General features: G+C 72.3%; 93 protein-coding genes and 1 pseudogene (1 of these 94 cut by a window edge). 41 read left to right on the top strand and 53 right to left on the bottom strand.

The genetic code is table 11. From position 1 onward, the window contains the following. Positions 1-107 precede the first annotated feature (107 nt). The 3 genes from ACIDOF_RS17900 to ACIDOF_RS17890 all read left to right on the top strand — a co-directional run bounded on the left by ACIDOF_RS17900 (position 108) and on the right by ACIDOF_RS17890 (position 2043). Complete coding sequence (locus ACIDOF_RS17900) at positions 108-446, top strand: transposase (RefSeq protein WP_409006889.1); 339 nt, start codon at positions 108-110, stop codon at positions 444-446. 161 nt (positions 447-607) lie between these two features. Continuing rightward, positions 608-778: a 50S ribosomal protein L32 gene (gene rpmF / locus ACIDOF_RS17895; RefSeq protein WP_409006888.1), complete on the top strand. Its 171-nt coding sequence runs from the start codon at positions 608-610 to the stop codon at positions 776-778. 14 nt (positions 779-792) lie between these two features. Continuing rightward, a complete protein-coding gene (locus ACIDOF_RS17890) occupies positions 793-2043 on the top strand; it encodes a GTP-binding protein (protein ID WP_409007066.1) in 1251 nt (416 codons plus the stop codon). 21 nt (positions 2044-2064) lie between these two features. Here the strand turns inward: ACIDOF_RS17890 and ACIDOF_RS17885 are convergent, their stop codons facing one another. Next, positions 2065-2445: a hypothetical protein gene (locus ACIDOF_RS17885; protein WP_409006887.1), complete on the bottom strand. Its 381-nt coding sequence runs from the start codon at positions 2443-2445 to the stop codon at positions 2065-2067. Between the two features lie 1175 nt (positions 2446-3620). Between ACIDOF_RS17885 and ACIDOF_RS17880 the strand changes: the two genes are divergently transcribed. Both ACIDOF_RS17880 and ACIDOF_RS17875 read left to right on the top strand, forming a co-directional pair. After that, complete coding sequence (locus tag ACIDOF_RS17880) at positions 3621-4415, top strand: alpha/beta fold hydrolase (RefSeq protein ID WP_409006886.1); 795 nt, start codon at positions 3621-3623, stop codon at positions 4413-4415. 132 nt (positions 4416-4547) lie between these two features. Continuing rightward, positions 4548-5216, top strand: a complete 669-nt coding sequence (locus ACIDOF_RS17875; protein WP_409006885.1) for a DUF4386 domain-containing protein — start codon at positions 4548-4550, stop codon at positions 5214-5216. Here ACIDOF_RS17875 and ACIDOF_RS17870 read toward each other — a convergent pair. The 4 genes from ACIDOF_RS17870 to ACIDOF_RS17855 form a co-directional block, all read right to left on the bottom strand. Further along, a complete protein-coding gene (locus tag ACIDOF_RS17870; protein WP_409006884.1) occupies positions 5159-6046 on the bottom strand; it encodes a GNAT family N-acetyltransferase in 888 nt (295 codons plus the stop codon). The genes ACIDOF_RS17875 and ACIDOF_RS17870 overlap by 58 nt on opposite strands. Positions 6047-6149: 103 nt before the next feature. After that, positions 6150-6815: a GntR family transcriptional regulator gene (locus tag ACIDOF_RS17865; RefSeq protein ID WP_409006883.1), complete on the bottom strand. Its 666-nt coding sequence runs from the start codon at positions 6813-6815 to the stop codon at positions 6150-6152. Between the two features lie 128 nt (positions 6816-6943). Next, positions 6944-7558, bottom strand: coding sequence for an MBL fold metallo-hydrolase (locus ACIDOF_RS17860; RefSeq protein ID WP_409006882.1), 615 nt, complete (start codon positions 7556-7558; stop codon positions 6944-6946). Then, entirely contained in the window at positions 7555-8640 is a 1086-nt protein-coding gene (locus ACIDOF_RS17855) for an S-(hydroxymethyl)mycothiol dehydrogenase (protein WP_409006881.1), read from the bottom strand. Before ACIDOF_RS17855 ends, ACIDOF_RS17860 begins: the two co-directional genes overlap by 4 nt. Before the next feature lie 343 nt (positions 8641-8983). On the opposite strand from ACIDOF_RS17855, the gene glyA reads away from it, so the two are divergent. Genes glyA through ACIDOF_RS17825 form a run of 6 tightly spaced genes read left to right on the top strand, consistent with a single transcriptional unit; the run spans position 8984 to position 16723 of the window. Then, a complete protein-coding gene (gene glyA / locus ACIDOF_RS17850; RefSeq protein WP_409006880.1) occupies positions 8984-10300 on the top strand; it encodes a serine hydroxymethyltransferase in 1317 nt (438 codons plus the stop codon). Next, positions 10297-11517: a sarcosine oxidase subunit beta family protein gene (locus ACIDOF_RS17845; protein ID WP_409006879.1), complete on the top strand. Its 1221-nt coding sequence runs from the start codon at positions 10297-10299 to the stop codon at positions 11515-11517. Before glyA ends, ACIDOF_RS17845 begins: the two co-directional genes overlap by 4 nt. Positions 11518-11537: 20 nt before the next feature. Further along, entirely contained in the window at positions 11538-11834 is a 297-nt protein-coding gene (locus ACIDOF_RS17840) for a sarcosine oxidase subunit delta (RefSeq protein WP_409006878.1), read from the top strand. Further along, positions 11831-14737 (top strand): sarcosine oxidase subunit alpha family protein, encoded by a 2907-nt coding sequence (locus ACIDOF_RS17835; RefSeq protein ID WP_409006877.1) that lies wholly within the window; start codon positions 11831-11833, stop codon positions 14735-14737. Before ACIDOF_RS17840 ends, ACIDOF_RS17835 begins: the two co-directional genes overlap by 4 nt. Beyond that, positions 14730-15350 (top strand): sarcosine oxidase subunit gamma, encoded by a 621-nt coding sequence (locus tag ACIDOF_RS17830; RefSeq protein ID WP_409006876.1) that lies wholly within the window; start codon positions 14730-14732, stop codon positions 15348-15350. The genes ACIDOF_RS17835 and ACIDOF_RS17830 overlap by 8 nt, the downstream gene beginning before the upstream one ends. Beyond that, on the top strand, positions 15350-16723 hold the full coding sequence (locus ACIDOF_RS17825) for an L-serine ammonia-lyase (RefSeq protein ID WP_409006875.1): 1374 nt from the start codon (positions 15350-15352) through the stop codon (positions 16721-16723). Before ACIDOF_RS17830 ends, ACIDOF_RS17825 begins: the two co-directional genes overlap by 1 nt. Positions 16724-16790: 67 nt before the next feature. Here ACIDOF_RS17825 and ACIDOF_RS17820 read toward each other — a convergent pair whose 3' ends face one another. From ACIDOF_RS17820 to ACIDOF_RS17800, 5 genes are all read right to left on the bottom strand, one after another. Beyond that, positions 16791-19070, bottom strand: coding sequence for a right-handed parallel beta-helix repeat-containing protein (locus ACIDOF_RS17820; RefSeq protein ID WP_409006874.1), 2280 nt, complete (start codon positions 19068-19070; stop codon positions 16791-16793). 192 nt (positions 19071-19262) lie between these two features. Beyond that, positions 19263-20462: an NAD(P)/FAD-dependent oxidoreductase gene (locus tag ACIDOF_RS17815; RefSeq protein ID WP_409006873.1), complete on the bottom strand. Its 1200-nt coding sequence runs from the start codon at positions 20460-20462 to the stop codon at positions 19263-19265. A 91-nt stretch (positions 20463-20553) separates the two neighbouring features. Next, entirely contained in the window at positions 20554-21348 is a 795-nt protein-coding gene (locus ACIDOF_RS17810; protein WP_409006872.1) for an amino acid ABC transporter ATP-binding protein, read from the bottom strand. Further along, positions 21345-22304 (bottom strand): amino acid ABC transporter permease, encoded by a 960-nt coding sequence (locus ACIDOF_RS17805; RefSeq protein ID WP_409006871.1) that lies wholly within the window; start codon positions 22302-22304, stop codon positions 21345-21347. Before ACIDOF_RS17805 ends, ACIDOF_RS17810 begins: the two co-directional genes overlap by 4 nt. Further along, complete coding sequence (locus tag ACIDOF_RS17800; RefSeq protein WP_409006870.1) at positions 22301-23269, bottom strand: ABC transporter substrate-binding protein; 969 nt, start codon at positions 23267-23269, stop codon at positions 22301-22303. The genes ACIDOF_RS17805 and ACIDOF_RS17800 overlap by 4 nt, the downstream gene beginning before the upstream one ends. Positions 23270-23532: 263 nt before the next feature. Between ACIDOF_RS17800 and ACIDOF_RS17795 the strand changes: the two genes are divergently transcribed. After that, on the top strand, positions 23533-24471 hold the full coding sequence (locus ACIDOF_RS17795; RefSeq protein ID WP_409006869.1) for a LysR family transcriptional regulator: 939 nt from the start codon (positions 23533-23535) through the stop codon (positions 24469-24471). A gap of 24 nt (positions 24472-24495) precedes the next feature. Here ACIDOF_RS17795 and ACIDOF_RS17790 read toward each other — a convergent pair whose 3' ends face one another. From ACIDOF_RS17790 to ACIDOF_RS17780, 3 genes are all read right to left on the bottom strand, one after another. Beyond that, positions 24496-24702 carry a DUF2180 family protein gene (locus ACIDOF_RS17790; protein WP_409006868.1) on the bottom strand — a complete coding sequence of 69 codons (207 nt, stop codon included), beginning with the start codon at positions 24700-24702 and terminating at the stop codon, positions 24496-24498. Between the two features lie 62 nt (positions 24703-24764). After that, entirely contained in the window at positions 24765-25838 is a 1074-nt protein-coding gene (locus ACIDOF_RS17785; protein ID WP_409007065.1) for a CapA family protein, read from the bottom strand. 54 nt (positions 25839-25892) lie between these two features. Then, positions 25893-26639 (bottom strand): PP2C family protein-serine/threonine phosphatase, encoded by a 747-nt coding sequence (locus tag ACIDOF_RS17780; RefSeq protein ID WP_409006867.1) that lies wholly within the window; start codon positions 26637-26639, stop codon positions 25893-25895. Positions 26640-26786: 147 nt separating this feature from the next. Between ACIDOF_RS17780 and ACIDOF_RS17775 the strand changes: the two genes are divergently transcribed. Further along, positions 26787-28121 carry a phosphoribosyltransferase family protein gene (locus ACIDOF_RS17775; RefSeq protein WP_409007064.1) on the top strand — a complete coding sequence of 445 codons (1335 nt, stop codon included), beginning with the start codon at positions 26787-26789 and terminating at the stop codon, positions 28119-28121. A 128-nt stretch (positions 28122-28249) separates the two neighbouring features. Continuing rightward, on the top strand, positions 28250-29014 hold the full coding sequence (locus ACIDOF_RS17770) for a chitinase (protein WP_409006866.1): 765 nt from the start codon (positions 28250-28252) through the stop codon (positions 29012-29014). 106 nt (positions 29015-29120) lie between these two features. On the opposite strand, the gene ACIDOF_RS17765 is transcribed toward ACIDOF_RS17770, so the two are convergent. From ACIDOF_RS17765 to ACIDOF_RS17750, 4 genes are all read right to left on the bottom strand, one after another. Next, positions 29121-29507, bottom strand: a complete 387-nt coding sequence (locus ACIDOF_RS17765; RefSeq protein WP_409007063.1) for a DUF6479 family protein — start codon at positions 29505-29507, stop codon at positions 29121-29123. 72 nt (positions 29508-29579) lie between these two features. Further along, positions 29580-29735, bottom strand: a complete 156-nt coding sequence (locus tag ACIDOF_RS17760) for a DUF6131 family protein (protein ID WP_409006865.1) — start codon at positions 29733-29735, stop codon at positions 29580-29582. Between the two features lie 126 nt (positions 29736-29861). Continuing rightward, the gene (locus ACIDOF_RS17755) at positions 29862-30989 is read right to left on the bottom strand and encodes a PP2C family protein-serine/threonine phosphatase (RefSeq protein ID WP_409006864.1); all 1128 of its coding nucleotides are present in this window, start codon (positions 30987-30989) and stop codon (positions 29862-29864) included. A gap of 87 nt (positions 30990-31076) precedes the next feature. Continuing rightward, positions 31077-31736, bottom strand: a complete 660-nt coding sequence (locus ACIDOF_RS17750) for a helix-turn-helix domain-containing protein (protein ID WP_409006863.1) — start codon at positions 31734-31736, stop codon at positions 31077-31079. A 215-nt stretch (positions 31737-31951) separates the two neighbouring features. Between ACIDOF_RS17750 and ACIDOF_RS17745 the strand changes: the two genes are divergently transcribed. Continuing rightward, complete coding sequence (locus tag ACIDOF_RS17745) at positions 31952-33142, top strand: cytochrome P450 (protein WP_409006862.1); 1191 nt, start codon at positions 31952-31954, stop codon at positions 33140-33142. 16 nt (positions 33143-33158) lie between these two features. Here ACIDOF_RS17745 and ACIDOF_RS17740 read toward each other — a convergent pair whose 3' ends face one another. After that, the gene (locus ACIDOF_RS17740) at positions 33159-34412 is read right to left on the bottom strand and encodes an SLC13 family permease (RefSeq protein ID WP_409006861.1); all 1254 of its coding nucleotides are present in this window, start codon (positions 34410-34412) and stop codon (positions 33159-33161) included. Further along, positions 34412-35560: a PrpF domain-containing protein gene (locus ACIDOF_RS17735; RefSeq protein ID WP_409006860.1), complete on the bottom strand. Its 1149-nt coding sequence runs from the start codon at positions 35558-35560 to the stop codon at positions 34412-34414. Before ACIDOF_RS17735 ends, ACIDOF_RS17740 begins: the two co-directional genes overlap by 1 nt. Positions 35561-35770: 210 nt before the next feature. Here ACIDOF_RS17735 and ACIDOF_RS17730 point away from each other — a divergent pair, with 210 nt between their 5' ends. Further along, on the top strand, positions 35771-36724 hold the full coding sequence (locus tag ACIDOF_RS17730) for a LysR family transcriptional regulator (RefSeq protein ID WP_409006859.1): 954 nt from the start codon (positions 35771-35773) through the stop codon (positions 36722-36724). A gap of 85 nt (positions 36725-36809) precedes the next feature. Here the strand turns inward: ACIDOF_RS17730 and ACIDOF_RS17725 are convergent, their stop codons facing one another. From ACIDOF_RS17725 to ACIDOF_RS17705, 5 genes are all read right to left on the bottom strand, one after another. Continuing rightward, the gene (locus ACIDOF_RS17725; RefSeq protein ID WP_409006858.1) at positions 36810-38420 is read right to left on the bottom strand and encodes a sodium:solute symporter; all 1611 of its coding nucleotides are present in this window, start codon (positions 38418-38420) and stop codon (positions 36810-36812) included. A gap of 171 nt (positions 38421-38591) precedes the next feature. After that, positions 38592-40556: an FAD-dependent oxidoreductase gene (locus ACIDOF_RS17720; protein ID WP_409006857.1), complete on the bottom strand. Its 1965-nt coding sequence runs from the start codon at positions 40554-40556 to the stop codon at positions 38592-38594. 527 nt (positions 40557-41083) lie between these two features. Beyond that, entirely contained in the window at positions 41084-42622 is a 1539-nt protein-coding gene (locus tag ACIDOF_RS17715; RefSeq protein WP_409006856.1) for a PucR family transcriptional regulator, read from the bottom strand. A gap of 66 nt (positions 42623-42688) precedes the next feature. Continuing rightward, positions 42689-43363 (bottom strand): phosphatase PAP2 family protein, encoded by a 675-nt coding sequence (locus ACIDOF_RS17710; protein WP_409006855.1) that lies wholly within the window; start codon positions 43361-43363, stop codon positions 42689-42691. Next, positions 43356-43820, bottom strand: a complete 465-nt coding sequence (locus ACIDOF_RS17705) for a hypothetical protein (protein WP_409006854.1) — start codon at positions 43818-43820, stop codon at positions 43356-43358. The genes ACIDOF_RS17710 and ACIDOF_RS17705 overlap by 8 nt, the downstream gene beginning before the upstream one ends. A gap of 271 nt (positions 43821-44091) precedes the next feature. On the opposite strand from ACIDOF_RS17705, the gene ACIDOF_RS17700 reads away from it, so the two are divergent. The 4 genes from ACIDOF_RS17700 to ACIDOF_RS17685 all read left to right on the top strand — a co-directional run bounded on the left by ACIDOF_RS17700 (position 44092) and on the right by ACIDOF_RS17685 (position 47412). Beyond that, complete coding sequence (locus ACIDOF_RS17700; protein ID WP_409007062.1) at positions 44092-45534, top strand: chloride channel protein; 1443 nt, start codon at positions 44092-44094, stop codon at positions 45532-45534. Between the two features lie 209 nt (positions 45535-45743). Next, positions 45744-46295, top strand: a complete 552-nt coding sequence (locus tag ACIDOF_RS17695; protein WP_409006853.1) for a DUF1062 domain-containing protein — start codon at positions 45744-45746, stop codon at positions 46293-46295. A gap of 136 nt (positions 46296-46431) precedes the next feature. Next, positions 46432-46899, top strand: coding sequence for a nuclear transport factor 2 family protein (locus tag ACIDOF_RS17690; protein ID WP_409006852.1), 468 nt, complete (start codon positions 46432-46434; stop codon positions 46897-46899). A 3-nt stretch (positions 46900-46902) separates the two neighbouring features. Then, positions 46903-47412, top strand: a complete 510-nt coding sequence (locus ACIDOF_RS17685) for an anthrone oxygenase family protein (protein ID WP_409006851.1) — start codon at positions 46903-46905, stop codon at positions 47410-47412. Here ACIDOF_RS17685 and ACIDOF_RS17680 read toward each other — a convergent pair. Beyond that, positions 47342-47989 carry a TetR family transcriptional regulator gene (locus tag ACIDOF_RS17680; protein WP_409006850.1) on the bottom strand — a complete coding sequence of 216 codons (648 nt, stop codon included), beginning with the start codon at positions 47987-47989 and terminating at the stop codon, positions 47342-47344. The two genes, ACIDOF_RS17685 and ACIDOF_RS17680, sit on opposite strands and share 71 nt — an antisense overlap. A gap of 81 nt (positions 47990-48070) precedes the next feature. On the opposite strand from ACIDOF_RS17680, the gene ACIDOF_RS17675 reads away from it, so the two are divergent. The 3 genes from ACIDOF_RS17675 to ACIDOF_RS17665 all read left to right on the top strand — a co-directional run bounded on the left by ACIDOF_RS17675 (position 48071) and on the right by ACIDOF_RS17665 (position 49842). Beyond that, positions 48071-48697, top strand: a complete 627-nt coding sequence (locus ACIDOF_RS17675; protein ID WP_409006849.1) for a LysE family translocator — start codon at positions 48071-48073, stop codon at positions 48695-48697. 259 nt (positions 48698-48956) lie between these two features. Further along, positions 48957-49526, top strand: a complete 570-nt coding sequence (locus tag ACIDOF_RS17670; RefSeq protein ID WP_409006848.1) for a rhodanese-like domain-containing protein — start codon at positions 48957-48959, stop codon at positions 49524-49526. Between the two features lie 70 nt (positions 49527-49596). Beyond that, positions 49597-49842: a metal-sensitive transcriptional regulator gene (locus tag ACIDOF_RS17665; RefSeq protein ID WP_409007061.1), complete on the top strand. Its 246-nt coding sequence runs from the start codon at positions 49597-49599 to the stop codon at positions 49840-49842. 27 nt (positions 49843-49869) lie between these two features. Here the strand turns inward: ACIDOF_RS17665 and ACIDOF_RS17660 are convergent, their stop codons facing one another. The 3 genes from ACIDOF_RS17660 to ACIDOF_RS17650 all read right to left on the bottom strand — a co-directional run bounded on the left by ACIDOF_RS17660 (position 49870) and on the right by ACIDOF_RS17650 (position 52211). Continuing rightward, complete coding sequence (locus ACIDOF_RS17660; RefSeq protein WP_409006847.1) at positions 49870-50190, bottom strand: hypothetical protein; 321 nt, start codon at positions 50188-50190, stop codon at positions 49870-49872. Positions 50191-50352: 162 nt separating this feature from the next. Then, positions 50353-51000 carry a response regulator gene (locus ACIDOF_RS17655; RefSeq protein WP_409006846.1) on the bottom strand — a complete coding sequence of 216 codons (648 nt, stop codon included), beginning with the start codon at positions 50998-51000 and terminating at the stop codon, positions 50353-50355. Beyond that, on the bottom strand, positions 50991-52211 hold the full coding sequence (locus ACIDOF_RS17650) for a sensor histidine kinase (RefSeq protein ID WP_409006845.1): 1221 nt from the start codon (positions 52209-52211) through the stop codon (positions 50991-50993). The genes ACIDOF_RS17655 and ACIDOF_RS17650 overlap by 10 nt, the downstream gene beginning before the upstream one ends. A gap of 109 nt (positions 52212-52320) precedes the next feature. Here ACIDOF_RS17650 and ACIDOF_RS17645 point away from each other — a divergent pair, with 109 nt between their 5' ends. Both ACIDOF_RS17645 and rph read left to right on the top strand, forming a co-directional pair. Further along, positions 52321-53862, top strand: coding sequence for a serine hydrolase domain-containing protein (locus tag ACIDOF_RS17645; protein WP_409006844.1), 1542 nt, complete (start codon positions 52321-52323; stop codon positions 53860-53862). 196 nt (positions 53863-54058) lie between these two features. Continuing rightward, positions 54059-56665, top strand: coding sequence for a rifamycin-inactivating phosphotransferase (gene rph / locus ACIDOF_RS17640; protein ID WP_409006843.1), 2607 nt, complete (start codon positions 54059-54061; stop codon positions 56663-56665). 206 nt (positions 56666-56871) lie between these two features. Here the strand turns inward: rph and ACIDOF_RS17635 are convergent, their stop codons facing one another. The 7 genes from ACIDOF_RS17635 to ACIDOF_RS17605 all read right to left on the bottom strand — a co-directional run bounded on the left by ACIDOF_RS17635 (position 56872) and on the right by ACIDOF_RS17605 (position 63192). Beyond that, entirely contained in the window at positions 56872-57837 is a 966-nt protein-coding gene (locus ACIDOF_RS17635) for a pirin family protein (protein ID WP_409006842.1), read from the bottom strand. A 136-nt stretch (positions 57838-57973) separates the two neighbouring features. Then, the gene (locus ACIDOF_RS17630) at positions 57974-59239 is read right to left on the bottom strand and encodes a DUF418 domain-containing protein (RefSeq protein ID WP_409006841.1); all 1266 of its coding nucleotides are present in this window, start codon (positions 59237-59239) and stop codon (positions 57974-57976) included. A gap of 234 nt (positions 59240-59473) precedes the next feature. After that, entirely contained in the window at positions 59474-60271 is a 798-nt protein-coding gene (locus ACIDOF_RS17625) for a VOC family protein (protein ID WP_409006840.1), read from the bottom strand. A gap of 134 nt (positions 60272-60405) precedes the next feature. Further along, complete coding sequence (locus ACIDOF_RS17620; protein WP_409006839.1) at positions 60406-60894, bottom strand: nucleoside deaminase; 489 nt, start codon at positions 60892-60894, stop codon at positions 60406-60408. A gap of 73 nt (positions 60895-60967) precedes the next feature. Next, positions 60968-61375 (bottom strand): VOC family protein, encoded by a 408-nt coding sequence (locus ACIDOF_RS17615; RefSeq protein ID WP_409006838.1) that lies wholly within the window; start codon positions 61373-61375, stop codon positions 60968-60970. A gap of 143 nt (positions 61376-61518) precedes the next feature. Further along, complete coding sequence (locus tag ACIDOF_RS17610; protein WP_409006837.1) at positions 61519-62697, bottom strand: pentapeptide repeat-containing protein; 1179 nt, start codon at positions 62695-62697, stop codon at positions 61519-61521. 36 nt (positions 62698-62733) lie between these two features. Continuing rightward, positions 62734-63192: a winged helix-turn-helix transcriptional regulator gene (locus ACIDOF_RS17605; RefSeq protein ID WP_409006836.1), complete on the bottom strand. Its 459-nt coding sequence runs from the start codon at positions 63190-63192 to the stop codon at positions 62734-62736. A 99-nt stretch (positions 63193-63291) separates the two neighbouring features. On the opposite strand from ACIDOF_RS17605, the gene ACIDOF_RS17600 reads away from it, so the two are divergent. Then, entirely contained in the window at positions 63292-63741 is a 450-nt protein-coding gene (locus ACIDOF_RS17600; RefSeq protein WP_409006835.1) for a RidA family protein, read from the top strand. Between the two features lie 29 nt (positions 63742-63770). On the opposite strand, the gene ACIDOF_RS17595 is transcribed toward ACIDOF_RS17600, so the two are convergent. Further along, the gene (locus ACIDOF_RS17595) at positions 63771-64331 is read right to left on the bottom strand and encodes a GlcG/HbpS family heme-binding protein (protein WP_409006834.1); all 561 of its coding nucleotides are present in this window, start codon (positions 64329-64331) and stop codon (positions 63771-63773) included. Positions 64332-64577: 246 nt separating this feature from the next. Between ACIDOF_RS17595 and ACIDOF_RS17590 the strand changes: the two genes are divergently transcribed. The 3 genes and pseudogenes from ACIDOF_RS17590 to ACIDOF_RS17580 all read left to right on the top strand — a co-directional run bounded on the left by ACIDOF_RS17590 (position 64578) and on the right by ACIDOF_RS17580 (position 65522). Further along, a complete protein-coding gene (locus ACIDOF_RS17590) occupies positions 64578-65096 on the top strand; it encodes a DUF5959 family protein (RefSeq protein WP_409006833.1) in 519 nt (172 codons plus the stop codon). A gap of 113 nt (positions 65097-65209) precedes the next feature. Beyond that, positions 65210-65335, top strand: a pseudogene (locus ACIDOF_RS17585) (dihydrodipicolinate reductase); the annotation flags it as partial. Between the two features lie 10 nt (positions 65336-65345). After that, positions 65346-65522 carry a hypothetical protein gene (locus ACIDOF_RS17580; protein ID WP_409006832.1) on the top strand — a complete coding sequence of 59 codons (177 nt, stop codon included), beginning with the start codon at positions 65346-65348 and terminating at the stop codon, positions 65520-65522. On the opposite strand, the gene ACIDOF_RS17575 is transcribed toward ACIDOF_RS17580, so the two are convergent. From ACIDOF_RS17575 to pruA, 3 genes are all read right to left on the bottom strand, one after another. After that, positions 65492-66376, bottom strand: coding sequence for an NAD(P)-dependent oxidoreductase (locus ACIDOF_RS17575; protein WP_409006831.1), 885 nt, complete (start codon positions 66374-66376; stop codon positions 65492-65494). The two genes, ACIDOF_RS17580 and ACIDOF_RS17575, sit on opposite strands and share 31 nt — an antisense overlap. A gap of 375 nt (positions 66377-66751) precedes the next feature. Further along, on the bottom strand, positions 66752-68206 hold the full coding sequence (locus ACIDOF_RS17570) for an FG-GAP-like repeat-containing protein (RefSeq protein ID WP_409006830.1): 1455 nt from the start codon (positions 68204-68206) through the stop codon (positions 66752-66754). 118 nt (positions 68207-68324) lie between these two features. Then, on the bottom strand, positions 68325-69953 hold the full coding sequence (pruA, locus tag ACIDOF_RS17565; protein ID WP_409006829.1) for an L-glutamate gamma-semialdehyde dehydrogenase: 1629 nt from the start codon (positions 69951-69953) through the stop codon (positions 68325-68327). A gap of 257 nt (positions 69954-70210) precedes the next feature. Between pruA and ACIDOF_RS17560 the strand changes: the two genes are divergently transcribed. After that, entirely contained in the window at positions 70211-71950 is a 1740-nt protein-coding gene (locus ACIDOF_RS17560) for an MFS transporter (protein ID WP_409006828.1), read from the top strand. A gap of 49 nt (positions 71951-71999) precedes the next feature. Next, positions 72000-72206, top strand: a complete 207-nt coding sequence (locus ACIDOF_RS17555) for an EF-hand domain-containing protein (protein ID WP_409007060.1) — start codon at positions 72000-72002, stop codon at positions 72204-72206. A gap of 67 nt (positions 72207-72273) precedes the next feature. On the opposite strand, the gene ACIDOF_RS17550 is transcribed toward ACIDOF_RS17555, so the two are convergent. After that, a complete protein-coding gene (locus ACIDOF_RS17550; protein ID WP_409006827.1) occupies positions 72274-73713 on the bottom strand; it encodes a dihydrolipoyl dehydrogenase family protein in 1440 nt (479 codons plus the stop codon). 154 nt (positions 73714-73867) lie between these two features. On the opposite strand from ACIDOF_RS17550, the gene ACIDOF_RS17545 reads away from it, so the two are divergent. Continuing rightward, positions 73868-74269 (top strand): thioredoxin family protein, encoded by a 402-nt coding sequence (locus ACIDOF_RS17545; protein ID WP_409006826.1) that lies wholly within the window; start codon positions 73868-73870, stop codon positions 74267-74269. An 84-nt stretch (positions 74270-74353) separates the two neighbouring features. On the opposite strand, the gene ACIDOF_RS17540 is transcribed toward ACIDOF_RS17545, so the two are convergent. The 3 genes from ACIDOF_RS17540 to ACIDOF_RS17530 all read right to left on the bottom strand — a co-directional run bounded on the left by ACIDOF_RS17540 (position 74354) and on the right by ACIDOF_RS17530 (position 79447). Beyond that, complete coding sequence (locus ACIDOF_RS17540) at positions 74354-75790, bottom strand: benzaldehyde dehydrogenase (RefSeq protein WP_409006825.1); 1437 nt, start codon at positions 75788-75790, stop codon at positions 74354-74356. Between the two features lie 1324 nt (positions 75791-77114). Beyond that, positions 77115-78311, bottom strand: coding sequence for a thiolase family protein (locus ACIDOF_RS17535; RefSeq protein ID WP_409006824.1), 1197 nt, complete (start codon positions 78309-78311; stop codon positions 77115-77117). 50 nt (positions 78312-78361) lie between these two features. Further along, positions 78362-79447, bottom strand: a complete 1086-nt coding sequence (locus tag ACIDOF_RS17530; protein WP_409006823.1) for a LacI family DNA-binding transcriptional regulator — start codon at positions 79445-79447, stop codon at positions 78362-78364. Between the two features lie 149 nt (positions 79448-79596). Between ACIDOF_RS17530 and ACIDOF_RS17525 the strand changes: the two genes are divergently transcribed. After that, entirely contained in the window at positions 79597-81048 is a 1452-nt protein-coding gene (locus ACIDOF_RS17525) for an amidase (protein WP_409006822.1), read from the top strand. Positions 81049-81171: 123 nt separating this feature from the next. Further along, a complete protein-coding gene (locus tag ACIDOF_RS17520) occupies positions 81172-81654 on the top strand; it encodes a hypothetical protein (protein WP_409006821.1) in 483 nt (160 codons plus the stop codon). Positions 81655-81727: 73 nt separating this feature from the next. Here ACIDOF_RS17520 and ACIDOF_RS17515 read toward each other — a convergent pair whose 3' ends face one another. The 8 genes from ACIDOF_RS17515 to ACIDOF_RS17480 form a co-directional block, all read right to left on the bottom strand. Further along, positions 81728-82864, bottom strand: coding sequence for a DUF6183 family protein (locus tag ACIDOF_RS17515; RefSeq protein ID WP_409006820.1), 1137 nt, complete (start codon positions 82862-82864; stop codon positions 81728-81730). A gap of 35 nt (positions 82865-82899) precedes the next feature. After that, positions 82900-85263: a UvrD-helicase domain-containing protein gene (locus ACIDOF_RS17510; RefSeq protein WP_409006819.1), complete on the bottom strand. Its 2364-nt coding sequence runs from the start codon at positions 85261-85263 to the stop codon at positions 82900-82902. Beyond that, complete coding sequence (locus ACIDOF_RS17505; protein WP_409006818.1) at positions 85260-91901, bottom strand: DEAD/DEAH box helicase; 6642 nt, start codon at positions 91899-91901, stop codon at positions 85260-85262. The genes ACIDOF_RS17510 and ACIDOF_RS17505 overlap by 4 nt, the downstream gene beginning before the upstream one ends. Then, positions 91898-97297, bottom strand: coding sequence for a hypothetical protein (locus ACIDOF_RS17500; protein ID WP_409006817.1), 5400 nt, complete (start codon positions 97295-97297; stop codon positions 91898-91900). The genes ACIDOF_RS17505 and ACIDOF_RS17500 overlap by 4 nt, the downstream gene beginning before the upstream one ends. Next, entirely contained in the window at positions 97294-100392 is a 3099-nt protein-coding gene (locus tag ACIDOF_RS17495) for a DEAD/DEAH box helicase (protein ID WP_409007059.1), read from the bottom strand. Before ACIDOF_RS17495 ends, ACIDOF_RS17500 begins: the two co-directional genes overlap by 4 nt. Before the next feature lie 135 nt (positions 100393-100527). Then, positions 100528-101628 carry a serine/threonine-protein kinase gene (locus ACIDOF_RS17490; protein ID WP_409006816.1) on the bottom strand — a complete coding sequence of 367 codons (1101 nt, stop codon included), beginning with the start codon at positions 101626-101628 and terminating at the stop codon, positions 100528-100530. 225 nt (positions 101629-101853) lie between these two features. Beyond that, positions 101854-103608, bottom strand: coding sequence for a CBS domain-containing protein (locus ACIDOF_RS17485; RefSeq protein WP_409006815.1), 1755 nt, complete (start codon positions 103606-103608; stop codon positions 101854-101856). A 182-nt stretch (positions 103609-103790) separates the two neighbouring features. Continuing rightward, entirely contained in the window at positions 103791-106163 is a 2373-nt protein-coding gene (locus ACIDOF_RS17480) for an ATP-binding cassette domain-containing protein (RefSeq protein ID WP_409006814.1), read from the bottom strand. Between the two features lie 701 nt (positions 106164-106864). Between ACIDOF_RS17480 and egtA the strand changes: the two genes are divergently transcribed. From egtA to egtD, 4 genes are read left to right on the top strand one after another with little or no spacing between them, the layout of a single operon-like run. After that, positions 106865-108151, top strand: a complete 1287-nt coding sequence (gene egtA / locus ACIDOF_RS17475; protein ID WP_409006813.1) for an ergothioneine biosynthesis glutamate--cysteine ligase EgtA — start codon at positions 106865-106867, stop codon at positions 108149-108151. Beyond that, a complete protein-coding gene (gene egtB, locus ACIDOF_RS17470; RefSeq protein WP_409006812.1) occupies positions 108148-109506 on the top strand; it encodes an ergothioneine biosynthesis protein EgtB in 1359 nt (452 codons plus the stop codon). Before egtA ends, egtB begins: the two co-directional genes overlap by 4 nt. Beyond that, positions 109506-110279, top strand: coding sequence for an ergothioneine biosynthesis protein EgtC (egtC, locus tag ACIDOF_RS17465; protein ID WP_409006811.1), 774 nt, complete (start codon positions 109506-109508; stop codon positions 110277-110279). Before egtB ends, egtC begins: the two co-directional genes overlap by 1 nt. Beyond that, on the top strand, positions 110276-111235 hold the full coding sequence (gene egtD, locus ACIDOF_RS17460) for an L-histidine N(alpha)-methyltransferase (protein ID WP_409006810.1): 960 nt from the start codon (positions 110276-110278) through the stop codon (positions 111233-111235). Before egtC ends, egtD begins: the two co-directional genes overlap by 4 nt. A gap of 54 nt (positions 111236-111289) precedes the next feature. Here egtD and ACIDOF_RS17455 read toward each other — a convergent pair whose 3' ends face one another. After that, complete coding sequence (locus ACIDOF_RS17455) at positions 111290-112546, bottom strand: extracellular solute-binding protein (RefSeq protein WP_409006809.1); 1257 nt, start codon at positions 112544-112546, stop codon at positions 111290-111292. 311 nt (positions 112547-112857) lie between these two features. Between ACIDOF_RS17455 and ACIDOF_RS17450 the strand changes: the two genes are divergently transcribed. After that, positions 112858-113076, top strand: a complete 219-nt coding sequence (locus ACIDOF_RS17450) for a dodecin (RefSeq protein WP_409006808.1) — start codon at positions 112858-112860, stop codon at positions 113074-113076. A 22-nt stretch (positions 113077-113098) separates the two neighbouring features. On the opposite strand, the gene ACIDOF_RS17445 is transcribed toward ACIDOF_RS17450, so the two are convergent. Further along, a complete protein-coding gene (locus ACIDOF_RS17445; RefSeq protein WP_409006807.1) occupies positions 113099-113587 on the bottom strand; it encodes a hypothetical protein in 489 nt (162 codons plus the stop codon). 267 nt (positions 113588-113854) lie between these two features. Here ACIDOF_RS17445 and ACIDOF_RS17440 point away from each other — a divergent pair, with 267 nt between their 5' ends. Together ACIDOF_RS17440 and ACIDOF_RS17435 are read left to right on the top strand one after the other, a co-directional pair. Continuing rightward, positions 113855-114865 carry an MsnO8 family LLM class oxidoreductase gene (locus tag ACIDOF_RS17440; protein ID WP_409006806.1) on the top strand — a complete coding sequence of 337 codons (1011 nt, stop codon included), beginning with the start codon at positions 113855-113857 and terminating at the stop codon, positions 114863-114865. Between the two features lie 51 nt (positions 114866-114916). Continuing rightward, positions 114917-115343, top strand: the start of a protein-coding gene (locus ACIDOF_RS17435) for an ABC transporter (RefSeq protein ID WP_409006805.1). The gene runs 1973 nt beyond the window's last position; 427 of the gene's 2400 nt are visible here — the first part of the coding sequence; it begins with the start codon at positions 114917-114919; the stop codon falls past the right edge of the window.

Here is a 115343-nt window from a genome sequence, read left to right as displayed (position 1 = left end):
TCGGTTTCGCGACGCCGAACTCCTCGGCGTGGCGCAGAGGTTAAGCACCTCCGAGCGGTCCGCGCACATGGCCCTGTGTCTCTTTTGGCGGCCGTAGGATGCGGCTCATGGAGGCGCTCGCGAACCGGCTGGTACCGGACGAACTGTGGGCCGTGGCCGAGCCCCTCATGCCGGCGCCGCGCCCCCGCACGCAGGGCGGCGGCAGGTCGGCGGCGGACCGCCGCGAGGTCCTGGTCGCGGTGGTGTACGTACTGACGAGCGGCTGCGCGTGGCAGAACCTGCCGCCCGCCTTCGGCGTCAAGGTCCCCACCGCCCACCGCTGGTTCAGCCGCTGCACCCGGGCGGACTTCTGGCGTGCGCTCCGCGAGGCCACCGCCGACGACCCGGCTCTCGCGCCCTGGACGAGCGCGCTCCACGACTGCGCGGCACGACGGGTGTACGCCTGAGCGTCGGGCGCGAAATTCACCAAGTGAGACATGGCTACGGCGGCCACTTTCTGCTGCTTTGCCCGCCTTCACCGCCTCCCCTTCCGGCACTTTTGTTAATGACAGTCGTTTTCATATAGCGTGCACCTCGCCAAGCACCCATCCCTCCCCGAGGAGCACCCATGGCCGTTCCCAAGCGGAAGATGTCCCGCAGCAACACCCGCCACCGCCGCGCCCAGTGGAAGGCGACGACCGCACAGCTCGTCCCGGTCACCGTCGACGGCGTCACGCACCTCGTCCCGCAGCGCCTGGTCAAGGCGTACGAGCGCGGGCTCATCCGGCTCGAGGGCTGACCCCCGTGACACCTGTGACCTCCGAGGCGCCCGTGACACCCGAGGCACCCGTGACCCCCGAGGTGCCGCTGCCCGTCACCGTCCTGTCCGGGTTCCTCGGCGCCGGGAAGACCACGCTGCTCAACCATGTCCTGGCCAACCGTGAGGGCCTGCGCGTGGCCGTCGTCGTCAACGACATGAGCGAGGTCAACATCGACGCCTCCCTCGTGCGCGGCGGCGAGGCGGCGCTCTCCCGGACCGAGGAACGCCTGGTCGAGCTGACCAACGGCTGCATCTGCTGCACTCTGCGGGACGACCTGCTCGACGAGGTCGCGCGCCTCGCCCGCGAGGGCCGCTTCGACCATCTGCTGATCGAGTCGAGCGGCATCTCGGAGCCCATGCCGGTGGCCGCGACCTTCGCGTTCGAGCGGGACGACGGCGCGTCGCTCGGGGGCCTGGCGCGGCTCGACACGATGGTGACGGTGGTCGACGCGGCGAACTTCCTGCCCGAACTGGCAGGCGGCGACGAGCTGTCGGAGCGCGAACTCGCCCCGTACGAGGACGACGAGCGCACCGTCAGCGACCTGCTCATGGACCAGGTCGAGTTCGCGGACGTCCTCGTCCTCAACAAACTCGACCTCGTCGACGACACCGCCGCCGACCGGCTGCGCGCCACCCTGGCCAGGCTGAACCCCGCCGCGCGGATCGTCACCGCCGTACAGGGCCGCGTACCGCTCCAAGAGGTCGTCGGCACGCGCCTGTTCGACCTGGACCGGGCGCAGCAGGCGCCGGGCTGGGTCAAGGAGCTCAACGGCGACCACGTCCCGGAGACCGAGGAGTACGGCATCTCCTCCACCGTCTTCCGCTCCCCACTCCTCTTCCACCCCGGGAAGTTGTGGAAGTTCGTGACGGAGGAGCTGGAGAGCGGTGCGTACGGGGACGTGCTGCGCTCGAAGGGCTTCTTCACGCTCGCCGGCCGTGCGCACGTGACCGGGCTCTGGTCGCAGGCCGGGTCGGTGGCCCGCTTCGAGCCGTCGGCGGCACGCGACGCGGTCGAGGGCGGTACGGACGACGGCGGCACGGGCACCGGGCCCGGTCTCGCGCAGGAACTCGTGTTCATCGGCACGGAGTTGAAGGCCGAGGCCCTCACGGACGCGCTCACCGCGTGCCTGGCGCGGGACGATGAGCCCATCGGGCCGGACGACGACCCGTTCCCCGCGTGGGACACGTACGGGATCGACGAGACCTGCGCACACGAGCACGAGCAAGCGCACGCGCACGCCTGAGGGGGACGTCTGCGGCGCGGCTCAGCGGTGGCCGCCCGCCGCCCGGCGCTTCATCCTCCGCATCCGCCGCCGCAGCACCCGCACCGCACCGAAGTCCGGGCGGCCGGAGGTGATGCGGGCGGGCTGCGGGACGAGGGGCATGAGGTAGCGGGTGTGGTCGCTCTCCAGGAGGCAGAGCGGCGGCCGGTTCAGGCCTTCCACCGGGGCCAGCAGGATACGCATCGGCCGGGGCGGGTCCTGCGGCAGCTCGGCGTCGAGCACGCAGGTCTCCCGGCCCAGCGCGGGACGGTACGCGACGACCTTCCCGTCCACGAGCACCTCGACCGCGCCGTGCGGGCCGGTCACCTGCACGGTGACGGAATGGCCGGCCTGATCGATATGGAAGCGATGCCCCCTGGCCATGACGTGCCTCCCGCCTCTCCGAGGCTCTGCCTCCAGCGTAGGCGCGTCCGCTCCCCCCGCACCCTCCAGGCGGCCCACCGCCGTCCGCCCCTCACTGCCGGTGACCGGCTGGGTGCTCGGTGCGCGGGCTTCGACAGGACTTGGGGGGGGACGGCGGGCAGCGAGCACGGGAGGCCAGCGACACGACACCGGCGCCCCCTCGAACACCCGCATCTTCCGGGCAGCACACCCGCCGGATCGGGGCGACCGCACCCCCGACAACCCCGGGGTCCCGCACACCGCGCGCTCCCGGGCGGCCGTGCACCGGCTGGTCGGGGGACACACAAACGGGAAGTCCGGGCAACGCGCCCGGCGGTGCCCTACCGCGGCCGACGGCCCAGAGGCGCGACTCCGGCGCACCCGGCGGCCGCGCACCCGAGGGCCCCGGGGGGCGCACACCCCGCGCTTCCGGCGGACGTACACCTGGCGGTTCGGGGGGTGGCACACCGAGAGGTCCGGACGACCGTGCAGCCGGCACCCCCGGCCCACATGCCCCGAGGTTCCGAACACTCGCGCGCCCGACGGTGCGGGGCCGCGTGCTCGACGAATTCAGGCGGCCGTGCGCCCCACAGGCCGATTCCGCACACCCTGCGCTTCCGGGGGCTTGTGCACCCGGCGGCTCGGGGCGCCTCGCACCGAGAGGCCAGGGCGGCCGACCGCACAACCTGGCAGCCCCCGGCCACACCCCACAAGGTCCGGACGGTCGCGCGTCCGACGGTCCGGGACCGCGAATCCGGCGCTTCTGGAGGCCTCACGTCTGACGGCCCGAGCCTGCACACCCGGTGCTACCCGGGTGCCGTACACCCGGTGGTTCCATGTGGCCGTTCACCTGGCAGGCTCGGGCAGGGCTGTGCGCCCGAGATTCCGGGCCATCGGGCAGTCGGCACTCCGGGGGCACGCGACCGGCAGCCCCCCGCCACACCCCGAGGTTTCGGACGATCGCGTGCCCGGCGCTTCTGGGGAACTGCACGCCCTACGCGGGTCGGTCGCCTCACACGCTTACCGCTCCCCCATGCGCCAGCGCGGATCGCCGTCCAGGAGGCCGGTCCCCTACGAGCGGTCGCGGCAAGCCCGGCGCCGGAACCGCTGCCCCTCCGGCATCATGAGGCGTCGGCGGCGGGAGCGGGGGGAAACCCATGACGGACACGGACGGCAGGGACGGGTTTGTGCGGGCCGGGGGTGGGGCTCGGATCGCGTATCAGGTGCGGGGCGGTGGGCGGGCGCTCGTGCTGCTCGCCGGGCAGTCCAACAACCACCACTGGTGGGACGCCGTGCGCGAGGACTTCCACCCCGCGCACCGCACGGTCACCCTCGACCCGCGCGGCACGGGAGCGAGCGACAAGCCTCAACACGGCTACTCCATAAGTGAGTTCGCTGACGATGTGATCGCCGTCCTGGACGCACTGGGGCTTGACCGGGTCGATCTGTACGGCACGTCCATGGGCGGCCGTGTCGCCCAGTGGGTCGCCGTGCGGCACCCCGAGCGGGTACGGCGGCTCGTCCTCGGCTGCACCTCGCCCGGCGGCCCGCATGCCGCTCAACCCGACGCGTCCGTACGGCAGTTGCTCGCTCAGCCCGATCCGGTGGCGGTGCGGGAGGCGTTGGCCGACCTGATGTACACCCCGGACTGGCGGGCCCGGAACCCCGGCCCGTACCGCACGCTCGGCGATCCGGACATGCCGCGGCACGCCCGGCACGGCCACCTGGTCGCCAGCAACCGGCACGACGCGTGGGAGCAGCTGCCCCGCGTCACGGCGCCCACGCTGGTCCTGCACGGCGACGCCGACCGCCTCACCCCGCCCGGCAACGCGCACCTCCTCGCCGACCGCATCCCGGGCGCCGCCCTCCACCTGGTGGCGGGGGCCCGGCACGCGTACTTCGAGGAGGCCCGTGAGGAGGCGGGCCGGGTGGTGCGGGAGTTCCTGGCGTAGCCGCGGCTCTCGGCGTACGCCCCGGGGAGTACGCGGACCGCCTCCGCTCGCGGGACGTCAACAGGGGTGCCCGGTTGGGATGTTGAGGTCGTCCGACCTGACGCGACCGCTCACCCACCGTAGGGGCTCTCCATGACCACACCTGCTGCTCTCGACGACCGCCGCTCCCCCACCCCGCTCGTGCCGGTGCTGTCGTACGCCGTGCTGACGGCCGCGTACGTCGTCATGAACCGGGACACGCCCCAGCCGGACGCCTCGGGCGGCGAGGTCCTGGCGTACGCGCAGACGCACGGCACGTCCATCGTCCTCGGCTCGGCGCTGCTTGCCGTCGCCGCGGCGGCGCTGGTGTGGGCGGCTTCGGCGCTGCTCGGGCGTACGCCCGGCGGCACCCGGTCGTGGGGGCTCGGGAGCGGTGTGCTGGCCGGGGCCGCGCTCGTCGTGAGCGGCGTGTTCGCGTTCCTGGGCGGCCGACTGCCCGCGGACGGCGACCCCGGCGAGGCCCGTGACCTGGCCGATCTGTCGTTCCTTGCGGGCGGTCCCGCGTTCGCGGCGACGGCGGGGCTGCTCATCGCGGCCGTCGCGAGCACCCGCCGACTGCCGCGCGGACTGCGGGTGACGGGATATGTGCTCGCCGCGGCGGGGCTGCTCTCGCTGCTCACCCCGACCGTCGCCGCCTTCGGGTACCTGCTGCCGCTGGTCCGGTTCGGCGGTCTGATCTGGCTGGTCCTGGCCGCGGTGAGCGTTCAGCGGGGCGGCGCGGCCGTGAAGTCGTACACCGCGAAGTCCGCCACTCCGCGGTAGCCGATGCGCTGGTACAGGCCGTTGCTCGTGGGGTTGGCGAGGTCCGTGAAGAGCACCACCTCGGACGCGCCGGCCGCACGGGCCGCGCGGGTCGCCGCGTACGTCGCGGCGCCCGCGTAGCCGCGTCCGCGCAGCGCGGCCGGGGTGTAGACGGGGGTGATCCGGGCCTGGCCGGCGACTCTCGGGGTCACTCCGGCCATGGCGACGGGGGTACCGCCCGGTGTCTCCCAGAGGGTGAGGCGCCGGGCGGCGATGCGTGCGTCGGCCCAGGCCCCGGCGTCGTTCGGCGCGCGCCGCCCGGGGGCGCCGCCGTTGATCTCGGCCGTGAACTCCTCGTACCAGCGCATGAGTTGCTCCCGGTCCTCCGTTCCGGCGAGGCGTGCGCGGCCGGCGGGGCGGGGGCCGGGCGGGGTGAGCGCGGCGAGGCGGTAGAGGCGCTTGCGCTCGTGCAGGGCGGGGGTCGCGCGGGTGTGCCGCCGCCAGGCCTCGGCGAAGGCGGCGGCGGTGTCCCGGTCCGCACTGACGCCGGGGAGGGCGTGCCCGTCGGCGGCGAGGCGGACGGCCAGGGCGTCGGCGTCGTCGGCGGTGAGTGAGGTGAGGTTCAGGGGGCGGGGCGGAGTGCGGAAGTAGGCCGCCCGCACTTCGCCGTCCCGCTCCAGGAAGCCGAAGTACGGGTCGCCCGCGCCGTACGTGTGCGCTCCGCGCGTGCGCAGCGTCTCCGTCACGGTCAGCGGGAGGGTGTGCAGCGCGGGGCGCGAGCGGAGGAAGGCCCCGGCGCGGGCGAGGAAGCGGTCGAGGTCGTGGGTCGTGTGCCAGGCATCGGAGTGCATGGTCCATGCTCGCGGGCGCCGCCCGGTCGGCGCTCGCGCTTTTCTCGTCCTCGAACGCCGGACGGGCCGGACCAGGTCCCTGCTGCGCGCTCGGTCGCCAGGCTCAGATCGCCTCGCGGATGGCCCGTTCGAAGCCCTCGACGTGGCTGCGGGCCAGCTCCGCCGCCTGGTCCGGTTCGCCGCCGACGATGGCCTCGATCAGGGGGCTGTGCTCCTCGACGTGGCCCGACATGTCGTCGAGGCGGTCCACGAAGAGGCACCAGATGCGGGTGGCGAGGTTGTCGTGCCGTACGAGGGTGTCCTCCAGGTACGGGTTGTGCGTGGCCGCGTAGATCGCGCGGTGGACCTGGAGGTCGAGGCGCATCAGGTCGGCGGGCTCGGGCGGGGCGTCGGCCGCCGACTTCAGCTCGGTGAGCAGCGTCGTGAGGACCTCGCGGTCGGCGGGCGTGGCCCGGCGCGCGGCCTGGGCGGCGGCGAGGGGTTCCAGCTCCTGGCGGACCTCGGAGATGTGCGCGAGGTCGGTGATGTTGACCTCGGTGGCGAACGTGCCGCGCCGCGGGTAGGTCGTGATGAGGCGCTCGTACTGGAGGCGTTTGAGGGCCTCGCGCACCGGGGTCCTGCCGAGGCCGAGGGACTGCATCAGCTGGTCCTCGTTGATCGGGTCGCCGGGGCGGATCTCCAGCATGACGAGCCGGTCGCGGATGGCGCGGTACGCCCGCTCGGCGAGCGACAGCGCATCGCCCCGAGGATCGGTCGCGACCTGCTGCATGACTCCCCCTTGCCTTCCGGACCGCACCCTGTGTGCGTACGCCGAGTCTAGTGACCGGCGCGTACGGAGTCCCTGCCGGGCCGTCGTGGGTGCGGCCACGACGGCCCGGGGGCTCGCGAACCGGCGCGTCACGCCGGGACGTTGGCCTTCTCGGCCTCGATGGTGGTGTCCGGGCCGTGCCCGGTGTGCACCACGGTGTCGCCGGGCAGCCGGAACAGCTTCTCGCGGATGGACCGGACGATCACGCCGTGGTCGCTGAACGAGCGGCCGGTGGCGCCGGGCCCGCCGTTGAACAGCGTGTCACCGGTGAAGACCGCGCCCAGCTCCTCCGCGTGGAAGCACACCGCGCCCGGCGCGTGCCCCGGGGTGTGGATGACCCGCAGCACGGTGCCCGCGACCTCGATCGCCTCGCCGTCCGTCAGGTCGGCGTCCCACTTGCTGCCCGGGTGGGTCAGCTCCCACACGGGCCGCTCGTCGGGGTGGAGGAGCACCGGCGCCTGCGTACGGGCCGCGAGCTGGGGTGCGTACCGGACGTGGTCGTCGTGGGCGTGCGTGCAGAGGATGGCCTTGACCCGGCGGCCGTCGACGACCTCCAGGATGCGGTCGACGTCGTGCGGGGCGTCGATGACGACGCACTCCTGGTCGTCGCCGATCACCCACACGTTGTTGTCGACCTGGTGGGTCTCGCCGTCGAGGGAGAACGTCCCGGAGGTGACGGTGTGGTCGACGCGGACGCGGCTCACAGGACCACCACCGAGCGCAGCACGTCGCCGTGGTGCATCCGCTCGAAGGCGGACTCGACGTCGTTCAGGGTGATCTCCTCGGTGACGAACGCGTCGAGGTCGAGGCGGCCCTGCCGGTACAGGTCGATGAGCATCGGGAAGTCCCGCGACGGCAGGCAGTCGCCGTACCAGCTGGACTTGAGGGCGCCGCCGCGGCCGAACACGTCGATCAGCGGGATGTCGGGCAGCTTCATGTCCGGCGTGGGCACGCCCACCAGGACCAGCGTGCCGGCCAAGTCGCGGGCGTAGAAGGCCTGTTGGTACGTCTCGGGGCGGCCGACCGCGTCGATGACGACGTCGGCGCCGAAGCCGCCGGTGAGCTCGCGGATCGCCTCGACCGGGTCCTGCTCCTTGCTGTTGACCAGGTCGGTGGCGCCCAGGTCCTTCGCCCAGTCCAGCTTGCGGCTGTCGATGTCGACGGCGATGACCTTGGCCGCGCCGGCGAGGCTGGAGCCGACGATCGCCGCGCAGCCGACGCCGCCGCAGCCGATGACGGCGACGGTCTTGCCGCGGCCCACGGCGCCGGTGTTGATGGCGGCGCCGAGGCCGGCCATCACGCCGCAGCCGAGGAGCCCGGCGGCGGCCGGGGATGCGGACGGGTCGACCTTGGTGCACTGCCCGGCGTGCACGAGGGTCTTCTCGGCGAAGGCGCCGATGCCGAGGGCGGGCGTGAGCTCGGTGCCGTCGGTCAGGGTCATCTTCTGGGTGGCGTTGTGCGTGGCGAAGCAGTACTGCGGCTCGCCGCGGTTGCAGGCGCGGCAATTCCCGCACACGGCACGCCAGTTGAGGACGACGAAGTCGCCGGGCTCGACCTGCGTGACGCCCTCGCCGACGGTCTCCACAAGGCCTGCGGCCTCGTGGCCGAGCAGGAACGGGAACTCGTCGTTGATGCCGCCCTGGCGGTAGTGCAGGTCGGTGTGGCAGACGCCGCACGCCTGCACCTTCACCACGACCTCGCCGGGTCCGGGGTCGGGGATGCGGATCGTCTCGACGGTCACGGGCGCGTCTTTGGCCCTGGCGACGACGGCGCGGACTTCTTGCATGCCGGTGCTCCTGTGTCGGATTGCGTACGGGCAAATCGGTTTACGTACGAGCTATTCGGTTTGCGTACAGAGTGCATCAACGGGACCGGTTCGCGCGGGACTTGGCGCGATCGTCGCGAGCGGCCGCGAGGTCTGCCAGGCGATTGATATATCAGTTCCGCTCGCAAGGTATGCCCGGTCCGGGCGGCGGTCAAGGCCCCGCGATCAGCGCCCCGGAAAGCCGCCCCGCACTCGCTGCGGACAACCCCTTGACCCGTCACGGCGACGGGGCCTACCTTCCTGGAAGCGCTGATATATCAGTCACATATTAATGCTTCCCAGTGGTTCGAAGGTGGTGTTCGGCATGGCAGCGAATCCGTCGGTGACCGATGACGGAGCTCTTCTCTCCCTCCCCCTGAACGGCCTGGACCCGGAGGTCGCCGCGGCGGTCTCCCAGGAACTGCACCGCCAGCAGTCCACCCTCGAGATGATCGCCTCGGAGAACTTCGCTCCGGCGGCCGTCATGGAGGCGCAGGGCTCGGTCCTCACCAACAAGTACGCGGAGGGCTACCCGGGCCGCCGCTACTACGGCGGTTGCGAACACGTCGACGTCGTCGAGCAGTTGGCGATCGAGCGGGTCAAGGCGCTGTTCGGCGCCGAGGCGGCCAACGTCCAGCCGCACTCCGGCGCGCAGGCCAACGCGGCCGCGATGTTCGCCCTGCTGAACCCGGGCGACACGATCCTCGGGCTCGACCTCGCACACGGCGGGCACCTCACGCACGGCATGAAGATCAACTACTCCGGCAAGCTCTACAACGTGGTCCCGTACCACGTCGGCGAGTCGGATCTGCGGGTCGACATGGACGAGGTCGCCGAGCTGGCGCGCACGCACCGGCCGAAGCTGATCGTCGCCGGCTGGTCGGCCTACCCGCGGCGGCTCGACTTCGCGGCGTTCCGGCGGATCGCGGACGAGGTCGGCGCGTATCTGATGGTCGACATGGCGCACTTCGCGGGGCTCGTGGCCGCAGGGCTGCACCCGAATCCCGTCCCGTACGCGGACGTCGTCACCACGACCACGCACAAGACGCTCGGCGGGCCGCGCGGCGGGGTGATCCTCAGCCGGGCCGAGCTCGCCAAGAAGATCAACTCGGCGGTGTTCCCCGGCCAGCAGGGCGGCCCCCTGGAGCATGTGATCGCGGCGAAGGCGGTGGCGTTCAAGGTCGCGGCGAGCGACGCGTTCCGCGAGCGGCAGCAGCGCACCCTCGACGGCGCCCGCATCCTCGCCGGGCGGCTGCTCGCCGACGACGTGGCCGAGGCGGGCATCACCGTCCTCACCGGCGGCACCGAGGTCCACCTGGTCCTGGTCGACCTGCGGAACTCGACGCTCGACGGGCAGCAGGCCGAGGACCGGCTGCACCGCATCGGCATCACCGTCAACCGGAACGCGGTGCCCTTCGACCCGCGGCCGCCGATGGTCTCCTCGGGCCTGCGCATCGGCACCCCGGCGCTCGCCACCCGCGGCTTCGGCGACGAGCAGTTCCGCGAGGTCGCCGACGTCATCGCGCAGGCGCTCAAGGACGAGCAGTTCACCGACGAGCGGGCGGCGCTGCTGCGCGAGCGCGTCGAGAAGCTCGCCTTCGCCTTCCCCCTCTACCCGCACCTGAACGGAGAAGCGGCATGACCACGCAGTCGCTGCCGGAGCACCCCGACTGGCTCTGGCGCAACCCCGAGCCGCGCTCCTCGTACGACGTGATCATCGTCGGCGCGGGCGGGCACGGGCTCGCCACCGCCTACTACCTCGCGAAGGTGCACGGCATCACCAACGTCGCCGTCCTGGAGAAGGGCTGGCTGGCCGGCGGCAACATGGCCCGCAACACCACGATCATCCGGTCCAACTACCTGTGGGACGAGAGCGCGGCGATCTACGAGCACGCGCTGAAGCTGTGGGAGGGCCTGCCGGAGGAGCTGGACTACGACTTCCTGTTCAGCCAGCGCGGCGTGCTCAACCTGGCGCACACCCTGCAGGACGTACGGGAGAGCGTGCGCCGCGTCAACGCCAACAAGCTGAACGGCGTGGACGCGGAGTGGCTGGAGCCGGACGAGGTCGCGAAGGTCTGCCCGATCCTCAACGTGTCCTCCGACACCCGCTACCCGGTGCTCGGCGCCACCTACCAGCCGCGGGCCGGCATCGCCAAGCACGACCACGTGGCCTGGGCGCTCGCCCGGCGCGCGGACGAGATGGGCGTGGACCTGATCCAGGGCTGTGAGGTGACCGGCTTCGTCAAGGACGGCAACCGGGTCGTCGGCGTCGAGACCAACCGGGGCCGCATCAACGCGGGCCGGGTCGCGCTCGCCGCCGCCGGGCACAGCAGCGTCCTCGCCGAGAAGGCGGGCGTCCGGCTGCCGATCCAGTCGCACCCGCTGCAGGCGCTCGTCTCGGAGCTGCACGAGCCGGTGCACCCGACGGTCGTGATGTCCAACCACGTGCACGTGTACGTCTCGCAGGCGCACAAGGGCGAGCTGGTGATGGGCGCGGGCGTCGACTCGTACAACGGATACGGGCAGCGCGGCTCCTTCCATGTGATCGAGCATCAGATGGCCGCCGCCGTCGAGCTGTTCCCGATCTTCGCGCGGGCGCACGTGCTGCGGACGTGGGGCGGCATCGTCGACACCACGCCGGACGCGTCGCCGATCATCTCGACCACCGAGGTGGAGAACCTGTACGTCAACTGCGGTTGGGGCACGGGCGGTTTCAAGGGCACACCGGCCGCCGGCTGGACGTTCGCCCACACCATCGCGACCGGCGAGCCGCACCCCCTCAACGCCCCGTTCGCGCTCGACCGGTTCACCTCGGGCGCCCTGATCGACGAGCACGGCGCCGCCGCCGTGGCCCACTGAAGCCCGAGAGGAGCAGACCCGTGCTGCTGATCAGCTGCCCCTGGTGCGGGCCGCGTGACGAGACCGAGTACCACTACGGCGGCCAGGCCCACGTCCCCTACCCGGGCAACCCCGCCGACCTGGACGACCGGCAGTGGGCCGAGTACGTCTTCTACCGCGACAACACCAAGGGCCCGTACGCCGAGCGCTGGATGCACAGCGTCGGCTGCCGCCGCTGGTTCAACGTCGTGCGCGACACCGTCACCAACGAGGTGCTCGCCTCCTACCGGCTCGACGAGCCCCGCCCCGCCGCAGCCCAGGCCGGAGGTCCCCGATGACCGAGCAGAACACCCCCTTCGAGCAGTCCCGCCGACTGCCCGGCGGCGGCCGCGTCGACCGCTCCGCCGTCCTCCGCTTCACCGTGGACGGCCGGGAGTTGACCGGTCACCCCGGTGACACCGTGGCCTCGGCCATGCTCGCCAACGGCGTCGTGAACGTCGCCCCGTCCCTGTACCGGGGCCGGCCGCGCGGCATCGTCGCCGCCGGGGTCGAGGAGTCCAACGCGCTGATCCAGGTGGACGGCCACTGCTCCGAGGGCATGCTGCCCGCGACCGCGGTCGAGCTGTACGACGGCCTGACGGCCACCACGCTCTCCGGCATGGGCGTGCTCGACCCCACCCCCGACACCTCGGTGTACGACAAGAAGTACGTGCACACCGACGTCCTGGTGGTCGGCGCGGGCCCGGCCGGACTCGCGGCCGCCGCCGCTGCCGCCGATTCCGGGGCGCGGGTGATCCTCGTCGACGACCAGCCGGAGCCGGGCGGTTCGCTGCTCGCCGGCCGCGGCGAGACCGTCGCGTCGCAGCCCGCGCTCGACTGGGTCGCCGACGTCCGCGCGGCCCTGCACGCCGCACCCGAGGTGACGGTGCTCCCCCGCACCACGGCCTTCGGCAGCTACGACGACAACTACGTCCTGGCGCTGCAGAAGCGCACCGACCACCTGGGGGCCGCGGCGCCCGCGGGCGTGTCCCGGCAGCGCCTGTGGCACATCCGGGCCCGGCAGGTGGTCCTCGCGACCGGCGCGCACGAGCGGCCGCTGGTGTTCGCGGGCAACGACCGGCCCGGGGTGATGCTCGCGGGCGCGGTGCGCACGTACCTCAACCGCTATGCGGTGGCGCCGGGTTCGCGTGCCGTGGTGGCGACCACCAACGACAGCGCGTACGACACGGTCGCCGATCTGCTCGCCGCCGGGGTCGAGGTCGCCGCCGTGGTGGACGCGCGGCCCGAACTGAGCGCGCGGGCCGCCGAGTCGGCGGTGGAGACGGGGGTGCGGATCCTGACGGGCAGCGCGGTGGCCGACACCGCGGGCTGGGAGCGGATCACCTCCGTCACCGTGCAGGGCCTGGACGCCGACGGTGAACTCACCGGCGCCGCCGAGGAGTTGGCGTGCGACCTGCTCGCGGTGTCCGGCGGCTGGAGCCCCGTGGTGCACCTGCACTCGCAGCGGCAGGGCAAGCTGCGCTGGGACGACGAGCTCGTGGCGTTCGTGCCCGACGCGGCCGTCCGGGACCAGCAGGTCGTGGGCGCGGCCCGGGGCACGTACGACCTGGACGGCTGTCTGGGCGAGGGTGCCCGTGCGGGTGCGGTGGCCGCGACGGAGGCCGGGTTCGAGGTGCCGGTGCCGCCGGCCGACGAGGTGCGCCGGCCGGTCGCGCCGACCCGGGCCGTGTGGCTGGTGCCCGCGCTCGCGGGCGGCGACCCGGGTACGTGGGACACGCACTTCGTGGACCACCAGCGGGACGTGACCGTCGCCGACGTGTGGCGCTCCACCGGTGCCGGGATGCGCAGCGTCGAGCACGTCAAGCGGTACACCTCGCTCGGCACGGCCAACGACCAGGGCAAGACCTCCGGCGTCAACGCGATCGGCGTGATCGCCGAGGCGCTCGGCGCGGGCGCCTCGCCCGGCGAGATCGGCACGACCGCGTACCGCGCCCCGTACACCCCGGTCGCCTTCGCCGCGCTGGCGGGCCGGGAGCGGGGCGAGCTGTTCGACCCGGAGCGGACCACGTCGATCCACTCCTGGCATGTGGCGAACGGCGCCGAGTTCGAGGACGTCGGCCAGTGGAAGCGGCCCTGGTACTACCCGCGGCCCGGCGAGGACATGGACCGGGCGGTGGCGCGCGAGTGCCGTGCGGCCCGCGAGGGTGTGGCGTTCATGGACGCGTCCACGCTCGGCAAGATCGAGATCTGGGGCGCGGACGCGGGCGAGTTCCTGAACCGCATCTACACCAACGCGTTTCTGAAGCTGAAGCCCGGCATGGCCCGCTACGGCGTGATGTGCAAGCCGGACGGCATGATCTTCGACGACGGTGTGACGCTCCGCGTCGACGAGAACCGCTACTTCATGACCACCACGACCGGCGGCGCGGCGAACGTCCTGGACTGGCTGGAGGAGTGGCTGCAGACCGAGTGGCCCGAGCTCGACGTGCACTGCACCTCGGTCACCGAGCAGTGGTCGACGATCGCCGTGGTCGGGCCGAAGTCCCGCGAGGTGATCGCCCAACTCGCCCCGGACCTGGACGTGTCCAACGAGGCGTTCCCGTTCATGGCGTTCCGCGAGACGACGCTCGCCTCCGGCATCCCGGCGCGGATCTGCCGCATCTCGTTCTCCGGCGAGCTGGCCTTCGAGATCAATGTGGCCTCCTGGTACGGGCTCAGCGTGTGGGAGGAGGTCGACGCGGTCGGCCGGCCGTACGACATCACTCCGTACGGCACCGAGACCATGCACGTGCTGCGGGCCGAGAAGGGCTTCATCATCGTCGGCCAGGACACCGACGGCACCGTCACGCCGCAGGACGCGGGCATGGACTGGGTGGTGTCGAAGCGCAAGGACTTCGTCGGCAACCGCTCCTTCACCCGCCCCGACACCGCCCGCACCGACCGCAAGCACCTGGTCGGCCTGCTGCCCGCGGACGGGACGACACGCCTGCCCGAGGGGTCCCAACTCGTCGCCGAAGGTGTGCCGTTGACGCCCGATCAGGGGCCGGTGCCGATGCTCGGGCATGTCACGTCCAGCTATCACAGCGAGGCCCTCGGCCGCCCCTTCGCGCTCGCGCTGGTGGCCGACGGGCGCAACCGGATCGGCGAGACCGTGCTCGCCCCCGTGGGCGACGACCTGGTGCCCTGCCTGGTCGCCGACTCCGTCCTCTACGACCCCGAAGGGACCAAGCGCGATGGCTGAGCCGACCACCGCGGGACCGGCGCTGCTGCGCCGCAGCCCGCTCGCCCACCTGGAGGAGCGGCTGCGCGCCGCGACGATCACGGGTCCCCGTGGCGTCTCCCTCAGCGAGTGGCCGTACATCACGATGGTGAGCGTCCGCGTCGACCCGGCGTCGGAGGCCGCGGCCCGGATCGAGAAGGCCCTCGGGACGGCCCTCCCCCGCGCCTGCGGCGCGACCGCCACGGCCGGGCCGCACACCGTGCTGTGGCTCGGCCCCGACGAATGGCTGGTCGTGTCGCAGGCCGAACACCCGCTGCTGACGGCCGAGTTGGCGGAGGCGCTGGGCGGCGACCCGGGTTCGGTCGTGGACGTCTCGGCCAACCGCACCACCCTTGAGCTGTCCGGGCCGATGGCTCGCGAGGTGCTGGAGAAGGGCTGCTCTCTCGATCTGCACCCGCGGGCCTTCGAGCCGGGGCAGGCGGTGTCGACGCAGGTCGGCCCCGTTCCGGTGATCCTGTGGCAGACCGACGAGGCGCCCTCGTACCGGCTGTTCCCGCGGTCCTCGTTCGCCGACTACCTCGCGCGCTGGCTGCTCGACGCCATCGACGAGTACGCGCAGCCCGAGGTGACCTGATGGCGCTCAGCGCGTTCGACCTGTACTCGGTCGGCATCGGCCCCTCCTCCTCGCACACGGTGGGGCCGATGCGGGCGGCCCGGCGCTTCGTCGGGATCCTGGAGGACGACGGGCTCCTCGCCCAAGTGGCCCGCGTCCGGGCCGAGTTGTACGGCTCCCTGGGCGCGACGGGCCACGGGCACGGCTCCGACAAGGCGGTCGTGCTCGGCCTGGAGGGCGAGGACCCCGCCACCGTGGACACCGAGCGGTCCGACGACCGGGTGGCCCAGGTACGGGCCGAGGGGCGGCTGCTGCTCGGCGGCAAGCACCCGGTCGGCTTCGACGCCGACGCGGACCTGGTGCTGCACCGGCGCAAGTCACTGCCCGCGCACCCCAACGGCATGACGTTCCGGGCGCTCGACGCGGACGGCCGTGAGCTGGCCGCGCGGACGTACTACTCGGTGGGCGGCGGCTTCGTCGTCGACGAGTCGGCCACCGGCGCCGACCGGGTCGTGGAGGACACCACGGCGGTGCGCTTCCCGTTCGGCACGGCGGGCGAGCTGCTCGAACTCTGCACCCGCGAGGGCCTCTCCATCAGCGACGTCATGCTCGCCAACGAGGGGGCCTGGCGGGACGCGGACGAGACCCGGGCGGGCCTGCTCCACCTCTGGTCGGTGATGCGGGACTGCGTGGACCGCGGCTGCCGGCGCGAGGGCGTCCTGCCGGGCGGGCTCCGCGTACCGCGCCGGGCGCCCGGGCTCTACCGGGAGCTGAGCGCGGACGCGGAGGCGCGGGACCCGCTGCACGTCATGGACTGGGTGAACCTGTTCGCCCTGGCCGTGAACGAGGAGAACGCCTCCGGCGGCCGGATCGTCACCGCGCCCACCAACGGCGCGGCCGGCATCATCCCGGCGGTCCTGCACTACTACGTGCGGTTCGTGCCCGGCGCGAACGACGAGGGCGTGGTGCGGTTCCTGCTCACGGCCGCCGCGATCGGCATCCTCTTCAAGCAGAACGCGTCGATCTCCGGCGCGGAGGTCGGCTGCCAGGGCGAGGTCGGCTCGGCCTGCGCGATGGCGGCGGGCGCGCTCTGCGAGGTGCTCGGCGGCACGCCCGCGCAGGTGGAGAACGCGGCGGAGGTCGGCATCGAGCACAACCTCGGACTGACCTGCGACCCGGTCGGCGGGCTCGTGCAGATCCCGTGCATCGAACGGAACGCGGTCGCCTCCGTGAAGGCGATCAACGCGGCCCGCCTGGCGCTCGCCGGGGACGGCACCCACAAGGTGACCCTCGACAAGGCGATCAAGACGATGCGGGACACCGGCCGGGACATGAAGGACAAGTACAAGGAGACGGCCCGAGGCGGGCTGGCGGTCAACGTCATCGAGTGCTGAGGGCCACGGCCGGAGGGCTGGGCGTGCAGGTTCCGTTCAGGGCGGGGAACCTGCACGCCCGGCCGTGCTAGTGCACCAGCACGTGGGAGAGCGCGACGCGGCCCGTGCCCGTGCCCGTGAGGCGGATCTTGACGTACCGGGTGCGGGTGTCGTCGTCGAGCTCGACGAGGGTCGGCCGCAGGGCCTTGCCGGGGACGTGGACGGTGCCGGAGTCGGTGATCACGTCGAAGCCGGCCGTGGTCATCGACGCGTTGTTCCAGACCTCCACCGACCGCACCTTGCGCACCTCCCCCAGGTCGACCTGCCACCACGCGCCCGGCTCGGCGAGGGTGCGGGTGTCGGTCGTGGTGTCGCCGTCGACCGCGCGGTCCGCCGTGGCGGTGCCGTCCGTGGAGGACTGGGTCACGGTGCCGGTGCGGGCGAGGTCGGTCTCCAGGGCCTCCACCGGGCCGCCGTCCGCGCCCGCCGCGGCGGCCACCTCGACGGCCTCGGCGGGGAGCCGGTCGAGCCCGGTCCGGTTGTCCGTCATCACCGATCCCCGGCCGCTGAGGGCGGGCGCCGCGGTGTCGGTCCAGTTACCGCGGGCGGTGTTCTCGATGCCGTAACTCGCCCAGTTGGACACCCACTTGTAGCCGACGCGGGTGACGACGTTGCCCTCGACGCGGATGTGCGAGGACTGCTCGTCGAGGTACACGCCGTTGCCGTCGCGCTCGGTGTTGCCGTACGCGGAACGGTTGATGTAGTTGCCGGAGATCACGGTGCCGGGCTGGTCGCCCTGGGTGTAGATCGCGCCGCCGTCGTGCTGCTCCCGGTCGACCTCCATGACGCGGGTGATGCGGTTGGCGGTGATGCGGTTGTCGCGCAGCACGGAGGTGCGCGCCTCGGGCTGGTTCCAGCCCCAGCCGACGGAGATCCCCGAGTAGGGCAGCCGGTCCAGGGTGTTGTGATCGACCGTCAACTCCCGTTCGTAGCCCGCCCATACGCCCACCGAGTCGGTGTACTCGACGCCGGTGTCCCGGATCGTGTTGTACGCGACGGTGTTGCGCTCGCCGACCAGGTCGCTCTCCGGCAGCGGCTCGGTGTCGCCCACGTACACCGCCCCGGAGGACAGGTCGGTGAACGAGGACCGGCTGACCGTCGAGTCCTTCGTGCCGCCCTCCAGGATCACCCCGGCACCGCCCAGGCGGCTGAACTCGGCCCGTTCGACGGTGACTTGGCGTCCGCCGCGGACCGTGAGGGCCGCCGACGGTTTGGTGTAGTACCGGCCGGCGTGGTCGACCGGGCCGGTCGCGCCGGTGAGGGTGAGTCCGGCCTGGGTGCCCGCGTACCCCTCGTCGGTGTCGGGCTGCCGGTACGCGGCGTGGGCGAAGCCGAGGCCGCGCAGCGTCACGTCGTGCACCCCGTCCAGGACGAGGAGTTGCTCGGTGTGCGGGGTGACGAAGCGGGCGGTGCGCGGATCCTCGCCCGCGCGCGGCAGGTACGTGACCGTGCGCGCCTGCGAGTCCCACACGAACTCGCCTGGTTCGTCGATGAGTTCGGGCGCGTTCTCGAAGAAGGCGACGCCGCTGTAGCGGGTGGAGTCGACGGTGGTGGTGTCCCAGGCGGGGCCGGTGCGTTCGGTGCCGCCGGACGAGTTGCCCCAGCAGGGCTGGGCGAAGGTGAGGGTGTCGCCGCTGACCGCGTCGATCCGGCAGTGGTAGTTGCGCCAGCGCACCCGGATGACCGCCTCGGCGTCGGTGGGCCGCCGCCAGTCGGCGATCCCGGTGGCACGGGCCCCGCTCATGCCCTCCTTCGTCGCGTCGCACACGCTCGCCGGACAGGCCTCGCCCCTTGCGCGCACAGCCCGTTCGCCGTCCACGAAGAGCTGACGCGGGGTCACTCCCTCGGGCGCCTTCGCCGTCCATGTGCCGTCGGCGCCGGGCGTCCAGCCGGTCAGTTCCCGTCCGCCGGACAGCACGGGCCGCGCGCCGGGCGCCGCCGACCAGGTGACGGTGCGGCCGTCGCGCCCCGAGTCCTCGGGCCCGAGGCGCAGCGGCCGGTCCAGCTCGTACGTGCCGCCCGCGAGCAGAATCCGCACGTCCCCGGTCTCGCCGCGGGCCTTGTCCCGTACGCCTTCGAGGGAGCAGGGCGCGTCGTCGGTGCACGCTTCGCCGCGGCCGTCGGGGGCGGCGTGGAGGGTGCGGGCGGGTTCGGCCTGCGCGGTCGCGACGGGCAGGAGTGCGGCGAGCAACCCGGCGAGCGCGGCCCCCACGGCCAGGGCTCGGGCGCGTGCGGCGGCGCGTGGGGCGGTGGGTGCGGGGGTGCGGGTGCGTGCGGGGGTGCGGGGCCTCGGTGGGTGGCGTCTCATGCGGTGCCGCCTTCCGGTCGGGTGACCGAACCTGGATCGGTCACTCAGGTCGCGCGCCCGCAAGCTAGTAAGCGGTTTCTGAGACGTCAATGGGTCCGATGAAAGTGGCCGGGACGGCGCCACGCCCCGGCCAGTTACCCGGATAGCCCGGACAGACCTCCTATCTCTGGCCTACGGGAAGGGAGTTGAGCCTCAGGCCCCCGCCCCGCTCATCACCTGCACGCTCTCGTCGAGGACGCCGCTCGCCGGAGTGCGGTCCGGGCGGTACGCCGCCAGCTCGGGGGCCGGGCGGGACGTGATGAGTTCCCGGGCGGCGAGGCGGCCGAGCACGGGGGCGAGGGTGACGCCGCTGTGGGTGACCAGGGTGTACAGGCCGGGCGTGGCCTCCGCGCAGCCCACGAGGGGCAGGCCGTCCGCCGGGACCGGGCGCACACCGAGCCGTACGCCCGCCATCTCGGCCGTCCTCAGCGGGGCGTACACGGCGCGGCCCAGCCGGTGGAGTTCGCGCTCCAGGGCCGGGTCGGGCCTCCGCCGCTCCCCCGGCGCCCCGCCCTGGTCCGTGTCCTCCGTCCCGGCCCCGTCCGTCGGCAGCAGCGCGTCGACGGGCCACGAGATGGAGACGACACGGCCGTCGGGTGCGGGGCGCAGGTCGACGCCCGGGGTGGCGAGGATCGCGCCGAGCCGCTGCCCCTCGGGCAGCCTCGTGCTCTCCCCGACCAGCCCTGGCACCCGGTTCAACGGCAGGGCTCCGCCCGCGAGTTGGGCGATGCGGCCGGCGTCGGGGCCCGCGCAGTTGACCACCCAGTCGGCCTCGAAGCGGCGGCCCTCCGCGCGTACGCCGGTGACCCGGTCGCCGGAGCGGAGCACTCCGGTGACCCGCAGCCCGTACCGGATGTCGGCGCCGTCCATCGCCGCGCGGTCCAGGAGGCGGCGGGTGAACAGCGGGGCGTCGTACCAGGACGCGTGCTCGTGGACGACGAGTTCGTCCGCGCGGCAGGCGTCCGGGTCGGCGCCGGGGGCGAGCCGGACCAGTTCGGCGGGGTCGGCGGAGGCGCAGGCGTGGCCCCAGCCGCGGAGCCGCTCCGCGCGGTCCCGGATGATCTGCTGCTCCTGCTCGGTGTGGCCCCACTGGACGAGCGGCACCGGGTGGCGCCAGTCGGCCCCGCCCAGCTCCGCGCCGAGTTCCAGGTGGAGTTCGGCGCTGCGCCGGTTCAACTCGTAGTAGGCGTACGGGGTCTTGAGGTGGGTGACGTCGATGGAGAACGTGGCGCTGGACGTGCCGGCGGCCGGGCCGCCGGCCTCGATCACGGTGACGTCGGCGCCCGCGGCGGCCAGTTGCTGCGCGACGGACGCGCCGAGCACACCGGCTCCGAGCACGAGGACACGAGGCATGGGGGTGTTGTTCCTTTGCGGTACGAGTGAAAGGAGAGGTGAGGGAGGCAGGCCGGCTCAGTGGCCTTGCCGGTGCGGGATCCGGGTTGGCTCAGTGGACCTTGCCGAGGAAGGCCCGGGTGCGCTCGTGGCGCGGGTCGCCGAGCACGTCGGCCGGGCGGCCGGACTCCACGACCACGCCGCCGTCCATGAACACGAGGGAGTCGCCGACCTCGCGGGCGAAGCCCATCTCGTGGGTGACGACGATCATCGTCATGCCGTCCCGGGCGAGGCCGCGCATCACGTCGAGGACCTCGCCGACCAGCTCCGGGTCGAGCGCCGACGTGGGCTCGTCGAAGAGCATCAGCTCGGGCCGCATCGCCAACGCCCGTGCGATGGCGACGCGTTGCTGCTGTCCGCCGGAGAGCTGCGCCGGGTAGGCATGGGCGCGGGCGGCCAGCCCGACCCGGTCGAGCAGGCCGGCGGCGCGCTCCCGGGCCTCGGCCTTGGGCTCCTTCTGGACCTGGACGGGGGCTTCCATGACGTTCTCCAGGGCCGTCATGTGCGGGAACAGGTTGAACCGCTGGAAGACCATGCCGATGCCGCGCCGCTGCCGGGCCACGGCGGCGTCGGACAGCTCGTGCACCCGGCCGCCGCGCTCCGCGTACCCGATGAGCTGATCCCGTACGTAGAGGCGGCCCGCGTCGATGGTCTCCAGGCGGTTGATGCAGCGCAGGAACGTCGACTTGCCGGAGCCGGAGGGGCCGACGAGGCACATCACCTCGCCCGCGGAGACGGTGAGGTCGATGCCCTTGAGGACCTCGGTGCGGCCGAAGCTCTTGTGCACGCCCTCGGCGCGTACGACGAGGGTGCCGGTGTGCGCCTCGGGGGCCGCGGTGGTCGTCATCGGTTCTCCGAGGGTGCGGGGCGGCGGGCGGCGAGGGCGGTGCGCAGGCGCTGCAGGGGTGTGGACGGCAGGTCGCGGCTCGACCCGCGTCCGTACCGGCGTTCCAGGTAGAACTGGCCGACGCTGAGCACCGACACGGCGAGCAGGTACCAGGCGCAGGCCACGGTGAGCAGCGGGATCTGCTGGAAGTTGCGGGAGTAGATGGCCTGGATGGAGGTGAGGAGTTCGGGCACGGCGATCACGGAGACCAGGGAGGTGGTCTTCAGCATGGAGATCACCTGGTTGCCGGTGGGCGGGATGATGATGCGCAGCGCCTGCGGAAGCACGATCCGGCGCAGAGTCTGCCGGCGGGTCATGCCGAGGGCGCCCGCGGCCTCCGTCTGGCCCTCGTCGACGGAGGCGATGCCGGAGCGGACGATCTCCGCCATGTACGCGGCCTCGTGCAGGCCGAGGCCGAGGAGGGCGGCGGAGGTCTGCGTGATCAGCTGGTTGGTCTCGAACTCGACGAACGTCGGGCCCCACGGCACGCCGAGCCCGATGTTCGGGACGATCGCGGCGAGGAAGTACCAGAACAGCAGCTGGACCAGGAGCGGGGTGCCGCGGAACGCCCAGATGTAGGCCCAACTCAGCCTGGACAGCAGGGGGTTGTCGGAGCGGCGCAGCACGGCGAGCAGCACGCCGCCGACGACGCCGATCGCCATGGCGGCGGCCGTCAGCCAGAGGGTGGTGGCGAGGCCTTCGAGGACGACGGGGGCGAAGAGGTGCTCGCCGACCGTGGCCCACTGCATCCGCTCGTTGGCGGCCCAGCCCTGGACGAGGAAGACCAGGAGGAACACGAGCACCGCGGACGCGGCCCAGCGGCCGGGGCGGCGCAGCGGGACGGCGTCGATCTCCCGACGGCCGCCCGGCGCCTCGGACTTGTGCACGCGGGTGGTGGGCAGCGTGGACTCGCTCATGCCGCGCTGCCGCCGTCCTCGGCGCCCTCGCCGTTCACGGTGGCACGCTCCACGGCCCCGGACTCGACGCCCCAGCGCTTGAGGATCTTCGCGTACGCGCCGTTGTCGATGACCTTCTGCAGGGCCTGCTGCACGGCGTCGACGAGCTGCTCGTCCTGCTTGTTCACGAGGATCCCGTACGGCAGGAAGTTGTACGGCTCGCCGACCTGCCGGAGGCGGCCGTTCGACTGCTTCGCCTGGTACGCGACGGTGGGGGTGCCGCCGACGAACGCGGTGGCGCGGCCGGTGGACAGGGCCTGGAAGCAGCCGACCGAGTCGGGGAACACCAGCGCCTTCGCGGCGGGCTTCCCGGCGGCCTTGCACTTCTTCGCCTGCGCCTCGACGTCCTCGACCTGGGCGGTGCCCTTCTCGACGGCGGCGGTACGGCCGCACAGGTCGCCGAGGGACTTCACAGCGCCGGCGTCCTTCTCCTGCACGAGGAGGGAGCTGCTGGTCCTGAAGTAGTCGACGAACGTGACGTGCCGGCGGCGTTCCGGCTTGTCGAGCATGGCCTGGATGGCGAGGTCGTAGCGGCGGGACTGGACGCCGCCGATGATGCTGTCGAAGCTGGCCGTGGAGAACTTGACGTCGACGCCCAGGACTTGGCCGATGGCCCGCATCAGCTCGGGTTCGACGCCGACGAGCGTCTTGTTGTCCTCGCCCAGGGAGACGAGCGGCGGGTAGTCGTCACCCTCCGCGACGACCAACCGGCCCGAGTCCCGGACCTTCTTCGGCAGCAGCGCGGCGAGCTTCGCGTCCTTGCGCTGGGCCGCGGGGGCGGCGCCGCCGGCCGCGGGGCCCTCCTCCCCACCCGCCGCACCTCCGCCGCACGCGGCGAGCAGGGGAAGCAGTGCGGCCAGCGCGGTACCGACGACGGCGGTGCGCTTCGTCCGGCGGGCTCTCGCCCCGGGGAGCCGTATGTCCATGGCAGTTGACCTTCCCTGGGTGGGCCGACCCGTTTCCGGCCGGTCGATGCCGATCAATCTGCGCCAGGGTCGGCGGCAGCACAAGATGAGTCACAATGAACATTGCCGCACAGGTTGTTCAGTTGAGCTGTTGCTCACCGCTATCGGCGGCACCGCTCCCACCTGCGAAGAGTGTCCGCCTCGGGGAAATGTCCGGCGGCTGCGGGGAGTTCGGTGGCGCCCGGCTCTGGTGGGGTGATGAGCGGCGTTGTTAAGTTCGGCTGATGCTGACTCCGACGCAGTTGCAGGCGATCCGCGATGTCGTCGCCACCGGTTCCCTGCGCGACGCGGCCCGCCGCCTCGGCTACTCCCCGTCCGCGGTCTCCCAGCAGATCGCCGCGGTGGAGCGGGCCCTCGGGGTGCCCCTGTTCGAGCGGTCGCCGCGCAGCGTCCGGCCCACCGCCGCGGGCGCCCAACTCGCCCGCAGGGCCGCCCGGTTGCTCGCCGACCTGGAGGCCGCCGAGGACGAGATGCGGTCCTTCGCGGCGGCCGAGCGGGGGCGGCTGCACCTCGGGAGTTTCTGGTCGGCGGGGTTCCGGCTGATGCCGGCGGTCCTCACGGACTTCCTGCGCGACCGCCCGCACGTCGACGTCCGCTACGAGGAGGGCGATCCGCCCGTCACGCTGCCCGCCGTCGCCGAGGGCCGCCTCGACCTGGCGGTGATCTTCGAGTACGGCACGGTCCCCCGCAACGACCCGCCGGACCTGGAACGCACCCTGATCCTGGAGGAGCCGCTGTACGTCCTCGTCCCCCGCCGGCACCGGCTCGCCCGGCGCAGGCGGATCCAGGTCGGTGACCTGGCCGAGGAGCGGTGGATCTGCTACCGGGAGGACACGGACGCGGCGCGCTGCCTGTTCCACATCTGCGCCGAGGGCGGCTTCCGGCCCGAGGTGATCTTCCGCACGAACGACTACAACCTGCCGTTCGAGCTGGTCCGCAACGGTCTGGGTGTCGCCATCGTGCCCGAGCTGGCGCTCAGCAAGTCGGACGACGTGCACCTGATCCGGCTCGCCGGCCCGACGCACGTACGCCGGGTGTTCGCGGTGCGCCGCTCCGGGGACCCGAACCCGTTCCTCGACCAGGCGGTCACGGTCCTGCGGACGGCCGCGGCCGGGATAGAGCAACAGGTCGCGGCGGCCGGGGAGTTGCCGTCGGCCGTGTAGGGGCGGGGCGTCGTGCGGTGGTGGTCAGGTCGACTGTTCGGCCGCGTTGCACGTGGGGCAGGTCAGGCGGCGGGCCGGTCGCTCGGGCATCACCTTGCCGGGGTTGGCCGTCTCCTGGAGTTCCTGGGTCTCCGTGTAGACGTGCTCGGGGCAGATCCCGGCTCCGCAGCGGCGGCAGACGGCCACGGCCTCCGTGGTTCCGCCGCGCTGGGCGCATTCGTAGCAGTTCATGGGCACACCTCTCCGGCCCCCGGGTGCCCCGGCGGGCGCGCCGCAAACGGCGGGGCGGGCGGTCAGCGGGCGGCGGGGCGCAGCAGCAGGCCCTGCGAGCCGGTCACCACGCACGGGGCGAAGCCGTCCGAGATGCGGTCGAGGAGCGAGCGCAGCCACTGGTCGTCCTCGACCGGTGCCCGCTCCAGGCGCAGCCTGCGGGCCAGGAGCGGCACCAGGCGCAGGTGGTCGAGGCGCCCGGTGTCGGGGTCGAGGGCGGCGAGGTGGAGGAGGCGCAGGTCGTCGCGGTAGCGCTCGTACCCGGTGATGCCCTCGTAGTCGTTGACGAGGTCGCCGCAGCCGTACAGGACGAGCCGTCCGCGGTAGGACTCGACGGGCCGCAGGTGGTGCGAGGAGTGGCCGTGGACGAGGTCGGCGCCCGCGTCGATCAGGGCGTGCGCGAAGGCGATCTGGTCGCGGGGGATGTCGTACCCCCAGTTGGAGCCCCAGTGCACGGAGACCACGACGAGGTCGCCGGGGTGTTTCGACTCCCGTATGCGCGCGGCGACTTCGGCCCGGTCGGCGGCTGTCCTCCCGGCCGTGAAGCTGACGCCGCTCCGGTCCGCCGTGGCCGCCCAGTCGTACGGGACGCCGCTGGACGGCATGCCGACGGCGAAGACCAGGAGCCGGTGGCTGGGCGGGAGCGGGACGGTCGCGGGGCGCTCGGCGGTGGCCGCGTCCTCGCCCGCGCCGGCGGTGCGGAGTCCGGCCTCGGCGAGGGCGTCGAGGGTGTCGGCGAGTCCGCGGCGGCCGAAGTCGAGGACGTGGTTGTTGGCGAGGACGCACACGTCGGGCCGTACGGCGCTCAGGCAGGGCAGGTTGCCGGGGTGCATGCGGTAGTGGATGGCCTTGCCGAGGGCGAAGCTGCGGGCGCGGGTGACGGAGGTCTCCAGGTTGAGCACGCGCGCGTCGGGCGCGGCCGCGTCGAGGATCTCCAAGGCGTCGCCCCAGGGCCAGGCGAATCCGGCGGGGCGCGGCACGGGCCCGTTGGCCTCCTCGGCGAGGCGTACGTAGTCGCGGGCGTCGCGCACGTAGCCCTCGCGCAGCTCGGGGTCGCCGGGGTGCGGGAGGATCTGGTCGACGCCGCGGCCCAGCATCACGTCGCCGCAGACGAACAGCGTGATCACTCCGGGCCTCCAGGGTCGCCCGCCTCAGTCGACGACGCTGATCAGCGCGAGCGTGATGTTGTCCGGGCCGCCCGCGTCGATGGCCGCCTTCCACAGCGCGAAGGCCGCGCGGCCGCCGTCGTCGCTGCGCAGCACCGCGTCGAGCCGGTCCTCGGGCACTGGGTCGGTGAGGCCGTCGCTGCACACCAGGTAGCGCTCGCCGGTGCTGAGCGGGCGTGTGCTGACGTGCGGGGTGATCTCGGTGAAGCTCGGGGCGCCGCCGATGGCCTGGGTCAGCACCGACGTGGTGGTGCGGCCCGGCGGCAGCGGCGGGTTGTCGTCGACGCTGAGCCGGTGCAGCATCTCGTGCCTGCTGGTCACGTCGAGCACACGGCTGTCCCCGACGTTGAACACCAGCAACTCCCGTTCCAGGACCACCACTCCGGCGATCGTCGTGCCCATGCCGGTCAGCCGCGGATCCCCGTCGGCGGCCGAGTACACGGACCGGTTGCAGACGTTCAGGACGTCCCGTACGGCCTCCTCGCTGGTCAGCTCCGTGCCGAGCGAGGCCAGGTGGCGTACGACGAGACTGCTGGCCACCTCCCCCGCGGGCTGGCCTCCCATACCGTCGGCGACCGCGACGACCAGCGGCGTACCGAGCGGGAAACCCAGGGTCTGCGGGTTCTCCGTCACGGTGGCGCACAGGGTCCACGGGCCGACGGCCAGGCTGTCCTCGTTGTGCTCGCGCATGAGCCCGGGGTGGCTCAGCGCGGTGACCGTCACGTACGGCATGTTCCTCCCGCCTCTCCGTACCGGCGGGCGCGTGCGCACTCCCGACTCCCATTGTCGCGCGCCTGCTCTGTTCCGGCGGGTCGGCCCGTTTGCGGGGCGGCGCGGACGGTACCCCGAAGGTACGGATGCGAGATGGGGGCGAGCACTGTGCTGTTCACCGACCGTGAGGATGCGGGGCGACGCCTCGCCGAAGCCGTCCGACACCTCCAGGAGGACAGACCCGTCGTCCTCGGCCTGCCCCGCGGCGGGGTCCCGGTGGCGTACGAGGTGGCGCGGGAGCTCGACGCCCCGCTCGACGTGATCGTGGTCCGCAAACTCGGCGTGCCCCGCCAGCCCGAGCTGGGCTTCGGCGCGATCGGCGAGGGCGGCGTACGGGTCCTGAGCGACGACATCGTGCGGCGGGCCCGGGTCGAGCCGGAGCAGATCGAGGCCGTCGAGCGGCAGGAGTCCCAGGAGCTGCGGCGCCGCGCCGAGCGGTATCGCGCGGGTCGGCCGCGGGTGCCGGTCGAGGGGCGGACGGTGATCGTGGTCGACGACGGCATCGCGACCGGCGCGACCGCCTCCGCCGCGCTCCGGGTGGCGCGCGCCCAGGGCGCGGCCCGGGTGGTGCTTGCCGTGCCGACGGCCCCGGCGGACACGGTGGGGCGGATGCGGCAGATCGCCGACGAGGTGGTGTGCCTGTCGGCGCCGACCCTGTTCGGTTCGGTCGGCGAGTGGTACCGCGACTTCTCGCAGACCACCGACGAGGAGGTCATGGGGTGCCTGGCCCGGGCGACGTCGGCGGCGGACCGCCCGGCCTCGTCGAACCCCGGCCGTACGGCGGGAGTCGAGGCCGAGGTGGACGTGGACGCGGGCGGGCTGCGGCTCGTGGGCGACCTGGCGCTGCCGGACGGCGCCGAGGCCGTGGTGATGTTCGCGCACGGCTCGGGCAGCAGCCGGCACAGTCCGCGCAACCGTGCCGTGGCGGCCGTGCTGCGCGAGGCGGGCCTCGGCACGCTCCTTTTCGACCTGCTCACCCCGGCCGAGGAGAACGACCGCGCGAACGTCTTCGACATCGACACGCTCTCCGCCCGGCTGCTCGGCGCGACGCGCTGGCTGCGCGAGCGCGAGTCGCTGCCCATCGGCTACTTCGGGGCGAGCACCGGCGCCGCCGCCGCACTGCGGGCCGCGGCCGACGACGGCGCAGTCGGCGCGGTGGTGTCCCGCGGCGGCCGGCCCGACCTCGCGGCGCCCCGCCTCGGCGACGTGCAGGCGCCGACGCTGCTGATCGTCGGCGGGGCGGACTCCCTGGTCATCGACCTGAACCGGTCCGCGCAGTCCGAGCTGACCTGCGAGAACAAGTTGGAGATCGTGCCGAGGGCCACGCATCTCTTCGAGGAGCCGGGCGCCCTGGACCAGGTCGCCGACCTCGCCCGGGACTGGTTCGTACGGCATCTCACCTCGGCGGGCGACCGGCCGGGGCCGGTGCACATCGTGACGTGACCGTACGCCGGAGATCCTCCGTGACCCCGTGACCTGGGGCTCAACTCCCGCCCGGAACACGACTGTTGACATGGTGCAGACCAATGCGGTTGGGTGCGGCCACCCCCACAACCGCAAGGGAGTCACCGATGTCGAGGACTCGTGTCCTGGCCGCACTGGCCTCCGCCGTGGCCGTCTGCACCCTCTCCGTTGTCATGCCCATGACCTCACAGGCGGCGCAGGTCGGCGCCGCGCAGCAGAGCGAGGCGGAGCGGGCCGGGCAGCGCAGCGCGGCCGAATTCGTCGTCAGCAAGGACCAGTTCGAGCAGATCTTCCCGAACCGCAACCCCTTCTACACGTACGAGGGCCTCACCGCCGCGCTCGACGCGTACCCGGCGTTCGCGAACACCGGCAGCGAGACGGTGAAGAAGCAGGAGGCGGCGGCGTTCCTCGCGAACGTCGGGCACGAGACCGGCGGGCTCGTGCACGTCGTGGAGCAGAACGAGGACAACTATCCGCACTACTGCGACGCGAACCAGCCGTACGGCTGCCCCGCCGGGCAGGCCGCGTACTACGGCCGCGGGCCGATCCAGCTGAGCTGGAACTTCAACTACAAGGCGGCCGGCGACGCGCTCGGCATCGATCTGCTGGGCGATCCGTGGAAGGTCGAGAAGGACGCGGCCGTCGCCTGGAAGACCGGGCTCTGGTACTGGAACACGCAGTCGGGCCCGGGCACGATGACGCCGCACGACGCGATGGTGAACGGCGCCGGGTTCGGCGAGACGATCCGCGCGATCAACGGCAGCCTGGAGTGCGACGGCGGCAACCCGGGCCAGGTGCAGAGCCGGGTCGACAACTACAAGCGCATCACGGCACTCCTGGGCACCGAGCCAGGCGACAACTTGACCTGCTGACCGGGGAGTTGACACGTTGACGGTACGGGCAGGGCTCCCTGTCCCGCCTTGCCCGTACCGCCGTCCTTGTCCGTACCGCCGTGCTAGGTGGTACCGCCCTTCTCGCCTACGCCTTTCCGGTGCCGCCGCTGCCGAAGGAGCCGCTGGTTCCGCTGTCCCATCGGCGCGGTTCCTGGTCGGCGCTGCGGCGGTCGCCGGAGGGGTTGAGGTTGTACGGCCGCAGGCGTTCGTCCTCGTCCGTGGCCTGCGGCACCTCCTCGGGCTCCCGCATCTCCCGGGTCTCGCGGACGGGTCCGGAGTCGGGAAGTGTCGGCTGTTCCTCGGGGCGCGGCGGCCGTGGCTCGCGGGAGCGCACCTTGTCGCCCAGCCAGAACGCCCAGATCAGCGCGCCGACGATGACGAGTCCGCCGAGGACCGCGCCGATCATCCCGAAGGTCGACGTGGCGGCCAGTTCGGCGGCCGCCGGGTCGAGGAGTCCGTACGCCGTGGTCATGGTGATCACACTCGCAGAGGGTTGCCCGAGGGGTTCGGCTTGTTGCCCGTTCGACTGGATCGAGTGGTTCGACTACCAGTAGTGCGGGCGTCCACCCACTGCGTGTCCGATCGAGCCGAGGAGCCAGAGTGCGGCTCCGACGACGACGAGGACGACGCCGATCGTCGTGAGGATGGAGATTCCGGCGATCAGTCCGATCGCCAGGAGAATCAGTCCGAGCACAATCATGTCTTCCTCCACTTCTCGGAGTGGCAGGTTCTGGGGCGTACGCCTCCTGCGAGCAGTCGGGCCGCCCAGGGTGACCGGGTACCCGCTGTGCGGCGGCTGAGACGCGCGGAACACTCCGGGTTTCCGTCAGGTTCCGGAGGGTCTCGGGGTGCTCGCCGACCGCTCGATGGCGATCATCGCCACGTCGTCCCGGAGCCGGCCGCCGACGTGGTCGAGGAGGTCGCCCTCCAGGCGGTGCAGGAAGGCGTCGGGGCCGCTCTCGTGCCAGCCGTCGACGCGTTCGGCGAGCGGGTAGAACGCGCCGGTGGAGTCGCGGGCCTCGACGGCGCCGTCCGTGTAGAGCAGGAGCAGGTCGCCCTCGGCGAAGTCGAAGGTGTCCACGTGGTAGTCGGGCCGGGTGACCTCGCCGAGGCCGAGGGGCGGTGCGGGGCGTGCGACCTCGACGGGTGCGGCCCGGCCGGCGCGCAGCACGAGAGGCGGCGGGTGCCCGCAGTCGACCATGAGCACCGTGCCGTCGTCGTCGGGGATGTCGAGTACGGCGGCGGTGATGAAGGTCTCCGCCGCGTGGTCCTTCTCGCCGGGCTCGGTCAGGCTCCAGCTGACGCTGCCGTCGAGGTACCGGACCAGGTCGACGAGGCCTGCCTGCCGGTGTGCGGCGGCCCGGAACGCGCCGACGAGCAGGGCGGCGTCGCCGACGGCGGTCATGCCCTTGCCGCGGACGTCGCCGATGAGAAGCCGCGTACCGGTGTCGGTGCGCACCGCCGCGTACAGGTCGCCGCCGATCTCCGCCTCGTCCTCGGCGGCGACGTACAGGGAGGCGACGCGCAGCGGGCCGATCTCCGCGGGCAGCGGGCGGAGCACACCGCGCTGGGCGGCCTCGGCCACGTACCGGACCTGGTACAGCTGCCGGTCGTGCCGTTCCCGCAGGACGCAGAAGACGACGAGGCTCGATCCGACGAGGACCAGGGCGGCGATCTGCGCCTGGTGGTTGGCGGAGAACAGCTCGTCGGCGTCGCGCAGCACGGCGATGACGGCCTGGGCGACGACGGCGAGGGCGGCGATCAGCCCGGTCAGCCAGGGGCCGGCGAAGGCGGCGGTGACGGCGGGCGCGGCGACGAGGAGCGGGCCGAGGTGGATGTGGGCGGGCGCGAGCACGTCGATGACGGCGACCAGCACGATCAGCGCGACGGGGAGGACCAGCAGCAGCCGCTCGCCCCGGCCCGACCGACGTAGACCATCGACCCGCTGCACCATGCTTCATCTCTACACCGGGCCTGCGGCTCCCGCACGACGGTACGGGCGGGGGTGCGGGCGGAGTGCGGGCGGCGGGCGTCCGGGGGCTCACTCCAGGACCGGCCGCCAGCGTTCGGCCGAGCTCAGCATGTCCCCGATGACGCGCTCCAGATACGTCCCGGCCTTGGCGAGGCGCTGTCCGACGGGGGTGTCGAGGCCGACGGCCTCCGCGGTCGCCAGCGCGGCGTGCGCCGACTCCAGGGTCTGGCGGGCGCTGATCACGATGGAGTTGTACCAGGCCTCGTCGTCGATCACGTACACGTCCCGGCGCCGCCGCGGATCGCGCTCGCGCCGTACGTACCCCTGCTCGACGAGGAACTTCACGGACACCGACACGGAGGCGGCGCTGACGCCGAGCCTGCGGGTGAGCTCGGCGGCGGTGCGGCGGCCGTCCTCGGCGAGCAGCAGGTCGACGTGGACGCGGGCGGTCATCCGCGGCAGCCCCGAGCGGACGGCGAGCTCGACGATCCGCTCCTCCATCGCGCCGCCGAGCCGCTCTTCGGCACGCGCGGGCGCGGGCGTGCCCCGGCGGGCGCGGCGGGCGGTGGCGTGCTGGGCGCGCTGCGGGCGGTAGTCGCCGGGGCCGCCGTTGCGGGCGATCTCGCGGCTGACGGTCGACGTGGGCCGGTCGAGCCGCCGGGCGATCTCCGCGTACGAGAGTCCTTCGGCGAGTCCGGTCGCGATGCGTGCGCGGTCCTGCTGGGTCAACCGTCCTCCTGGCATGCCGCCAGTATCACGTTCGTGCGAGCTCATTGCAATGCAACGTTGCATTCGAGGGCAGCGTCATTGCATCAATATAGAGCCTCTGACCTGCATAACCAGAAGAATCAGTATTGCTCGAACCGCGAATGCAACGTAGCTTTCACCACACGTAAAAACTTCAGAGACGTCTGACGCGTGATGTCAGGAGATGAGGAACAGCCATGAGCGAATCCCTTCACACCGTCACCGCACTGCCGACGGAACGCCCCGCCGGATGCCCCTTCGGCCCGCCCGCCGAGCTGCTCGAAGCACGCCGGCACGGCCCCATCAGCCGGTACACGCACCCCGGCGGCAAGCCCGGCTGGCTGATCACCGGGGACGAGCTCGTCCGGGCGGTGCTCACCGACGCACGGTTCAGCTCGCGCAAGGAACTGCTGAACGTCGTCGACTTCGAGATCCCGCCCGCCCCGCCCGGCGAGTTCCTGCTCACCGACGACCCGCAGCACAGCCGCTACCGCAAGCCGCTGATCGGCAAGTTCACCGCGCGCCGGATGCGGCTCCTGACCGAGCGGATCGAGCAGATCACCGCGGACTGCCTGGACGCGATGGAGCGGACCGGCCCGCCCGCGGACCTGGTGACCGCGTTCGCGAAGCCGATCCCCACCATCGTCATCTGCGAACTCCTCGGTGTTCCGTACGAGGACCGGGACGCCTTCCAGGAGCAGATCGACAAGTTCATGAACGGCGAGACGAGCGACGAGGACCTGATCGCCGCGTACACGGCCACACAGACCTATGTCGCCGAGCTGGTGGCCGCCAAGCGCGCGCACCCCACCGACGACGTGCTCAGCGAACTCACCGACAGCGACCTGACCGACGAGGAGTTGCAGGGCATCGGCCTGATCCTGCTCGCGGCCGGGTTCGACACGACGGCGAACATGCTGTCCCTCGGCACGTACGCGCTGCTCCAGCACCCGGACCAGCTCGCCGCCCTGCGCGCCGACCCCGCACTCGCCGACCGGGCGGTGGAGGAGCTGATGCGGTACCTGACCGTCGCCAAGTCCTTCATGCGGACCGCGCTCGTGGACGTGGAGCTGGGCGGGCAGACCATCGAGGCCGGCACGACGGTCGTCCTCTCGTACCACACCGCCAACCACGACCCCGAGCGGTTCACCGACCCGCACGTCCTGGACCTGAACCGGCAGGAGGGCGGGCACCTGGGCTTCGGCCACGGGCCGCATCTGTGCCTCGGCCAGCAGCTGGCGCGCATCGAGATGCGGGTCGCCTTCACGGCCCTCCTCGACCGCTTCCCCACGCTCCGCCTCGCCGTCCCGGCCGAACAGGTCGCCCTGCGGCCGGAGTCGGCGGACGTGTACGGGGTGAAGAGCCTGCCGGTGACCTGGGACGTGTGACCTCGCGGTGCGCGGGTCAGGACCAGGGCAGGACCAGCGCGCCCCAGGCCACGACCGGGCCGAGGGCCACGATGCCGCCGGTGTAGCCGATGACCTGCCGGTAGAAGCGGCGGCCGTCGACGCCGCGGGCGTTGCTCAGGACGAGGGCGCCGTTGGTGGAGAACGGGGACGTGTCCACGATCGTCGTCGACACGGCGAGCGCGGCGATCAGTCCGGCCGGGCTGAGGTGGCTGGAGAGGAGGAGGGGGACGGCGATCGGGATGATCGCCGTGAGGATCGCCGTCGACGAGGCGAAGGCGGAGGTGACGGCGACGGTGAAGCAGAGGACGAGGGCGACGACGAGCGGTGCGCCGAGCCCGGCGGCGTGCTCCGAGATCCGCTCGATGACGCCCGCCTTCTCCAGCATCGCGATGTACGTCATCATGCCGGTCACCAGCAGCAGCGTCGGCCAGCTGATGCCGTCCACGGCCCGTTCCTGCTGCTTCATGTCGACGAGGGCGAGGAGCGCTCCGGCGACCAGGGCGAGGAAACCGATCTCCAGCTGGAAGCCGAGCGCGCCCACCACGAGCCCAAGCAGACAGGCGAGGGTGAGCCACTGCCGCCAGTCGGGCCGGCCGTGCTCCTCCGGGGCGTCCGCGGAATCCGGCGCCGCGCCCTCGTCGGTGAGCGGGGCGGGGCGCTTGGCGAGGAGGGCGTAAGTGGCAAGCGACAGCAGCAGGTTGATGGCGAAGCTCGCGCTGAACAGCATGACCGGCGAGACGTGCAGGCTGGTCTCGTCGACGAGGCCGAGGACGAGCGCGCCGGAGACGGCCAGCGGTGAGAAGGCGCCCGCGTGCCCGCCGCTGATCACCATCATCCCGACGACCAGCGGGTTGAGCCGGTAGCGGTACGCGAAGTTCATGCCGATCGGCATGAGGATCGCGACGGCGGCCGGGGTGAACGTCCCGAAGGCCGTGAGCAGCGCCGCGACGAGGAACAGCACCCACGGGATGAGCGCCACTCGGCCGCGTACGAGCCGGACACCGGCGGCGACGAGGAGGTCGATGGTGCCGTTGCGGCGGGCCACCGAGAACAGATAGGTGACGCCGACGATGGTCAGGAACAGCTTGACCGGGAAGCCCTCGAAGATCTCCTCCTCGGTGAGCCCGAGCGAGGCGGTGCCGACGGCGAAGGTGGCGCAGAACGCGAGGATGCCCAGGTTGATCGGCAGCACGGTGCCGACCACGAACATCACCAACAGCGCGCCTACGGAGAGCAGTTCAGGAGACATCAGTGTCCTCTGGGTGGGCTGGGGAGGGCCAGGGCGGGAGCGGGGGGCGGGGTCGGGACGTAGATCAGGGCGTCGGCGATGAGGCGGGCCGCGCGCTGCACGGTGACGCGTCCGGGCAGTCCGTCGCGTACGTCCTCGCAGCGGACCTCGACGACCCCCGCGGGCGTGCCGATGCGCAGCCGGCCGGAGCGGTCCGGGCGGGCGTGGCGCTCGACCACCGAGCCCTCGACGAGCGCGGCGGCGGCGATCGCGACGGCGGAGGTCAGGCCGACCGCCGGGTGCGGCGCGTTCATCGACAGCATCCGCACCGAGACGTCGTACGCGTCGGCCGGGACGGGGTCGCCGAGCGTGCTGGTGTACGCGACCGGCGGGCCGACGAGCCCCACCTTCGGCACCGCGTCGCCGGGCTCGGCGCCGGGCGTGCTCAGCCCCAACTCCGTTGCGCAGGCGTGCCGTACGGACCGCAGCCAGGGCACGAGTCCGGTCATGGCGTCCAGGGGTTCGGCCCCGGTGTGCCCGGCGCTCGCGGCGTCGACGAGGGCGACGGGCGCGCCCGCGTCCACCATGCTGACCCGCACCGGCCCGGCGCCGCCGGGCCGCACGTCCTGCGCGGGCAGGCCCGTCGGCAGCAGCGCGCCCGTCGTACGACCCGCCGGGTCACGGAAGGCCAGGCCGACGGCGACGCCTCCGGCGCGGGTGCCGGGCACGGTCTGGTCGCCGAACTCGTGCACCACCGAGCCGGTCGTGTCGACCCAGCCCTCAAGCACCGCACCGGTGTTGGTGTTGCGCATGACGACCCGGGTGCGGTCGCCGGTGATCGGCACCAGGCCCTTGGCGACCGCGTACAGGGCCACGCCGGTGGCGCAGTTGCCGCAGTTGCTGGTCCACTCGACGTTCCCGGTGCCGATGCCGACCTGCGCGAACAGATAGTCCACGTCGACGCCGGGCTCCGGGGACGCGGCGACGACGGCCGCCTTGGACGTGGTGGGGGTCGCGCCGCCGACGCCGGCCGGCTCGACGGGGTCGGCCGAGCCGTACGCGGCGACGAGGAGTTGCTCCAGGGCGTCGCGGTCGGCGGGGACGTGGACCTGCTGGAACAGCCAGCACTTGCTGGTGCCGCCACGCACCAGAGTCGCGGGAGTGTGCACGTTCTTGGGTTCTTCCTCGAAGGACCCCAGAGGCCGCGATGGCCCCCGGAGGGTCAGCACGTCAGCGGGCCGAGCACCCGGTTGCCGGGGCATTTCCTCCCGGTTTCCGCGCAGTTGCCGCTCGGCGAATGCGACGACCTTCGCAGAGCCCCGACTTGGGCACAATGGCAGTTCGCTCAACCCGGCTTAAGCAGCGCTAAACTCGCCGCCATGCTCAACGTCCGCCGCCTGCTGCTGCTCGCCGAGGCCGCCGACCGCGGCTCGCTCACCGCCGCGGCCGAGGCCCTGCAGATGACGGTCTCCGCCGCGTCCCAGCAGATGTCACTCCTCGAGCGGGAGGTCGGCCAGCCCGTCGTCGAGCGGCTGCCCCGCGGCATCCGCACCACCGCGGCCGGCGCCGCGCTCGCCGACCGCGGCCGCGCCATCCGCCGTGAACTGCGCGCCGCCGAGGCCGACTTGGAGTCCTTCGCCCACCTCGACCAGGGCACCCTGCGCCTCGGCTCCTTCCCCACCGCCAGCGCCTCCCTGCTGCCGCTCGCGCTGACCCGGTTCCGCCGCCGGCACGAGAACATCCGCATCGAGGTGCGCGCCGGGGTCCTCGACGAACTGCGGGAGATGCTGCACTCCGGCGAGGTCGAACAGGCGCTGCTGTGGGACTACGGCTGGAACCGCATCGACGACCCGGCCCTGCGTCTCACCCATCTCCTCGACGACCCGACGGTGCTGGTCGTCTCGGCGGACTCCCCGCTGCGGGCGCACAAGTCGGTGCGCCTCGGCGACCTCGCCGAGCAGGAGTGGATCATCCGCGCCGACAACCATCCGGTGGCCGACGTGCTGCGCCGCAGTTGCCGCCAGGCGGGGTTCGAGCCGCGCATCGCCTACGCCTCGCACGACTACCAGGAGGCCCAGGCCATGGTCGCCGCGGGCCTCGGCATCGCGCTCGCCCCGCGCCTGGCCCTCACCAGCCGCCGCAGCGACGTCCGGCTGCTGCCGTTCGCGTACGACATTCCCGCGCCGACCCGCCGCATCCTGCTCGCCCGCGCCGCGTCCCGGCCCGCGACGCCGCCCGCCGAGGCGATGGCCAAGGTGCTGCACACGGTCGCCCGGCGCTTCGCCGAACCCGGCCTGGACCGGGCGCAGTTGGGCGCCGTCGGACGCGGCTGAGGCCGCGCGCCATCGGTCCCCGGTGTCCGGGCCCGGAGGTACGCGGCCTTCAACTGCGCGCGTCCGGCGGGGGGTTGACGGCTGCTCAGAACAGCGCCGGAATCCCGTAGTACACGAGCAGGGCCAGGCCCGCCGCCGCGAACGCCGCCGTCGTCGTCGTGGCCGTGCGGCGGGTCGCGGCGAGTTTGCGGGGGTCGCGGTCCGTGGCCGGGGTGGTGAGGAGGCGGGCGCGGAAGGCGCGGGCCTCCGGGGTGGGGTGGGCGCCGCGGTCCGCGAGCCAGGTCGCCGCGACGCTGAGCAGCACGCCGAGGAACACCGGGTCGGCCCAGACGGGCAGTCGGACTCCGGCGACGTCGGTCAGGAGGGACGCCGCGGTGACGCCGAGGAAGCCGGCGATCATCCCGGCGAGGGCGCCGCGTGCGCTGAGCTCGGCGCTGCGGACGGACCAGAACGCGAGCGGCCCCCAGGCGGCGGCGAACAGCGTGGCCGCGAAGTAGCCGATCTCCAGGACGGCGGGCGGCGTGACCAGGGTGATCAGCAGCACCACGAGCGCGGTCGCGAGCATCACCTGCCGGGACCGGCGCAGCGCGCGCTCCTCCGACTCCCCACCGTCGTCGGCCCCGTCCGGGCGGCGCGGCCGTACGTCGTACGCGGCGCTGAAGCCGATCAGGGCGAGGAACGCCGACGCGGAGGAGAGGCCCGCGGCGACGATGCCGGTGACGACGACCACGCCGAGCACCGGCGGCAGCACATGCTGGGCGGCCCAGATGAACGCCACCTCGGACGGCTCGATGTCCGGGTTGAACAGGTTGATGGTGTAGGCGCCGAACATCAGGAACACGTACAGCACGCCGACCGTGCCCATGGCGATGAACGCGCTGCGCAGCGAGACGTGTTCGTCGCGGGCCATCAGGTAGCGCGAGGACTGCCACGGGCTGACGGCGACGACCGCCATCCACGCGAGCCCCGTCGCGATCGCCCACACGAGCACCTGGCCGGGGCTTCCCAGGGACGCGGCCTCGCCGGTGACACCGTGCCAGCTGAGACCGTCCGGCTTGCCGGGCAGGGCCTGCAGCTTGTCGAGCGCGGCGGCCGGACCGCCCGCGCGGACGACGACCCAGGACATGCCGACCACACCGGCGACCATGAACACGAAGAACATGATCGTGTCGTTGACGAGGATGCCCTTCGAGCCCGACAGGAACGTGAACGCGGTGTAGGCCAGCCACACCACGACCACCGCCGTCCACGTCTCCCAGCCGAGGAGTTGGGCCAGGACGAGCGCCAGGCCCTGCGTGACCGCGACCAGGTACAGGCCGATGCCGAGCACCACCATCACCCCGGCCGCGGACTGCACCGCCCGCGAGTCGAAGCGCCGGCCGAAGTACTCGGGCACGGTCAGCGCCTCCGAGCGGCGCAGATACCGGCCGAAGCCGAGCACGCCGACGACGTATCCGCAGATGTTGAGGACGGTGACGATCAGCATCACCACGGGGAACCCGTCGTACGCGAAGCCGACCTCGCCCATGAAGGAGACCGTGGACAGGAACGAGGCCACCAGTGTTCCGGCGACCAGCAGGGTGGGGGCGTTGCGCCCGGCCACGTAGTAGTCGGAGCGGTCCTTGACGCGGCGGCCGACGACCACGCCGATCACGAGGTAGAGCACGAAGCTCCCGAGCACTCCGGCGATGAACATCACTGATCGCCCTCCTGCGGTGCGGTGTAGTCGCGGCGGACGGCCCGCCAGGCGAGGCCGATGACGGCCAGCGGCACGAGTCCGTAGGCGAGGGCGACGGCGAAGGAACCCATGAGCGGTTCTCCCTGGGCTGGGGACGGAAACGGGGACGTACGGGGATACGGGGGGTGGTCAGAGGGCGTGGCCGAGGCGCATTCCTTCGAGGACGGCCTCCTCGACCGTGCGGGGCGCCAAGCAGTCGCCGATCAGGTGCACTTGAGGCCGCTCGGCCTCGGGCAGGGCCTGCTCGATCTGCTCCGCGAGACCGGTCACGGGCTCGTGCCCGAGGGCGAGGACCACGGAGGCGACGTTCTCGACGATCACGGGTTCGTCGGTCAGTACGTGCTGCAGGTAGACCGTGTCGGCGTCGGCGCCGTAGAGCCGGGTCAGCGGGACGGTCTCGACCTTGTGGCGGACGAGTTGGCGCAGGAGTTCGTCGCGGGTGTACTGCTGCAGGCTCTCGCCCGCCTGGTACCCGGTCGTGGCGAGGACGACGCGGTGGCCGCGCTCGGCGAGCAGGACGGCCACGCCGATCGCGGTCCAGTCGCCCCGCCAGTCGGCCACCAGCACCCGGCCCCTGGGGAGCGGTGCGCCGCCGATGACCTCCCAGGCGTCGCGGACGGTGGCCTCGGCGGTCTCCAGGTCGGGGCGATATGGGCGGGCGCCGGTGGCGACGACGACCGCGTCGGGGGCCTGCCGCCGGACGAGCTCCGCGTCCACGGCGACACCGGTCTCGATCCGTACGGACGCGCGCCGCGCCTCCTCCAGGAGGTTGGTGACCGCGCCGCCGAACTCGGCCCGCCCGGGCAGGAGTTGGGCGAGCAGCACCTGGCCGCCGGGCCGCCTGGCCGCGTCGTACACGGTGACCCGGTGGCCGCGCTGGGCCGCCACCACGGCCGCCTTGAGCCCGGCGGGACCGGCGCCGGCGACGAGCACGTCACGGGCACGGCGGGCCGGGGCGAGCAGCCCGTACAGCTCCTCGCGGCCGGTCTCGGGGCGCTGGATGCAGGAGATCGGGTGCCCGGCGTGGAAGTGGCCGATGCAGGCCTGGTTGCAGCCGATGCAGGCGCGGATGCCGTCGAGGTCGCCGCGGCGCGCGTACGCGGGCAACTGCGGGTCGCAGATCAGGGCGCGGGTCATGCCGGCCGCGTCGGCGTCGCCGCGTTCGAGGAGCAGCTCGGCGTCCTGCGGCTGGTTGATCCGCCCGGCGGCGATCACCGGCACGGACACGGCCTCCTTGACGCGCCTGGCCTGGGGCGCGGTGCAGAGCGGGGCCATGGTCATGGGCGGCACGATGTGGTCGGAGCCCGCGAGGGTGGCGGAGGTGCCGTGGGTGACGGAGACGTAGTCGAGGAGGCCGGCCGCGTCGAGTTCGGTGACCGCGCGCAGCGCGTCGTCCGCGCCGAGGCCCCGGTCGTACGCCTCGCCGACGCTGATGCGCAGGCCCACCGCGAGGTCGCCGCGGACGGCCGCGCCGGTCGCCTCCAGGACTTCGCGCAGGAAGCGGAGCCGGTTCTGCCAGGAGCCGCCGTACGCGTCGGTGCGCCGGTTGGTCGCCGGGTTGAGGAACTGGGCGGGCAGATAGCCGTGCGAGGCGACGATCTCCACGCCGTCCAGGCCCGCCTCCCGCAGCCGGACCGCGGCGGCGGCGAACCCGTCGACCACCTCGCGGACGAGGGCGCGGGGCATGGCGCGCGGGAACACCCGGAAACGTTCGGTCGGCACGGCGGACGCCGAGTAGGACACCCCGAGCGCGCCGTCCGCGGTGTCCATCACCTCCGCGCCGCCGTGGAACAGCTGGGCGAAGACGGTCGTGCCGTGCTCGTGCACCGCGTCGGCGAGCCGCGCGTACCCCTCGACGCAGTCGTCGGTGTCGGCCATCAGGGCGTGCGAGGTGTACCGGGCGCTGTCGTGCACGCCGCCGACCTGCAGCACAATGAGCCCGGCCCCGCCCTCCGCCCGGGCCCGGTGGTAGGCGACGAGCCGGTCGGTGACCTTGCCGTCCTCGGCCATCACCGTGTCGTGCCCGGTGGACACGATGCGGTTGGGGAGCCGGGCGGGCCCGATGTCCAACGGGGTGAAGAGCCGGGTGAGCATGGCGGATCGGCCTCCGGTCGTCGACTGCCTGCACGGAAAACGGCCTTCAGCGTGAGCGCTGCGCCCCCGCCGGGACATGCGCCTGCCGACGCAATGTGGGGCGGGCGTTCATACCGGGGTATGAGGGGGCGGCGGGGTGGCGCGGTGCGCGGTGGCGCCGGGGCGGGCGTCGCGGGCTTGCGGAGACGGGAGCCGTAGGGCCCGCTAAGCGGAACCCACAGGACCCGGGAAGCGGAACCCGCAGGACGCGCCAGCCTGCGCGGCGGGAGCCACCAGACCCGGCAGACGGGGCCCACAGGGCCCGGGAGACGGCGGGCCCCTCAAGGCCGGGAGACGGAAGCCGCAAGACCCGCGAGACGGCCGAAACCGAGGGGCCCGGAAGACGGCACCCGTGATACCCGCGAGACGGCCGGAGCCACAAGACCCGGGAGGCGGCGGCGCGCCGCCCAACGGCCGCCCGGTGCCGGAGAGTTGGCGGGCGCAGCCCAACGCCCGCCCAGCGCCGAGGAGTTGAGGGACGGCACCCCTCAGAGCTCCGTGATCCGCCGAGCCAGCAGGGCCATCCACAGCACCGCCACGTCGCCCGTGCTGCGCAGGCTGCGGCCCGTGACGGCCTCGACCTTGCGCAGCCGGTAGCCGAGGGTCTGGCGGTGGATGCGCAGGGACTCGGACGCCTCCCGCCAGCTGCGGTCCCCGGCGAGGAACGTCTCCAGGGTGTGCAGCAGCTCCGTGCCGTGCTGCCGGTCGTGGTCGATGAGCGCACCGAGCACCGTACGGGTGGCGTGCTCGGCGTCGGCGACGGTGCGGGGCAGCAGGATCGGGGCGGCGGTCTCGTAGTCGGCCACTCCCCCGCCCGAGGCGACGGCGGCCTGCAGCGCCCACCTCGCCTGCCGTGCGGTGTCGGGGAGCTGGCCGACGGCCGTGCCGCTCGCGGACACCCCGATCGCCGGTACGCGGTCACGGAGCAGCTCGACGACCTCGTCCGCGCGGGCCGTCCCGACGAGGAGCACGGCGGCCTCCCCGCGCTCCCGGCCGAGCAGCACGGGCACGTCCGCGTCCCCGAGCAGCGCGGCGGCGACGGCCCGCGACTCGGCCGGGATGCCGAGGGCGGTACGGGGGCCGGCGAGGCCGAAGCCGTCGAGCGCGAGGGTGCCCGCCTCGTCGCCGAAGCCGCCGTCGACGAGCCGCTCCCACAACTCGGCCCCGCTGTCGCACCGGGCGGCCCGCTCCCGCTCCGCCCGCTCGACCTCCACCGACACCAGGCTCTGCACGTGCAGCAGCAGGAACCCGTCCGCGTCCAGCTCGCCCGGCCCTTCGGCGACGAGCATGCAGGGCCGGTGCGTGGACAGGGCGAGCGCGGTGGCGCGGACGCCTTCGGCGCCGTCGACGCCGTCGACGCACAGCCGGGCGGGCAGCCGGCCGAGCCGGTCGGCGGTGGCGTCGCGGAGCCGGGCGAGCACGTCCGGGTCGAGGGGGTGGTCCTGCCGGAACACCTCGCTGCCGAGGGCGACGTCGAGGACGTGCAGCCGGTGGCCGAGCTCGGCGGAGAGCCTGCCGAGCAGCGATCCGCCGCGGAACGCGGCCGTGCGGGCGGGCTCGTAGAGGCGGCTGACGCGGACGAGGCGCCGTACCTGTTCGCTCTGGCTCGCCATGGCCACGGTCCGGCCGATCGCCGCGAAGGGCGTGGTGTGCCCCACGAGGAGGACGGGGAAGCCGAGTTCGTCGGCGGTGTCGAGCAGGGCACGGGTCAGCGGAGGCGCCTTGAGGTCGTCGCCGATGGCGATGCCCGCGAGCTCGGCGGCGTGCAGCCCGGCGACCAGACGGCGCTGGGCGCGCGCGCCGCGCGGCACGCAGATGCCGACGGTCATGAGCAGCTCGTCGGCGCCGAGCCAGCGCCACGGGTCCTCCAGCTCGCAGGAGTGCGCCCACACCACCGGCCGCCCCAACCCCGCTGCCCCGGCGAGCACTTGGCAGTCGAACTGCTCCATCGCGGCCAGGTCGCCGACGCTCAGGTGCTCGACGGCCGGTGCGGCCGCGCCCTGCCCGGGACCGTTGCTGTGCGCCATCGACGGCCTCCGGTCACGGGGCGGCGGACGCCCACGGGGTACGTGATCTTCGACTGGAGCGCGAACCTACCGCAGGGCGCGGGCGGGTTGAAGGGGTGCGGTCGTCCCGGCCGGGTGGACAGGGTGGGTGTGCTGGGCGTGGTGCGTCGCCGCGCTCGCCGTCAGCACGCCGAGGGCCGCCGCCGCGCTGGCGATGCCGAGCACGCCGCCCGCCGCGACGTCGCCCGGATAGTGCACGCCGGTGTGCACCCGGGAGTAGCCGACCGCGCCGGCGAGCGTGCCGAGCGGGATGGCCGCGCCCGGCAGCAGCACGCCGACGGCCGTGGCGAACGCGACCGCCGACGCGGTGTGCCCGGACGGGAAGGACGCCGAGGTCGGCATGGGAACGTGCCGGTCGACGTGCACGCGCGCGCCCTCCCGGTCGGGCCTGGCCCGGCGTACGAGCCGTTTGCCGAGGACGTTCGCGGTGGTCGAGGCGATGGCGATCGCGCCGACCCCCGCGTATGCGGCGCGCCGGGCGCGCGGCCCGGAGACGGCGAGGAGGGCGGCGATGCCGAAGGACAGCTTCGAGTGGTCGGCCGCGGCGGAGAGCCGGCGCAGCGCTTTGTCGAGGGTCGGCGTGGGGGTCGCCGCGACCGCCGCGTACAGCGCGCCGTCGACGGCCCGCAGGTCGCTGAGCACGGCGGCGACCCGGGACCGTCCGGCGGGAGGCTCCGCGAGGTCCGGGGCGGGTTCAGTCATGGGGGCCCAGGGGCGCGGCGGGCTCACGGCCGGTGTCCTTGCACAGGCCCCAGATGACGAAGACGCCGACGGCGATGCTGACGACGGACCAGATCGGCTGGTACGGCAGCCACAAGAACTGCAGCAGCACCACGAGCGCGGCGAGCGCGACGCCGATGGCCCGCGCCCAGCCCGCGCCCTTCATCACCCCGGCCCCGGTGATCACCACGGCGACGCCGACGACGAGGTGGATCCAGCCCCAGGTGGTGAGGTCGAGCTTGAAGACGTAGTCGCCGAGCCGGGTGTACACGTCGTCGTCGGCGATCGCGGCCACTCCGGCGATCGCCGAGAACATCCCGTCGAGCATCAGCAGCACCCCTGCGAACAGGACGACGCCCGCGGCGAGCGGACCGCCGCTCTCCTCGCGGTGCTGCGGGGGCTGCGGCGAGTGGGCTTCGCGTGCGGTGCTGTCGGACATGTGCTCCTCCGGACCTCCGGGGCTGTCCCGCCGGGCCACGCTTCCGGCGGGCGGGACTCGTCGTGCCGGTGCATCAACCCTCGGCGCTCCGGGGGCGGTCCGCAACCGCGCCCGCCGTCCGCCCGGCGCCGCACCCGCAGCCCCGCCGGTCCCCGGCAGGGCGTCGCCCGCGCCCGGTGCGCGACGTGCGCGTTCTCGTCGTACGCCGGAGGATTGCGTACGACGAGACGGGCCGGGGACGGCCGGCCGTCGGGACCCTCGGAGCGTGAGCATGGGCGTGCGGGACGAGCCGTCGGGGCCTGCCGCGGAGGCGGCCGACCCGGCTCAACCCCCGGCGCTGCGCGCGGTGTTGGCGAGCAGGCGCTACCGGCGGCTGCTGGCGCTGTGCGTCGTCGTGGGGGTGCCGATCGCGCTGGTCTGCTTCGGGTTCGTCGGCCTGCAGCACGAGCTGCAGCACGCCGTCTGGCGGGAGCTGCCCGAGGCGCTCGGCTTCGACCGGGCGCCGTGGTGGTGGCCGCTGCCGACGCTGCTCCTCGCGGGGCTCGTCCTCGCGCCGGTCGTGACCCGGATGCCGGGCGGCGGCGGGCACCTGCCGGTGAACGGTCTCGGCGGGGCCCCGCTCGGCCCCGACGCGCTGCCCGGCGTGCTGATCGCCGCCCTCGCGACGCTCCCGCTGGGCGTCGTGCTCGGCCCGGAGGCGCCCCTGATGGCGGTCGGCAGCGGTCTCGCGCTGCTCGCGGCCCGCGCCGCGCGACGCGCGCTCGCGTTACGGGCGGAACGACGGGCCTCCTCCTCGGCCTCCGCGTCCTCCCCGGGCGGGCCGGGCGGGCCGGGAGGCGGCGGTGACGGTGCCCCGCTCGGGCCGCAGGAGAGCACGCTGCTCGCGACCGCCGGTTCGACCGCGGCCATTTCGACGATCCTCGGCGGCCCGGTCGCGGCGGCCGTCCTGGTCGTCGAGGGTGCGGGGCTTGCCGGCGGGCGGCTCGTCGTGCTGCTGCTTCCGTGCCTGCTGGCGAGCGCGGCCGGGGCGGTCGTCTTCACCGGGTTCGGCCACTGGACGGGGCTGTCGATCGGCGCCCTGAAGCTGCCGACGGTGCCGCCGGACGTCAACCCGGACGCGGGCGACTTCCTGTGGGGCGTGCCGCTGGCCGCGCTCATCGCGCTGGCCGTCGCGGCGGCCCGGTGGCTCGGCCGGCGCACCGCCTGGTCCACGCGCCGCAACACCGCGCTGCGCACCGTCGCGTACGGCCTTGCGGTCGGCGTGTGTCTCGCCGCGTACGCGCTCCTCACCGGACGCAGCCCGGAGGAGGCCGCGCTGTCCGGGCAGGAGACCCTCGGCAGGCTCGCCGCGCAGCCGCACGACTGGTCGGTGCTCGCGCTGCTCGCGCTCGTGCTGTGCAAGGGGCTCGCCTGGGCGCTGTGCCTGGGCGCGATGCGCGGCGGACCGATCTTCCCGGGCGTGCTGATCGGCGCGGCCCTCGGCATCGCCTGCTCGGGTCTGCCCGGCCTCGGCACGACGCCCGCCCTCGCCCTCGGCATCGCCGCGGCCACGGCGGCGCTCACCGGACTCCCGCTGACCAGCGCGGTGTTGGCGGTGCTGCTGCTGGGCGCGGACGCGTCCGAGCAGATGCCGCTCATCGTCACGGCGTCCGTGGTGGCCTTCATGACGGCCCAGCTGGCCACGCGCCCGGCTGCGCGCGGGGACGGTCCGTGAGCCGCCCGGAAAACCGGTGGTGTGCGCCCGCGTGCCTCAACTAGCGTTCCGCCGGGCCGAGTTGTCTGCGAAGGGACGTGCCGTTGTACACCGTGTGAGACCCCCCGAGAGCTGATCTGTCGCGCGTCGCGTGCTGTGCGCCGCGCTGCTTCCTGCTGCGGACTTCTCACTGAAACCGGTGTACTTCTGTGCTTGATCGCTGGGTGGTCATGCCCACCTGCCTTCCCACTGTCCTTCGCCGTTGCCACTCCTGCGCGTCGCGCCGCTTCCGCGCCGACGGCAAGTTCCGTGTCAACGCCCACCACAAACGACTGGACGCCTGGCTGCTCGTCCTCTGCGCGGGCTGCGGGGCGACGGCCAAGCTGAGCCTGTTGGAGCGGGCCGAGGTGCGCTCCGTACGCCCCGGGCTGCTGGACCGGCTGCACGCCAACGACCCTGTCCTTGCAGGGGAGTTGCTGCTGGACCCGGCCGTGCGGCGGCGGAACCGTGTCGCGCTCGACTGGTCGGGCGCCTGGCGGCTCGACACGGGGACGGGCGGGCCGGTCGCCCCGCTCCCCCTCGACCGGGACGTGCTCGACGTGACGGTGCACTTCGCGGCGCGTGTCCCGGTCCGGCCCGTACGCCTGATCGCCGAGGGGTGCGGGCTGGCGCGGGCGGAGGTCGAGCGGCTGCTCGCGGCGGGACGGCTCGTCTCGGCGGTCCGACTCGACGGCGGCAAGGTCTCCGACGACTTCACGTTCACCCTGAAGCGCCGGGTCTGAGCGCGGGGACGCGCTTAAGTCTTACACGGTTGTCGGGTGTCGCGGCTCTCCCTACCTTACGAGCACGTAAGTGCACGCGAGAGACGGAGCGTCGCGGCGCCCGGCCGGGGTGTCCGCCGAGCGGCAGGAGCATGCGGTGCATTCCCTATCAGACCACCTTCGGACCCAGCCCCCCGGCGCGTTCGTCGTCGGCTTCTACACGTCGTTCACGGCGGCCGTGCGGGAGGGGGCCGAGGACCCCGGCGAGCTCATGTCCCGTTATTTCACGCGGGACTTCGTGCAGGTCGCCGACGGCGTCGAGATCGGCTGGGAGCGGCTTCGAGCGCACCTCGAGCCGATCCGCCGGAACCTGCGGGAGTTCCGGTTCGAGCTGCACGAGGCGTACGCGGACGGCGACCGGATCGCGGCCCGCTTCACGATCCACGCCCGGATGCGCAAGGGCGCGCCGGTCTCCACGCGGGTGCTGATGTTCGCCGAGTTCACGCCGGACGGTCGGCTGCGCAGGGCCGAGCAGCTCACGCGCGACGTGCCGCCACCCCCGTGGCCACAGGACCCGCAGGAGGCGGCGCCGGACTCCAACACCCCTACTACTTCAGGGAGTTGACGTATGCGTCGCGCACGGATCGTTCTGGGGCTCGCCCTGCTGTCCACGGGCGCCCTCGCGGGTGCGTTCGGCTACGGTGCGGCCAATCTGGTGCCGACGTTCGACGCCGTACCGCTCGACCTGCGGCTGTCGTTCCACGCCCGGTTGATGCAGCGGAACGGCATCACCATGCAGGCCGCCATGGCCGTCTCGGCGCTCAGCTGTCTCACGCTCGCCGCCCTGACCTGCGGCCGCACGCGGCAACTCGCTTCGGGCGCAGGGCTGTTGGCGATCGCGTCGTTCCTGATCACGCGGCTGGGCAACGTGCCGATCAACGGCCGGATCAAGCAGTGGGCGGTCACGTCCGCACCCGCCGACCACGCCGAGTTCCTCGCCCGCTGGGAGGCGTTCAACCAGGCGCGTACGGCGACGGCGTTCGCGGCGTTCGGGCTGCTGATCCTCCTCACCCTGCACGGCGGCGCCCGGCCCGCGCCGGACGGCCCGGCTCGCGCACCACTCCGTACAGGCGCGTGACCGACGTACGGAACTGCTCGGCCGCGCTCTTCGGGTCGCGGCGGCCGGCGCGGATCTCCCGGTCGGCGGCGTGGCCGAGGGCGATGGTCGCGGCGATCAGCCAGTCCGTGTCCAGGTCGGTCACGAACGCTCCCTCAGCCCGGCCCCGGCCGATCAGCTCGGCCAGGCGCGCCTCGACGGGCACGTGCCGCTCGGCGTCGGCCTGCGCGTCGTCGCTGCCGTACCTGCTGAACGGCGTCTGCTCGGCGAGGAGCGTCCCCACGGCGGCCACGAACCGGTCGAGCGCTTCGGCGGCGGGGCCTTCCGCGAGGCGGGCGTCGTCGAGCACGGCCAGCGCACGGCGGCTCAACTCGTCGCGGACCGCCGCGAGGAGGGCTTCGCGGGCGCCGAAGTGCGCGTACGCGGTCTGCCGGGTGACTCCGGCCGCGGCGGCGATGTCGGCCATGCTCGCCTCGGGCCGCTCGGCGAGCACGGCGACGGCGGCGGACACGAGAGCGGAACGGTTCCGGGCGACCTCCACGCGCTGCCGCCGCTGCCTCGCCTGCCTTACCTGCCTTACCTGCTTTACCTCTGACATGGTTGTCAAGTGTAGTGGGGCGCGGACGCCCCCCAGGGCCCACGGAAGGGGCGCTCGGGGTGCGCTGCGAGACTGGGGGCCATGTTCGTTCAGCTCCTCGCCGCCACCGGTGTGCTCGCCGTCCTGACCGTCGCGCCCGGGCCCGACATGGCCGTGGTGACGAAGCGCGCCCTCGCGTCGGGCCTGCGGGACGGCCTGCGCACGGTCGGCGGCATCGCGGTCGGGCTGCTCGTGTGGGGCGTCCTCACCGTGGTCGGCCTGGCGGCGGTGCTCGCCGCGTCGGCCACCGCGTACACGGCCGTGAAGCTGGTCGGCGCGGCCTACCTCGTCCTGCTCGGCGTACAGGCCCTGCTGCAGAGCCGGCGCGGCAAGACGACGGCCGCGGCTGCCGGGGCGGAGCAGGCGCCGGGCGTGGGGCGGCCGTTCCGCACGGGCCTGGTCAGCAACGTCCTGAACCCGAAGATCGCCGTCTTCTACACCGGCCTGCTGCCGACACTCGCCCCGGCAGGACTGTCGCCGCGCCTCGGGATGGCGCTGCTCGTCCTGCTGCACGCGGCGCTGACGCTCGTCTGGCTCGGCGGGTACGTGCTCGCGCTCGCCAGGGCCCGCGCGTTCTTCGAGCGGGCCGCCGTGCGCCGGGCCGTGGACCGGGTCACCGGGGTCGTGCTCATCGGGTTCGGGATCAAGGTCGCGGCGTCCCAGCCCTGAGTCGGGAGCCGGGATCCTCCCGGCCCTGCGGGGAATGCGGGGCGGCGACTGCGGGTTACATCACAGCCCGGGGCGATACCCCCGGGGGTACAGTGAAGTGCTCGCCCAGAAGTCGCCGGAGGCCCTTTCAGACCCGCCCTGGCGGACAAGACCCGGCGGGCCCGGCAGACCCGGCACGGCAGGCCCGGCAGGACCAGCCCGCCGGGTTCGCCAGGCCCGACACGCTTGCCGATTCCGGAAGTTGGAGGACGAACCCGCCATGAGCACTGCCCTCAGCCCGACCGAGCTGGAGTCCCGGATCGCCGACGGCGTCCTCGTCATAGACGTCCGCTCGGCGTCCGAGTACGCGCAGGGCCACGTGCCCGGCGCGATCAGCGTCCCCGTCGACTCCGTGCCGCAGCTGCTGCCCGAGCTGCGGGCCGCCGCCGAGCGCCGCGGCCTGGCCGTCGTCTGCGCCTCGGGGGCCCGGTCGCGCGCCGCGTGCGACGAGCTGGACCGGGCCGGGATCGCGGCGGGCAGCCTCGACGGCGGCACGAGCGCGTGGCAGGCGGCGGGCCTGCCCGTCGAGACCGCCGCCCGGCCGGCCGGGCGCGCCGTCTGGCCGATGGACCGGCAGGTCCGCTTCGTCGCCGGCTCCCTCGTCCTCACCGGCCTCGCCGTCGGCCTGCGCGCCCCGCGCGCCCGGCTCCTCTCCGCCGCGATCGCCGGCGGGCTCGTCTACTCCGGCCTCAGCGGTACGTGCGGCATGGCCTCCGTCCTCGCCAAGCTGCCGATCAACCGGCCGCGCCCCGAGCAGCTCGACGAGGCCCGCGCCGCCCTGCGCGCCTGACCCCGACCCCACCGCCGTACGACAGACAGAAATCGGAGCCGCCCGCGTGAGCGCGACGAACGAAGAGACCATGAACGCCGTCCTGAACCGGCTCCGCCGGGCGCAGGGCCAGCTCGCGGGCGTGATCACGATGATCGAGGCGGGCCGGGACTGCAAGGACGTGGTGACCCAGCTCGCCGCGGTCTCCCGCGCCCTCGACCGGGCCGGGTTCAAGATCATCGCGAGTGGGATGCGGGAGTGCCTCAACGCGACCGACGAGGACCGCCCGCCGCTGACGGAGGAGGAGCTGGAGAAGCTCTTCCTGAGCCTGGCCTGAGCTGCCCGCCCCGCCGCGCGGGACCGGTCAGAGCTGCCCGTTCTCCCCCACAACTTCGTCGCACGCCTTGCACAGCACCAGGTGCACCCACCGCTCCTCCCGCAGTGAGCCCTCCGCGCCGCAACGCTCGCAGGTGCGCTCGCTGCGGGCGACGTGGACGTCGATGAGGGCATCGAGCCGCGCGGACTCCGCGTTCGTCCACTCGACACCGAGCCTCCAGGCCCGCGGAAACGCCTGAAAGGACAGGACGCCCCACTTCTGCTTCACGGCGCACAGCTGGTACGCCGGAAACTCCGCGACGACCGCCTCGTGGCACGCCAGCACCAAGTGCCGCCAGCCCGGCCCCACTTCGATGTCCTGCTCAGGGTCCCGCAGATGCCGCCTGTACGGTTCCGCCCGGCCGCCCGACGTCCCGGAAGTCTCCACAGCCCCCAGCCCCCCCCCCAGCTCCCCAGCTCCCTCAACCGAGTACACCCCCCGATCCTCAACTCCCCCGCAGCCGACCCGCGTTCACGCCCGCAAGTACGCCAGAACCGCGAGGACGCGGCGGTGGCCCTCGCCGTCGATGTGCAGGTCGAGTTTCTGCAGGATGCTGCTGACGTGCTTGTTCACGGCCGCCTCGGTGACGTACAGCGCGCGGGCGATGGCGGCGTTGGCGCGGCCCTCGGCCATCAGGGCGAGCACTTCGCGCTCGCGCGGGGTGAGCCGCTGCAGCGGGTCGTGGCGGCGGTTGAGCAGTTGGCGTACGACCTCCGGGTCGACGACCGTCGCACCGTCCGCGACCTGCGTGACGGCGTCGACGAACTCGGTGACGGCGCTGACCCGGTCCTTCAGGAGGTAGCCGACGCCGCTGTCCGAGCCGAGGTCGAGGAGGTGGGCCGCGTACGACTGCTCGATGTACTGGCTGAGGACGAGGACCGGCAGGTCGGGGCTCTCCCGGCGCAGGGCGATGGCGGCGCGCAGGCCGTCGTCGGCGTGGTGCGGCGGCATGCGCACGTCGGTGACGACGATGTCCGGGCGGTGCTCGCGGGCCGCGGCGATCAGCGCGTCCGCGTCCCCGACCGCGGCGGCGACCTCGTGGCCGAAGCGGGTGAGGACGCCGACGAGCCCGTCCCGCATGAGCGGGGAGTCCTCGGCGAGTACGACGGTCAGCGGCACGGCAGCTCCACGTGCAGGAGTGTAGGTCCGCCCGGCGGGCTGGACAGACGGAGCCTGCCGTCGGCGGCGGCGACCCGGTCGGCGAGCCCGGTGAGGCCGGTGCCGGCCTCCGGATCGGCGCCGCCGCGGCCGTCGTCGCGGACGGTCAGGGTGATCAGGTCGGTGTGCCGGCGGGCCTGCACCTGGGCGCGGGTGGCGCCGCTGTGCTTGGCGGCGTTGGTGAGCGCCTCGGAGATCACGTAGTACGCGGTGGTCTCCAGCGGCGCGGGCGGCCTGGCGGGCAGGTCGATGTCGACGGCGACGGGCAGGGCGGAGCGGGCGGCGAGGTTCTCGACGGCCGCGGCGAGCCCGTGGTCGGTGAGCGCCTTGGGGTGGACGCCGCGGCTCAGGTCCCGCAACTCCTCGACGGCGAGCGCGAGTTGGGTCTGTGCGTCGGCGAGCTGCGCGGCCAGCGGCGAGCCGGGTTCGGCGTCGAGCACGGCGAGGCCGAGCCGCACGTTGAGGGAGACGAGCCGCTGCTGCGCCCCGTCGTGCAGGTCCCGTTCGATACGGCGCCGCTCCGCGTCGAAGGCGTCGACGAGCCGGGTCCGGGAGGCGCGTACGTCGGTGAGCTGCCGGCCGAGTTCGTCGTCGCGGGGCGCGAGCATCAGGCGGGTGGCGGCGGCGCGGGCCCCGGCCCAGGCGGTGATCGTGTAGGGCGCGGCGGGCAGCAGGCACAGGCCGACGACGAACAGCGGCCACGCCCCCGGGTCGTCCACGGGCGACAGCATGACGAGGACGGGCACGGCGAGCGCGAAGGCCAGGACGAGGAAGTCCACCCACCACAGAGCCGTCAACGACACGGCGGTGAAGCCGAGTTCACGCCAGGTCGCCTGTTCGTGCAGCCGGGTGTGCAGCCAGCCGCGCGGGCCGGGCCGTTCCGGCGGCCGGTGCGGGTCGGGCACCGGGTCGAGGTCGACGAGCCGCAGCCGCCACCGCTCGAACCGGGTGACGGGGATCCCGGACAGGGCGACGGCAAGCAGCAGCACGGCGCCCACGAGCACGACGAGCGAGGCGAACCCGGCGATCAGCAGGCCGACGAGGACGAGCGTGGTGACGGCCCCGAAGGCCACCCCGGACAGCAGGTAGGCGAGGGACCGCCAGGGCCAGCTCGTGCGGAGCAGCTTCAGCGGGTTCTGGGCCAGGGCCTGCCAGGCGTTGCGGTGACGCATCCGTCGAAGGTAGCGGCCCGCGGATCTTGGAGCAGTAGTGCGGGCACTACCTTCGAACTCCCCCGTACGCCAATGCGCCGCGGGCGGCCGGGCCGGTGGACTGGGCGGCATGAAGATCCCCACTCTCTCCGCTCTCCGCACTCACCGGAGCCCCAGGGCCGCACGGGCCGTCGCCGCCCTCGCCGCCGCGCTCGGCCTCACGGCCGCCACCCTGCTCGGCGCGACGCCCGCCCCCGCCTCCGCCCCTCCCGCACGCCTGACGCCTGCGGCGGTGGACCGTTTCGTACGCGACTACGTCGAGGAGACGGGCCTGCCGGGTGCGGTGGTCGCCGTGACGCGGGGCGAGCGCGTGCTGCACACCGCCGGGTATGGGCACACCGCGTCCGGTGCGGCGATGACGGCGCGGACGCGGCTGCCGGTGGCGTCGCTGTCCAAGGCCATGACGGCGCTCGCGGTGCTGCAGCTGGCCGAGGCGGGCAAGGTCGACCTGGACCGGCCGGTGCGCCGCTACCTGCCCGAGTTCCGGATGGCCGACCCGCGCGCCGGGCGCATCACCGTACGGCAGCTCCTCACGCAGACCTCCGGGATGGCGGACTCGGCGTACCCCGATCTGACGCGGGCGCAGCCGCACTCGCTGAAGGAGGCCGTCGCCGCGATGCGCGACGCCCCGCTCGCGGCGGACCCGGGCACCAACTACCGCTACCACAACCCGAATTACTTCGTCGCGGCCCGCCTGGTGGAGGTCGTGAGCGGCCGCCCGTTCGCCGAGCAGCTGGCCGCCGAGGTGTTCCGGCCGCTGGGCATGACGCGCACGGCGTCGTACGCGGGGACGGACGAGATGCCCGGGGAGGCGCGCGGATATGTGCGGGCGTACGGGACGACGGTGGCCGTGGACCATCCGCGCTGGTTCGCCGAGGGCGGGCACGGCGTGGTCACCACCGCCGACGACCTGGCGCAGTGGCTGATCGCGCAGAGCAACGGCGGCGTCTCGGCCGAGGGGCGGCGCATCGCGTCGGCGCGGACGATCGACGTCACGCACACCCCGCCGGCCACGCCGCGGGACGGCGTGTACGCGATGGGCTGGATACGGAACACCGCCGAGGGACCGCTGCAGATCCAGCACAGCGGCCAGTTGCTCACCCACAACGCGCTGGCGACGCTGCTGCCGGAGAGCGGCACGGGCATCGCCGTCGTCACCAACACCGGCATGATCGCCGGGGACGACGCGGCGCAGATCGCGCAGGGTCTGACCGAACTCGCCCGCGGCGAGCGGCCCGAGCCCGCCGCGCCGGTGTCGATGACGGCCGACTGGGTCCTGGCCGCGCTCACCCTCCTCGCCCTCGGCCTGGGCGTGCGCGGCACGCTCCGCGCGGGACATTGGGCGCGGCGCAGGTCGGGCCGCGCCTGGTGGCGGGTGGCGCTGCGCGCCCTGCCGTACGTCCTGCCGGTGCTGCTGTTCGTCCAACTGTCCGCGCTCTTCGGCGTGTTGATGCGACGGGCGGGGACCCTGGAGCAGGTGGCGTACGCGTGGCCGGCGCTGGCGGTGTGCACGGGGGCGGCGGCGCTGGCGTCGGCGACGGTCCTGGCGGCCCGGCTGGCGGCGCTCGTCCGGCCGCGGCGGCGGGCGGGGGCGGCGAAAGTGGGCACGTGAGCGGCACACGAGCTGCGCGTGCGGACGGCGCGTGAGCGGCACGCAAGGACCGCGCGCATGAGAAAAGGCAAGGAGTCCGCTCCTTGCCACTCTCAACTTATAGCCCACCCGGGGGCTTGCGGCAAGGCCCCGGGGACGGCGCAGAATCGTCCGCCGAAGCGACCACCTGCGGAAATGGGGAACATTGCCGAACGACGTGCTGGACCTTGAGGAGATCGACGGGACGCAGACCGCGCTGGTCGGCGGCAAGGGGGCGCACCTGGGTGCGCTCGCGCGGATCGAGGGCGTCCGCGTACCGGGTGGTTTCTGTGTGACGACGGAGGCGTTCCGGCGGGCGACGGCGGACGCCCCGGGGCTCGGCTCTCTCCTCGACGAGCTCGCGCGCTCGGGCCCGGACGACCAGGCCGCGGTCGGCCGGCTGAGCGCGGAGATCCGCCGCGCGATCGAACAGGCCCCCGTTCCGGGCGAGTTGGCGGCGGAGATCACCGGCGCCCTGGCCCGGCACGGCGCGGCGGCCGCGTACGCGGTGCGGTCCAGCGCGACGGCCGAGGACCTGCCGACGGCGTCGTTCGCGGGGCAGCAGGACACGTACCTGAACGTCCTCGGGTCCGACGAGGTGCTGCGGCACGTCCGCCGCTGCTGGGCCTCGCTGTTCACGGACCGGGCGGTGACGTACCGGCAGCGGAACGGCATCGACCACCGCACGGTGCACATGGCCGTGGTCGTGCAGCGGATGGTGGTCCCGGAGGCGGCCGGCGTCCTCTTCACCGCGGACCCGGTGACCGGCAACCGCCGGGACGCCGCCGTCGACGCGGGCTTCGGCCTGGGCGAGGCGCTGGTGTCCGGCATCGTCGACCCGGACGTGTTCCGGGTGCGGGACGGCGAGGTCGTCGCCCGCACGATCGCCGCGAAGGAGCGTGCCGTACGGCCCGTGCCGGGCGGCGGGACGCGCACGGAGGCGGTCGACGCGGGGCGGCGGGAGCAGCCGGCCCTGACGGACGGGCAGGCCGTGGAGCTGGTCCGGCTCGGGCGGCGGATCGAGGCGGCGTTCGGGCGGCCGCAGGACATCGAATGGTGCCTGGCGGACGGCGAGTTCAGCATCGTGCAGAGCCGGCCGATCACCACGCTGTTCCCGGTCCCGGAGACGGGCGACGACGAGAACCACGTGTACGTGTCCGTGGGCCATCAGCAGATGATGACGGACCCGATGAAGGCCCTCGGGTACTCGATGTGGCAGCGGACCGCCATGGTGCCGATGCACGAGGCGGGCGGCCGGCTCTTCGTCGACGTCACGCAGCGCCTGGCCGCGCCCCCGAGCCGCGCCGCGCTCCTGGACGTCGTCGGCCGGGGCGACCCGCTGATCAGGGACGCCCTGGAGACGGTCCTCGAACGCGGCGACTTCGTCCCGTCCGAGCACTCCGGGCCGACCGCGCCCGCCGCCGAAGTCCCCTCCACTCCGGCCGAGGCGGACCCGGCGATCGTGGCCCGGCTGATCGCCCGCAGCGAGGAGTCGGTCGCCGCGCTGGCCCGGGACATCCGTACGAAGTCGGGTCCGGCCCTCTTCGACTTCCTCCTGGACGCCTTCGACGAGCACAAACGCGTCCTCGCCGACCCGCTGAACATGCAGGCGATCATGGCCGGGATGGAGGCCGCCTGGTGGCTCAACGACCGGCTGCAGGAGTGGCTGGGCGAGAAGAACGCCGTCGACACGCTCACCCTGTCCGCCCCCGGCAACATCACGTCGGAGATGGGCCTCGACCTGCTCGACGTCGCGGACGCCGTCCGGCCGCACCCGGAGGTCGTGGCGTTCCTGCGGGCCGTCGAGGACGAGGACCAGGAGACCGCGCGGGACTTCCTCGACCGGCTGCCGAAGTACGCGGGCGGCACGGAGGCTCGGGACGCGATCGAGGCGTATCTCGACCGGTACGGGATGCGCTGCGTCGGCGAGATCGACATCACGCGGCCCCGCTGGAGCGAACGCCCCGAGACGCTCGTGCCGGTCATCCTCGACAACGTCCGCAACTTCCGATCCGGCGCCGCCCGGCGGAGGTTCGAGGAGGGCCGGGAGCGGGCGCGGCAGAAGGAGCAGGAGGTGCTGACCCGGCTGCGGGCCCTGCCGGACGGCGCGCAGCGGGCGGCGACGACGAAGCGGATGATCGACCAGGTCCGCGCCTTCGCCGGGTACCGCGAGTACCCGAAGTACGGCATCGTCCGCCGCTCCTTCCTCTACAAGCAGGCCCTGACCGCGGAGGCCGCGCGCCTGGTGCGGGCCGGGGTGCTCGCCGACGCGGAGGACGCCTTCCATCTGACGTTCGACGAGCTGCACGCGGCCGTGCGCACGCAGCGGGTCGACGCCCGGCTGGTGGCGGAGCGCAAGGAGGCGTTCCGCTCGTACGCGTCGCTCACGCCGCCGCGGGTGCTGACGTCGGACGGCGAGGCGCTCAACGGGGCGTACCGGCGGGACGACGTCCCGGACGGGGCGCTCGTGGGCCTGCCGGTGTCGGCGGGGACGGTCGAGGGGCGGGCGCGGGTCGTCCTCGACATGGCGGACGCCGACCTGGACGCGGGCGACATCCTGGTCACGCCGTTCACGGACCCGAGCTGGTCCCCGCTGTTCGTCGCGGTGGCGGGCCTGGTCACGGAGGTCGGCGGGCTGATGACGCACGGCGCGGTGATCGCCCGCGAGTACGGCCTCCCGGCGGTCGTGGGCGTGGACGGCGCGACCCGCGAGATCCGCGACGGCGACCGCATCCGCGTGCACGGCACGGACGGGTACGTGGAGATCCTGGAGCGGTCGGCGTAGGGCCTGCCTTCGAACTCCCGTCGTACGCCGGAGGGAGGCCCCGCAGCGTCTGGTGCGGCGAACGTGCCGGCCTGTCTTCGGGGGCGGGCGGGGCCCCGAAGACAGAGACTGGGGCGCCCGTGTCCCGATCTTTGCGGTCGGGGAGCGTGCTGGGCGCCGTGGCCCTGCGGAGCTCGGGAGACGGGCCCTGCGGGCCCGCCGTCCGGTCAGCGGACTCGGCCGCGGGGCTTCAGCGGGGTCGCCGGGAGGGCGGGGGCGGGCAGCGGGTCGCCCTCGTAGCCCTTGACCTCGCCGAAGCGGTCGCCCCTCGTCCAGTCCGCGCGGGCCTGCGCGATCTCGTCGTCGGTGCGGCCGATGAAGTTCCACCACATGACGATCTCCTCGGCGAACGGCTCGCCGCCGAGGAGCATCAGGCCCGCGTCGGACTCGGCGCGCAGCGGGAGTTGGGCACGGCCGCAGCCGAGGTAGAGCATCGAGCCGGGCAGCACGGGGACGCCGTCGACGTGCGCCTCGCCGGACATGGCGAGCACCGCGTACTCGAAGTCGGGCTCCAGCGGAAGCCGGACGTCGGCCCCGGCGGTGAGGGCGAGGTCGGCGCCGACGATCGGGGTGTACGTCGTGCCCGGGGACGTCGCGCCGTCGACCGAGCCGAGGATCACCGTGGCCGTGAGTCCGGGGGCGGCGGCCCGCGGCAGGTCGGGGTGGTGCTCGAAGCTCGGGGCGACGTGCCGGTGGCTGTCGGGCAGGGCGACCCACAGCTGGGCGCCGTGCAGCAGGCGGGGGTGCGGGACCGGGGACTGCTCGGCGTGGCTGATGGCGCTGCCGGAGGTCATCAGGCCCAGCTCGCGGGGGCGGACCGTGGCGCGGCTGCCGAGGGAGTCCCTGTGCAGGACCTCGCCCTCGTGCAGCCAGCTGACGGTCTGCAGGCCCATGTGCGGGTGGGGCGGGACCTGCATGCCGGGTTCGGCGGCGATGTCGTCGGGCCCGTAGTGGTCGACGAAGCACCAGGCGCCGACCATGCGGCGCCCCAGGTTGGGGAGCAGTCGGCGGACCTCGGTGGACTCGCCGAGCCGGACCCGGCGCGGGGCGAGGAGTTCACGTACCGGCTCGGCGACGACGAATCCCCGCCCGCCGCAGACGGACAGGGCGGCCTCACGGTCCAGGTTGCTCATGGCGGACAACGTAGCGCGAGACGGGCGAGCCGGACATGGCCCGGCCGCGTCCCGTCCCCCACTCGGGCGGACTTCCCCGCAATCGCCTTCCCGGGGGCGGGGTTTGCTGCATCGGGGGCCGGGGCGTCGTCGCCGGTCAGCCGCCGAGGGCGCGCTTCTGCAGGGTCTCGAGCGGGCCGTGCCGGAAGCGGCGCAGCCACAGCGCGGCCCCGGCCGCCAGCGTCAGCGACACCGCGGCCCACAGGCCCATCACCCACCACGGCCCGGTGTCCGCGAGCCGGGCGGCGAGGCCGAGCCCGAAGCCGTACGCGACGAGTACGCAGAGCAGGTTCTGCAGCACGTACCCGGACAGGGCGCAGCGGCCGAGGGCGGTCAGGCCGGCGGTGACGGGGCCGGGGCGGCGGACGCGGTCGAAGAGGACGCCGATCAGGCCGATGTAGCCGAGCGCGACGACCGGGGCGGCGATGTACCGGCTGACCAGGAAGAAGTCCTCGCCCGCGAGGGACACGGCCGCGTTGAGCGGCAGCCCCACGGCGAGACCCCAGCGGGCCGTCCGGCCGCGCAGGGCCCGGCCGCGGGCGTCCGGTGCGAACGCGCCCGCGCGGTGGAGGCGTACGCCGAGCAGGAACAGGAACACCAACAGGCCGAAGGACAGCACCGGTTCGATGCGCAGGGCGGCCATGTGGTCGAGGCGGAACAGGACTTGGTCGAGCCAGGAGCCGTCCGCGTAGAGGGCGATCGCCTCGTCCAAGCCGTCGCTGCCGCTCTTCTCCGACGGGGCCGGGGCGGCGGCGAGTACGAGGGTGAGGAGGGTGATCACCGTGACGTGGAGGCCTGCGGCGACCCCCATCGCCGCACGCCGGAAGCGGTCGCTTCGCTTCAGCATCCGGGCGACGAGGAACGCCGTGACCGCGTACCCCATGAGCACGTCCCAGGCGAAGATCAGCACGAAGTGCAGCAGGCCCTCGGCGAACAGGAACAGGGCGCGCCGGTGGTAACGGCCGGGCCACTTCAGGCCTTTGCGCAGCGCCGAGTCGTACTGGATGGCCAGGCCGACACCGAAGAGAACCGTCAGGAGGGACAGGAACTTGCCGTCGGCCAGGAAGCGGAAGACGCCTTCCGCCGCGTCGGCCGGGGACGGGTCGTCGAGCAGCGTGCCGAGCCCGGCCCCGGCGGCGCCGTTGAGGAAGCCGACCTCGGCGCCGGGCCCGGTGAAGATCCAGACGTTGGTCATGAGCGTGCCGACGATGGCGACGCCGCGCAGGACGTCCAGGAGCGGGACGCGGGCGGAGGCGGAGGCAGACGCGCGAGGCGGCGCCGTCGCCGCGGCCGGTTCGACGGGCGCCGGTTCGACGGGCGCCGGTTCGGTGTGCGGCGGTTCGGATCGTGCGTACGGCGGCATCGGCGTCTCCTCGGCGGCTGGGTGCTCCCATCGTGTCGGCGGCGGGCGCCGAGGGCGTCGTGAGCAGTGAGGAGAACGAGGACCGGCGCGGTACATCCTTCGGTGTAGCGGCGGCTGTCCCGGAGGCGGAGGCCCGCGTGCGGGCACGGGGCATCCGCAGAGCTGCCCGCCAACTCCCCTCGTACTGCGGGGAGTTGGCGGGCGGCGCGGTGAACTGGGGGGCGGGGCGCGGGTCTACGGTTGCGCGAACTGCGGCATGTCGCCGCCGGTGGTCGCCTGGTCGATGACGGCGAACGCAGCGCCCTGCGGGTCGGCGACCGCGGCGAAGCGGCCGAAGGGCATCGTCATCGGCCCGAAGAACACCTGCCCGCCGAGGCGCCGCACGGTGGCCACGGCGTCGTCGCAGTCCGCCACGCCGAAGTACACGCTGATGTACGGCGGTACGTCCGCCGGCACCTCGTCGCCCATCTTGAAGCGGCCCATGACGGGCTCGCCGCCGATGTCCCAGAGGTGGAAGTCGACCGCGTCGTCGACGACCCGTTTCACGCCGAAGCCGAAGACCGCAGGGAAGAAGGCGTCCGACTCCGCGGTGTCACGGGTGTTGACCTCGGCCCAGCAGTACGAGCCGGGCTCGCCCTGCTTCTCGAAGCCCTGGTGGCTGCCCGCCTGCCACACGCTGAAGTGGACGCCGCCCGGGTCCTGGGCGCTGACCATCGTGCCGAAGTCGCCCACGTCCATGGGCTGCATCAGCAGCTTGCCGCCGTTGGCGGTGATCTTCTCGGCGGTGGCGGCGACGTCCGAGGACGCGAAGTAGAAGTTCCAGGCGGCGGGCTGCCCGGACATCTCGGGCAGCTGCGGTACGACGGCGGCGACGGCCCTGCCGTTCGAGTACGCCTGCGTGTAGCCGCCGAACTCCGGCGAGCCCTCGTCGTAGGTCCAGCCGAGCAGCTCGCCGTAGAACTCCTTGGCGGCGCCGATGTCGGGGAACATGGCGTCCGCCCAGCAGGGAGCGCCGTCCGCGCATGCGGTCATGGTGGTCCAGCCCTTTCCCGCCCCCGGCCGTGCGTGTGTACGAGTGTCACTGTCACGGTAGGCGCGCGGGCGTGGGGCCGCACGGCGGGCCCGCGCGGGTGGGGCGGGGGGGGATGTTCGGGCGTCGGGTCGCCTCAGGTGGCGGGCCCGCTCTGCGTGTGCAGGCGGCGGTGCAGTTCCTTGACCTCGTCGACCAGCTCGGGGACGGGGCCCTCGACCGGCACGCCCGGCGCGACCTCGTTGATCGGCAGGGCCGCCACGGGGCCGGGCGCCACGCCGAACTCGTCCAGCCACGCGCCGAGTTGGGCGGACGAGGCGACGTACACGATCCGGCCGAGGCCGACCCAGGCGTGCGCGGCGGAGCACATCGGGCAGTGCTCGCCGGACGTGTACACGGTCGCGGCGGCGCGCTCCTGCGGGCTCAGGTGGGCGGCGGCCCAGCGGGCGAGGGCGAACTCGGGGTGCTGCGTGTGGTCGCCGCCGGCGACGCGGTTGCGGTCCTCGGCGAGCACCTCGCCCTCGGCGCTCACGAGCACGGACCCGAACGGCTCGTCCCCCGCGTCGAGCCCCTCGGCGGCCAACTCCACGCAACGACGCAGGTGGGGCAGGTCGGCGGCTTCCATCAGGTGGTCCTTTCCGTCGCGGCCCCGCCCGGGCGGGCGGGGCCGGTGGGATCGTACGCCGCCGCCCGCGCGGTCAGCCCTGCACGGCCGCCGGGTCCATCCACACGACCTCCCAGGTGTGGCCGTCCAGGTCGTCGAAGGCGCGGCCGTACATGAAGCCGTGGTCCTGGGTCTCGCCGCTGATCCGGCCGCCCGCCGCGACGGCCTTCTCGACCAGCTCGTCGACCTTCTCGCGGCTCTCGGCGCTGAGGGCGAGCAGCACCTCGCTGGACTGCGTGGAGTCGACGATCTGCTTCTTCGTGAACTGGGCGTACTTCTCCGGGGTGTGGAACATCACGACGATCGTGTCGCTCAGCGGGATCGACGCGGTGGTGTCGTCGCTGAACTGCGCGTTGATCTCGTAGCCCAGCTCGGTGAAGAACTTCTTGGCGGCGGCGAGGTCGGACGTGGCCAGGTTCACGAAGATCATCTGCTGGTACATGGCTCGGGTCTCCCAGTCGGTGTGGCGGCGCGGTGCTTCAGCCGGTTCTGCTTCTGCTGAACCTGTTCTGGTTCGGCCTGTTCTGGACGGTAGACCGGTGCGTCGGCCGAAACTCATCGCTGTACGCCCATCGGGTTGCCGCCTCACATCGACCGCAGCTGCGGCACCTCGCCCTCCAGGGCCGCCGCGGGGCGCGGCAGGCTCGGTTCGGACGGGCCCGGGTCGTCGGCCAGGAGGACGCCTGCCTGCTCGGGGTCGAAGTCGCCCGGCCAGCGGGTGAGTCGGCTCGCCACGGCGCCGTCGAGGCGTGCGCCCGTCAGGTCGGCGTCGCCGAGGTCGGTGCCGCGGAGGTCGGCCAGGCGCAGGTCGGCGCGGGCGAACGCGGCGCCCCGGCAGCGGGCCTTGCGGAGGTTGGCCTCGCGCAGGTCGGCGTCGGTGAGGTCGGCCCCGGCGAGGTCGGCGCGGATCAGCTGGGCGCCGCGCAGGTCGGCCTCGACGCAGCGGGTGCCGTGCAGGACCGCCGTGCCGAGCTGGGCGTGTCGCAGCGTGGCGCCGATGAACGAGGCCCGGGTCAGGTTGGCCCGGTAGAGGCTCCCGGCCTCCAGGCAGGCGCCGTCGAAGTTGACGTGGTGCAGCCACAGGCCGTCGCAGTCGGCGCGGCGCAGGTCGGTGAGGCTGACGTTGAGCCAGTCGGGCCTGCGGTGTTCGCACAGCACGCCGAGGCCGGTGAGCGCGACCTGCGCGTCCGGGACGCGGGTCTCCAGCGGGGCGACGGCGTTGACGGACACGTCGGCCGCGGGCGCATCGCCGTGCGGGGGCCACGGCAGATGCGTGCGCAGGTACGCGGCCTTGATCGACACGATCGCCTCCCGGTCCCGCTCCGAGTGCTCGGCCGTGCGCCACAGCGCGTACAGCCCGCCGATCCGCACGTCCGTGTTCTCGCTGCCGAGCTGGTCGACGGCGCGGCTGAACCGGTCGGTGACCTGGCCTTCCCGGGTCGCGTTCAGGCCCTCCTGGTTGACCCGCAGCTGCCGCCAGGTCGCGTACGCGCCGAACAGCACGACGGCGCCGCCGACCGCCTGCACCAGCGTCGTCCGTACGTTGTTCACCGCCGCGAGCCGCTGCGCGGCCGACACCTGCGCCCCGCCGAGGTCCCGGTCGACGACCAGGCCCGGCAGCACGACGATCACCACCGCAAGCACGGCGAGCGCCCCGGCGACGGCGGCGACCGCCAGGAGCCGGGACCGCGTACGGCGGCTGCTGCTCGAACTCCCCGCACTGCCAAGGCCGTTGGCCGACTCGCCGGTTCCCCCTGTGTTCATACGGGCCATGATCGCAGCACGGGCCGCGCCCTCGACTCAGCGGCCGGGCTCCTCGCTCGTACCGCCGAACTCCCGCTCGTCGTAGGCCTCGCGGGCGCGGTGGACGGCCGGGAGGTGGGCGTCGGCCCAGGCGAGCAGCGCCTCCACGGGCGGTCGCAGGGTCTTGCCGAGGGGCGTGATCCGGTACCTGACCGCGACGGGGCGGCTGGGGACGACCTCACGCTCGACCACGCCGTTGCGCTCCAGACGGCGCAGTGTGGCGGTGAGGGACTTCTGCGTGACCTGCGGGACGGCGCGGCGCAACTCGTTGAAACGGCAGGGGCGTTCGCACAGTTCGCCGAGGACGCTCAGCGACCACTTGTCGAGGACCTGGTCGAGCAGTTCACGGTGCGTCGGGGTGGTCCGGAGTTCGGGCTCGGGCTCGGAGCCCTGCGGGGGCTCGGGGGCGGGCGCGGGCTGCGGCGCGGGCTCAGGGGTGGGGGCGGCGGTATCCATGGCGAAACCTGGTCTCGTTGAAGTGTCCTTCCGGCACTAAGTAGCTTACGGATACCGGGAGTTCGCGACGCGGAGAGCCGTCGCAGTGAGGAGAAGACCGTGGCCGTTCAGCACTTCACGCCGCCGGGGCTGCTGCAGCCCGCCCCGTACCACCACGTGGCCGTCGGCACCGGCACGAAGCACGTGCACGTCAGCGGGCAGGTGGCGCGCCTGGCCGACGGCACCCCGGTCGCACCCGGCGACCTCGCCGGGCAGGTCGCGCAGGCGCTGCGGAACGCGGCCGTGGGACTCGCGGGCGCGGGGGCGTCGTTCGCGGACGTGCTGCGGCTGACGTTCTACGTGACGCGGTGGAGCCCGGAGCAGATCGGCGACTTCATGGCGGGTGTGGAGGCCGTCGCCGACGAGATCGGGTTGCCGCTCCCGATGCCTCCGGCCTCGCTGATCGGGGTGGAGTACCTCTTCGAGCCGGACGTACTCGTGGAGGTGGAGGCGACGGCGCTGCTGGACGAGACGGACCCGGATGCGGCAGTGCGGCGCCCCCGAGCCTGAACTCCGGGGCGCCGCACGCCGGTTGACGCCTACTGCTCCAGGGCCGCGACGCCAGCCCGGGCGAACTTCTCGTCGAGGTCGCCGGACGGGGCGCCCGCGACACCGATGCCCGCGATCGGGGCGTTCTTCGCGGTCACCGGGGCGCCACCGCCCAGGAACAGGGTGCCCGGGATGTCCTTCAGGTTCGGGGCCTGCTCCAGACGCTTGGCCAGCTCGGAGGTCGGGGCGTTCCAGGACACGGCGGTGTACGCCTTCTTCTCGGCCGACTCGTACGACTGCGGGCCCGCGCCGTCACCGCGCAGCGTCACGATCGTGTTGCCGTTGCGGTCGACCACCGCGACGGTCACCCGCTGGTTCTCCTTCTCCGCGGCGTCGAGCGCGGCCTGCGCGGCCTTCGTGGCGGCGTCGATCGTCAGATGCGTCGACTGCGTCGTGTTCGACGCCGCGGCCTCCGTCACGGCCGCGGCCGGCGCGGCGTCGGTCTCGGTCGCGTTGGCGGAGAGCACCCCGGCGGTCCCCGCGGCGACGGCGGCGGCGACGCCCGCGCCGATCAGGATCCGCGTACGGTGGGGCTTCTTCGCGTGCTTCAACGGGGTCTCCTCAAGGTGTCCGGGCAGGAAGGACGCGGGAGCCCCCGGCTGGGCGGCGTTCCCGCTCTGCCTCAGTCTCGGCAGCCCGCACGGCCGCGCCGTCGCCAACTCGGGTCCGTTCCGCCAGCCGTTCGGGGGTCCGCGGATCAACCGATCGGTCGATGCGCCGACGCCCACCCGCGCGGTGCGCAGCCTCGTACCGCCGTTAGTCTTCGCCGACACACGCACGCCGGGAGGGCATCACGCATGGCTGAGGAACCCGCCGAGGAACCCACCCAGGGACCCGCCGAGGAACCCGCTCAGGAACCTGTCGACCTGTTGCGGCTGGAGGGGGACGGCAGTTGCGTCGCCCTGCGGATCAGCGGAGCGACCGGGGGCGAGGGGCGGGGCGGGGGCCGGGCGCGGGCTCTTGTCGGAGAGTTCGTGGTCGAGACCGGGTTCGTCCGGGGGCGGCTCGCGACCTGGGTCTTCGCCACGGACCTGCAGACATGGCAGGAGGCCCTCGACGCGCTCGACGCCGGACACGACGTCGCCTGGCGGGAAGGACAGCGGGCCCCCGAACTCCGCATCGAGCGCGGCGAAGAGAGTGTCGGTGACGCGGGCAGGTGTCGGGTCTCCGTCCGGGACCCGGCCATGTCCCTGACGACGGTCACCGTCACCGTCCCCCTGCCGGACGCCTGGTTCGACGACGCGTACCGCCGGCTCGAACTCGTCCGCGAGACCTGGCCGTTGGACCAACCCGGAGCACACGCGGACCGCACCTGAGCAGCTCCGGACCACGCCTGGGCTCACCAGGACCGAGCAAGCCCGGGCACACCCATGCGCCTTGAGCGGTCGACGCCCTGGGAACCTACGCCCTCCCCCGCTACCCTCCGCGCATGATTCCGACCGTCGTGTGGGGCACCGGGAACATCGGGCGGGCCGTGATCCGTGCCGTCGTCGCGCACCCCCTGCTCGACCTCGTCGGGGTGCTCGTGCATGCCCCTGCGAAGGCCGGCCGGGACCGAATCCTTGATGGTCAGCCGGCCGCCGGCCGGCGCCAACGAGCCGGTGCGCGCGGGGCAGGCCGGCGCCCGTGTCCTCGCCGTCGGCGAAGGGCACGGCGTGGAGGTGGTCGGCCCCGCAGCGGTCGGCTCGGTGGCGGTCGGCAGCGTGGCGGGTCAGTTCTCTTCGTCGAAGCTCGCGAAGTAGGCCGCCGCCATGTCCTCCTCCCCGTGCCCCTGGTCCGCGGCGCGGTCGAAGCGGGCGGCCGCCGCCGCGGCGAGGTCGAGGCGTACGCCGTTCTCCTCGCCCGCCCGGACGATCAGGTGGGCGTCCTTCGCGGCGGTGGTGACGGCGAACTGGGCCGGGGTGAGCCGGTCTTCGAGGATCATCGCGGACTTGGAGCGCAGGTAGCCCATGTCCAGGGGTCCGCCGTCGATGGCGTCGAAGAAGTTCTGCGGGTCGACGTCGAGCGCCCGCGCCAGCGCCAGGACCTCGCCCACCGCGCCGGTGGCCGCGAGGACCCAGCTGTTGGCGACCAGCTTCAGGCGCGTCGCCGAACCGGCCGCGCCGTCCTCGCCGGTCCACACCGTGCGGGCGCCGACCGCGTCGAAGACCGGCGTCACCGCGCCGCGGTGCTCGGTCGGACCGGCCGCGAGGACGAGGAGCTGTCCGGCCTCGGCGGGCTGGCGGGTGCCGAGGACGGGGGCGTCGTAGAACGGCAGTCCGTGCTCGCGGGCGAAGGCGGCCAGGTCGGCGACGCCCTCGACGCCCGCGGTGGTCGACTGCACCCACGGCGTCCCGGGGCGCAGCGCGGGCGCGGCCTGCCGGATCACGTCGAGCGTCGCCGGACCGTCGTACAGCATGGTCAGCACCACGTCGGCGCCCTCGACTGCCTCGGCGGGGGTGTCGGCGACGCCGATGCCGTCGGCGGTGAGCGGCTCGGCCTTGGCGCGGCTGCGGTTCCAGGCGCGGACGGTGTGTCCGGCGCGGGCGAGGTTGCGGGCCATCGCGGCACCCATGATGCCGGTGCCCAGTACGGTCACGTTGATCTTGTCGGTCATGCCGACGAGTCTCCCCGGCGCGGAATCCGGATGCTCGGCGGGGTCGCTCAGTCGGCGGGGGCTCCGGTCGCGCGGCGCTGTCGGGAGCCGCCGGTCCGGCCGGTTCTGCCCTGCGCGGCGCGGAAGTCCGGGCTCTGCGTGGACAGTTCGCCGATCAGCTCGCGCAGCGCGCGGTGTCGGGGCGGCCGCCCTGGCCCTCCTCCTCCACCACCGCCGCACCACAGCCAGCCGCCTGAGCGGGAACGCGCGGAGGCGGCACCGGTTCCCTCCGGTGCCGCCTCTTCTGCGTACGCATCCGCAGGTCCCGCAGGACACGAGCCCTGCGTACGGCCAACAAGTTCCGCAGGACACGAGCCCTGCGTACGGGCCCGTGGGTCAGGAGCCCGACATCGGGCGGCCGAACACGGGGTCCTGGCCGGAGCGGGTGATGCCCACGGTCGGGCCGGTGAAGCTCACCGCGCCGGACGTGGTGACGCCGGAGGCGGAGCCGCGCAGGACCCACACCGCGCCGTCGTCGCTGTTCTCGCCGGACGCGCCCACGGCCAGGTCGGCGCGGCCGTCCCTGTTGTGGTCGGCGAGGTGGACGGCCCGGCCGAACAGGTCGGACGACTCGCCTGCGCCCGGCACGCCCGTGGTGCCCTGGTGGAAGGACTGGGCGCCGGTGGCCGTCACTCCGGACGAACCTCCGTACAGCACCCAGACGTTGCCGGTGTGCGAGGCGGAGCCGACGCTCTCGAAGAAGGCGCCGACCGCGAGGTCCGGGTAGTCGTCGCCGTCGACGTCGCCCGCGGCGAGGGTGCCGCCGAAGAGGTCGTCGTGTTCGTCCGCGCCGGGCACGCCCGCGGTGGCCTGGCTGAACACCTCGCTCCGGGAGGCGTCGAGGCCGGCCGCTCCGCCGGGGAAGACGGTGACGTAGCCGCCGTCCGCCGGCGTCGGGTCGAGGACGGCCGGGGAGTCGGTGCCGACGACCAGGTCGTCGTGCCCGTCGAGGTCGAAGTCGGCCGCGGCCAGGGCGCTCGCGTAGCCCTCGCCGACCTCGGCCTGGAAGGTCGGCCCGGTCGGGCCGCCCCGGTAGACGACGTTGCCGGTGGAGGACCCCACCGCCACGTCGTCCGTGCCGTCGCCGTCGAAGTCGCCCGCGGCCAGCCCGACGGCGCCCCTCGGGTAGGCGCCCGCCTCGATCTGCGCGTCGAAGCGGAGCTTCCCGGCCGCGCCGCCCGACTTGGTGAAGCCGCCCTTGAAGATCCACACGTCCTTGCCGGTGGAGCCGACGGCCAGGTCCGTCCGCCCGTCGCCGGTGAAGTCGCCGACGGCGAGGGACTGGCCGAACCGGTCGTGGCCCGAGCCGTTCGGGTCGCTGAGCGTCGTACCGCCCGACAGGCCGGACGAGCTGCCCCACAGGACCGTGACCGCACCGCCGTCCGCGTCCCCGTCGACGTCCTCCAGCGGCGTGCCCACGACGAGGTCGCCGTAGCCGTCGCCGTTCAGGTCGCCGTGCGCGAGTTCGGTGCCGAACCGGTCCTCCGTCTCCGACGCCCCCGGCACTCCCGAGGAACTCTGCGACGTGATCTTCTTGCGCGCGGCGCTGATCCCGCCGGACGAGCCGTAGTTGACGACCACGGCGCCGGCCTTCGCCTTGCTGTTCGCGACGGCGCCCGTGGCTCCGGTCGCCAGGTCGCGGTAGCCGTCGCCGTTGAAGTCGTCGGCGAGGCCGGAGGGTGCTGCGCTCGCGTCACCGGGCAGAGCGACGAACAGGCCGCCGCCCAGAGCCGCGGCGACGACCACGGCTCCGAGGACGGCGAGGCGACGGGAGCGTTTGTGGCGGGACATGACGTCCTTTCCGTGGGACAGAGGAGAAGGGGGGGTGCGGAGGAGACCTCTGAGACCACGGAAAGGTTGTACAAGGTTGTACGGGGCCACAGGCCACGCCGTACGGGCGGGCGCGGGCTCAGCCCATGTGCGGATAGTCGATGCCGACGGGTGCGTCCCAGGTCTCCTTGATGGCCCGCGGACTGGTCCAGCGCTGGATGTTCATCAGGGACCCGGCCTTGTCGTTGGTGCCGGAGGCCCGGCTGCCGCCGAAGGGCTGGCGGGACACGATCGAGCCGGTGGGCTTGTCGTTGACGTAGAAGTTCCCGGCCGCGCCGCGCAGTTTGCGGTGCGCGAGGTCGATCGCGGTGCGGTCCGTGGCGAAGACGGCGCCGGTCAGGGCGTACGGGCTGGAGGAGTCGACCACGTCGAGGATCTCGGCGTACTTGGCGTCCTCGTAGACGTGCACGGCGATGATCGGGCCGAAGTACTCGGTGGTGAACACCTCGTCGGCCGGGTCGTCGCAGACCAGGACGGTCGGGTCGACGAAGTACCCGGTCGAGTCGTCGCAGCCGCCGCCGGCCAGGACCTCGATGGAGCCGGTGCGGGCCGCGCGGTCCAGGGCCGCCTTGTGCTTGGCGAAGGCGCGGGCGTCGATGACGGCACCGCCGAAGAACGAGAAGTCGCTGACGTCGCCGTACCGGACGGTGCGGGTCAGGTCGGCCAGCTCGTCCCGCAGGCCGCCCTCCCAGAGCGAACGCGGCACGTACGCGCGGGACGCCGCCGAACACTTCTGGCCCTGGTACTCGAAGGCGCCGCGGGCGAACGCGGTGGCCAGCGGGGCCGGGTGGGCGGAGGGGTGCACGACGATGAAGTCCTTGCCGCCGGTCTCGCCGACGATGCGCGGATAGCTGCGGTACCGGTCCAGGTTGTCGCCGATGGTGCGCCACAGCTTCTTGAACGTGCCGGTGGAGCCGGTGAAGTGCAGTCCGGCGAAGCCCGGGTCGGCGAGGGCCACTTCGCTGACGGCGCGGCCGTCGCCGGTGACGAGGTTGATCACGCCGTCGGGCAGCCCGGCCGCCTCCAGGAGCCGCATCGTGAAGTGCGCGGCGAGCTGCTGCGAAGGCGTCGGCTTCCACACCACCGTGTTGCCCATGAGGGCGGGGGCGGTGGGCAGGTTGCCGGCGATGGCGGTGAAGTTGAACGGGGTGATCGCGGTGACGAAGCCGTCCAGGGGGCGGTAGTCCATCCGGTTCCACTCGCCGGGGACCGAGCGCGGCTGCTCGGCGATGATCCGGCGGGCGTAGTGCACGTTGAACCGCAGGAAGTCGATGAGTTCGCAGGCCGCGTCGATCTCGGCCTGCTGCACCGACTTGGACTGGCCCAGGATCGTCGCGGCGTTGATGGTGTCCCGCCACGGGCCGGAGAGCAGCTCGGCGGCGCGGAGCAGGATCGCGGCCCGGTCGTCGAAGGACAGGGCGGCCCAGTCGGGGGCGGCGTCCTTGGCCGCCTGCACGGCGTCCGCCACGTCCTGGGAGGTGGCCTGCGCGGCGGTGCCTAGGACGTGCCGGTGGTCGTGCGGCTGCACGACGTCGAACGGCTCGCCGTCGCCGCGCCGTTGCACGCCGCCGATGGTCTGGGTGAGGTCGACGCGCTCGGACTTCAGCTGCGCGATCCGCTCCTGCAGCGACTCCCGCTCCGCCGAGCCGGGTGCGTAGGCCTTGACGGGTTCGTTGTGGGGCTCCGGTACCGAGGTGATGGCATCCATGGGGCTCCTCCTTGGGACGGTCGTCCGGCAGCCGACAGTCCAAGGATGCCCCGGGAGGCGGTGGCGTGTAGGGCCCCGGGCGGGCCGACATCCGCCGTGCGGTGAGCAGTTCAGCCGCGCAGCACGTAATGAAAAGGTCAAGGTTCCGTCTCGTACGACGAACATCGGAATAGTCGCCCGAGGAAACAGGTTCGAGGTGCACGTAACCGGCTCAGCCTTCCGCATCCGCCCGCGACCGCCCCCGGAGGCCCCGCTTCATGTCCCGCCCGACGACCTCGTCCCGCCGCACCGGCGGTGTCGTCCCCGTCCTCGCCTTCACCGGCATCGTCGTCGCCGTCATGCAGACCCTGCTGGTCCCGGTCATCAAGGACCTGCCGGAGCTCCTCGACACCGCGCCCGCCGACGCCACCTGGGTGCTGACGGCCACCCTTCTCGCCGGTGCCGTCGCCACCCCGATCATGGGGCGGCTCGGCGACCTCGCGGGCAAGCGCCGGATGCTGCTCGCCAGCCTCGCGATCATGGTCGTCGGCTCGCTGATCTGCGGGTTCACGGACCAGCTGCTCGTGATGATCGCCGGGCGGGCCCTGCAGGGCTTCGCGATGGGCGCGATCCCGCTCGGCATCGGCCTGATGCGGGACATGCTGCCGCCGGAGAAGCTCGGCTCCGCGATGGCCCTGATGTCGTCCTCGATCGGCGTCGGCGGCGGTCTGGCGCTGCCGCTGGCCGCGCTCGTCGCCCAGCACGCCGACTGGCACACCCTGTTCTTCGGCGCGGCCGGCCTCGGCGTCCTCGCGATCGGCCTGACCCTGGCCGTCGTCCCGGAGAGCCCGCTGCGCGCCCCCGGGCGGTTCGACCTCGCGGGCGCCCTCGGCCTCTCGCTCGGCCTGGTCCTGCTGCTCCTGCCGATCACCAAGGGCAGCGACTGGGGCTGGGGCTCGGGCACCACCCTCGGCCTGTTCGCGGCGGCCGTCGTCGTGCTCGTCGGCTGGGGCGCGATGGAGCTGCGCCGCACGGCCCCGCTGGTCGACCTGCGCACCAGCGCACGCCGCGAGGTGCTGCTCACCAATCTCGCCTCGATCATGGTCGGCGTCGCGTTCTACGCGATCTCCCTGGTCCTGCCCCAGCTGCTGCAGCTGCCGACGGCCACCGGGTACGGGCTCGGCCAGTCCATGGTCGTCGCGGGCCTGTGCGTGGCGCCGCTCGGCCTGACCATGATGTTCACCGCCCCCGTGTACGCCCGCCTGTCGGCCCGCTTCGGCCCGAAGGTCACGCTGATCCTCGGCATGCTGATCATCGCCGTCGGCTACGGGGCGGGGCTCGGCCTGATGAACGCGGCCTGGCAGACCGTCGTCGTCTCGGTGGTGATCGGCGCCGGCATCGGCCTCGCCTACTCCTCGCTCCCGGCGCTGATCATCGGCGCGGTCGACCCGTCCGAGACGGGCGCGGCCAACGGGCTCAACACCCTGATGCGCTCCATCGGTACGTCGGTGTCCTCGGCCGTGATCGGCATGGTCCTGGCGAACACCGCGGACCACGTCGGCGGCGTCGCGATCCCCACGATGCACGGCTTCCGGATCTCGTTCCTGATCGCGACCGGCGCGGTCGCCGTCGGCGTGCTGCTCGCCGTGTTCCTGCCGGGCCGCCGCACCGAACGGCTGCAGCTGCGCGCCAGCAGCGAGGAGGACGCCGCCCTGGCCCGCGCCGAGGAGGCGCTCGCCGCGTTCCGCGGCCGGGTGCTGGACCGGAGCGGCGCCCCGCTGCCGCACGCCAAGGTCACCCTGGTCGACAGCCGCGGCCGCCAGGCGGGCGCGGCCCTCACCGGCCCCGACGGCGCCTACACGCTCACGGTCCCGGCCGGCGGCTCGTACATCCTCGCCGCGACGGCCCCGGGCCACGCGCCGCGCGCCACGTCGGCCCTGCACGACGGCGAACAGCGGCCCGTCGCCGTCGACTTGGCGCTGGAGGGCGCTGCGGGGGCGGCTGCTCGTACGTCCTAGAGTGAGGGCGGTCCTGAAACAGCAAGGAAATGGGGAACCAGTGGTCGACATGGCAGCCGCGGCGCGCAAGGTCTTCGACCGGTACGACGTCGACGGGGACGGGCAGCTGACGGCCGAGGAGTACCGGCAGGTCGTCGCGGAGCTCGGCGAGCCCGGCGTCACCGTCGAGGCCGCGCAGGAGCTGATCGACGCCATCGACACCGACGGTGACCGGAAGGTCTCGTTCGACGAGTTCCGGGCCTCGATGGGTCTCTGACCCCACACCACCGCCGGTGCCCCCGGAACGCACGTTCCGGGGGCACCGGCGTAGGGGTGGGCGGGGCCTAGCTCCGGTACGTCTCGAGGAGCCGGAGCCACACCTCGCTGATCGTCGGGTACGCCGGGACCGCGTGCCAGAGGCGTTCCAGCGGGACCTCGCCCGCGACCGCGATCGTCGCCGCCTGCAACATCTCGCCCGCGCCGGGGCCGACGAAGGTGACACCGAGCAGGATCTCGCGGTCGAGGTCGACGACCATGCGGGCGCGGCCCGTGTAGCCGTCGGCGTACAGGCCGGCGCCGGCGACCGAGGCCATGTCGTAGTCGACGGCACGCACCCGGTACCCCATCGCCTCGGCCTCGGCGGCGGAGAGGCCGACGGCGGCGACCTCCGGGTCGGTGAAGACGACCTGCGGTACGGCAGCGTGGTCGGCGGTGGCCGCGTGGGCGCCCCAGCGGTCGGTCTCCAGGATCGGCGTGCCGGCCGCGCGGGCGGCGATCGCGGCGCCGGCGATCCGGGCCTGGTACTTGCCCTGGTGCGTGAGGAGCGCCCGGTGGTTGACGTCGCCGACGCCGTACAGCCAGCTGCTGCCCTCGACCCGGCAGCTGTCGTCGACGCTCAGCCAGCCGCCGTCCTCCAGGCCGACCGTCTCCAGGCCGATGCCCGCGGTGCGCGGGGCACGGCCGGTGGCGAAGAGAACCTCGTCGGCCTCGGCCTTGAAGCCGTCGTCCAGGGTGAGGGTGACGGTCGCGCCGTCGCGGGTCACCGACGTGACGGAGACGCCGGTGCGGACCTCGGCGCCCGCCTCGCGCAGCGCGTCCGCGACCAGCTCGCCCGCGAACGGCTCCATACGGGGCAGCAGGCCCTCGCCGCGTACGAGCATCGTGACCTGGGAGCCGAGGCCCTGCCAGGCCGTGGCCATCTCGGTGCCGACGACGCCGCCGCCGACCACCGCGAGCCGCGGCGGCACCGCCCGCGAGCTGGTCGCCTCCCGGCTGGTCCAGGCGCGGGCGCCGGGCAGCCCCGGCAGGTCGGGCAGGACGGCCCGGCTGCCGGTGCAGACGACGACCGCGTGCCGGGCCTTCAGGGTGTGGTGCTCGCCCTCGGACGAGACGACCTTGACCTGCTTCGGGCCGTCGAGCCGCCCCTCGCCCCGGTAGAGGCGCACGCCGATGGAGTCGAGCCAGGCCACCTGGCCGTCGTCCTTCCAGTCGCTCGCGTACGTGTCCCGGTGGGCCAGGACCGCGTTCGCGTCGAGGGGGCCCTGCACGGCCTGGCGCAGGCCCGGCACGCGGCGGGAGTCCGCGCGCGCGATGACGGGGCGCAGCAGTGCCTTGCTCGGCATGCACGCCCAATAGGAGCATTCGCCGCCGACGAGTTCGCTCTCCACGATCGCGGTGCTGAGGCCCGCCGCCCGGGTGCGGTCGGCGACGTTCTCGCCGACCGGGCCCGCGCCCAGGACGACGACGTCGTACTCGGTGGCTGCTGTTGCGTGTGGCTGTCCCATGGACGCCAGTCTTCCCGTATGTGTGCGAGCGGGCCACAGGGGCAGGGGCATCGGTGTCCCGCGTTCCGGGGGCCCTCCGGGCCAGGAATAGGGAGCTGACCCGCACCGTTGTGCGGGCAGTACGACGCATCCGACCGCGAAGAGGTAGGTCAACTTGAGCACCCGGGAACTCACCAAGGAGAACTTCGACGAGATCGTGACGGAGAACGATTTCGTCCTCATCGACTTCTGGGCGTCCTGGTGCGGTCCTTGCCGCCAGTTCGGCCCGGTCTACGAGGGTGCGTCCGAGCGTCACCCGGACCTCGTCTTCGGCAAGGTCGACACCGAGGCGCAGCCGGAGCTGGCGCAGGCCTTCGGCATCCAGTCGATCCCGACCCTCGCGATCATCCGCGACAAGGTCGCGATCTTCGCCCAGCCCGGCGCGCTGCCCGAGGAGGCCCTGGAGGACGTGATCGGCCAGGCCAGGAACCTCGACATGGACGAGGTGCGCAAGCAGATCGCCCAGGAGCAGGCCCAGCAGGGTCAGGCGCAGCCGGGCGGCGCGCCCGAGGCCTGAAGCGCCCCGCCGAGCGAAGCTCCCCCCGCATGCCGGGTCCGGATCGTCCGGGCCCGGCATGCGTGCGTACGGGGCCGGGCGCGCTCAGAACGGGTACGTCGCCGCGTCCCCCCGGACCGTCGTCCAGCGCAGCTCCGTGAACGCCTCCAGGTTGGCCTCGCCGCCGAACCGCGCGCCCGTGCCGGAGGCCGCGATGCCGCCGAAGGGGGCGACGGCCTCGTCGTTGACCGTCTGGTCGTTGATGTGCGCGATGCCGGTGGGGATGCGGTCGGCGAGGGCCAGGCCGCGCGCGGTGTCGCGGGTGACGATGCCGAGGGAGAGTCCGTACGGGCTCGCCGCGGCGAGGGCGGCGGCCTCGTCCTCGTCGCGGAAGGCGCGGACGGGCGCGACGGGCCCGAAGACCTCCTCGCGGTACGCGGGGGTGTCGTCGTCGACGTCGGCGAGGACCGTCGGCCGGTAGCAGAGGCCGACGTGGCTGCCGCCCGCGGCGAGCCGGGCGCCGCTCGCCGTGGACGACTCGACGAGGCCGTGCACCTTGGCGAGCTGCCCCTGGTCGATGAGCGGGCCGAGGTGCACGGGGTCGCGGTGCGGGTCGCCGACCGCGAGGGTGTCGGCCTTGGCTGCGAGGCGCTCCACGTACTCGTCGTAGAGCGAGGCGTGCACGAGGTGGCGGCCGGTCGTCATGCAGATCTGGCCCTGGTGGAAGAACGAGCCCCAGGCGGCCGTGGAGATCACCGCGTCGAGGTCGGCGTCCGCGAGGACGAGGAGGGCCGAGTTGCCGCCCAACTCCAGGTGCGCGCGCTTGAGATGGCGGCCCGCGGCCTCGCCGACGGCACGCCCCGCGGCGGTCGAGCCGGTGAACGAGATGACGGGGACGCGCGGGTCGGCGACGAGGGCCTGGCCGGTCGCGGCGCCGCCGGGCAGCACGTGCAGCAGCCCCTCGGGCAGTCCGGCCTCGGCGAACACCGCGCCGAGCGCGAGGCCGCCGCAGACCGCGGTGCGCGGGTCGGGCTTGAGGAGCACGGCGTTGCCGAGGGCCAGGGCGGGGGCGACGGAGCGGATGGAGAGGATCAGCGGGGCGTTGAACGGGGCGATGACGCCGGTCACGCCGACCGGAACGCGCCGCGTGTACGACAGGCGCGGGGCCTCGCTGGGCAGCACCTGACCGGTGGGCCGGGAGGCGAGCGCGGCGGCCTCGTAGCACTCCTGGGCGGCGACGTGCAGCTCGAAGTCGGCCTTGCCGGGGACCGATCCGGACTCGCGGACGAGCCAGGCGCGCAGCTCGTCGGCGTGCGCGGCGAACAGGTCGCCGGCCCGGCGCAGCACGGCCGCGCGCTCGAAGTGCGGTATCGCCGCCCAGGCGCGCTGCGCCGCCTCGGCCGCCTCGGCGGCGGCCGTGACGTCGTCGCCGTCGGCGAGGCCGACCGTGCCGAGCTCCTCACCCGTCGCCGGTTCCGTGACGGTGTGCTCACCGCCGTGCAGCGTGTACGGCTGCCAGGTCTTCGGGTCGAGGAGGGGCATGCCGGGGTCTCCGTTTCGACGGGTACGGGGTACCAGGTACGGGGTAATGGGCGTACCAGGGCGGGCGGTTGCGGGGCAACGGGTACGCCGTAGATAGTTCAGCGCGCAACATCCTAGCGACGGGGTACGGGGGCGGGGCGGCCCCCCGAACGCCACGATTCGGCCGCCCAACTCCGGCGGGGGCAGGGCTGGTCACCGGCCCCGGGCCAGGGCGGGTTGCTCCGCGCGGGACTCACCCCAGGCCGGGACGCGAGCGAGCCACCCGAGACGTTTTCGCGGGGCACACGCCCAGGCCCGGACGGAAGCGGAGCGACCACGGGACCTCCTCATGGGGCGGATCCAACTCACGTACGGAGAGAGCTGGTTGCCGCCCCAGACCAGGCGGCGGGAGCGGGATCACTCAGGAACCTCCTCGCGGGGACCCGCCGGGCCCGGACGACAGCGGGGCCGCCCGGGCCCGGCTCGCGAGGCGGACTCCCGCACGGAGAGAGCTGGTTGTCGTCCGAGGCCAAGGCAGGAGCGGGGCCACCTGCCCCCTAGCGGGGCACGCACCCCTGGCCCGGACGGAAGCGGAGCCACCCTGGGGCCTGCTCGTGGGGCGCGACCAACCCCCGTAGAGAAAGGGCTAGTTGTCATCCCGGGGTCAATGCGCGGGCGGAGCCGACCAGAACCTCTTCGGAGCCCCCCCGGCCCAGGCGGAAGCGAAGCCGCCCGGCACCCCCTCGCGGGACAGCCCAACGCCTGCGCGGGAAGGCCCAGTCACACCCCCGCCCGGCGCGGAAGCGGACCCCCCTGAGCCTCCTCGCGGGGCGAGACCAACTCCCACACGGAAAGAGCTGGTTGCCATCCGAGGCCAAGGCGGGAGCGGGGCCACCCGCCCCCTCGCGGGGCACGCACCCTGGCCCGGACGGAAACGGAGCCACCCCGGGCCTGCCAGTAAGGCGAGACCAACCCCCGTAGAGAAAGGGCCAGTTGTCGCCCCGGGGCCAAGACGCGAGCGGAGCAGACCAGGACCTCTTCGGGGCGCGCACCCAGGCCCAGGCGGAAGCGGAGCCGCCCGGGACGCCCTCGCAGGGCAGCCCACCGCCTGCTCGTGGGGTCCAAGTCACCGAACCAGGCCCGGGGAGGAAGCGGAGCCGCCCGCTGCCTCCTCGGGGCGCGCACCCAGGCCCGGGCGGGAGCTGAGCTGCCCAAGGCCTCCTCGCGGGGCGGGCCCAGCCCCGTACGGGAAGTAGCGGTTGCCGTTCCGGGCCCCGGGTGGGAGCTGAGTCGTCCTGTGGCCTTTCGCTGGGGCGCGCCCCAACTCCTGCACAAGCGACCGCAGTCAGCGTTCCAGGACCAGTGCGATGCCCTGGCCGACGCCGATGCACAGGGCTGCGAGGCCCGTGCCCGAGCCGGCTGCGGCGAGTTGGTGGGCCACCGAGCCGGCGAGGCGGGCGCCGGACGCGCCGAGCGGGTGGCCGAGGGCGATGGCGCCGCCGCGCGGGTTGACCTTCTCCGGGTCGAGCTCCGGCCACTCGGCGAGGCAGCCGAGGGCCTGCGCGGCGAAGGCCTCGTTCAGCTCGAAGGTGGTGAGGTCGGCGAAGCCGCGGCCCGCCTTGTCGAGGGCCCGCCGCACCGCCTCGACCGGGCCGAGGCCGAAGAGCTGCGGTTCGATGCCGGTGACGGCGGACGCGCCGATCCTGGCGAGGGGTTCGCGGCCGGTGGCGCGCAGCCCCTCCTCGTCGACCAGGAGCAGCGCGGCCGCGCCGTCGTTGAGCGGCGAGGCGTTGCCCGCCGTGACGGTGCCGCCGTCCTTGCGGAAGGACGGCTTCAGCTTGGCGAGGGCCTCCAGGGAGGTGCTGTCGCGGATGCATTCGTCACGGGTCAGGTCCACGCCCTCGTACGGCACGACCTCGGCGTCGTACGCGCCCGCGGCCCACGCCTCGGCGGCCTTGCGGTGGCTGGCGAGAGCGAACGCGTCCTGCTCCTCGCGGCCCACCTTGTGCTTGTCGGCGACGAGTTCGGCGCCCTCGCCGAGCGCGACGGTCCACTCGGCGGGCATCCGCGGGTTGGTCATGCGCCAGCCGAGGGTGGTCGACCACATCTGCTGGTGGCCCGCGGGGAAGGCCCGTTCGGGCTTCTGCAGCACCCACGGGGCGCGGGACATGGACTCGACGCCGCCCGCGATCGCCACGGAGGCGTCGCCGAGCGCGATCGCGCGGGCCGCCTGCACGACGGCCTCCAGACCGGAGCCGCAGAGCCGGTTGACGGTCACACCCGGCACGCTCACCGGGAGCCCGGCGAGCAGCACGGCCATACGGGCCACGTCCCGGTTGTCCTCGCCCGCGCCGTTGGCGTCGCCGAACACCACGTCGTCGATGCGCGCCGGGTCGAGGTCCGGGGTGCGGTCGACGAGGGCCCGCACGACGTGCGCGGCCAGGTCGTCCGGGCGCACGGAGGCGAGGGCGCCGCCGAACTTTCCGATGGGGGTGCGGACGGCGTCGACGACGTACACGTCGCGCACTGCGGGCCTGCTCATCCCTGCTCCTTGGGTTCGTGCGTACCGGCTCTTGTGCTCGCGAGGGTCTCTCAGGTGGATTCTCTCCGGACCGCCTCGACGCCGAGAAGGCGGTGCACCTCCGGGGCGCCCGCGGGGTCGCGGACCACGCGGTCGACCAGTTCCGCGAGCCGCTGCCCCGAGGGGAGTTCCATGCGGACGGTGCTGAGGCGGGGCCGCAGGAGCCGGCCGAGCAGCAGGTCGTCGGCGCCCATCAGGGCCGTGTCGCCGGGCACGTCCACGCCGGCGTCCTGCAGGGCGCGGAGCAGCAGCATGGCGTACTCGTCGTTGTACGCGAACACCGCGTCGAGCCCCAACTCCCGCCAGCGCCCGGCGAGTTCGACTGCGGACTGCTCGTCGTAGCCGAGGTCGAGGGGGACGACGCGGGCGTCCGGGCGGGCCTCGGCGGCGGCGCGGACGCCCGCGAGGCGGGGCGCGGAGAACGTCCGGTAGCCGGGTTCGCTCGGCACGACCACGCCGATGCGGGTGCTGCCCCGGCCGAGGAGGTGCTCGGCGGCGCAGCGGCCGACGGCGCGCTGGTCCATGAGCAGCGCGTGCGCCCCTTCGACGCGCTGCGGCCCGAGCGTCACGACGGCCTTCGCGCCGGAGCGGGCGAGGACGTGCACGCCGCGCGGCGTCAGCGTGCCGTCGCCGGGCGCGAGGACGGCGACGGGGCGCAGCTCGGCCCAGGCGCGGGCCGCGTCGTCGCCGCTCATGCCGAGGCTGCCGAACTGCACGACGGTGTAGTCGAGCCGGCGCAGCGCCCACTGCAGTTCGCTGAAGAGGTGGCTGTAGAGCCCGCCGACGGGCATGGCCGGCGCGGGCATCAGGACCATCCGGCTGTGCCCGGCCCGCAGACTCCGCGCGGCCGCGTGCGGCACGTACCCGAGCTCGTCGGCCGCCGCCCGCACCCTGCGCCGCGTCGGCTCGCTGATCCGGACGGAGCCGGCGTTGTTCAGGACGTACGAGACGGTGGCGCGGGAGACTCCGGCGAGGCGGGCGACGTCGGCGCTGGTCGGGGTGGACACGCGGGCCGGGCCCGGCGGTCCGGGCGGACTGTCGCGCCGCCGCGCGCGCTCCGCGTCCCGGTGTGCAGGCTGCTCCGGTATGTGCCCCATGACGCCCGCATCCTTGCAGACGCGCCACGGCCGCCCGCGACGGGGTCCCCGCTCGCGCGCACCCCCAACTCCCTTCCCTGCATACCGATTTCGGCCCCACGCCGCTACCGTTCGGGCATACGAACGAGTAACGGAGAGGTGCCCCCCACATGAGTCCCGTACCGCCCGTACCGCCCGTACCGCCGAACGCCTCCGTGCCCGCCTACCGTTCCGCGGGGCTCGCGCACAGCGCGCGGGCGCTCGCCGACGGGGACGTGTCGTCGCGTGCGCTCGTGGAGCGCGCCCTCGCCCGGATCGAGGCCACGCAGCCGACCCTCAACGCGTTCCGGGTGCTGCGCGCCGAGGCCGCGCTCGCCGAGGCCGAGGACGCCGACGCCCGCCTCGCCGCGGGCGAACGCCTCCCGCTGCTCGGCGTGCCGGTGGCGGTCAAGGACGACATGGACGTGGCGGGCGCCCCGACCGCGTTCGGCTGCCGCGGCGACTTCCCGGTGCGGACCGCGGACGCGGAGGCGGTACGGCGGCTGCGCGCGGCGGGCGCGATCGTCGTGGGCAAGGCCAACGCGTGCGAGCTGGGGCAGTGGCCGGTCACCGAGGGGCCCGCGTTCGGCGACACCCGCAACCCGTGGAACACCCGGCACACGCCCGGCGGTTCGTCCGGCGGCTCGGCGGCGGCGGTCGCGGCGGGGCTCGTACCGGCGGCGCTCGGCTCGGACGGGGCGGGCTCGGTGCGCATCCCCGCCGCGTGGACGCATCTGGTCGGCGTCAAGCCGCAGCGCGGCCGGATCTCGACCTGGCCGCACCCGGAGGCGTTCCAGGGGATCACCGTGAACGGCCCGCTGGCCAGGACCGTCGAGGACGCGGCGCTGCTCCTCGACTGCGCGAGCGGCAGCCACGAGGGCGATCTGCACCGGCCGCCCGCGCTCCGCCTGAGCGAGGCCGTCGGCCGCGACCCGGGCCGGCTGCGCATCGCCCTGTCGACCCGGATGCCGTTCACGGCCACCCCGAAGAAGCTGGACCCGGCCGTACGGGCGGCGGTCTACGGCCTCGCGGACCGGCTCGCCGAGCTCGGCCACCGCGTCGAGGAGGCGGACCCCGCGTACGGCCCGATCGGTCTGACCTTCGTGCCGCGCGCGACGGCCGGGATCGCCGAGTGGGCCGACCGCGTGCCGGACCCGGCGCTGCTCGACCCGCGCACCCGGGACGCGGCCCGGCTCGGCCGCGCGCTCGGCGGTGCGCCGCTGCGCTGGGCCCGCCGCGCCGAGGCCGCACTGCACCGCCGGGTGGGCGCGGTGTTCCGCCGCTACGACGTGGTGCTCGCGCCGACCACGGCCACTCCCCCGCCCCGTGTCGGCGCCCTCGCGGGCCTGAACGGGTTCGCCACGGACCGGGCGATGATCGCGGCCTGCCCGTACGCGTGGCCGTGGAACGTCCTCGGCTGGCCCGCCGTCAACGTCCCCGCGGCCCTCACCCCCGGCCGCCTCCCGGTCGGCGCCCAACTCCTGGGCCCCGCCCACAGCGAACCCGTCCTCATCTCCCTCGCCTTCCAACTGGAGGACGACCAGCGGTGGTTCGAGCGGTGGCCCGCCGCATCCGAGGCATGACGGCGGTTCCCCCGACGGTGCGGGTTTCGGACCGGGCCGAAAGCTCTTCGGACGGGTGCGGGGCGGCTGCCACGGTCGTCACCGGAACGACCGACCGACCACCAACCGCATTTCGGGGGAATCATGTTCATCAGCACACGCTCCGTCAGGACCGCGTTCGTCGGCGTCGGCAGCGCCGCACTGCTCGCCACCGGGGGCGCCGCCGCTGTCTCGGCCACACCCGCACAGGACACGACCAGCACCGTCGCCGCCGCCAAGAAGCGGGTCAGCTCCGCCGAGTCGGAGAGCTGGGGCTACGGCAAGGTCGAGTGGACGTACATCAAGGGGCACCGCGGCACCTTCTCCAACATCGACTCCTACGCGAAGGACAAGAGCTGCGACGGCAAGGAGGTCTACGTCCAGCTGCACGCCAGGACCACCGACGGCACCACGTACAAGGTCGGCCTGGCCCAGGACGACTGGTGCTCCAACGGGGGCGACCACTACAACAACCGGACCTGGAAGATCGGCAAGAACGTCAAGTGGGCCCGCGCCGTCGTGTGCAAGAACGAATGGGGCCCCAACAACACCTGCAAGGCGGGCAACAAGAAGTACTACCCCTGGTGATCCGCACACCACGGACGTGAACAGGCCCGGGCGCGCGTCGGTGCGCGCCCGGGCCGAACCGCGTCCGCAGGCCTCAGTCCGTGTCCGTCGCCGCCAGGACCGTCAGGCGGTGGCCGTCGTCCGTGTGGGCGAGGAGGCCCAGGTCCCAGGCGACCTGTTCGAACCAGGGGGCGTCGGACTCGAAGGCGTACCACGTGGAGGCACGAACACGGGCCTCCGTCTCCTCGAAACCGGCGGTCTCCGGCACGCCCGCGAGCGCGGCCAGGGAACGCCACGCGTCGAGCCGGCCGTACGCGCCCCAGCCGCCGTAGTTGTACGCGCCGCCCTGGGACGCGGCGGCGAACAGCACACGCCAGGCGTGGTCCGGCGGGACGGCGGTGACGGTGAGCGCGGGCCGACGCCCCTCGTGCGCGGCGAGGCAGTCGAGGCCGAGGGAGCGGAGCGCGGCGGGCACGGCGGCCTCGGCGAGGGGCTCGTCGAAGAGGAACTCCCGTGCTTCGACGCGGCCGTTGGACTCCTCCGTCCAGTTCCGCACGGCCGCGCCGACGCCCCGCTCCACGGCCTCGGTCGTCGTCTCCACGGCGGCCACGGCGTCTGCCGCGCCCCGGGCATCCGTCGTACGGGCGGCGGCGAGCACCCGCCCTTCCTTGGCAGGGCCGTACGGCATGCCCCAGCTGCTGCCCGTCGCGCCGTGCCGGGGCAGGTCCGCGTGGGCCTCCAGGTCGGAGCGGGTCAGCGGCAGGCGGCGCAGCGGGTGGTGGAGCCAGTGCCGGGAGGTCGCCCAGGCCGCGATGCGCGGGATGCCCGCCACCGGCACGCCCCGGAGCACCAGTTCGTGGACGAGGCAGGCCCGCAGCTCCTCCGACGCCCGCTCGGTGAACGCGGCGGCGAGGTGCTCGGGCGGCTGCTCGGACGCCAGCATGGACGCGGTCGTACGGTCCAGACCGCGCCGCGCGACCTTCGGCAGGGCGACGAGGCGCAGGGCCTGGACGACGTTCTCCCGCCCGGGCGTGGTCGCGAGCCGCCGCAGCACGTGGTCGAAGACGCTGCGGTACGGCCAGGACTGCCGCTCCGGCCCCCACAACTCCCCCAGGGCGCACCCGAGTTGCCCGAGGAACTGCACGTCGCCACGCGCGTGCGCCTCGTCCACGACCGCGTACACCGGGTTCACGTCCCGCGCTTCGGGCAGCCCGTCGAGAACCTCCCGCACCCGTGCATCCACCGCCCCGCCCCCTGCTCCCTGCCTCACGCAGGCAGAAACGGGCTCGGCGCTCCGTGCCAAGAGATGCGCAGGATGTCACGGGCACGGGTGGCTGCAACAAAGAGCTGGTTGCGGCTCTTCCTCAGCTCGCGTTCGTAGCGCTTGGGATCCCTCTTCTCGTACTTCTCGACGACCGAGCTGCGGGGTAGGACTCCCTCGCTCGCACCGACCACCGCAAGTTTCTGATACTCAAGTCCCTTGAAGCGATGCATGGTTCCGATGTGAACCTCGCCGTCGCCCTGCGGACCGTCCTTGGTGAGGGTGGCGGTGGTGATGCCGTGCTTCCTCTCCAGGTCGGCCACGACCCGGCCAGCCATGTCTCCGTCGACCACGCAGACGGCCATGGCACCACGTGGGTCGCGGACGGTGCCGTCCTCGGTGGGCTGAACGATCTCCTCGCGCCAGCTTTTCAGCGCCGCGGCGAGCTGACCGATCTCGTCGTCCCAATCGACACAGGAGACAAGTTCTGGTTCGGGGCCCCGCAGCAGCGAGTGGTAGCCGTCCAGGTTGTCGGTGCCGTCGTCGAGATCGTCGTATGTGGTGTCGCCGACGACCATGGCAGCCTTGTGGAGAATCTCCTGCGTGGTGCGGTAGCTGAGCGTCAGCTTCGAGGATCGACCGCGGATGTTGATGCCGACGGTGGACAGGGTGACTTGGCGGTCGTAAATGCGCTGGTGGGTGTCGCCCGCGATGAACAAGTCGTCGGGTCCCTGGGCCACCATCGCGCGCAGCATCTTCCAGTGGGCCGGGCTGAGATCCTGGGCCTCGTCGACGACGATGTGTCGGTAGCGGTGCTGCAGGTAGCGCATGCCCGAACTCTTGGCATCGAGGTGAATCAGGTCGCCGCCGCCGACCTCTTCCTTACGCTCGGCACGGCGCTGGATCTTACGGGCGCGGTCCATTTCATAGCGCGCCGCGCGCTCGGCGGCCTGGGCCCAGGTCTCGCGGCTGCTGCCGTTCAGGCGCAGGGTGAGCTGATCGAGAATTTTCCAGACGACAGCTCGTTCTGGTCGCGTCAGAGCCTTTCCCATGCCGGCCCGGCGAGCCTTGAAGTAGTCCTGGCGGGTGGCCAGGGACTGGCCGAGGACGATCTGTTCCCACTCGTCCAGGAGAAACTCCGCGTCCCAGCGCTGCTCGTCGTACTCGAAGAGGATCTCGCGCAGGACTTCCAAAGCATTTTCGTCGGTGGTGAGGGAGCGCAGGGAGCCAGGGGCGGTGTTCTCGTTCAGGACACCCTGGGCGAGCTGATCGATGTGCTTGATGTCGACGCGGTCAAGCAGCTCGGGTCCCATGAGGGAGGTGAGGCGCGATCGCAGGTCGGCGGTGAGGTTCTTCGTGTAGGTGGTGAGCAGAATCGGCTTGCCGTGCCCGGCTGGTAGCTGCGACGCGAGACGGGCTACGCGGTGCAGGGCGACGATGGTCTTCCCGGTGCCCGGACCGCCGCTGACCCGGGCGGGGCCGTTGTAGTGCCTCTCGACGACCTTGCGCTGGGTGGGGTGGAGATAGACCTTCCAGGCGCGAAAGTCGCCTTCGGCAAGTACGTTGCGAATGTCGTCGTCGACGGTGGTGACTGCGGTGCGGGACAGGGCCGCGGCCATGTCGTCCTCGAAGCCTGGCTCGAGTTCAGCAGCAGCAGGCCGGGTGATCTCATGCTCGACCTCCTGAATGTCCATTCCGGAGCCGAGCCCGGTGAGAACCTCGGCAGTCAGCCGGGGCGCGCCGGCAATGAGTTGATCGAGCTCCTCCTCAGTGGTCACCCTGAGCGCGAGGTCGATGAGGGCCTCGGCAACTCCGAGTCGGCGCAGGTCCTCGGCGGTGCAGTCGCCGATCACTGGCCGCTCGTCCGCAGCGGTGACAGGGGTGGCCACCTCTTCATCCGGGACCTGGACATGCGGATGGGCGGCTGGGGCAGCGGGCAGGGAGGCCTCGGCCTCAAGCGCGGTCCCAGCCCCGGGCTCGTCCGCGGCCGGCGTCAGGTGCACACCAGCACGCTGCAGCACGCTCTGGCCGACCACGCCCAGGTCGACGAACTCGATCTCACCGGTGATCCGGTTGATCGCGACGGACAACTCCTCGTAGACATCCTTGCGGTGCCGCACAGCCACGACGAGCCACTGCTGCACACCGTCGGCCCCGATCCCGGCACGCGCCAGTAGGGCCCGATACTTGGGGTTGATTTTGGCCCGGTAGATCCGCCCGTCGCCCTTGAGCGGCTTCAGGTCAAGGCTCGGGTGGTCGGGGTCCTGCCGGAACAGATGACAGAAGTCGTAGAACTTCGTCTTGACTGACGAGTCCATCTTGTAGAGCTCGTTCTCGGCCTTCTGGTACAGGCTCAGGCGGGCTGTCATCGTGCGGCACCCTGTTCTTCGGAGTCGGGCAATGCGGAGAGAAGTGTGTCAAGGTCGGCGAGCCATGCCTCAACGGTCTGGACCGTGAATCCGGCCTCGCGATAGGCGCCCCAGGTCTTGACGCTTTCCTCGTCCTCTTCGTCGTACGGGTCCACCATCACGGCGATCTTGTAGTGCGCGTCGTGCCAGGCGAAGTCGGCGAGCCAACCGCGTTCGCCGAGCTCGTAGCCGTACGCGGGGGCCTTCTTGCCTCCGTCCGCCAGAAGGTGAGCGAGGCGGGTGAGTGGCGCTTCGGGCTCATCCTCGTCGAGGAGCTCGAGGATTTCCCGGTCCCAGAGCAGGTCGCGCAGGGCGGCCTCCGCGCGCGTGTCACCCACAGGTTCGCGCGCGATCAGGTCGACGCCGGCTGCCGGAGCGCCGTACCGCACGACCAGTGTTTCGAGTTCGCCGACGCCACCGAGCGCCTTGAGCACTGATGGATCGAACTCTCCGGCTGCCGACGTCGTCAGCTGAACGCCGTCGCCGCCGTCGTAAGCAAGGAACTGCAGGATGTTGGACCACTGGAGCCAGGAACGCCAGCGTGCCTTGTGCCCAGACGTGCCGAGCTGCGCCAGATCGGTGTCGTCGAGGCAGGCCAACGCGGTGAAATGCTGGGTGACGCTGTCGACGAGGAAGGCGACGGGCAGGCCGGAGACATCGCAGCACTGGAACAGGTTGAGGGTGCCGGACCCCGTGACCGGTGCCGAAGCGACTGCATCTGAATTGCCCCAGGCCTGCAGGATCAAGTCGAGCGATTCGCGGGCCTGTTGCGGGTTCCCGTTGCCGACGAGCTGCTCCTTGGCCCCACCCAGCAGGCCTCCCACCACGGCGGTCGCCCGCTTGCCCCAGACCCCGTTGTCAGGGCCGCGCAGATAGGCGAGCAGCATGCTCATCGGGTCAGCGAATGCGGTGTCGGCCAGGTCGTCCCCGTACAGTTGCTTGGCGAGGTCGCGGGCGCTGTGCGGGTACGGAGGCCACACGGGGTCGCTCGTCTCCGCTGACCTGCTCGTCTTTCGCTCGAAGGTCTCCAGGTCGTCCCATGTCAGTTGAAACACGATGCGGCCGTCCGCTCGCAGCCGGTTGCGCTTGTCGGCGTCGCCCGCGAGGCGGTTGTGCTTACGCGTGGCGTGGTAGCGGTGCCCGTCCAGATAGACGGTGATCTTCTGCTTGGGACCGTCGGTGCGCTCAAAGGTGAAATCGGTGCGGGTGAAGCCCTCGTTTCGCTGGGCTGTGAGCCGCCATCCATGCACCGTCCCGGACTCGCCGAGGCGCAGGTATCCGCTGTTGTCGCCGCTTTCGTCGAGGACGGTGTCACCACGTTCAGCTGCCCAGTTGCGGAGGGCCCTGACGAAGCGGGCCTCGAGGTCTGACTCGACCTGACCGTCGAGACCGATCTGGTCGGTGTTGCCGACCTTCTCGGTCTCCCAGGCGTCCGTGTCGGTGCCGAGGAGTTCGTCGAGGATTTCTAGAGCGGTCACCCGCGAAACCTGCTCGGTGTGCCGGTCGGCGGCGTAACGGAGCATGCACTGGTGGCAGCCTTGTCTGTCCTGGCAGGAGCAGTCGGCCAGAATTCGGCGGGCGTCCTCGAGGACCTGGCGGAAAGCGGCCGGGTCGGTGAGCCGGTCGAGGTAGCCGGTACCCTGCGGCAACTGGTCGTACAGAACCAGGAAGTTGCGCCTCTCGCCGGTGGCCTGGTCAGGCATGGCGGCCAAGGTGGTGTCCAGGTGCTGCGGGTCACCGCCGAAGGCGCGGTCCACGCCGAGGCGCAGGGCTGCCTGGAAGGAGTGGATCCTCTCCTCCACCAGGACGGTCGCGGCCGGAAGCAGAATGCGCAGAGCCTCCGTGTCCAACTCGTGGGCCAACAAGACCTGTTCCTGCGGAACGCCCTTGGTGCCGCGCCGGACCGGGCACCACGGCGTGTGGTGCTTCACTTCGCTCTGCCGGTTGGCGGAGCTGTCGACCGCGTCGCGGTCGTCGTCGAAGACCGGCCGACCGTCCGCGCTGGCGGCTCCGCAGGAGGTACACACCTGGAACGGTGCAATGCGTACGCTCATGCCCGCGAGCTGGTCGTTCTCCTGGGCACCGATGCGCAGCGGCCCGACGTTGATGCTGCGGATCACAGCCTTGCGGGTGTAGTCGACGCCGAAGATCTCCCGCTTGTGCCGCCATGACTTCCCCGCGACGAAGTGCTCGGGCGCAATGTCCACCGTGTCGATCACGGTGTAGAAGCGGCGGTCGCGATCGTCGCTCTCGTCGCCGATCCGCGCATCGTCACGCTTGGCGCGCGCGGTGACGACAGTGGGCTTGACGATCTGCCACAGGCTGCCGGAGTCGGCGATGCCATCGTCGCCGCAGCGCGAGCAGGGGGAGATGTCGGTCTCGGCGTTCTCGGTGCGGACGTAGCCACAGGAGGGGCAGAAGCGCCAGGTTCGCCAGTCCTGCTCTTTGCCTGTGACGATGTCGATGCCGGTGATGCGGTGCTTGTAGCCCTCGGCGTAGAACGTGTTGCCGGGGGCGAGTTCGGACAGGGCGTAACGGCGCGGCCGTTCGTAGGAGTACGTCTTCGACTTGTAGCTCGGCTTCTGACCGGCTGTCGTGGGTTCGGGCCAGTAGACAGTGGCTGCCAGGGTCGTCGTGGCGTCGATCAGTGCGTAGTTCGGCAGCAGACCGATGTCGCAGAGGACGTTCTGGGCGGGCTGTCGCTGCCGTGCCGCGCCGGTTTTGGAGAGGGCACGCCCTTCGGCCTCCAACTCGGCTCTGGTGTGCTCCTGTTCCTTGTCGCCGTCCTTGAGCTCGTCGATCGCGGCACGGATGGTCCTGATCCGGCTGCGCAATTTCTGGTTCTCCCGCTCCCACTCCCTCTCGGCCTTCTCGACAGCGCTGCGGATGCCACGTGTGGCGTACTTCTTGAGCTCATCGGCGGCAGTGTCGCTCACGCCGGTCGGGAAGAGGTCCAGGAACCCGGCGACCAGTTCCTCGCCGTGTGCGAGGGCGGCATCGACGAAGTCGGCGAGATAGCCCGAGGGCCCGAACAGCTCGTCCACCCTGCGCGACAGTGCGGCCAGCGGCTTGCCATCCTCCCGCAGCAGCCGCCCGCGCGCCGCAAGGTCGAGCAGATGCGCGGTGTACTGACGGCGCAGGATCTCGATCGCCGAGAGGTACGAGCCGGGCGGCACGATCAGGCCGTCGATCATCTCGCGCGGCCGCTCCAGGTAGTACTGGTCACGCCGCGAACGGTCCGGAACTGTCAGGAGAAACGCATTGCCGGTACGCCGTCCGGCGCGGCCCGCCTGCTGCGCGTAGCTCGCCGGCCGGCGCGGTAGCGCGCCGAGCACCACGGCGGACAGGTCTCCGATGTCGATGCCCATCTCCAGCGTGGGCGTGCAGGACAGCACGTTCGGGTCGTTGAAGCCCTCCCCCTTGCGGAAGGCCTCCTCGACGCGCTCGCGCCGGCCCCGGGAGATGAGGCCGGTGTGCTCGGCCGTGATGACCTGGTACGTTCCGGCCCGCCGGTACAAGCTGCGGTAGTAGTCCTCACGGTAGTCGCGATCCCGGTCGTGCCGGTCCACACTCTCCCGCCACCGGTCCCCGGCGATCAGCCGTCCGTTCGAGCAGCGGTACGCGGGGCAGGGCTGCTGGTGGTACTGGTCGAGCAGTGTGGGGTGAACGGTCTGCTCCCAGAAGCACTTGGGGCAGCGCACATACGCCTCGTTGACCTCCTTGTCGGCGAGCAGCTGCAGCCGCAGCGCACCGGGCTGGAGTCCGTACAGGCGGGCCGTCGTGTCGCGCGGAGTGCGTGCCGAGAGCAGCCCCGCATCGGCGAGGCGGGGCAGGAGGCGCACCCAGAAGTCGTCGGCCTGCTCGCGGGTCATGTCCAGGCATCGCTGCGCCCACGACTGGAACCAGGAGAGCCGCCCGGCCGCGAAATCGAATTCGCTCTTCTCCTTGGGGCGAGCCAGCAGGAACGTCGGCGCGGAGACTCCCCTCGGGAAGGCCTTCATTCCGGGCGGCCGGCCGCCCCATATGTGGAAGCGGCTCGTGCCCGCCTCGTCCAGGAACTTGGCGAGCCACCGGTGACCGACCGCGCCGCGCGTGCGCAGCCGCTCCAACGTCCCGCGCAGCATGGCGAGATGGCGTGCGTCGTCGTGCTCGGTGATCTGCAGCCCGCGTTGAGTTGCCTCTTCGTGTGCGGTACGCACGAGAGCGATCGCGGCCTGCACATCGGGAATGTGCACCCAGGAAGCAGCGGTACGGGTCAGCTCCAGAGTTCGCCCGTTGCGGGAGCGGTGGCCGAACTCCATCACCGCCTCGAACGCGAAGCGTTCCCCGATGAGATCCCATGTCCGCCTGTCCCCACCGCGTCCTCTGCCCGAGAGCAGCCGATCCACGCCGGCATCATCGTGCAGATCGGGCGGTACCACGGCAGCGAGCGTCTCGCGGTCGGTGGTGGCCTCGACCACATCGGCGACCAGGTCGTTGAGTGCGCTGGGCCGCTGCTCGGACAGATGCTTGGCGAACAGGGCGCGCAGGGAGAAGGTGTACGAGCGCGACGCGACGAATCCAGCCCGGTGCGCGGCGTCCTGCACCGAGTCGTTGAACATCAGCGTCTTCGTCTCGCGCTGCCCCTTGTCCATCTCCCCGCCGGTGAACAGCTGCGTGACGGATGCAGCGGCAAGTGCGGCCGAGCCGGTGCCGAGGAAGCGGATCGCGTTGTGGGTGCCGCAGGCCGGGCACCAGTCGTCCTTGGCGGCCCGCTCGGCGGTGTCGCCGAGGAGGACGAGCACGAAGGCCGAATCAGCAGTCGCGGGGCGCGGGTTGCCGTCGCCGTCGTAGTCCTCGACCGGATCGGGCAGGCGCAGGCGGCCCGAAGCTCCGTCGAGGATCATGAGGACCCCCGCACCGCCGGTGGTCAGCGATTTCTGCGCGGCACGGTCGATCGGCGTCCGGCCGTTGCCTTCTCGGGCCTCGTTGTCGGTGGCCGCCACCAGCGTCCGCGTCTTGGCCTTGTCGGAGGTCACGGAGGCCCGGCGGATCTTGTGGGGCTTGAGGGTCAGCTCCTCCATGTCCGACTCGGGCGCGAGGACTGACCACCCGGAACGCCCGCACTCGCGGCAGTACACGGCCGGCAGGAACAGGTCGGTGTCACGGGAGGTCGTGGTCTCCGGCGTGGCCCGCGATGCCGCCGGCGCTCCGTCACCGTCCCACGCGAACTTGGCCTGCGGCCACGGCAGTACGCCTCGCAGCAAACGTGTCACGGAGCGCGCCCACTGATGGAGCTCCACCTGCACGAGAGGACGGGAGATACTAGCGGGAGCCTCCGGATCGCGAGCCACGGAGAGCAGGGCGACGAACCGGGCGAGCGCGAGCGCTGCGAGGTGCGGGCGGGTGGTGATCGCCTCTTCCCAGCGCTTCGCACCACTGCGGCGCATCACGTCGAGGATTTCGTCGTATGTACGGACGTTGCCGTCGAAGGCCTTGAGGACGGCGTAGGTGAGGCGGCTGCGCTTGAGGGCGCTTCCGAGTTCGACGGGGTCGGTGAGGCGGGCGCCGGTGACGACCTCGGCGAGTGCGGCCAGCGCATCGGCGCCGGACGCCGGGTCGGGCAGGGCCGTAATGGCCTCGGGGAACGGAACTTCGCCGGGCAGGAACTTCGCATCGGGGATGAACTCGTCCACGCTCTGCCGGTCCTCACCGACGATCGCGTCCTCGGTGAAGGCGGTGCCGAAGACATTCGTGGCAACGGTCAGCAGGTCGCGTACGCCGTCGGCGTCGGTCCCGGAGGCGAGGGTCGCGGAAGTGGCGACGGGCGTGATCGTGCCCAGCGGCAGGCCGGGTCGGGTGGCGCCGACGGCGGAGGCGAGGCGGCGCAGGAGCATGGCGACGTCGGTTCCCTGCGCGCCGTCGTAGGTGTGGAACTCGTCGACGACGACGTACCGGATGTCGCACTCCTCCCACAGGGGTGCGTCGGCGGCACGCTGGAGGAGCAGGTCGAGCATCTTGTAGTTGGTGATCAGGATGTCCGGCGGGGACAACTGCATGTCCTGGCGGCGGGTGTAGACCCGCTCGTACTCCGTCGCGGCTTTGTCGCCGATGTACAGCCCTGCGCGGACATGGCTCAACTCGTCGTGCTCGGTGAGCAGTTCGTTGATACGGCCGGCTTGGTCGGTGGCCAGGGCGTTCATGGGATAGAGGAATACGGCCTTGACGCCGTTGCGGCCCGCGGCACGCTCGCGGGCGCAGTGGTCGAGGACCGGGTAGAGGAACGACTCCGTCTTTCCGGAGCCGGTGCCGGTGGTGACGAGGGTCGGCTCAGGGGTGTGCCCGTGGCGTGTGGTGAGACGCGCAAACGCCCGGGCCTGGTGCGCGTACGGCGTCCAGCCGTCGGCGCGACGCCAGTCCAGATGCTCCTGCCAGCCGTCGTCGGCGCTGGTGAAGGGGGTCCGCAGGCGGAGGTACGGCCCGCGGAACATGCCGCTCGTCTCGTCGCCGAGAAACGCGTGCAACGCCTTGCGCACACCCTCGTCGGCGAGCCCGTACGTGGTGGACAGGTACTGGAGCAGACTCTCCTTCAGCCCCTGCGCTTCGAGCGTCGGCCTCACGGCTGCGGAACCTCCATCTTGACGGGGTCCCACAGACCCTTGGCGATGGCCTCGTCGAGGCGCTCGGTGAAGTAGGCGTGCGCGGCGCGCATTTCGCGCTCGCGGTCGGCCTTGTAGAAGGGGGCGGTGTAGCCGTCGGGGGCGGGAGCGGATTCGGGGAGAGGGGTGGCGGGGTCGGCGGGGAGCACGCCCTCGGGGCTCGGGTCGCCCACGGCCTCGCGAAAAGCTTCGAACTGGGTCCAGTGGTCCTTGGTCTGGTCGAAGCCGTAGGCGTACCGGTCCCCCGCGATCTTCCGCTCAGCGGCGTCGAAGTACGTCACGCGGTCGAAGTCCTGCATGATCGGGAAGCGGGCCCGGTACATGGCGATGAGGGTGTCCGCGTCGATGCCCAACCAGACGGCGACCAGCGCGTCGATCTCCACGAGGGCGGCGCGGCGGGCGTATTCGGTGCGGAGTGGAGTGCCGCGCTCCCAGTCGGAGGTGACGGCGTGCAGCTCGGTCCGCATACCAGGCCAGGTGATCGCCCAGGGCTCGTACGCCTGCCACTTGGGATCGTGGAGCTCGGACCAGAGGTCGGCGTAGGCGGAGGTCAGGCAGTTGAGGCGGAGGGTGCGGACGAGGAGGGCTGGGGCGAGGGGGTGGTCTTCCTGCGGGGCCGGAATGCTCTTGACCTGAGCTACGTCGCAGTGGCCAGCGCCTGTAGTGCGCAGCAGATAATCCACTGGAACTGCAGCAAGAAAGCCCGCAGCGAGGGCGGTTAGACACCGGGAGGGAAGACACGCGGAGTGCACCGCGTGGATGTGTGTTGTCCCCGGCGGAATGAGAGCAGCGTACAAAGCCCGCTCCGTGTCCGGGGCAACCATCTCCCGCCACGCGACCCGATAGTTCTCACTGTACGGCCTGCGTGAATCACTCAGCAGTGCAGCGTCAATCTGTTCGTCCGTGACCTCCACCAGCTCCGAGTCGTGCAACCCTGCAAGCTCTCGGCGAACCCGCCGCCGCACCTCTTCAGAAGTGTGCAGCGCCTCATACGCCGCCCGGTCGGTCCAACGGTCCTGCTGGCCCAGGAACACCTCTTGCTCCGCAACTCGTCGGTACTCCGACTCCGGCACAGCATCGTCCGGCAACACTCTCGGGTCGAGTCCTCGGACTTCGCCACCACCCTGGCTGGGTTGCTTGAACAGCGGGTTAGCTACACCAATCTGCGGGCCCTTCAGGACCACCTCGCTCCAGGAGACCGCATGGAAATCGTCCTGACCGTGGGTCGCACTGTTGTATTCGATGAGGCACTGGTCCTTATTGGGACCAAACCGCGCCTTCTTTGCTGCGCCTTCATCGAATCCGATAAAGACCTGCGTGTCGAGCGCTCCGACACGCAACGGAAAAGTCCCCAAGGCGTCGATCGCCGGATCCTCAGCCGTGCTCACGGGCGTGAGCAGACGGGTGTGCTCGACCAGTCCTTCATCGCCAGCCAGTCGCTGCCACCGTTCGAGAGTGCCTGCCGTCACTCGGACGACACGCTTCGGGTGTGGGCGCTCGTCCCAGTCCCCGTTGTACTTGACGCCGGGGTCAGCACCTCCCCCCTTGGCATTGGCAGATTCGCGCAGAGCATCAGCCGTGAAGAGCCAAGAGAGCGAGTCGAAGTCAATCTCCCCGGCTGTCCCATAGATGTGCACACCGAAGTGGCTAGAACGACCAACCGGCGGCGGGAAGAAGCGGTTGCCTGCGTTCACAAGGTCGCCGTGTACCCGCAAACGCCGGTACGCTTCCGCCCTCAGGTTTACCTCTTTGGCCCCGGAGAAGTGCGTATCAGGGTGCACCATTCCGGCAGTGCCACCCACACTCGAGTGGTCCCACAACTCGCACATGAACGCCCGGTACAAGTCCGGCTTTGAGCCAGAAATCAGCGGATAGACTGCCTCGCTCCCCAAATACGATGCGATCGCCGACGTGTTTGTGGCTTCACCCAGCAGATACTTCTGGACCTCTACACGCGCAAGCTCAGCCTCGCGACGATGCGCCTTCTCCGTAGCCTTCGGCTTCTCCGTAAGCATGAACCACGGCTCGTACTCCGCAAGGACAGAGTTCTCCTTCCAATGCGGCCGCACCCAAGGCGGATTCCCCACCTGCAAGTCGAACCCGCCGGTCTTCCCCGCGAACACCCCCGCGAAGTCCAACTCCCAGTGCAGGAACCCCTGTTCATCAGCGATGTCCCGTACCACCCGCATCCACGGATACCGCTGCTCGACCGCCTTCAGCGGGTCGTCCATGTCCATCTCGGGCTGGCTCTGGATCACCTCTTCGAGGTGCTTCAGCTCCTTCAGGGAGTCGACGGAGGAGACGATCGTGCCCTCCTTCACGTCTCGTCGACCGACCATGGACTCCAGGAAGTCGAGCCAATCCCCGAGGCTCATCAGCGGGACGATCGGGCGGCGAGGTGCCGGGCCCTTGGCCTTCTTCTCGCCCAAAGCCGTCTGCTTCTTCTTGATCTCCTGCTGCTCGACGACCTCACCCTCGCCGTCGACCCCAAAGGCCATCTGCTCGACGACCTGTGGAGCCGCCACCGACGCCAGCAACCGGTCCAGGTCGACGCCCTCCTCCGCCGCGATGACCGGCGCCGTCGCGTACTCCGGGTCCGTGCCGTCCAGCAAGCCCACCTTGTCCAGCGGCCAGAACCACAGCGCGCACCACGCGTCCATGACTTGCTTGAGCCGCCAGTACGGAGACCCCTCCGCCTCGAAGAGGCCCGCGAAGACCTGCTCCTTGGTCAGCGGCAGCGCGCCATCACCCGCGTCTTCCTTGTCGCGCCGCAGGAAGCTGTACTCCTCCCCCTCGGCACCCCACACGTCGATCGTGCGCGCGATCTCCCGCTCGCTGAGCTCCATCCGCTTGGCGACGAGCTCCCACAGGAATTCGACGCGCCGCGCCACCGCCTGCAATCGGGCGAGTTCACTGCTCTTCCCGCCCGTCGTCTTCGGCTTCTTGCCGATGGCCGTCTTCCACGCCTTCAGCTGCCGTACCTGCTCCCCGGCCAGCTCCTCGACGAGTTTCTTCGCATCGCCGCCTGCGCCGGCGACAGCGCCCCACCCAGGAGTGGGCAGCAGGAACTGATGCACGGCCCCCTTGGGCAGCGCCTGCTCGCTGCCGTCCTCCCGTGACCGGAACGGCAGCTTCGTGGGCGTAACCGCCCCGATCGTCCGCTCCTTCTTCACCTGGTCCGCCTCGTACACCCAACGCCGCGCCCCGATCAGCGAGTTGCCGCGCCGCAGGTGCAGTCCGAACCACGGTGCGCGCATGCCGGGATGCATGGTGTTCAGCCACAAGGACACCTCGGCCAGCTCGACACCCGTGGCGTTCAGATCGATCCCGTATGCGTTGTGCAGCGCGATGTACGCCTTGACCTTCTGCTTCGCGTCAAGTGCCTTCGAGGTGTCCAGGCTGACGCCCAGCTCTTCCTGTCGCCGCTTCAGATACTCCTCGGCGACCTGGTTGATCGCCTCGTTCAAGAATGCGCCGGAGCCCAGCGCCGGCTCGCAGATCGTGAACTTCAGCAGGTCGCTGGCCCGCGTCTCCTCCGTGATGCGGTGCTTGAGCGCCAGCTCGACCGTGACCTTGGTCAGGGACTCGGGTGTGTAGTACGACGCGGAAGTCTCACGGTCACGTCCCGCGAGCCGGTAGACGAAGGTGCCCTTGGCGTACTTTTTCGGCCCGCGCAGGCCGTACTGTTCGGCGTCCTGCGCCGAGTACACGACGTGCGTGTTCTCGGGGTAGTCGCACAGCCGGTGCGCGGGGATTAGCCACGAGCCCTTCTCCGGGTCGCCGAACTGCTTACCGCCGCTCTTGTTGCCCGGCTTGGCGACCTCGGCGAGCTCCTCGTCCGCGATCCTGCCGGTGTAGGACATCAACCCCTCGTAAACCGCGCCGAGTTGGTTGATCCCCAGATTCCGGTACGAGATGAAGCCGCCCTGCCGACCCTTCGCGCCCGCCTCCTTCATGGTCAGGAGGCGCAGCACTTGGTGCAGGGCCTCGTTACGCAGGCGCAGGTCCAACCACTGCGGCTCCTCGTCCTCCTCGCATTCGGGATGGAGGACGCTGCGGCCGATGAGTGTGATGGCCTTCGGGGCGAAGAGTTCGCTACGCAGTGCCTCGAAACGAAGGCCGCGCAGCTCACTGGACTTATCGGCGTCCAGCTGCTCATGGCGCTCGGTGCCGTGCGAACGATGACCGAAGTTGACCTTGTTGAAGAGAACGTCGAGGGACGCGTACAGGTGGAAGCCGCCCCGGCTCTCCTCCTCGACCAGCTTACGCTCGCGCGACACCAACTCCCGCAGCCGGGCGACCGAGTAACCGGCCTCATACGTGGAGTCGTCGGAGGGCAGGATGCCGAGCTCGGGGCGGGCCTCGGCGTACAAGAGGAACAGGATGCGGTAGAGGTAGCGCAGCGACTCACGGGTGAGCTGCTTGGCGAAGGGACCCTGCTGTGGGTCCTCGATCTCGATCGGCTCGACGCCCGCCTCACGCAGGCGCTCCAGTACCTCGTTGGCGATGATCTCCACGGAGCGCTGAAGGCCCTTGCGCAGCTCGGAGTTGACGCCTACAGCGTTGTCGCGGGACGCCTTGAGCAGATCGTCGATGCGACGGCCCTTGCCGTCCGCGCGCGGGGCGAGCATGTCGTGAGAGAAGAGTGCGGCAAGCAGTGCGAGCTCGCCGGACTTCGACGTGTCGTTCCGAGCCAGGGCCGCGTCCAAGCTCGCAGCGATGTAGCGTCCTTCGGCCCAAGCCGTGCGGTCGGCGAGCACGAGGACTCCGCCACACAGAAGCAGCACGATGCGCGGTGCCTCACCTCCCGCCTCGTACAACTCGCTCTGGAACAGCCATCCAGCGAGCTTCTCCCCCGCCGTGATCGTGCCTTCGGCGGTTTTCAGCGGGTACAGGACCGCTCCCGGTCCCTCCGCATCGAGCGCGTCGTCCAGATCGGCGGTCCAGCCACAGTCGAGGGCCACGATGCCGTCACCGTGCCAGGCAACTTGAAGCTCGTACTCCCTGCCGGCGTTGTGCACGGTAAGTGTCCGGCCGTCAGATTCACCGTAGCCCAGGGCGTCGAGGACGTCCTTGTGCCAAGCAGCGACCTGCTCTGCCCGCCCACCGGTCAGGTCCTCACCAGCGCGCGCGAGTTGTGGCCGCACCGTGGCGGTGTATTCGCCGCGCAGCTTCGGAAGGAGTTCGCGCGGCGTGAGCCGGGAATCGTGCGGGTCCGTCTCGCGACTGGTCCAAACACTGAACAGACCTTCGTCACCGGCCTTGTTGCGCTTGAGGGTGTTCTCCAGCTCCTCGCTGAAGTAGTGGCCTGCCAGGTATTCGCCGCGGTTGGTGAAGGAGTCGTAGGTGTAGCTCATCGGGCGGACTCCTCGCGGTGCGTGGCCGGGTGAAGGGGTTCGAGCACGCCGAGGACCCGCAGCATGGGGTCTCCCGCGGTGCGAAGGCGGCGCACAAGAGCACGCCGGCGCTCGGCGGTCTCCTGCACCTCCTGCTTGTGCTTGCCGGTGGAGACCGCGAAGAGGGCTTCCTGCTCCCAGTCGCGCACCTTGTCCTCGTACGGGGCGAGGTAAGCGTCAACCTGCCGGTCGTAGTCGGCGCGGCGCTCGCGCAAGTGTGCCTCGGCCGCGTCGACGGCCGGGGCCACCAGTGCTTGCAGGAGTTTCGGCGCGACGGGCTTGTCACGGCCCGGCATCTCGGGGCCGACACCGCAGGCAGCCAGGAACGCGGAGTTCATGCGCCACACGCGAGGGTCATCCTCGGCGAGTCCTGTGACGGCCATCCATTCGACGACGGTCGGGCGGCCTGCCGCGTTGGAGTAGACGCCCTGGAGGAGGAAGACCGGCCCGGTGAGCGCGGCTGGAAGGGCGGGGTCGATGGCCGCCGCCTTGGCCGAGTCGGGCCGGTAGGCCAGGACGAACGCTTCGTCGTACTTGAGCTTGGCGAGGACCTTGTCCGTCATCCAGTCCAGGACCGGGTGGATGTCGCCGACGTAACTGACGTTGGGCCACTGCGAGGTGGGCTCGTCGCCCTTGCCCTGCTTGGCGTTGCGGGCAGCCTCCAGGCGCTGGGCTGCGTACGCCTTGTCGAAGGTGATCCTCAGAGTGCCGTCATAGCGAGGGGTGGTGAGAATCCTCTCCTGTACGAGGTACGACTTGGGCAGCTCACGGAATCGGTACTGCAAGTCGTCGGGCGGCGTGAACTCGATGCGGCCGCCTGCTGTCTCCGGTCGCCAGCCCAGGGTCTCCCGCTCGGCTTCCGGATAGATCAGGTCCATCGCGGCGTGGAAGTAGGCCCGGGTGTCGGCGAAGACGTGCGGTACATCTGCCTCACGCACCGGAGCCGCGCCCGTCGCGGCAGGGGCAGCGCTCGGGTCGGTCAGCTGGGCGTTGGCGTTCCCGAGGAGCGCGGCGAGGAGGCCGCCTCCTTCCTCCTGGGACTGCTTGATGGACCGGTCGACCGTGCTGCCCTTGATGAGATCGCGTGTGAGGCGGTCCTCTTCCTTCTTGTCGTCGTAGAGGCCCGTGACCGCCTCCGCGCTGCCCTCGCCGCTCTCGATCTCATGCGCCTGGGCCTCGCGGCGCAGGAGGCGGGTGCCGACGAGACGGTCGTCGAGAGTGAATTGCTCGCCGGTCTCCTCGTCGCGCCGCCACGGCACATCGGCGGTGAGGGTGAGGGCGCGGAACTCGGGGCTGACGGCCTGCCCGTAGCGGTCGATGCGGCCGTTGCGCTGCTCGATGCGGATCAGGGACCAGGGCAGGTCGTAGTGGATCAGGTCGTGGCACTGGTGGTGCAGGTTGACGCCCTCGGAAGCGATATCGCCGGTGAACAGCAGCCGCACCGGTTCGTCGGCGCGGCCGAATCGGTCGACGATCTCGCGCTGCTGCTGGTCGTTGGTCGTGTCACCGTGCATGACCTCAACGGCACCGCCGTACGCCTTCCAGGGGCGTGACTCATCGGTTTCGGCCGACTTCTTCGCCGTGAAGCCGAGTCGGGCGGGCACCTCTTCGGCCAGCCAGGTCAAGGTGGCGATCCGCTCCGAGAAGACCACCACGCGGCGCTCGGAGCGGGGGCCGACGCCGAGCTCCTTCAGCGTGCGTACGAGCGCATCGAGTTTGGCGGAATCGGTGTCGGTGAAGTCAGCGAGCAGCGCTTCGAGTTCGCCGAGCGCGTTTCCCTCGACGGCGAGGGCAGAACGGCGCTCTTCGCTCTCGGTCTTGCGCTTGGGGTCTTCCAGGTAGGTCCGACGGTTGGTGACGGACTGCTGCAGGGCCTTGTGTGAGGACAGGAACGCTTTGAGGAAGTTGTAGGCGACCAGCGGGTCCGCGCACACCGACGAGCGATTCCCCGCGCCCGGGGTCCAGTCGGCGGCGAGCTTCTCCAGGACCTCGACCTCCTTGGGAGTCGCCGTGGCCGTCACGGGCAGCGAGGGCCCTCGCTCGGCCCACGGCTTGCCCTTGAGTCCGTCGCGCACTTCCCGATCGGTTTTCGTACGCCGGATGTAGAGGTGGTCGAGATCGGCGACCTTGTAGTTCTTCGGGTCTGCGATCGCAGCCGGGTCGAGCATCCGGATCAGTTCCGCGAAGGACTCCGCGTCGCCGTTGTGCGGGGTCGCGGAGGCCAGGATCAGCGCGTCGGTCCGCTCGGCCAGGCGGCGGGCCAGGCGGTTGTTGCGGGTGCCCTTGTTGACGAGGTTGTGCGACTCGTCGATGACCACCGCGTCCCAGGAGATGTTCTCCAAGTGGTGCGCGTACGTGGCCGACTTGAGGGTGTCGACCGAGACGATGACCCGCTTGAAGTGCGCGAACGGATTCCGTCCGGCCGGGATCTCCTGCTGGATGCGCTGGATGCCCGTGGAGTCGAGCCGTACGAGAGGCAGCGAGAAGCGGGTCCACAGCTCGCGTTGGAACTGCTCGAGCACGTGCGCCGGCGTGATGACGAGGATGCGCTCGCCACGGCCCCGTCGGATCAGCTCGGCCAAGGCGATGCCGATCTCAAGTGTCTTGCCGAGGCCCACCACATCGGCGATCAGGAGTCGAGGCTGCGGGTTACGCATGGACAGCGCCAGCTCAGCGGGGCGCAGTTGGTGTTCCTGCCGGTCCATGAGGTGCGACCCGGCCAGCGCGAGACCGTGCTCGGTCTGCGGCAGGGCAGTCTTGCGGATGACCGCCTCCAGATAGAGGCGCGCCTTGGCGTGCTTGGAGGTGTCGTCGGGCACCAACCGGGTGCGTCGCGGATCGAGGACGTCGATCTGGTCGAGGTCCTGGTAGAACACTGCATCGGTGCCGCGTACGAACGGGGAGACGCCACTGACCTCGATCATCAACCCGTCATGGGACTCGTCGACGGACTTGACCAGCCACTGCTCGTCACGCACGCGCACCTGGGCGCCGGGCGCGAACGCCGCCTTGGTGCCCGGCGAGGCCGCCTGGGCGCCGTTGCGCGCCTCGGGCATCTCGGGTTGCTTCGCCGTGGTCACGTACTGCTCCTCTGAGGCTGTTGATACGCGTCGGATACGACGCTGGTGATGCCGCTCATGTCTATTGCTGCGCTGTGCGTGGCGACGGGCCGCCGTGACCTCACAGCCGGGTCAGCGGCTCGACCAGACCAGGTCCCGACGCGCCGCATAGCGCTCGCGCAGCTCACCGGCGACCCTGCGCGAGGCCGGAGGTCGACCGCGGCTCGGTGTCTCCGGGGCCGCTGTTTCCTCCTCCACGGGAAGCTCCGGCTCTGCCTCCTCGCGCAGCTGCCGGTCGAGCTCGTCGAGGCGGTCGAGCATGTGCGCATCGGGCTGCGGCAGCACCATAGTGGGATGGTCTTTGGGCGTCGTCTGCTCGATCAGGGATCGGCGGGCACGGGCCGGGCTCGTCCCCATGCGCCGCAGCAGGTCGGCGCACTGGCGTGTCACGTGTGCAAGGGAGGGGCGGTCGTCGGGCTGATGGGCCAGCATCGGCGCGACGACAGCGGCCAACTCCTCGGGCAGCCCTGCCAGGTCGGGGGTGACCTCGGGATTGGCCACCTGCGCAGCGACGGCAGGCCACGAAGCTCCGCTGTACGGCGCATGACCGGTGGCTGCGTACAGCAGCACCGTGCCCAGGCCGTAGACATCGGCTGCCGGTGTCACGTCGGTCACGCCGAGCGCCTGCTCGGGTGGGATGTAGGCCACCGTGCCCAGGATGGTGCCGTCCTGAGACATCGACCCCTTCTCCGCCCCGACGAACGCGCCGAGCCCGAAGTCGATGATCACCGGTCCGAAGTCGCCCATCATGACGTTCTTGGCAGTGAGGTCGCGATGGACCAGACCCACGGCGTGCACGGCGGCGAGGCCTTCGGCCAGGAGTGCGCCCAAGCTGGCCACGTGCGGTGCGGACAGTGGCTCGCGGTGATCCACGGTGTCGTACACCGAGCGGCCGGGGATGTAGTCCGTGGCCAGCCAGGGGAGGTCGGCGGTCGGGTCGGCGTCGATGAAGCGAGCGACGCGCCCTGTGCCGGTGAGCGTGCGCGCGATGGCCGCTTCCCGTTCGAACCGGGCCCGGCTGTGTGGGTTCGTGCGCTCAGGGCGGATGACCTTTACCGCGACCGGGTCACCCGCCACTGAGTACGCGAGGTAGACCTCCCCCATCCCGCCGGCACCGAGACGCCGTTCGACGGCGTACGGACCGATGCGCTCCGGATGGCTCAGGCCGCTCACCTGGCTCCCCCCTTTGGCCGCTGGATCAATGCGACCTCCCCCGACACCTACAAGCTCACCTGGGCACGAGCAACGTGCGTAGGGAGCAAACACTGAAACTTCACAGCGCCAGCATACTGATCACCGCTCAGCGGCCGGGAGTGCTCTCGTGAACTCGGGACAAAAGGCCGAGACCTTCGCCCTGGCCGGTCCCCGAGGCCCCCGGCCGCGTCGCGGAGCGGCCCGTCATGCCGACGCATCCAGCTTCCGCAGCAGACCGAGCAGACCATTGAGGAAGTCGATCTGCTTCTGCCCGATCGGATCCGGACTGAAGTGCATCAGGTCGTTGCGCAGCTCGGCACACTGCTTGAGCGCATCGGTGAAATGCTCCTGGTCGAGAGGGAGCCCAGCGTGCTTCCAGGTGGCCGGGTCCCTGAAGAGGTAGGGGTAATTACCCAGGCTGAGAGCTGAGGCGTCTTCGGCCAGGGCCGCCTTCTTCTTGTTCGTCCTCGCGATGCACGCACGGACGTGCTCGATGTCGAGACACTGGTCGACGATCCGCCGCAGTCGCTGCTCCACCTCTTCGATCAGCACGAACGGGCTGACGCGACTGCGAAATTCGCCGGCGATGTCGGAGGGGGTGACGATCCCGCACACCCGGTGCGCGTCATTCCTGACCACGACAAAGCCGTGCTTCTCGATCAGACCGATGCAGTCGAGGAGATGTTGCGTCGCAGGAACTTCCGGAGCTGCAACGGTTGCGTCGGCGAGAGTCGCGTCGGGACTGAACATCAGCGCACCGCCGATGGACGTCCAGCTGACAGCGCCGAGCAGCCGGCCGTTGTCGTCAAGGACGGGCAGCTGACTGAACTCCTTCAGCATCATCCGCGTCTGCGCGTTCGCCAGCGTGTCCGTGGGCGTGACGAAGTCAACGGGAACGTTCGCAGAGGGGAGGTTGCCGACGAGATAGGCAACAGACGGATGCCCCGCAGCGCCGTCCGCATCCGCCTCGCCGGCCTCGTCCGCGTCGGGTGTCGACGCTCCTACCGGAATCGCCCCCGCGCCTCGGTCGGTGTCACCCAACCGCTGGCTCGGAAGCTCCGTGCGTGTCGCTCCGACCACTCGCTGGACCACATCGGACATGTCACGAGCCTCGGGCGTGCTCTCCTCCGCGGACAGCGCACCGGCAGATGCACCCACCGCCTCGGCCCGAGCAAGTCGAGTGAGCAGGGTGGCTCCGTCCGTGACCGGCTCCTCGCCCGCTGCCACCATGGCGATGACGCTGTCGAGGGTGCCTTCCGTGAAGGGCGGAATTGACAGCAGGCCTGCGTCGTCAAGGTCGCGCTGGATCCGAGCCACAGCAGCCGGGGAGCGTCTCTCCGCATCCCACAGTTCCAGGAGCTTGCGAACGGTGAGCCGGACGGGCTCAGCCGCTTGACGGTCCTCGTCCCGTACTCGCTCGACCAGCTGACGTCGGGCGACCAGGCTCCCTCCGGGCTCCCCGTCGTCCGGCCTGCCGGGGTCGGGATGGCCCAGAACCACCTGCGTGAGACGCCTGGCTGCGTCGTAGCGGCGCAGCTCGAAGACGGTCTGCAAGGACCCCAGCGACTGCAACAGATCCGGCCGGAAGGCGTCGCGCGTCACCTCCGTGGCCTTCCAGTCGACGGGACGCACATGACGCATTCCGTCCGGCTCGTCCGACCGGTATGCGTAGTCACCGGTCACGGCCCCGATCGCGTACGCGCCGTCTGCTCGGGGCAGTACGACGAGGTCTCCCACAGCCATCTCGTGCCGGAAGCGGAACAGTTGGCCGGTCCAGTTGCCACGGGTGTATGCGTTCTCGTCTGGATATGCACTGTCGACGACGCGCCGAATCGCGTTGCGTCCGGTACTGCTGGACAGATCCTCGGTGCCGTGCCAGCCGGCGATCACCAGCCCACGCTCCAGAGCCTCCGCCTCACGCTCGCCCTGCCGCCCCGCCCTGACTACCCACGCACGCATGTTGCTACCCCGTATCGATCTTGACTTCGTGTCAGATCCTTTCCTCATCCGACAACTGCACGCAAGCCGATACCTCGCCATCGATCAACTCCGGCCTTGCTGTGCACTGTTGGACTGCCGCCTCCAGGGCAGCAGTCGAGCAGGGCGCCGGGAGACTGCGGCCGGCCCCGGCACACGTGAAGTCATCCCCCGACGTACTCCCCCAACGCCTCGCCCGTGAGCGTCGACCCGTCCGCCACGAGGTCCGCCGGGGTGCCCTCGAAGACGATCTTGCCGCCGTCGTGGCCCGCGCCGGGGCCGAGGTCGATGATCCAGTCGGCGTGGGCCATGACCGCCGGGTGGTGCTCGATGACGATGACGGACTTGCCGGAGTCCACCAGGCGGTCGAGGAGGGCGAGGAGCTGTTCGACGTCGGCGAGGTGGAGGCCGGTCGTGGGCTCGTCCAGGACGTACACCCCGCCCTTGTCCGCCATGTGCGTGGCCAGCTTGAGGCGTTGGCGTTCGCCGCCGGAGAGGGTGGTGAGGGGCTGGCCGAGGGTGAGGTAGCCGAGGCCGACGTCGGCGAGCCGCTGCAGGATCTTGTGGGCGGCGGGGAGGCGGGCCTCGCCCGCGGCGAAGAACTCCTCGGCCTGCGCCACGGACATCGCGAGGACCTCGCTGATGTCCCGGCCGCCGAAGCGGTACTCCAGGACTTCGGCCTGGAACCGCTTGCCCTCGCACTCCTCGCAGGGCGTGGAGACCCCGGCCATCATCGCCAGGTCGGTGTAGATGACGCCCGCGCCGTTGCACGTCGGGCACGCGCCCTCGGAGTTGGCGCTGAACAGTGCGGGCTTCACGCCGTTGGCCTTGGCGAAGGCCTTGCGGATGGGCTCCAACAGGCCCGTGTACGTGGCCGGGTTGCTGCGCCGCGAACCGCGGATCGGCGTCTGGTCGACGGTCACGACGTTCGCGGACGCCGGTACGGAGCCGTGGATCAGGGAGCTCTTGCCGGACCCGGCGACCCCGGTGACGACGCAGAGCACACCGAGGGGAACGTCCACGTCGACCTTGCGCAGGTTGTGCTGCGTCGCGCCGCGGATCTCCAGGGCGCCGTCGGCCTTGCGCACCGTGTCCTTCAGCGCCGCACGGTCGTCGAGATGCCGCCCGGTGACGGTGTCGCTCGCGCGCAGCCCGTCCACGGTGCCCTCGAAGCAGACGGTGCCGCCCTCCGTACCGGCCCCGGGCCCGAGGTCGACCACGTGGTCGGCGACGGCGATGGTCTGCGGCTTGTGCTCGACGACGAGGACCGTGTTGCCCTTGTCGCGCAGCCGGAGCAGCAGGTCGTTCATGCGGCGGATGTCGTGCGGGTGGAGGCCGGTCGTGGGCTCGTCGAAGACGTACGTGACGTCGGTGAGGGAGGAGCCGAGGTGGCGGATCATCTTGACGCGCTGCGCCTCGCCGCCGGACAGGGTGCCGGAGGGCCGATCGAGGGAGAGATAGCCGAGGCCGATCTCCACGAACGAGTCGAGGGTCTGCTGCAACGCGTCGAGCAGCGGCGCGACCGACGGCTCGTCGATGCCGCGCACCCACTCGGCGAGGTCGCGGATCTCCATCGCGCAGGCGTCGGCGATGCTCTTCCGCCGGTACTTGGAGGCGCGGACGGCCTCGCTGAGCCGGGTGCCGTCGCAGTCCGGGCAGGTGGTGAAGGTGACGGCGCGCTCCACGAAGGCCCGGATGTGGGGCTGCATCGACTCCTTGTCCTTGGACAGGAACGACTTCTGGATCTTCGGGATCAGGCCCTCGTACGTGAGGTTCACGCCGTTGACCTTGACCTTGACCGGCTCGCCGTACAGGAAGGCCTGGAGTTCCTTCTTCGTGTACTTCCGGATCGGCTTGTCCGGGTCGACGAAGCCGGACTGGGCGTAGACCTGCACGGTCCACTGGCTGTCGGACTTCCAGCCGGGGATCGTGAAGGCGCCCTCGGACAGCGACTTGGAGTCGTCGTACAGCTGCGTGAGGTCGATGTCGGAGACCGTGCCGCGGCCCTCGCAGCGGACGCACATGCCGCCGGTGCGGCTGAACGTGACCTTCTCGGTCTTCGTCTTCCCGGCGCCCTTCTCCACCCGGAAGCCGCCGCTCGCGGAGACGGACGCGGTGTTGAAGGAGTACGCGCCGGGCGGGCCGACGTGCGGCTTCGCGAGGCGGCTGAAGAGGATGCGGAGCATCGCGTTGGCGTCGGTGGCGGTGCCGACGGTGGAGCGCGGGTCGGAGCCCATCCGCTGCTGGTCGACGATGATCGCCGTGGTCAGCCCGTCGAGGACGTCCACCTCGGGCCGCGCGAGGGTCGGCATGAAGCCCTGCACGAAGCTGCTGTACGTCTCGTTGATCAGGCGCTGCGACTCGGCGGCGATGGTGTCGAAGACCAGCGAGCTCTTGCCGGATCCGGAGACTCCCGTGAACACCGTGAGCCGGCGCTTGGGGATCTCGATGCTGACGTCCTTGAGGTTGTTCTCGCGCGCCCCGTGCACCCGGATCAGGTCGTGGCTGTCGGCCGCGTGCGGCTCGCTCTTCGCCATGGTGGTGATGTCTCCGTCTCTCGTGCGGGCCGCCTGCGCGGTCCGGTTGCCCCCACGGTAGGCCGGGCCCCGTCCCGGTGCTTCTCCATTTCTGACACGCCCCTCCGGAACGCGGACACGACCCTCCGGAACGCCGACACGTCCCTCCGGCCCCTTCGAGCTGCCGGCAACGCTCGGTTACGTGAATGAGCGCTCCGGGACCCCTGGTGGCACAAGGCGGTCGGGGGGGGCGAATGATGGAAGGCGTCGTGGTGTCCCACATGGGCTCCACTTCGACAAGGAGGACCGCGAGTTCAAGGCCGATACGGAAGCGACCGTCTACCTGGACAAGAGCAAGTCCTTCCTCAAGGAGATCACTCCCTGTTCAGCGGGGGCGTGACCGTCACACTCGATCGCCGGTGACCTCGACCGCCCGCGAGCACGACCCTCCGTGACGGGGTGGCGGCCCGGGGTGCGTCCCGGTCGTTCTTCGCCGACACTTGTGGGGTGCTTCCGCCGCCCGGCGGCACCTGCATGAACAGCGGCCGAGCGGGGAACGAAGCCGCCTCCAACGGCACTTGGACTTCCCTGGGGCGCCCTTGTGCGGACCGTCGTGAAGGTCTTGGGTGGACGGGTGCGTCTTCCGGGGCGGCGTGCGTGCAGCCTGTGCGCGGCCGGTCGCGGAGGCTGCCGCAACGGCCTTCGAACAGGAGGAACCGGCCATGAGTGAGGCCGACTGTACGGAGTACGACACGCCCGTGACCGAGGACGAGACGGAAGCGCTCGTCCACGGCATCTGCTTCAAGACCGGTCCGCCCGCCACCGTGGGCGTGGAACTCGAATGGCTCGTCCACGAGTTGCGCGCCCCCCGACTTCCGACCACCCCCGAACGGCTCGCGGCCGCGGCCGCCGCACTGCGAGCCCTGCCCCTCGGTTCGGCCGTGACGGTCGAGCCCGGCGGCCAGCTGGAGCTCAGCTCGCTGCCCGCCGCCTCCCTGACGGAGTGCGTCGCCTCCGTCTCCGCCGACCTCCGGCTCGCCCGCGCCGCCCTCGCCGACCTGGGGCTCGGCCTCTCCGGACGCGGCCAGGACCCCTGGCATCCGCCGCGCCGTCTCCTGGACGACGCGCGGTACGTCGCGATGGAACGCTACTTCGACCGGACCGGCCCGGCCGGCCGGGCCATGATGTGCTCCACGGCGTCGGTGCAGATCTGCCTGGACGCCGGGTACGAGGAGCCGGGCCCCCTCGGACACGGCAGGCGCTGGCGGCTCGCCCACCTGCTCGGCGCGGTGCTGGTCGCCGCGTTCGCCAACTCCCCGCTCGACCGGGGCCTTCCGACGGGCTGGCGGTCCACCCGGCAGGCCGTGTGGGCGTCCATCGACCCGGGCCGCGTCGACGCTCCCCCGGAGGGCGCCGAGCCCCGTACGGCGTGGGCGCGGCACGTCCTGGACGCGCCGGTGATGTGCGTGCGTACCGCCGAGGGGCCGTGGCTGGTGCCGGAGCGGGTCAGCTTCCGGGACTGGCTGCGCGGCGGCGCGCTGCCCCGGCCGCCGACCCGCGCCGACCTGGACTACCACCTGACGACGCTGTTCCCGCCGGTGCGGCCGCGCGGGCACCTGGAGCTGCGGATGATCGACGCGCAGCCGGGCCCGGACGGCTGGCTGGTGCCGCTCGCCGTGACCGAGGCGCTGTTCGAGGACCCGGAGGCCGCGGAGCGGGCGTACCGCACCGTGAAGCCGCTGGCGGAGCGGGCGCTCGGCGAGGACGGCACGTCCAGGGCGGCGCCGCGCAACCCGCTGTGGCTGGACGCCGCCCGGCACGGCCTGGCCGACCCGGAGCTGCGGGAGGCGGCCGTGGACTGCTTCGCCGCGGCCCTGGAGGCGCTGCCCCGGCGCGGGGCGCCGGCCGCGGTCGTCGACGCCGTCGGCGCGTTCGCGGAGCGCCATGTCGCACGGGGCCGCTGCCCGGCCGACGACCTGCTCGACGAAGTGAACGGGAGGACACCGTGAACCACACCGAGCCCCTGTGGGACGAGGAGGCACTGCGCACCGCCGCGCGGGCCGCCCTGACCACGGCGCGGGAGCGCACCCGGCTGCTGACGACCTGCGTCGACGAGGCCGAACTGACCGCGCAGCACTCGCCGTTGATGTCCCCGCTGGTCTGGGACCTCGCGCACATCGGCAACCAGGAGGAGCAGTGGCTGCTGCGCGCGGTGGCCGGGCGCGAGCCGATGCGGCCGGAGATCGACTCGGTGTACGACGCGTTCGAGCACCCGCGCGCGGAGCGGCCGTCGCTGCCGCTGCTGCCGCCGGACGAGGCGCACCGGTACGCGGCGGAGGTGCGCGGCCGGGCCCTGGACGTCCTGGACACGAGCGTGCTGCGCGGCTCCGGCCTGGTGGACGCGGCGTTCGCGTTCGGCATGATCGCGCAGCACGAACAGCAGCACGACGAGACGATGCTGATCACCCATCAGCTCCGCAAGGGCCCGGCCGCCCTCACGGCCCCCGAACCGCCGCCGGTCACCAGCCCTCTGACGGCACGTCAAGTCCTCGTCCCTGGCGGCCCGTTCACGATGGGCACGTCGACGGAGCCGTGGGCGCTGGACAACGAGCGCCCGGCGCACCGCCGTGAGGTGGCGGCGTACTGGATCGACACGGCGCCGGTGACGTGCGGCGCATATCTGGAGTTCATCGCCGACGGCGGCTACGACGAGCCGCGCTGGTGGGACCCGGCCGGCTGGGCGTACGTCCGCGAGCACGGGCTGCGGGCGCCGCTGTTCTGGCGCCGTGAGGGCAGGCAGTGGCTGCGTCGCCGCTTCGGCGTGACGGAACCGGTGCCGCTGGACGAGCCGGTGCTGCACGTCAGCTGGTACGAGGCGGACGCGTACGCGCGCTGGGCCGGGCGGCGTCTGCCCACCGAGGCGGAGTGGGAGAAGGCCGCCCGGCACGACCCGGCCACAGGCCGCTCCCGCCGCTACCCGTGGGGCGACGCCGACCCGGCCCCGGAGCACGCCAACCTCGGCCAACGGCACCTCCGCCCGGCCCGCGCCGGCGCCTACGAGCAGGGCCAATCCCCTTATGGGGCAAGGCAGTTGATCGGTGACGTGTGGGAGTGGACGGCGAGCGACTTCCTGCCGTACCCGGGGTTCGTGGCGTTTCCGTACCGCGAGTACTCGGAGGTGTTCTTCGGCAGCGACCACAAGGTGCTGCGCGGCGGTTCGTTCGCCGTGGACCGGGTGGCCTGCCGGGGCACGTTCCGCAACTGGGACTACCCGATCCGGCGGCAGATCTTCTCCGGCTTCCGCACGGCACGGGACGCGAGCGCGGAGGAGTCGGCGGGCGCCCCCGGGACGGTGATGCGCTGATGTGCCGTCATCTCGCCTACGTGGGACTGCCGTTGCCCCTCGGCGAAGTCCTCGTCCGTCCGCCGCACAGCCTGTACGTGCAGTCCTGGGCGCCGCGCCGACAGCGGCACGGGACGGTCAACGCCGATGGTTTCGGGGTGGGTTGGTACGTGGACGACGACCCGGTGCCGGGCCGCTACCGGCGCGCCGGGCCCGTGTGGGGCGACCTGTCCTTCGCGGACCTCGCGCGGGTGGTGCGCAGCGGGGCGTTCCTCGCGGCGGTGCGGGACGCGACGCGCGCGGGCGCGGACGGGGAGGCCGCGGCGGCCCCGTTCACGTACGGGCCGTGGCTGTTCAGCCACAACGGCATGGTGGCGGGCTGGCCCGACTCCCTTGCGGGGCCTGCCCGTTCACTGCCGACGGAGGAACTCCTCTCCCTGGAGGCCCGCTGCGACTCGGCGCTCGTCTGGGCGCTGCTGCTGCACCGGCTGCGGTCCGGGGACGAGCTGCCGCAGGCCCTCGCCGACACGGTCACGGAGGTCGCGGCGGCCGCGCCGCGCTCCCGCCTCAACCTGCTGGTCACCGACGGCAGCACGATCACCGCCACCGCCTGGGGCGACAGCCTCTGGTACCTGCACGAGCCCGCCGCGGGCCGCACGGTCGTGGCCTCCGAGCCGTACGACGACACCCCGGGGTGGCGCGAGGCGCCCGACCGGACGCTGCTGACCGCGAGCCGCACGGACGTGCTGCTGACCCCGATGAAGGACCCGGAGCCGAAGGAGCCCCTCGCGTGAGCACGCTGCAGTTCACCCGGACCCTGCCCGAGGACGCCACCGGCGCCGCGCTGCGGAGCGACGTCTTCGCGGGCCTGACCGCGTCGCCCAAGACGCTGCCGCCGAAGTGGTTCTACGACGCGCGCGGCAGCGAGCTGTTCGACGAGATCACCACGCTGCCCGAGTACTACCCGACACGCGCCGAGCGGGAGATCCTGCTGACCCGCGCCGGCGAGATCGCCGCGGCCACCGGCGCCCGCACCCTGATCGAGCTGGGCTCCGGCTCGTCCGACAAGACCCGTCATCTCCTCGACGAGCTGGGCGAGTTGGAGACGTACGTGCCGGTCGACGTCAGCGAGAGCGCGCTGCGGCAGGCCGGTGAGGCGTTGCGCGCGGAGCACCCCGGGCTCTCCGTGCACGCCCTCATCGCCGACTTCACGGCCCCGCTGACGCTGCCGCCGACGCCGGGCCCGCGCCTGGTCGCGTTCCTCGGCGGCACCCTCGGCAACCTGCTGCCCGCCGAACGCGCCGCGTTCCTCGCGTCGGTGCGCGCGCTGCTCTCGCCGGGCGACTCGCTGCTGCTCGGCACGGACCTGGTCAAGGACGAGGGGACGCTGGTCGCGGCGTACGACGACGCGGCGGGCGTGACGGCCGAGTTCAACAAGAACGTCCTGAACGTCATCAACCGCGAACTCGGCGCGGACTTCGACCCGGAGGCGTTCACGCACGTGGCGCGCTGGGACCGCGAGCGGGAGTGGATCGAGATGCGCCTGCGCGCCCGCTCCGACCTCACGGTGAAGATCCCGGAGCTGGAACTCGCGGTCGACTTCGCGGCGGGTGAGGAGCTCCGCACGGAGATCTCGGCGAAGTTCCGCGAGACGGGGATACGGGCGGAGCTGCTCGGGGCCGGGCTCACCCCCACGCACTGGTGGACGGACGAGGCGGGAAGGTTTGCTCTGTCCCTGTCGCGGGCGTGAGGGCTCGTTCGTCTGCGGCCTTCGTCGTGGCTGGTCGCGCAGTTCCCCGCGCCCCTAGAAGTTCAGCGCCTCCGTGATCTCCGCGGAAGCGACCCGCGCCGCCCGCCCCGGGTCCGCGCCCTCGAGCACCGCCGTCATGTACCGCTTGATCGGATTGTCCGCCTCGACCGTCGCCCACCGCGGCGACGCGGGCGTCGCACGGCCCCGCGTCGCGGCCTTCGCCATGGCCGCGACGCCGGGCTCGTCCGCCACCGCGGACGCCAGCTTCGCCTTGTTCGGGACGTGGTGCATCGTACGAGCCAGCTCCGTCTGCCACTTGCGTCCGGCCAGCGCGTCGATCACGGCGACCGCCCCGCGCGGGACGTCGCTGCGTTCGGGCACGATCAGGTCGGAGCCGCCGGTGAAGACCGCGCCGGGCTGCCCGGCGCGGCGGCCGGGAATGGGGAAGTACCCGAGTTTTCCCGCGAGTTCGGGGCTCTTCTCCTCGATCGCCTCCGCCGCACCCGGCACGGACACGATCTGCGCGACCTCGCCGAGCGCGAACACCTCGGCCTGCGGCGGGGTCTCCTCGTCCGCGTCGGTCGGGCCCTCGCCGAGCTGTTGGAGGCGCTGGTAGAAGTCCATGCCGCGCAGTGCGGCCGGGCTGTGCAGGGCGCCGCGCCAGCGCCCCGCCTTCTCCTCGGCGAGTTCACCGCCCTCGTCCCAGACGAACCCGGCGAGCGTGTACCAGTCCTGCCCGGCGAGGTAAATCCCCTGCTTTCCGGCCGAGTTGAGTCGGCGGGTGTACGAGAGCCACTCGTCGCGCGTCGCCGGGGGCCGCCGCAGTCCGGCCGCGCGGAACAGGTCCTTGCGGTAGACGACGACCCGGTTCGCCGCGTACCACGGGATGCCGTACTGGGCGCCGCGGTGGTTGCCGGGTTCGGCGAGGCCGGGCAGCCAGTCGTCCATGCCCCAGTCCCGCATGGACTCCAGGGACAGGTCGACGAGCCCGCCCTCGTCGACGTACTGCGCGACCTGGGTGTTGCCGACCTCGATGACGTCCGGCGCCCCGGGCTCGTCGCTGCGCAGGGCCGCGGAGACCTTCGCGCCGATGCCGGTCCAGTCCTGCACCCGCACGTCGAGCCGGAGGCCGGGGTGTTCGCGCTCGAAGGCGGTCGTGAAGCGGCGTACGAACGCGTCGGAGGCGCTGCCCTTCATCAGCCAGACGGTCACGGTGTCGGGTTGCTCCGTACCGCCGGGCAGGAGGCCGCAGCCGCCGAGCGGGAGGAGCGCGGCGAGGGCCAGACAGGTCGCGACGAGGCGCTGCTTCACGTGGGTCACCTTCGGTGTGCGGACACGGGAGGATCGCCCGACGTGGGGGGTGAGCGGCGGGAACGGCCGTACGCGGGGGCCGGCCCGGCGCTCGCACGGGTATGGCCCGGGATTTTGGTATGGACCAAAGGAACGGTCAAGGTCCTGGACGGCGGTACGGGCGGCCGGCTTCGGGGCGGCGGGCCTCGGCGCGGCCGCCTTCCGGGTGGCGGGCGTCCGGCGTCGGTCGCCTCGCGGACGTCCGCGCCCTGGGGCACGGTGGTGGAGGCGCCCCGCGAGCGGCGTCACCGAGCGAAAGGAGTGCGGCCGCCATGTCCGACCACACGTACCGGGTCTCCGAGATCGTCGGCACCTCGCAGGAGGGCGTCGACCAGGCCATCCGCAACGGCATCGCCCGCGCCGCGCAGACCGTGCGCGGGCTCGACTGGTTCGAGGTGACCCAGGTCCGCGGCCACATCGTCGACGGGCAGATCGAGCACTACCAGGTGGGCCTGAAGGTCGGCTTCCGGATGGAGGACGCGGGGTCCTGAGCCCCGACCCACGAGCAGGCCCTCAGGTCCGCCCCTCCCGCTCCTGCGCCTCCTCGAGCGCCGCGGACCCGGTGGCCCAGCGGGCCCGTACGACGGTGAAACCGGCCTGTTCCGCGGTGTCGCAGACGAGTTCGTCGTCGTCCACGAGGACCCGGACCTCGCGGGCCCGGGCCAGCCTGCGGAGGATGTCGAGCTTCGTGTGCCGGGCGGGCCTGCGGTCGCTGTCGCGCCGCATCCAGATCCGCCCGGCCGGCAGCGCCTGCTGGTCGAGCCAGGCCACGGTGTCGGCGCGACAGCGCTCGGGGCGGCCGGTCAGGTACTGGATCTCGCACTCCTCGGCGTGCGCGCGGACCAGGGCAAGACCCTCGGCCAGCGGCGGGTCGTCGGGGGCGGCCGCGAAGAAGCCGTTCCAGTCGCGCGGCCTGCGCTCCAGGAAGTGCTGGCGGTGCGCCGTGTCGGCGAGGGTGTTGTCCAGGTCGAACACGGCGACCGGGCGGGGTGCGTCGTCCATCCGGCCAGCGTAATTGTGCCCACTCGCCGTGGGCCATGCGGCTGTCTCGCGGCTGCGGCGCCGCTGTGGCTGGTCGCGCAGTTCCCCCGCGCCCCTGAAGGCTTGCGGCTGCGCCGCTGCCTTTCCCGGTGAGATGCCGCACGAAGTGCGCATCTCAAGAGGCGCGGGGAACTGCGCGACCAGCCCACGACGGGGGAAAGCCGCACGACATCCGCAGGGCTCACGGCGAGTGGGAAGTCCTCACCCCTCCCCCGTGTTGTACGGACCGTGACTGCAGCGACCCGCACCAAGTTCTCCGTCCTCGACCGGTCCCGCACCCTGCAAGGGCAGGACGCGCCCGCCGCGCTGCGGGCGACCGTGGAGTTCGCCCGGCGGATCGAGGAGTTCGGGTACCACCGCTTCTGGGTGTCGGAGCACCACAGCGTGCCCGGTGTCGCGGGTTCCGCGCCGACCGTGCTCGCGGCGGCGGTGGCCGCGGCGACGCGGACGATCCGGGTCGGCACCGGCGGCGTGATGCTGCCGAACCATCAACCCCTCGTCGTGGCCGAACAGTTCGGCGTCCTGGAGTCGCTGTTCCCCGGCCGGATCGACATGGGCCTCGGCCGTTCCGTGGGCTTCACGGGCGGCGTGCGCAAGGCGCTCGGGCGCGACAAGGAGGACGCCGCCGACTTCGCCGCCCAGCTCGCCACCCTCCTCGGCTACCTCACCGGCGACCAGACCGAGCACCCCCAGGTGCACGCCCACCCGGCGGAGGGCCTGCGGGTGCCGCCGTACGTCCTGGCCATGGGCGAGGGCGCGGCCATCGCGGCGGAGGCCGGGCTTCCGCTGGTGATCGGCGATCTGCGCGGCCGCTCCCGCATGCTCGCCGCGATCGAGCGCTACCGCGAGGGTTTCAAGCCGTCCGTCTGGGCCGACGAGCCGTACGTGATCATCTCCGGCACCGTCGCCGTGGCCGCCGACAAGGCGGCGGCGCGCCGGCTGCTGATCCCCGAGGCCTGGTCGATGGCGTACTCCCGCACCCACGGCGTCTTCCCGCCGCTCGCCCCGGCCGAGGAGACCGAGGCGCGCGCGATGACGCCCAAGGAGCGGGACTTCTACGAGCAGGGCCTCGCCGGGCAGGTGCACGGCACCGAGGACGAGGTCGCCGCGACCCTCGACTCCCTGATCACGGCGAGCGGAGCGGACGAGGTGCTGGTCACCACGTCCACGTACGACCGCGCGGGCATGCTGGACTCGTACCGCAGGCTCGCCCGGCTGGCGGGTCTGAGCGGCGCCTAGGCGGGGCCTAGAATCGTGGGGTTTGTCCACCGAGACCCCGCGGAGCGCCCCGTGCCGATCAGGCCGTCGTCGACGATCAGTCCCCACGAGCACGACCCGTACGTCCGCGTGCGCGGCGCCCGGGAGCACAATCTGCGCGGGGTCGACGTGGACGTGCCGCGGGACGTGCTCGTGGCGTTCACCGGAGTGTCCGGGTCCGGGAAGTCCTCGCTCGCCTTCGGGACGATCTACGCGGAGGCGCAGCGGCGGTACTTCGAGTCGGTGGCGCCGTACGCGCGCCGGCTCATCCACCAGGTGGGGGCGCCGAAGGTGGGCGAGATCAGCGGGCTGCCGCCGGCGGTCTCGCTCGAACAGCGGCGCTCGGCGCCCACCTCGCGCTCCTCGGTGGGCACCGTCACCACCCTCTCCAACTCGCTGCGGATGCTGTTCTCCCGCGCGGGCGACTACCCGGAGGGCGCCGAGCGGCTCGATTCCGACG

Source organism: Streptomyces sp. Da 82-17, from assembly GCF_046098215.1.
GTDB lineage: Bacteria > Actinomycetota > Actinomycetes > Streptomycetales > Streptomycetaceae > Streptomyces.
This window is presented reverse-complemented; position numbering and strand designations above follow the sequence as displayed.

Excerpts from the sequence above, each read along its gene's own strand:
- ACIDOF_RS17570 (WP_409006830.1), bottom strand. The coding sequence starts at position 68,206 with ATGTCCCGCCACAAACGCTCCCGTCGCCTCGCCGTCCTCGGAGCCGTG.
- ACIDOF_RS17800 (WP_409006870.1), bottom strand. The coding sequence starts at position 23,269 with ATGGACATACGGCTCCCCGGGGCGAGAGCCCGCCGGACGAAGCGCACC.
- ACIDOF_RS17500 (WP_409006817.1), bottom strand. The coding sequence starts at position 97,297 with ATGAGCTACACCTACGACTCCTTCACCAACCGCGGCGAATACCTGGCA.
- ACIDOF_RS17670 (WP_409006848.1), top strand. The coding sequence starts at position 48,957 with ATGAGCACTGCCCTCAGCCCGACCGAGCTGGAGTCCCGGATCGCCGAC.
- ACIDOF_RS17535 (WP_409006824.1), bottom strand. The coding sequence starts at position 78,311 with ATGAGCAGGCCCGCAGTGCGCGACGTGTACGTCGTCGACGCCGTCCGC.
- ACIDOF_RS17900 (WP_409006889.1), top strand. The coding sequence starts at position 108 with ATGGAGGCGCTCGCGAACCGGCTGGTACCGGACGAACTGTGGGCCGTG.
- ACIDOF_RS17760 (WP_409006865.1), bottom strand. The coding sequence starts at position 29,735 with ATGATTGTGCTCGGACTGATTCTCCTGGCGATCGGACTGATCGCCGGA.
- ACIDOF_RS17765 (WP_409007063.1), bottom strand. The coding sequence starts at position 29,507 with ATGACCACGGCGTACGGACTCCTCGACCCGGCGGCCGCCGAACTGGCC.
- ACIDOF_RS17650 (WP_409006845.1), bottom strand. The coding sequence starts at position 52,211 with ATGCGTCACCGCAACGCCTGGCAGGCCCTGGCCCAGAACCCGCTGAAG.
- ACIDOF_RS17810 (WP_409006872.1), bottom strand. The coding sequence starts at position 21,348 with ATGACGACCACCGCGGCCCCCGAGGCGCACACCGGCACCCTCGTCGTA.
- ACIDOF_RS17730 (WP_409006859.1), top strand. The coding sequence starts at position 35,771 with ATGCTCAACGTCCGCCGCCTGCTGCTGCTCGCCGAGGCCGCCGACCGC.
- ACIDOF_RS17700 (WP_409007062.1), top strand. The coding sequence starts at position 44,092 with ATGGGCGTGCGGGACGAGCCGTCGGGGCCTGCCGCGGAGGCGGCCGAC.
- ACIDOF_RS17580 (WP_409006832.1), top strand. The coding sequence starts at position 65,346 with ATGGTCAGCCGGCCGCCGGCCGGCGCCAACGAGCCGGTGCGCGCGGGG.
- ACIDOF_RS17630 (WP_409006841.1), bottom strand. The coding sequence starts at position 59,239 with ATGCCGCCGTACGCACGATCCGAACCGCCGCACACCGAACCGGCGCCC.
- egtC (WP_409006811.1), top strand. The coding sequence starts at position 109,506 with ATGTGCCGTCATCTCGCCTACGTGGGACTGCCGTTGCCCCTCGGCGAA.
- ACIDOF_RS17520 (WP_409006821.1), top strand. The coding sequence starts at position 81,172 with ATGTTCATCAGCACACGCTCCGTCAGGACCGCGTTCGTCGGCGTCGGC.
- ACIDOF_RS17825 (WP_409006875.1), top strand. The coding sequence starts at position 15,350 with ATGGCGCTCAGCGCGTTCGACCTGTACTCGGTCGGCATCGGCCCCTCC.
- ACIDOF_RS17865 (WP_409006883.1), bottom strand. The coding sequence starts at position 6,815 with ATGCAGCAGGTCGCGACCGATCCTCGGGGCGATGCGCTGTCGCTCGCC.
- ACIDOF_RS17680 (WP_409006850.1), bottom strand. The coding sequence starts at position 47,989 with ATGTCAGAGGTAAAGCAGGTAAGGCAGGTAAGGCAGGCGAGGCAGCGG.
- ACIDOF_RS17550 (WP_409006827.1), bottom strand. The coding sequence starts at position 73,713 with ATGGGACAGCCACACGCAACAGCAGCCACCGAGTACGACGTCGTCGTC.
- ACIDOF_RS17780 (WP_409006867.1), bottom strand. The coding sequence starts at position 26,639 with ATGCCGTACGTGACGGTCACCGCGCTGAGCCACCCCGGGCTCATGCGC.
- ACIDOF_RS17620 (WP_409006839.1), bottom strand. The coding sequence starts at position 60,894 with ATGGAAGCCGCCGACCTGCCCCACCTGCGTCGTTGCGTGGAGTTGGCC.
- ACIDOF_RS17805 (WP_409006871.1), bottom strand. The coding sequence starts at position 22,304 with ATGAGCGAGTCCACGCTGCCCACCACCCGCGTGCACAAGTCCGAGGCG.
- ACIDOF_RS17855 (WP_409006881.1), bottom strand. The coding sequence starts at position 8,640 with ATGCAAGAAGTCCGCGCCGTCGTCGCCAGGGCCAAAGACGCGCCCGTG.
- ACIDOF_RS17875 (WP_409006885.1), top strand. The coding sequence starts at position 4,548 with ATGACCACACCTGCTGCTCTCGACGACCGCCGCTCCCCCACCCCGCTC.
- ACIDOF_RS17645 (WP_409006844.1), top strand. The coding sequence starts at position 52,321 with ATGAAGATCCCCACTCTCTCCGCTCTCCGCACTCACCGGAGCCCCAGG.
- ACIDOF_RS17835 (WP_409006877.1), top strand. The coding sequence starts at position 11,831 with ATGACCGAGCAGAACACCCCCTTCGAGCAGTCCCGCCGACTGCCCGGC.
- ACIDOF_RS17785 (WP_409007065.1), bottom strand. The coding sequence starts at position 25,838 with ATGCTGGGCCGCGGCGTCGACCAGATCCTCCCGCACCCCGGCGACCCC.
- ACIDOF_RS17445 (WP_409006807.1), bottom strand. The coding sequence starts at position 113,587 with ATGGACGACGCACCCCGCCCGGTCGCCGTGTTCGACCTGGACAACACC.
- ACIDOF_RS17880 (WP_409006886.1), top strand. The coding sequence starts at position 3,621 with ATGACGGACACGGACGGCAGGGACGGGTTTGTGCGGGCCGGGGGTGGG.
- ACIDOF_RS17820 (WP_409006874.1), bottom strand. The coding sequence starts at position 19,070 with ATGAGACGCCACCCACCGAGGCCCCGCACCCCCGCACGCACCCGCACC.
- ACIDOF_RS17710 (WP_409006855.1), bottom strand. The coding sequence starts at position 43,363 with ATGACTGAACCCGCCCCGGACCTCGCGGAGCCTCCCGCCGGACGGTCC.
- ACIDOF_RS17540 (WP_409006825.1), bottom strand. The coding sequence starts at position 75,790 with ATGCCCCTCCTCGACCCGAAGACCTGGCAGCCGTACACGCTGCACGGC.
- ACIDOF_RS17770 (WP_409006866.1), top strand. The coding sequence starts at position 28,250 with ATGTCGAGGACTCGTGTCCTGGCCGCACTGGCCTCCGCCGTGGCCGTC.
- ACIDOF_RS17510 (WP_409006819.1), bottom strand. The coding sequence starts at position 85,263 with ATGACAGCCCGCCTGAGCCTGTACCAGAAGGCCGAGAACGAGCTCTAC.
- ACIDOF_RS17495 (WP_409007059.1), bottom strand. The coding sequence starts at position 100,392 with ATGCCCGAGGCGCGCAACGGCGCCCAGGCGGCCTCGCCGGGCACCAAG.
- ACIDOF_RS17615 (WP_409006838.1), bottom strand. The coding sequence starts at position 61,375 with ATGTACCAGCAGATGATCTTCGTGAACCTGGCCACGTCCGACCTCGCC.
- ACIDOF_RS17590 (WP_409006833.1), top strand. The coding sequence starts at position 64,578 with ATGGCTGAGGAACCCGCCGAGGAACCCACCCAGGGACCCGCCGAGGAA.
- ACIDOF_RS17605 (WP_409006836.1), bottom strand. The coding sequence starts at position 63,192 with ATGGATACCGCCGCCCCCACCCCTGAGCCCGCGCCGCAGCCCGCGCCC.
- ACIDOF_RS17885 (WP_409006887.1), bottom strand. The coding sequence starts at position 2,445 with ATGGCCAGGGGGCATCGCTTCCATATCGATCAGGCCGGCCATTCCGTC.
- ACIDOF_RS17745 (WP_409006862.1), top strand. The coding sequence starts at position 31,952 with ATGAGCGAATCCCTTCACACCGTCACCGCACTGCCGACGGAACGCCCC.
- glyA (WP_409006880.1), top strand. The coding sequence starts at position 8,984 with ATGGCAGCGAATCCGTCGGTGACCGATGACGGAGCTCTTCTCTCCCTC.
- egtA (WP_409006813.1), top strand. The coding sequence starts at position 106,865 with ATGAGTGAGGCCGACTGTACGGAGTACGACACGCCCGTGACCGAGGAC.
- ACIDOF_RS17720 (WP_409006857.1), bottom strand. The coding sequence starts at position 40,556 with ATGCTCACCCGGCTCTTCACCCCGTTGGACATCGGGCCCGCCCGGCTC.
- ACIDOF_RS17665 (WP_409007061.1), top strand. The coding sequence starts at position 49,597 with ATGAACGCCGTCCTGAACCGGCTCCGCCGGGCGCAGGGCCAGCTCGCG.
- ACIDOF_RS17625 (WP_409006840.1), bottom strand. The coding sequence starts at position 60,271 with ATGACCGCATGCGCGGACGGCGCTCCCTGCTGGGCGGACGCCATGTTC.
- ACIDOF_RS17790 (WP_409006868.1), bottom strand. The coding sequence starts at position 24,702 with ATGAACTGCTACGAATGCGCCCAGCGCGGCGGAACCACGGAGGCCGTG.
- ACIDOF_RS17845 (WP_409006879.1), top strand. The coding sequence starts at position 10,297 with ATGACCACGCAGTCGCTGCCGGAGCACCCCGACTGGCTCTGGCGCAAC.
- ACIDOF_RS17725 (WP_409006858.1), bottom strand. The coding sequence starts at position 38,420 with ATGTTCATCGCCGGAGTGCTCGGGAGCTTCGTGCTCTACCTCGTGATC.
- ACIDOF_RS17705 (WP_409006854.1), bottom strand. The coding sequence starts at position 43,820 with ATGTCCGACAGCACCGCACGCGAAGCCCACTCGCCGCAGCCCCCGCAG.
- ACIDOF_RS17870 (WP_409006884.1), bottom strand. The coding sequence starts at position 6,046 with ATGCACTCCGATGCCTGGCACACGACCCACGACCTCGACCGCTTCCTC.
- ACIDOF_RS17525 (WP_409006822.1), top strand. The coding sequence starts at position 79,597 with ATGAGTCCCGTACCGCCCGTACCGCCCGTACCGCCGAACGCCTCCGTG.
- ACIDOF_RS17795 (WP_409006869.1), top strand. The coding sequence starts at position 23,533 with ATGCTGACTCCGACGCAGTTGCAGGCGATCCGCGATGTCGTCGCCACC.
- ACIDOF_RS17740 (WP_409006861.1), bottom strand. The coding sequence starts at position 34,412 with ATGTCTCCTGAACTGCTCTCCGTAGGCGCGCTGTTGGTGATGTTCGTG.
- rpmF (WP_409006888.1), top strand. The coding sequence starts at position 608 with ATGGCCGTTCCCAAGCGGAAGATGTCCCGCAGCAACACCCGCCACCGC.
- ACIDOF_RS17755 (WP_409006864.1), bottom strand. The coding sequence starts at position 30,989 with ATGGTGCAGCGGGTCGATGGTCTACGTCGGTCGGGCCGGGGCGAGCGG.
- ACIDOF_RS17485 (WP_409006815.1), bottom strand. The coding sequence starts at position 103,608 with ATGCGTGCGTGGGTAGTCAGGGCGGGGCGGCAGGGCGAGCGTGAGGCG.
- ACIDOF_RS17560 (WP_409006828.1), top strand. The coding sequence starts at position 70,211 with ATGTCCCGCCCGACGACCTCGTCCCGCCGCACCGGCGGTGTCGTCCCC.
- ACIDOF_RS17830 (WP_409006876.1), top strand. The coding sequence starts at position 14,730 with ATGGCTGAGCCGACCACCGCGGGACCGGCGCTGCTGCGCCGCAGCCCG.
- ACIDOF_RS17675 (WP_409006849.1), top strand. The coding sequence starts at position 48,071 with ATGTTCGTTCAGCTCCTCGCCGCCACCGGTGTGCTCGCCGTCCTGACC.
- pruA (WP_409006829.1), bottom strand. The coding sequence starts at position 69,953 with ATGGATGCCATCACCTCGGTACCGGAGCCCCACAACGAACCCGTCAAG.
- ACIDOF_RS17480 (WP_409006814.1), bottom strand. The coding sequence starts at position 106,163 with ATGGCGAAGAGCGAGCCGCACGCGGCCGACAGCCACGACCTGATCCGG.
- ACIDOF_RS17610 (WP_409006837.1), bottom strand. The coding sequence starts at position 62,697 with ATGAACACAGGGGGAACCGGCGAGTCGGCCAACGGCCTTGGCAGTGCG.
- ACIDOF_RS17635 (WP_409006842.1), bottom strand. The coding sequence starts at position 57,837 with ATGAGCAACCTGGACCGTGAGGCCGCCCTGTCCGTCTGCGGCGGGCGG.
- ACIDOF_RS17685 (WP_409006851.1), top strand. The coding sequence starts at position 46,903 with ATGCGTCGCGCACGGATCGTTCTGGGGCTCGCCCTGCTGTCCACGGGC.
- ACIDOF_RS17815 (WP_409006873.1), bottom strand. The coding sequence starts at position 20,462 with ATGCCTCGTGTCCTCGTGCTCGGAGCCGGTGTGCTCGGCGCGTCCGTC.
- ACIDOF_RS17450 (WP_409006808.1), top strand. The coding sequence starts at position 112,858 with ATGTCCGACCACACGTACCGGGTCTCCGAGATCGTCGGCACCTCGCAG.
- ACIDOF_RS17575 (WP_409006831.1), bottom strand. The coding sequence starts at position 66,376 with ATGACCGACAAGATCAACGTGACCGTACTGGGCACCGGCATCATGGGT.
- ACIDOF_RS17530 (WP_409006823.1), bottom strand. The coding sequence starts at position 79,447 with ATGGGGCACATACCGGAGCAGCCTGCACACCGGGACGCGGAGCGCGCG.
- ACIDOF_RS17555 (WP_409007060.1), top strand. The coding sequence starts at position 72,000 with ATGGCAGCCGCGGCGCGCAAGGTCTTCGACCGGTACGACGTCGACGGG.
- ACIDOF_RS17695 (WP_409006853.1), top strand. The coding sequence starts at position 45,744 with ATGCCCACCTGCCTTCCCACTGTCCTTCGCCGTTGCCACTCCTGCGCG.
- ACIDOF_RS17715 (WP_409006856.1), bottom strand. The coding sequence starts at position 42,622 with ATGGCGCACAGCAACGGTCCCGGGCAGGGCGCGGCCGCACCGGCCGTC.